Annotated in this window: 67 protein-coding genes (2 of these 67 only partly in view); 24 read left to right on the forward strand and 43 right to left on the reverse strand. The window is 44.2% G+C overall.

Features of this window, described 5'->3' with window-relative positions; all coding sequences use genetic code 11:
- The 8 genes from KIH87_RS10115 to ttcA all read left to right on the forward strand — a co-directional run.
- A protein-coding gene (locus tag KIH87_RS10115; RefSeq protein WP_232357773.1) for a heavy metal translocating P-type ATPase crosses the window boundary here: on the forward strand, nucleotides 1-1,775 show its 3' portion. The gene continues 697 nt to the left of window position 1, outside the view; 1,775 of the gene's 2,472 nt are visible here — the last part of the coding sequence; its start codon lies off the left edge, out of view; its stop codon occupies nucleotides 1,773-1,775.
- Nucleotides 1,772-2,059, forward strand: coding sequence for a cbb3-type cytochrome oxidase assembly protein CcoS (gene ccoS, locus KIH87_RS10120; protein WP_232357774.1), 288 nt, complete (start codon nucleotides 1,772-1,774; stop codon nucleotides 2,057-2,059). The genes KIH87_RS10115 and ccoS overlap by 4 nt, the downstream gene beginning before the upstream one ends.
- Nucleotides 2,049-2,714, forward strand: coding sequence for a sulfite exporter TauE/SafE family protein (locus KIH87_RS10125; protein ID WP_332460714.1), 666 nt, complete (start codon nucleotides 2,049-2,051; stop codon nucleotides 2,712-2,714). Before ccoS ends, KIH87_RS10125 begins: the two co-directional genes overlap by 11 nt.
- A gap of 29 nt (nucleotides 2,715-2,743) precedes the next feature.
- Nucleotides 2,744-3,484, forward strand: coding sequence for a fumarate/nitrate reduction transcriptional regulator Fnr (gene fnr, locus KIH87_RS10130; protein ID WP_232357775.1), 741 nt, complete (start codon nucleotides 2,744-2,746; stop codon nucleotides 3,482-3,484).
- A gap of 256 nt (nucleotides 3,485-3,740) precedes the next feature.
- Nucleotides 3,741-4,676, forward strand: a complete 936-nt coding sequence (gene uspE / locus KIH87_RS10135) for a universal stress protein UspE (protein WP_232357776.1) — start codon at nucleotides 3,741-3,743, stop codon at nucleotides 4,674-4,676.
- A gap of 214 nt (nucleotides 4,677-4,890) precedes the next feature.
- The gene (locus tag KIH87_RS10140) at nucleotides 4,891-7,356 is read left to right on the forward strand and encodes a TonB-dependent receptor (protein ID WP_232357777.1); all 2,466 of its coding nucleotides are present in this window, start codon (nucleotides 4,891-4,893) and stop codon (nucleotides 7,354-7,356) included.
- A gap of 262 nt (nucleotides 7,357-7,618) precedes the next feature.
- Nucleotides 7,619-7,819, forward strand: coding sequence for a hypothetical protein (locus tag KIH87_RS10145; RefSeq protein ID WP_232357778.1), 201 nt, complete (start codon nucleotides 7,619-7,621; stop codon nucleotides 7,817-7,819).
- 152 nt (nucleotides 7,820-7,971) lie between these two features.
- The gene (gene ttcA, locus KIH87_RS10150; RefSeq protein WP_232357779.1) at nucleotides 7,972-8,877 is read left to right on the forward strand and encodes a tRNA 2-thiocytidine(32) synthetase TtcA; all 906 of its coding nucleotides are present in this window, start codon (nucleotides 7,972-7,974) and stop codon (nucleotides 8,875-8,877) included.
- 22 nt (nucleotides 8,878-8,899) lie between these two features.
- On the opposite strand, the gene KIH87_RS10155 is transcribed toward ttcA, so the two are convergent.
- From KIH87_RS10155 to KIH87_RS10165, 3 genes are read right to left on the reverse strand one after another with little or no spacing between them, the layout of a single operon-like run.
- Nucleotides 8,900-9,565: a DUF2987 domain-containing protein gene (locus tag KIH87_RS10155; protein ID WP_232357780.1), complete on the reverse strand. Its 666-nt coding sequence runs from the start codon at nucleotides 9,563-9,565 to the stop codon at nucleotides 8,900-8,902.
- The gene (locus tag KIH87_RS10160) at nucleotides 9,562-10,347 is read right to left on the reverse strand and encodes a glucosaminidase domain-containing protein (RefSeq protein ID WP_232357781.1); all 786 of its coding nucleotides are present in this window, start codon (nucleotides 10,345-10,347) and stop codon (nucleotides 9,562-9,564) included. Before KIH87_RS10160 ends, KIH87_RS10155 begins: the two co-directional genes overlap by 4 nt.
- Nucleotides 10,340-11,080 (reverse strand): DUF975 family protein, encoded by a 741-nt coding sequence (locus tag KIH87_RS10165; RefSeq protein WP_232357782.1) that lies wholly within the window; start codon nucleotides 11,078-11,080, stop codon nucleotides 10,340-10,342. The genes KIH87_RS10160 and KIH87_RS10165 overlap by 8 nt, the downstream gene beginning before the upstream one ends.
- 275 nt (nucleotides 11,081-11,355) lie before the next feature.
- On the opposite strand from KIH87_RS10165, the gene KIH87_RS10170 reads away from it, so the two are divergent.
- Nucleotides 11,356-11,970, forward strand: coding sequence for a hypothetical protein (locus KIH87_RS10170; RefSeq protein ID WP_232357783.1), 615 nt, complete (start codon nucleotides 11,356-11,358; stop codon nucleotides 11,968-11,970).
- Nucleotides 11,971-12,120: 150 nt separating this feature from the next.
- Nucleotides 12,121-12,597, forward strand: a complete 477-nt coding sequence (locus KIH87_RS10175) for a c-type cytochrome (protein WP_232357784.1) — start codon at nucleotides 12,121-12,123, stop codon at nucleotides 12,595-12,597.
- Nucleotides 12,598-12,644: 47 nt separating this feature from the next.
- Here KIH87_RS10175 and KIH87_RS10180 read toward each other — a convergent pair whose 3' ends face one another.
- The 5 genes from KIH87_RS10180 to KIH87_RS10200 form a co-directional block, all read right to left on the reverse strand.
- Complete coding sequence (locus KIH87_RS10180) at nucleotides 12,645-13,289, reverse strand: LysE family translocator (RefSeq protein ID WP_232361461.1); 645 nt, start codon at nucleotides 13,287-13,289, stop codon at nucleotides 12,645-12,647.
- An 11-nt stretch (nucleotides 13,290-13,300) separates the two neighbouring features.
- Entirely contained in the window at nucleotides 13,301-14,005 is a 705-nt protein-coding gene (gene cobB, locus KIH87_RS10185) for a Sir2 family NAD+-dependent deacetylase (RefSeq protein ID WP_232357785.1), read from the reverse strand.
- Between the two features lie 94 nt (nucleotides 14,006-14,099).
- On the reverse strand, nucleotides 14,100-15,698 hold the full coding sequence (locus tag KIH87_RS10190; RefSeq protein WP_232357786.1) for a sensor histidine kinase: 1,599 nt from the start codon (nucleotides 15,696-15,698) through the stop codon (nucleotides 14,100-14,102).
- Nucleotides 15,699-15,706: 8 nt separating this feature from the next.
- Nucleotides 15,707-16,621, reverse strand: a complete 915-nt coding sequence (phnD, locus tag KIH87_RS10195) for a phosphate/phosphite/phosphonate ABC transporter substrate-binding protein (RefSeq protein ID WP_232357787.1) — start codon at nucleotides 16,619-16,621, stop codon at nucleotides 15,707-15,709.
- A complete protein-coding gene (locus tag KIH87_RS10200; protein WP_232357788.1) occupies nucleotides 16,621-18,951 on the reverse strand; it encodes an EAL domain-containing protein in 2,331 nt (776 codons plus the stop codon). Before KIH87_RS10200 ends, phnD begins: the two co-directional genes overlap by 1 nt.
- Nucleotides 18,952-19,190: 239 nt before the next feature.
- On the opposite strand from KIH87_RS10200, the gene KIH87_RS10205 reads away from it, so the two are divergent.
- Together KIH87_RS10205 and KIH87_RS10210 are read left to right on the forward strand one after the other, a co-directional pair.
- Nucleotides 19,191-20,006: a sulfite exporter TauE/SafE family protein gene (locus KIH87_RS10205; RefSeq protein ID WP_232357789.1), complete on the forward strand. Its 816-nt coding sequence runs from the start codon at nucleotides 19,191-19,193 to the stop codon at nucleotides 20,004-20,006.
- A 116-nt stretch (nucleotides 20,007-20,122) separates the two neighbouring features.
- Nucleotides 20,123-21,379 carry an allantoate amidohydrolase gene (locus tag KIH87_RS10210; RefSeq protein WP_232357790.1) on the forward strand — a complete coding sequence of 419 codons (1,257 nt, stop codon included), beginning with the start codon at nucleotides 20,123-20,125 and terminating at the stop codon, nucleotides 21,377-21,379.
- Between the two features lie 10 nt (nucleotides 21,380-21,389).
- Here KIH87_RS10210 and puuE read toward each other — a convergent pair whose 3' ends face one another.
- Nucleotides 21,390-22,295 carry an allantoinase PuuE gene (gene puuE, locus KIH87_RS10215; protein WP_232357791.1) on the reverse strand — a complete coding sequence of 302 codons (906 nt, stop codon included), beginning with the start codon at nucleotides 22,293-22,295 and terminating at the stop codon, nucleotides 21,390-21,392.
- 71 nt (nucleotides 22,296-22,366) lie between these two features.
- Entirely contained in the window at nucleotides 22,367-22,987 is a 621-nt protein-coding gene (locus tag KIH87_RS10220) for a TetR/AcrR family transcriptional regulator (protein ID WP_232361462.1), read from the reverse strand.
- A gap of 218 nt (nucleotides 22,988-23,205) precedes the next feature.
- On the opposite strand from KIH87_RS10220, the gene xdhA reads away from it, so the two are divergent.
- The 8 genes from xdhA (at nucleotide 23,206) to KIH87_RS10260 (ending at nucleotide 33,307) form a co-directional block, all read left to right on the forward strand.
- Nucleotides 23,206-24,651 carry a xanthine dehydrogenase small subunit gene (gene xdhA / locus KIH87_RS10225; RefSeq protein ID WP_232357792.1) on the forward strand — a complete coding sequence of 482 codons (1,446 nt, stop codon included), beginning with the start codon at nucleotides 23,206-23,208 and terminating at the stop codon, nucleotides 24,649-24,651.
- Nucleotides 24,644-26,965 carry a xanthine dehydrogenase molybdopterin binding subunit gene (gene xdhB / locus KIH87_RS10230; protein WP_232357793.1) on the forward strand — a complete coding sequence of 774 codons (2,322 nt, stop codon included), beginning with the start codon at nucleotides 24,644-24,646 and terminating at the stop codon, nucleotides 26,963-26,965. The genes xdhA and xdhB overlap by 8 nt, the downstream gene beginning before the upstream one ends.
- A 3-nt stretch (nucleotides 26,966-26,968) precedes the next feature.
- A complete protein-coding gene (gene xdhC, locus KIH87_RS10235; protein WP_232357794.1) occupies nucleotides 26,969-27,862 on the forward strand; it encodes a xanthine dehydrogenase accessory protein XdhC in 894 nt (297 codons plus the stop codon).
- A 6-nt stretch (nucleotides 27,863-27,868) separates the two neighbouring features.
- Nucleotides 27,869-28,369: a 2-oxo-4-hydroxy-4-carboxy-5-ureidoimidazoline decarboxylase gene (uraD, locus tag KIH87_RS10240; RefSeq protein WP_232357795.1), complete on the forward strand. Its 501-nt coding sequence runs from the start codon at nucleotides 27,869-27,871 to the stop codon at nucleotides 28,367-28,369.
- A complete protein-coding gene (gene uraH, locus KIH87_RS10245) occupies nucleotides 28,366-28,689 on the forward strand; it encodes a hydroxyisourate hydrolase (protein WP_232357796.1) in 324 nt (107 codons plus the stop codon). The genes uraD and uraH overlap by 4 nt, the downstream gene beginning before the upstream one ends.
- Nucleotides 28,690-28,695: 6 nt before the next feature.
- Nucleotides 28,696-29,991, forward strand: coding sequence for a guanine deaminase (gene guaD / locus KIH87_RS10250; protein ID WP_232357797.1), 1,296 nt, complete (start codon nucleotides 28,696-28,698; stop codon nucleotides 29,989-29,991).
- Between the two features lie 53 nt (nucleotides 29,992-30,044).
- A complete protein-coding gene (locus tag KIH87_RS10255; RefSeq protein WP_232357798.1) occupies nucleotides 30,045-31,235 on the forward strand; it encodes a urate hydroxylase PuuD in 1,191 nt (396 codons plus the stop codon).
- A 383-nt stretch (nucleotides 31,236-31,618) separates the two neighbouring features.
- On the forward strand, nucleotides 31,619-33,307 hold the full coding sequence (locus KIH87_RS10260; protein WP_232357799.1) for a WD40 repeat domain-containing protein: 1,689 nt from the start codon (nucleotides 31,619-31,621) through the stop codon (nucleotides 33,305-33,307).
- A gap of 81 nt (nucleotides 33,308-33,388) precedes the next feature.
- Here KIH87_RS10260 and KIH87_RS10265 read toward each other — a convergent pair whose 3' ends face one another.
- From KIH87_RS10265 to KIH87_RS10280, 4 genes are all read right to left on the reverse strand, one after another.
- Nucleotides 33,389-34,546, reverse strand: coding sequence for a GGDEF domain-containing protein (locus KIH87_RS10265; protein WP_232357800.1), 1,158 nt, complete (start codon nucleotides 34,544-34,546; stop codon nucleotides 33,389-33,391).
- 311 nt (nucleotides 34,547-34,857) lie between these two features.
- Nucleotides 34,858-36,480, reverse strand: a complete 1,623-nt coding sequence (locus KIH87_RS10270; protein ID WP_232357801.1) for a S8 family serine peptidase — start codon at nucleotides 36,478-36,480, stop codon at nucleotides 34,858-34,860.
- A gap of 352 nt (nucleotides 36,481-36,832) precedes the next feature.
- The gene (locus KIH87_RS10275) at nucleotides 36,833-37,801 is read right to left on the reverse strand and encodes an aldo/keto reductase (protein ID WP_232357802.1); all 969 of its coding nucleotides are present in this window, start codon (nucleotides 37,799-37,801) and stop codon (nucleotides 36,833-36,835) included.
- 26 nt (nucleotides 37,802-37,827) lie between these two features.
- Entirely contained in the window at nucleotides 37,828-38,082 is a 255-nt protein-coding gene (locus KIH87_RS10280) for a hypothetical protein (RefSeq protein WP_232357803.1), read from the reverse strand.
- 232 nt (nucleotides 38,083-38,314) lie between these two features.
- Here KIH87_RS10280 and fabA point away from each other — a divergent pair, with 232 nt between their 5' ends.
- Nucleotides 38,315-38,833, forward strand: a complete 519-nt coding sequence (gene fabA / locus KIH87_RS10285; protein ID WP_232357804.1) for a 3-hydroxyacyl-[acyl-carrier-protein] dehydratase FabA — start codon at nucleotides 38,315-38,317, stop codon at nucleotides 38,831-38,833.
- 438 nt (nucleotides 38,834-39,271) lie between these two features.
- On the forward strand, nucleotides 39,272-39,442 hold the full coding sequence (rmf, locus tag KIH87_RS10290; RefSeq protein WP_232357805.1) for a ribosome modulation factor: 171 nt from the start codon (nucleotides 39,272-39,274) through the stop codon (nucleotides 39,440-39,442).
- Nucleotides 39,443-39,847: 405 nt separating this feature from the next.
- Here rmf and KIH87_RS10295 read toward each other — a convergent pair whose 3' ends face one another.
- From KIH87_RS10295 to KIH87_RS10410, 24 genes are all read right to left on the reverse strand, one after another.
- Complete coding sequence (locus KIH87_RS10295; protein ID WP_232357806.1) at nucleotides 39,848-41,503, reverse strand: DUF3466 family protein; 1,656 nt, start codon at nucleotides 41,501-41,503, stop codon at nucleotides 39,848-39,850.
- An 8-nt stretch (nucleotides 41,504-41,511) separates the two neighbouring features.
- Complete coding sequence (gene uup, locus KIH87_RS10300; protein ID WP_232357807.1) at nucleotides 41,512-43,413, reverse strand: ATP-binding cassette ATPase Uup; 1,902 nt, start codon at nucleotides 43,411-43,413, stop codon at nucleotides 41,512-41,514.
- Complete coding sequence (locus KIH87_RS10305) at nucleotides 43,410-43,649, reverse strand: glutaredoxin family protein (RefSeq protein ID WP_232357808.1); 240 nt, start codon at nucleotides 43,647-43,649, stop codon at nucleotides 43,410-43,412. Before KIH87_RS10305 ends, uup begins: the two co-directional genes overlap by 4 nt.
- The gene (gene rlmKL / locus KIH87_RS10310; RefSeq protein WP_232357809.1) at nucleotides 43,639-45,756 is read right to left on the reverse strand and encodes a bifunctional 23S rRNA (guanine(2069)-N(7))-methyltransferase RlmK/23S rRNA (guanine(2445)-N(2))-methyltransferase RlmL; all 2,118 of its coding nucleotides are present in this window, start codon (nucleotides 45,754-45,756) and stop codon (nucleotides 43,639-43,641) included. Before rlmKL ends, KIH87_RS10305 begins: the two co-directional genes overlap by 11 nt.
- A gap of 178 nt (nucleotides 45,757-45,934) precedes the next feature.
- Entirely contained in the window at nucleotides 45,935-46,465 is a 531-nt protein-coding gene (locus tag KIH87_RS10315) for a cell division protein ZapC domain-containing protein (protein ID WP_232357810.1), read from the reverse strand.
- Nucleotides 46,465-47,475 (reverse strand): quinone-dependent dihydroorotate dehydrogenase, encoded by a 1,011-nt coding sequence (gene pyrD, locus KIH87_RS10320; RefSeq protein ID WP_232357811.1) that lies wholly within the window; start codon nucleotides 47,473-47,475, stop codon nucleotides 46,465-46,467. Before pyrD ends, KIH87_RS10315 begins: the two co-directional genes overlap by 1 nt.
- A 105-nt stretch (nucleotides 47,476-47,580) precedes the next feature.
- Entirely contained in the window at nucleotides 47,581-52,416 is a 4,836-nt protein-coding gene (locus KIH87_RS10325; RefSeq protein ID WP_232357812.1) for an NAD-glutamate dehydrogenase, read from the reverse strand.
- Nucleotides 52,417-52,845: 429 nt separating this feature from the next.
- Nucleotides 52,846-55,164, reverse strand: a complete 2,319-nt coding sequence (locus KIH87_RS10330) for an efflux RND transporter permease subunit (RefSeq protein ID WP_232357813.1) — start codon at nucleotides 55,162-55,164, stop codon at nucleotides 52,846-52,848.
- Between the two features lie 8 nt (nucleotides 55,165-55,172).
- Nucleotides 55,173-56,180, reverse strand: a complete 1,008-nt coding sequence (locus KIH87_RS10335; RefSeq protein ID WP_232357814.1) for a WD40/YVTN/BNR-like repeat-containing protein — start codon at nucleotides 56,178-56,180, stop codon at nucleotides 55,173-55,175.
- Between the two features lie 310 nt (nucleotides 56,181-56,490).
- Nucleotides 56,491-57,855: a DUF1329 domain-containing protein gene (locus KIH87_RS10340; protein ID WP_232357815.1), complete on the reverse strand. Its 1,365-nt coding sequence runs from the start codon at nucleotides 57,853-57,855 to the stop codon at nucleotides 56,491-56,493.
- Nucleotides 57,856-57,875: 20 nt separating this feature from the next.
- On the reverse strand, nucleotides 57,876-59,978 hold the full coding sequence (locus KIH87_RS10345) for a DUF1302 domain-containing protein (RefSeq protein ID WP_232357816.1): 2,103 nt from the start codon (nucleotides 59,976-59,978) through the stop codon (nucleotides 57,876-57,878).
- 291 nt (nucleotides 59,979-60,269) lie between these two features.
- Complete coding sequence (locus tag KIH87_RS10350) at nucleotides 60,270-60,491, reverse strand: DUF2835 family protein (RefSeq protein ID WP_232357817.1); 222 nt, start codon at nucleotides 60,489-60,491, stop codon at nucleotides 60,270-60,272.
- Between the two features lie 17 nt (nucleotides 60,492-60,508).
- Nucleotides 60,509-63,133, reverse strand: coding sequence for an aminopeptidase N (pepN, locus tag KIH87_RS10355; protein ID WP_232357818.1), 2,625 nt, complete (start codon nucleotides 63,131-63,133; stop codon nucleotides 60,509-60,511).
- A 21-nt stretch (nucleotides 63,134-63,154) separates the two neighbouring features.
- The gene (gene nhaC / locus KIH87_RS10360; RefSeq protein ID WP_232357819.1) at nucleotides 63,155-64,657 is read right to left on the reverse strand and encodes a Na+/H+ antiporter NhaC; all 1,503 of its coding nucleotides are present in this window, start codon (nucleotides 64,655-64,657) and stop codon (nucleotides 63,155-63,157) included.
- Nucleotides 64,658-64,750: 93 nt separating this feature from the next.
- Entirely contained in the window at nucleotides 64,751-66,082 is a 1,332-nt protein-coding gene (locus KIH87_RS10365) for a sodium-dependent transporter (RefSeq protein WP_232357820.1), read from the reverse strand.
- 386 nt (nucleotides 66,083-66,468) lie between these two features.
- Nucleotides 66,469-68,508, reverse strand: coding sequence for a carboxy terminal-processing peptidase (gene prc, locus KIH87_RS10370; RefSeq protein WP_232357821.1), 2,040 nt, complete (start codon nucleotides 68,506-68,508; stop codon nucleotides 66,469-66,471).
- Between the two features lies 1 nt (nucleotide 68,509).
- A complete protein-coding gene (proQ, locus tag KIH87_RS10375; RefSeq protein ID WP_232357822.1) occupies nucleotides 68,510-69,157 on the reverse strand; it encodes an RNA chaperone ProQ in 648 nt (215 codons plus the stop codon).
- Nucleotides 69,158-69,174: 17 nt separating this feature from the next.
- Complete coding sequence (locus tag KIH87_RS10380) at nucleotides 69,175-69,465, reverse strand: hypothetical protein (protein WP_232357823.1); 291 nt, start codon at nucleotides 69,463-69,465, stop codon at nucleotides 69,175-69,177.
- Nucleotides 69,462-69,926, reverse strand: coding sequence for a GAF domain-containing protein (locus KIH87_RS10385; protein ID WP_232357824.1), 465 nt, complete (start codon nucleotides 69,924-69,926; stop codon nucleotides 69,462-69,464). The genes KIH87_RS10380 and KIH87_RS10385 overlap by 4 nt, the downstream gene beginning before the upstream one ends.
- A 130-nt stretch (nucleotides 69,927-70,056) precedes the next feature.
- Nucleotides 70,057-70,779, reverse strand: a complete 723-nt coding sequence (locus tag KIH87_RS10390) for an SIMPL domain-containing protein (protein WP_232357825.1) — start codon at nucleotides 70,777-70,779, stop codon at nucleotides 70,057-70,059.
- Nucleotides 70,780-70,897: 118 nt separating this feature from the next.
- The gene (gene prpC / locus KIH87_RS10395) at nucleotides 70,898-72,025 is read right to left on the reverse strand and encodes a bifunctional 2-methylcitrate synthase/citrate synthase (RefSeq protein WP_232357826.1); all 1,128 of its coding nucleotides are present in this window, start codon (nucleotides 72,023-72,025) and stop codon (nucleotides 70,898-70,900) included.
- 26 nt (nucleotides 72,026-72,051) lie between these two features.
- The gene (gene prpB, locus KIH87_RS10400; protein ID WP_232357827.1) at nucleotides 72,052-72,936 is read right to left on the reverse strand and encodes a methylisocitrate lyase; all 885 of its coding nucleotides are present in this window, start codon (nucleotides 72,934-72,936) and stop codon (nucleotides 72,052-72,054) included.
- Nucleotides 72,933-73,592 carry a GntR family transcriptional regulator gene (locus KIH87_RS10405; RefSeq protein ID WP_232357828.1) on the reverse strand — a complete coding sequence of 220 codons (660 nt, stop codon included), beginning with the start codon at nucleotides 73,590-73,592 and terminating at the stop codon, nucleotides 72,933-72,935. The genes prpB and KIH87_RS10405 overlap by 4 nt, the downstream gene beginning before the upstream one ends.
- Before the next feature lie 215 nt (nucleotides 73,593-73,807).
- Entirely contained in the window at nucleotides 73,808-74,533 is a 726-nt protein-coding gene (locus KIH87_RS10410; protein WP_232357829.1) for a Type 1 glutamine amidotransferase-like domain-containing protein, read from the reverse strand.
- Nucleotides 74,534-74,563: 30 nt separating this feature from the next.
- On the opposite strand from KIH87_RS10410, the gene KIH87_RS10415 reads away from it, so the two are divergent.
- Nucleotides 74,564-74,716, forward strand: a complete 153-nt coding sequence (locus tag KIH87_RS10415) for a hypothetical protein (protein ID WP_232357830.1) — start codon at nucleotides 74,564-74,566, stop codon at nucleotides 74,714-74,716.
- Between the two features lie 64 nt (nucleotides 74,717-74,780).
- Complete coding sequence (locus KIH87_RS10420) at nucleotides 74,781-75,140, forward strand: VOC family protein (RefSeq protein WP_232357831.1); 360 nt, start codon at nucleotides 74,781-74,783, stop codon at nucleotides 75,138-75,140.
- A gap of 206 nt (nucleotides 75,141-75,346) precedes the next feature.
- On the opposite strand, the gene KIH87_RS10425 is transcribed toward KIH87_RS10420, so the two are convergent.
- From KIH87_RS10425 to KIH87_RS10445, 5 genes are all read right to left on the reverse strand, one after another.
- Nucleotides 75,347-76,783 (reverse strand): DUF1302 family protein, encoded by a 1,437-nt coding sequence (locus KIH87_RS10425; RefSeq protein WP_232357832.1) that lies wholly within the window; start codon nucleotides 76,781-76,783, stop codon nucleotides 75,347-75,349.
- Nucleotides 76,784-76,787: 4 nt separating this feature from the next.
- On the reverse strand, nucleotides 76,788-77,618 hold the full coding sequence (locus tag KIH87_RS10430; RefSeq protein ID WP_232357833.1) for an outer membrane lipoprotein-sorting protein: 831 nt from the start codon (nucleotides 77,616-77,618) through the stop codon (nucleotides 76,788-76,790).
- Nucleotides 77,619-77,680: 62 nt separating this feature from the next.
- The gene (locus tag KIH87_RS10435) at nucleotides 77,681-80,263 is read right to left on the reverse strand and encodes an efflux RND transporter permease subunit (protein WP_232357834.1); all 2,583 of its coding nucleotides are present in this window, start codon (nucleotides 80,261-80,263) and stop codon (nucleotides 77,681-77,683) included.
- Nucleotides 80,264-80,747: 484 nt separating this feature from the next.
- Entirely contained in the window at nucleotides 80,748-99,056 is an 18,309-nt protein-coding gene (locus KIH87_RS10440) for an amino acid adenylation domain-containing protein (protein WP_232357835.1), read from the reverse strand.
- On the reverse strand, nucleotides 99,049-115,343 hold the 3' portion of the coding sequence (locus KIH87_RS10445) for an SDR family NAD(P)-dependent oxidoreductase (RefSeq protein WP_232357836.1). The gene runs 10,084 nt beyond the window's last position; only the last 16,295 of its 26,379 coding nucleotides appear in the window; its start codon lies off the right edge, out of view; the stop codon is at nucleotides 99,049-99,051. Before KIH87_RS10445 ends, KIH87_RS10440 begins: the two co-directional genes overlap by 8 nt.

Below are 115,343 nucleotides of genomic sequence, written 5' to 3' on the forward strand. Positions count from 1 at the left end.
TTTTTGTCAGTGCCCTCAATGCGCTTTCAGCACGCCAAGTGAATATGGATGTGCCCATTAGCCTGGCTATCCTGATCATTTTCTCCTCAAGTGCGTATGCCACTGTTCAAGATCATGGCGCAGTCTATTTTGAATCCGTCTGTATGTTTATTTTCTTGCTGCTCATAAGCCGCTTTTTAGAACATTTAAGCCGACGTAAAGCCGCAATGATGGCAGCTAACAGCAATAAACACATGCCTGTTACCGCCCGGCTTCTTATTGACGGTATTGAACAGCAATGTTTAGCTAAAACGTTAAAACCGGGACAGATCGTTAGAACCAAACCGGGAGAAATGCTGCCAGTCGATGGCAAAGTGGTTCAAGGGCAAAGCCATGTCGATGAATCCATGCTCACCGGTGAGTTCCAACCGGAACTAAAAAACGTTGGTGATACGGTTTATGGCGGAACAGTCAATCAAGGTAGTGTGTTAGAAGTCGAAGTCACACATAGCTTACAAAACTCCGCAGTGAGGCATATTAGTCGCCTTCAAGAGCTGGCTTTGGGAGAAAAACCCAGAATTGCCATTTTCGCCGATAAGCTCGCTAAGTTCTTTGTTTACGCGGTTTTATTGTTTGCAACAGGCACATTCCTGTATTGGTCAACCCTGCAAGACGAACATGCCTTAATGTATGCCGTTGCCGTGCTGGTTGCCACCTGCCCTTGTGCCTTGGGGCTCGCAACGCCCAGTGCATTGACCGCCGCAATGGCCAAGCTCAAGCAGTTTAATTTGATCCTGAAATCTGCCGATTTTCTGGAAAACCTTAATCAAATCGACACGGTTGTTTTTGATAAAACCGGCACATTAACCGAAGGCAAATTCAGCCTGTTCCATTGGAAAAATTACAGCGATTTAAATGACGATCTGGTGTTAAGTATTGCGACCAGTTTGGAAGCCTGCTCCGAACACCCTATCGCCAAAGCCTTTACGGCACAGAACATAGAAAAAGTCGAACAGAGTAAAAACCACGTAGGTAAAGGTGTTGAAGGGGTTATTGCAGGTAAACACTATAAGATTGGCTCTGCAAACTATATTTTTAACTCCTCTACCCTGGAACAGCCTCATACACACAAAGAAGCCAACGTCTTTCTTGAATGCGAAGGTAAACTGATTGCCAGCTTTGAACTGCGAGATAAATTAAGCGAAGGAGTCCTCGCCTTTATTGATACCATTCGTCATTTACAACCAGTGATATTAAGTGGTGACAACAGAGCAAACGTAGCCAACATTGCCGAAGAATTGAATATCGCAGAATGGAAAGCAGAATGTCGCCCTGAAGACAAGCTGGATTATATCAAGTCATTACAAGCTCAAGGCAAACGCGTGTTAATGGTAGGCGACGGCATTAATGATGGCCCTGTTTTAGCACAGGCAGATATTTCCGTAGCCGCATCAGGCGCTTCGGATCTCGCCAAAAATGCAGCGGATGTCATTATGCTGGGCGGCAACATTAGCAAATTAATCGCGTTATTTCGTATCGCTCAAAAAACGCGCAATACTATCCGCACCAATATTCTCTGGGCATTGGGTTACAACACATCGGTATTACCCCTCGCCATGATCGGTTTTTTAACGCCCTGGATGGCCGTCATCGGCATGTCACTGAGTTCTATCATTGTTGTCTATAACTCTACCCGACTTCTTTCTGTTAATATTCCCGACATTGCTAATGTACAGAGTTCTGACAACAATCCACTCATGTCAGAAACAAAAGAAACGCCCAGAGAAACAGTATGAGTATTATTTACGTATTAATTCCATTAGCGATTCTCATTGTAGCCATCGCCATTGTGGTTTTCTTTTGGGCAGTAAAGAGCGATCAGTTTAATGATCTTGATAGGCAGGGATACAACATATTATTTGATGAGGACATTAAGCAGGATCATGCATCAAAAGAAGCTCCTACCTCAGTAAATAATCATCATAGCCAAGCAGAGAAAGAGGAACCGTCTGTACATGAGGGCTCTGTCAGCGAAGAAAACTCTCAGCAACCTTCCTCTTCTTCCAATCATGCACGTTGATCTGATAGCCGCTTTTTTAATTGGCCTCGCTGGCAGTGTTCATTGTGTGTCGATGTGCGGCGGTGTCGTCGCAGGTCTGAGCTTTGCGATCCCAAAAGAGAAAAACAAGCTGCCTTTTATCGCCACCTATAATATCGGCAGGATCAGCAGCTACACACTCGCTGGCGCAATTACTGGAACCTTTGGCAGTATATTCTCGCATCAAATACAAAATGGCATTGTCTGGTTAAACCTTCTTAGTGGCGTATTTCTGATCCTTGTCGCGGCTTACATTGGCGGCTGGTGGCGCATTCTCAGTTATCTGGAAAAGGCGGGCGGAAAACTTTGGAAACATATCAGCCCCATAGGGAAACGTTTCGTTCCTTTTAAATCTCCTATCTATGCCTTACCTTACGGCATTGTTTGGGGCTGGCTCCCCTGTGGATTGGTTTATTCAGCGTTAACCTGGAGTTTAGCGAGTGAAGCATGGCTTGATGGGGCATTAACCATGATGTTCTTTGGTATAGGAACTTTACCCTCAGTAATCCTGTTAGCATTATCGGGAAAAAGCCTGGCAAAAATGATGGAACGCCCTCAAACCAAACAAATAATGGCAGTTTTAATTTGCTTATTCGGAATTTATAGTATTTCCAAATCCTTGCCAGATATTCTATAGTACCCCTTGAACTAACACAGGAACAAAGCATGGCCGGTCACCCGAGTTCTTCTATTCATTGTCAAAATTGTAGTTTCAGTCAGCTATGCTTGCCTTTCAATCTCAATTCGAAAGAGTTAAGCAAGCTAGACGATATTATCCAGCGTAAACGTCCTATTCAGAAAAATGAGCGTCTATTCACCGCTGGTGATGGGCTAAAAGCATTGTATGCCGTTCGTTCAGGGTCATTTAAAACATTTACCGTGTCTCAAGATGGTGAAGAGCAAATCACCGCTTTTCATCTACCGGGTGAGATTATTGGGTTTGATGGCTTGCTGGAGTTAAAACACCAAAGCTTTGCTCAAGCGCTGGAAACGTCGATGGTATGTGAAATCCCCTACCAGACACTGGACGATCTTTCCGGTGAATTTCCTAAATTAAGACAGCAAATCATGCGCTTGATGAGTAATGAAATTCATCATGATCAGGAAATGTTTATGCTGTTGAACAAACGTACTGCTGAAGAGCGTTTAGCTTACTTTATTAAGAGTTTGTCGAATCGTTTCCATGATCGTGGCTTCTCCGCTAACGAATTCCGGCTCACCATGACTCGTGGCGAAATCGGAAACTATTTAGGATTAACGGTTGAAACGATCAGTCGTTTGCTAACGCGATTCCAAAAAGAAAATTTGATCGAAGTAAATGGCAAATTAATCAGCATTGTTAATCATCCCAAACTGGAAGAAAGAATGGGTTCACAGCGCAATACCTGCTCGGTGACTCTGCAATAATTCGTTGATTTTAAGTTTTATAATCAAGCCACATTTAAAGGCTGCTATTTTTAGCAGCTTTTTTGTATCCCGCTTTTTACTCCCTGCTATTTTCCTCTAATAAAACGAGTGTGAGATTAGAAAATCAGCAATAAAATGTATTGAAAAGAGTTAGTTTGATCTCAAACAAGTCAAAAACTTGCCTATATGGTCAAGCTAAACCATTATGTTAATGTAACTTTTAGTTGTAACTCTCTTATTACCAAGGTGGATAGAAATGGGTAACTTCCAAAAAATTCTGGCCGTTATAGATCCTACAATTCAAAAACAAAAATCGCTGGATAGAGCGATTGAGCTGGCAGAAAAAACAGGTGGAAGCATTACCGCCTTCCTTACCATTTATGACTTTTCCTATGAAATGACGACCATGCTTTCCGTTGACGAAAGAGAAGTCATGCGACAAGCCATGATCGACGACAAAGTGGATTGGCTTACCAGTATTGTTGATGCCCATCAGAAGCAAACCGATGTGCCCATCAATGTAAAAGTTGCGTGGCATAACCGCCCTTACGAAGGCATTATTATTGAGTGTATGGAGCAAGGCCACGATCTCATAGTAAAAGGCACTCAAAAGCACGATACACTTAAATCAGTTATTTTTACTCCAACAGATTGGCACCTGTTAAGAAAAGCGCCGGCTTCTGTTTTGTTAGTTAAAGAACACGATTGGCCAGCAAACGGTCAGATCCTTGCTGCGGTGAATGTGGGTACAGAAGACGAAGCACATCAGTCTTTGAACAAACGAGTTACCAAAACAGCCCACGATATGGCATCGATACTGAAAGCAAACGTTCATTTGGTGAATTCTTACCCTGGAACTCCGGTAAACATTGCCATTGAGATCCCGGAATTCGACCCTCAAGGCTATAACGAATCGGTAAAAGCCTATCACGATAAATGCATGACTTCCCACGCGCAAACTCATCAAGTTGCTTTGGAAAACTGCCACGTTAAGGAAGGCTTGCCTGAAGATGTTATTCCAGCAGTCGCTAAAGAAATCGACGCAGAATTAGTGATCATCGGTACTATCGGACGTGTCGGTATTTCTGCGGCGTTAATTGGTAATACCGCAGAGCACGTTATTGATATGCTGGACTGTGATGTTTTGGCGTTAAAGCCAGAAGGCTTTGAATCTCCTGTGCAGTTGAACTAGTTCTCGTCACACTTCATTTAATTCTACATATTCATTTTATAAGCCCTGTTTTTACATCAGGGCTTATTTTATTCTCCATACATACCATAATCTTGTCTCTTTTCGGCTCAAACCGGTATTTTAGGTTGATTATTTCCACTGGTCGGTGTACTTATCTAGCTGCTTCGATAACAACTTATTTTCATTACATTCACACACAAAAACTGGAAGCATCATGACAAATCACGGGAACATCACACACACATTAAAGCCAAGTAAGCTGTCGCTGGCGATATTGTTTGGATTAAGCTCTCTGGCCGGAGGTCTGTCAGCACAGGAGCAAGCTCCTGCCCAAGACTCTGCAAAACAAGAATATAGCGGTATCGAAATTATTAACGTTACTGCACAAAAACGTACCGAAAACCTTCAAGAAGTGCCTATCGCTATCAGCGCTTTCTCGGAAGATGCCATTCGTAAAATCGGTGCATCAGATTTAAATGATTTAGGCTTATACACTTCAGGTTTCGAATCAAATAACGCGACCGCAACGCAAACCACCTGGACAGTACGTGGCATCACCACCAATGACTTCGGTATCGGCCTTGACCCTGCGGTAGCCGTTTATATCGACGGTGTATACATCGGTCGTCGCGGTACGTCAAACCTGAACTTCAACGATGTGGAGCGCGTGGAAATCCTGAAAGGCCCTCAAGGTACGCTATTTGGTCGTAACTCTGCTGCTGGTGCAGTTAACATTATCACCAAATCACCCGTTATTGATTACGAAGGTAACGTTCGAGTGACTTTAGGTAACTACTACAAACGTAAATTTGAAGGCTTGGTTAACATCCCTATTAACGACAACTGGTCGTTCCGAGGTTCATATACTTCCAATAATCGCGATGGTTATTTAGACGCCATCGGTAGAGAAGACCTGGGTAATGAACACGATTGGGGTATTCGAGCCAGTTTATTTGCTGAATATGTGGATTTTGAAGCCGTGATTCGTGCTGACATTTCCAAGCTAAATCAAGATTCTCGTCCGGCAGTCACAATGAATACAGGCTACGGCCTTGGCGATCCTTTCGGCCCGGTTGAAACCGACGGCGGTGATGACGTATACGAAGCGCGTGACGTTAAGGGTATTTCTGCCGAGTTGAACTGGCATTTTGGCGACGTGACTTTCACGTCGATTACAGCCTATCGTGAATTCACACGTTACAACGGTATGGAAGATGACGGAAGCGCCTTTGACAGAGCCTATTTCGTGAGTGTTCTGGATGAAGACCAGGATCAGTTCAGTCAGGAATTCCGCTTAACGGGTGCATCAGACACTCTCAAATGGACTTTGGGCGCGACTTACTTTAAGGAAGACATCGCGCAAGATACTCACGCCAGATTTAAATTCCAAACCTTCGATGGTTTTGCGTTAACCAATGCAGGTCTTGATCCATCGTTGATTCCATCAATTCAGCCTGGTTTAGGTATGGCGGGTCTTTTCCTGACACGCATTCCAGCACAAACCTTAGGCGCTATTGCGGCTTCGACTATATTCACTCCTGAGCAGGTATTAGGTTTGATTGTTGCAGCAAACTATGGACGCCCATACGCAGAATCAACCTACAATAATAATGAGGTTGAAAGCTGGGCGGCTTATGCAGACGCCACCTACTCTATTACCGATAAGCTGGATTTAACCGTAGGTTTGCGTTACACGCGCGATGAGAAAACCTTTGATATCTTCACGCAATACCAGAACGAAATCATTATTCCATTTGAAGGCTATGACAACATTCCTATCGGTATCGCCTTTGCAGTGCCAACCGATGTGACCCAGAATGCAACCTGGAGCAAGTTAACACCGCGCGTCGTCCTTGATTATCAATGGACTAAAGACCTGATGACTTACGCAAGTTACTCAGAAGGTTTCAAAGCAGGCGGATTTAACACTTTGGGTGAAGCCCCTCCAGTTGATGAAGAAACGGTAGAAAACATCGAAATCGGATTAAAATCCTCCTGGATGGACAACCAGATCCGCTTGAACCTTGCCTTGTTCAGCTACGACTATACCGACTTGCAAAACCACGAGTTAGACGGGCCAGCAGGAACGGTTCCAACCTACAATTTGCGTAACGTTGATGCAGAAGGTCAAGGTGCTGAGGTTGAATTCAAATGGCAAGCCACAGATGACTTCCTGATTTCGGCTAACTATGGCTATCTCGACACTGAGTACACTAAATGGGGTTACTTCCCTTGGGAATTGGAAGAAATCGCACAAGGCGGCACAGTTGCCGATTTAACTGGCGAACCTATTTCTGGCATGCCTAAAACGCGCTACAGCATTGCATTCGATTACATGATGGAATTGGATATTGGCGAGTTTGCATGGCACTTCGACTATGCTCATAGCGGCGAACGCCAACAGGATTTGGATGGGCCACAATTAGCTGTATTGCCTTATGACCCCAGCCAGGTAGAAGGCTTAACGCCTGATAATAAGATCGATTCTTATAATCTGGCTAATTTCCGTTTAACTTACTTCCCGGCAGAAGGTGATTACAACATTTCACTTTATGCGCGTAACCTGTTTGACGAGAAATACCTGCTAGGCACAGGCGGTCAGGCCATGGCTGTAGGTTCTCCTATTGCTAACCCAGGTTTGCCTCGTATGTACGGTATCGAGTTTAGCTATAATTTCTAAACTGCTTTTTAGAATTGTATTGAGGGGACACTTGCTGTCCCCTTTTCTTTTAACGTAAGCCAACCAGGAGTAAGCATGTTTAAAGGCTCATGTCTTTGTGGAAAAGTTCGTTTTGAAATTATCGCTCTTGAATGATTTGCCATTGATCTAAATCAGAGTAACGAATTAACCAAACGATAGTATTTTACTCGTACCTGATGGAATAAACTTCATTCAGGTCTATGGTTAATATTTATACGTTATCTTATCCGGAGAATTTCCCATGGCAGATCCCAAACACACCCAGGAACAAATCGATAAATATAAAGGACATACTCGCTCTCCCAAAGATCCTTATGAACGTGGTAAAAATGATCGTGCCGGAGACAAGGACATCTCAGAAAAAGATGCCCAAGAAATGTCCCAGGAAGACTGGCAAGATTATGTTGATGGCAAAATGGGACGAGAGAAGCGGGATCGCTAAACGTCAGACCAACGATCAAATAATTCTTTGTAAGCCCTGCAACATGGGGCTTACCCACACAAATTATATCCGCTAACCATCCGGCTATTCATCCTCCCCCTATTCTCACGTATAATGCGCGCCAATTTTATGTGGTATCGGATTTTTGTCAGGTGACTCAAAAGCAACAGTACAGTTTCAACAAGCTGCAAAAGCGCTTACGACGCTTTGCAGGCAAAGCCATTGCTGATTTCAATATGATTGAAGATGGCGACAAAGTCATGGTGTGTTTATCGGGTGGTAAGGATAGCTACACCATGTTAGATATTCTATTGTTCTTGCGCAGCCATGCACCTATTCACTTTGATATCGTTGCTGTGAACCTGGATCAAAAACAACCGGGTTTCCCGGAAGATGTCCTGCCCACTTACTTACAAAGTATTGGTGTAGAGTACAAGATAGTTGAAGAAAACACCTACGCTATCGTAAAAGACAAGATCCCTGAAGGAAAAACCACCTGCTCACTTTGTTCTCGTTTACGTCGTGGTATTTTGTACCGTACAGCAACAGAAATTGGTGCTACAAAAATCGCTTTAGGCCATCACCGTGACGATATTTTAGAAACCCTGTTTTTGAATATGTTTCATGGCGGAAAGCTTAAAGCCATGCCGCCGAAACTGGTCAGCGATGACGGCAAACATGTTGTCATTCGCCCTCTTGCTTATTGTACGGAAAAAGACATCACCAAATACGCAAAGGCACAACAGTTCCCTATCATTCCATGTAACTTATGCGGCTCTCAGGAAAATCTGCAACGCAAAGCTATTAAGATGATGCTACAAGAGTGGGCGCGTAAATACCCGGGACGCATTGAAAACATGTTCAGAGCGGTACAGAACGTCGCGCCTTCACACTTGGCAGATGTTAACCTGTATAACTTTGTTGATATCAAAGCGACGGGCGCTCCGGTGGAAGATGGCGATACTGCATTTGATGCGCCAGACTTCCCTGCATCATCACAGCTCTATTCACAAGAAGCCGAGCTTGATGATGACGTGCAAATTATCTCGTTAAATTAGGAGATAGCGGCGATAATCAAACCTAATCAACCCAGGCGCTGATATATTCAAAGCCTGGGGTTAGTTCCACAGCCTCGGTATTCGCACCAAGCCAATCTTTGGAAAGCAACAAACGCTTATCTTGTTTTGTTGCATTGTTCAGGTTGGGCACACTGGAAGCCATGTCGTAATGCAACTGAATGCCCTTGGTTTCTGGCATTAAAAACGACAGAAAACTTCCCACTTCTTTAAAAAAAGTTCGGAATTGACCGTCGATTTTATTCAGCTGTTCAGAAGAAATTTGCGTTTCCCAGTTTGGCTTAGCCAGAATCAACACCGACATATCACAATCGCCCTGATTAGGAGAAAACTGAACATTCACGGTGGCATTTGCCAGTTTTAAAGCCTTCTCTTTGGGTAGTGTAAAGCGTTGCAAAGTATCGACTGTTACCGGAATATCCTGCTTTTGAGTGTGTATAAAGACATTCTTAATAGCACAAGGCTTTTTACTTTGATGCTGGGCAAACCCAAAAGCGAATTGCAGCGCATCCAGCTCTTCGGTATCCAATTTGCGTAGGTGGCTATAAAAATCAGAATAACTGAAAATAAGTTGGTCTGGGTTTTCACTGCTTTTTTCGGGTACGGCTAAAATGGGGAAACTAAAAACAAGGGTAATCAATACCAATAAAGACCACTTAAACTTTGTCACATGTACTTCCTATTGACTCTGATCATTGATTGTAATTCTTCAACATAAGCCTGTCCCCGCTCAGAATAACTAAGCAACCCTTCGATTAAGGCTTCTGCTGTAATAGGTTGCTGAGTATCGCGCAATGCCGCACGAATATTACGCATCTCACGGTAAGCATAATGGCGATTTAAGTTATTCAGATAACGAGATACCCCGTGTTCCAGGCTGGAAAATTTTGCCACTTCATGATTGGAATCATCGTCTCTCTGGCGGGGAACAAAGCCACAGCCTTTACGAAAGCACCACAAGCCAAAAAAGTTATATCCCTGACGAGCAAATCGAGAAGTTCCCCAAGCCGATTCATTGGCGGCCTGAACCAAGACCAATTCATAGGGTATGATGTCGACTTTAAGTAGCAGCTTATTCAGTGCCTTGACGTTTACCTTCTCGCATTCTACGTCATATTCTTCGCAAATCTCTAACACATCATCAATATCAGCGGAGCTAACAGTAGCGCCTCGACGCATTTGCTCGCGAATGCTCAGTAGTTCACTACGTTTTAGTAAAATGGCCTGATTTTGCTTTTCAACTTCAGGTTTTAAATATCCGAAGAAGGCCTGTTTCTTCTCACTGATACGATGGAAAGATGAAAAGTCGGGCATGGAGATACGATGTCGCTTTGCTGCAACAGCCATATCTTCTGGTGATTGCGGCGGAACAACAAAAGGATAAAAAAACGCCAGAACAGCTAAAAATACAACTGCCCCAACCCATATTCTTGTGCGTATCGATTTATGCATGGAATATATCGTCAGCTCTCAATTCTTGATCGTCGGATGTTTGAATATGAACATCAACACCAAAGACATTTCTATACAGTATACCTTTCACATTATAGTAGTAAGGCGCAACCCACACTAATGCGATCCCGAACGTTACAATACTTAATAGGCCCAACACCAAAAAAAACAAGTAAATTTTAACAAAGGCAAACCACTGATAATTGACCACTCGAATGGATGTGATTACCGATTCCGAAGGTCTTAGCTGTTTATCCAACAGCAAGGGTATAGCAAAGCCGGTAGCTACAAATAAATATACACCCGGCAAAATCAGTAACACAAAGCCTATATGCACTACCGCAGTCGTGATCAGCGTTGTCATAATAATTGGCAAACTCTTAGCCACAAAATGAAAGATGTAGGCCGGCCTGGTTATCGCCCCAACACTATGACTAATCCCCATCATGGAAAGAGAAGCAATAATGGGAGCCACTAACACAGTAATGATAATATCCAGTAAAAATCGATCACCCTCAGACATTTCCTGAAAGTTTTCCTGACCAGACAACTCTAATACTAAACCGGAAACCAATAAGGATGTCATGATAATGACAGCCAATCCTTTCAGGATATTAGACTTACTCTTCTTGGTGATCTCCCATCCCTCTTGCAGTATCTGGTTTACATCAACCTGATACTCTCCTCTTAATGCGGTATTTAGGTCTCCACCGACGCGTACTCGTGTTTTCAAAACAGTTATTTAAACCTTTTTGTTATCCCCGGCGACTATTATCCAGAATTACTTAAGTGATGGCTACAGTCAGCAGGCATGTCATTTGCAAACAGCCGTTGTAAGCAATAATCCTAAAATTTAGTCAAATTGGCAGATTTAAAGTAAATGGCAAAACAAAGCGAAAAGTAATTTCTTTATTAATCAAAAGGTTAATAGATGGCATTTAATTTGCCATTCAAACCAACAATGAAAAGCATGTATGACGTACTCACCGTACACAAGGAGAAAATCTAATGCGTAAGCCATTACTTGTTATTGCTCTTGCCGGATTATTTGCGACTCAAGCCATCGCGGGTAACAACAAAATCCGAATTAAAGAAGAAATAAATATCAACCCCAACAGTACCATCCATATCAATATTCCGGTTGGCGAATTCGTTCTTGATACCCATTCATCCAATACCATCGAGCTGAATGTCGAAGTTTCCGGCAAGGATAATGGTTGGTTTAGCAGTACCGATGTCAGTGATGCCCAGCTTTCCAAACGCATTGAAGATAAGCATGTCTATTTGCAAATTGATCAGGATGATTCAACACAGGAGTGGATTATCAGTATTCCTGTTAATGCTAACCTGGATTTGGATATGGGCGTTGGCGAAGCTCGAATTGAGAATGTGCAAACCAGTCTAAACATTGACGTGGGTGTGGGTGAAGTAGAGTTGAAACTGAGTGACGACAACTATGCGCTCATTGATCTGGATGCAGGGGTCGGTGAAGTGAACCTTAAGGGGTTTGACTCAGTTAATCATAAAAAACACATGGTTAGCGAATCTCTAAAATGGCATGGTAACGGGGAACATGAAATTGAAGTTGATGTCGGCGTCGGTGAGGTAGACATTCGACGTTAGTTTCACTCAAGTTTTTGTTCAAATTGTCGTGAAGTTTGTTCCCATTGCCCCCGTTTCGGGGGCTTTTTTATACGATATTGATCAATATCAAGCAACATACTGACTTATATTTCATACTGTAGCTATCGGGTATTTACGGATGCATAAATAATGAATACGTCAGTTAAAGCAATACTTATTGCAGCTATCACCTGTTTTTTACTTTCTGGTTGTTATAAAGGTGCTGAAGCGCCGTGGGGGTTTAGCCTCCCGCCCGGAGACATTGCAGCAGGTGAACAGGTTTTCATTAAATATAACTGTATGTCTTGCCATGTATTGGAAAACTACAATAGCAACATTGAAGAGCATGAGCTGTCTACACCAGTAATATTGGGTGGTGAAGTTACTAAAGTGAAAACCTACGCGGATCTATTAACCTCGGTTATTAACCCAAGTCATAAAATATCCAACCGCTATACCCAGCGGCCAGATGAAATGCCATACACAAAAATGCCTAATTTCAATGAAGTCATGCGCGTTCAGGAATTAGTCGATTTAGTCACCTTCCTGCAATCGAAATACACCTTGGAAGAAAACAAGCATCCTCCTTACCCCAGATTTAACTATCCAACTCAGGTAAAAGAGTAAGCTCAGCACACAAAAAAGCCCGAATTAATCTCGGGCTTCTGGGAAACCTATATCCCACTAATAACCAGTTTTAATGCTAACCCTATGAGCACTAGCCCCATAATGCGATCAAACCAGAATCCTTGCTCACGAATAAAGCCTCGCACTTTTTGAGAGCTTAAAAAATAAGACAAGGCACAAAACCATAAGCCCGTAGCAAACGCCAAGTACAAGCCATAAATGACTTTTACACTGTTGGGTGTTTGAGCTGAAATGACCACAGCAAACAGTGTTAAGAAGAACAGTGTCGCTTTTGGATTCAGCCCGTTCGTTAATAACCCAATCCAAAATGCTCTGCGATCTGAAATAGCATCATTTATCACGACCTCTGACTCAACTCCACCAGTACCACCAGCATGTTGAGGGCGGCTGCGCAAAGCGCCTAACCCCAAATACACAAGATAACCCGCCGCCAAATAGCTAAATAATTGAAACAACCAGGGAGTCGTTTTAATCAACAATCCAATCCCCAGTAATGAATAGGTAACATGAACCAGAATGCCCAAACCAATACCAATACTGGTAATCATGGCAGCTCGGCGTCCAAAACTGACGCTATGCTTTAATACAACGGCAAAATCGGGCCCGGGGCTGGCAACGGCAAATAAATGAACCGTAGCAATAGTGACAAACTCGACCCAATAATTTTGCATCAACGCCATGTTTACTGATTCTCCAGAATAAATTGCTTAACAAATTGAGGAACGATTTCCCCTGCTCGCCCATAACGTGATTCATGAAACAGCGTGTCGTTCAAACTCGGTTCCAGATTCAATTCAATACTATGAGCACCATAATGATTTGCTTCACGAACAAACCCGGCAGCAGGATATACATTGCCGGATGTGCCTATCGAAATAAAAATATCAGCTTCCTGTAACGCCTCTCCAATTTCCTGCATGTGATAGGGCATTTCGCCAAACCAGACAATGTCGGGGCGAACCGCTTGTGGTGGTTCACAACAAGTACAACGACTGTCTGAATTAATATCATCATGTAAGCGGAATCGCTTCCGGGAATGGCAACAAAACGCGCTTAACAACTCACCATGCATATGCAGGATACGCTTGCTTCCAGCTCTTTCGTGCAAATCGTCAACATTTTGTGTAACTAATAAGAAATGATCACCCAGAAAATTTTCCAATTCTGTCAGTGCTTTATGAGCCGCATTAGGCTCTACACCTGACTGCAACTGGCGTCGTCTTTCATTGTAAAAACGATAAACAAGCTCAGGATTGGCTTCAAAAGCTTCTGGTGTTGCCACTTCTTCAACACGATGATTTTCCCAAAGCCCATCGTTGTCTCGAAAGGTTTTCAATCCAGAGTCTGCGGATATACCCGCCCCCGTTAACACCACCACATTTTTCATAGGCTATATGAGCTCTTTCAATCAGTATGAAGAAACTATATTAATGGATCGAAAATGCTTTCCCAATCAGGAAAAAGAAAAATAAACGTTAAGACTAAGATCTTTTTTTGATCGTTTGTGGAGCGTTACCCGGTAACACGATAATAAAACGCGTTCCCTGAGTTACACCATCTCTGCTTAGGTTAATTGTTCCGCCCAGCGACTGAGTGACCAGGTTATAGACGATATGCATACCCAGCCCTGTGCCTCCCGAATCTCGTTTGGTGGTAAAAAAGGGCTCAAAGATTTTATCACCAATACTGTTGGGAATACCGACGCCATTATCCTGATAATGAATTTCAATCTTGTCATTAACCTTCAACACATCGATATTAATCACACCTTTTTTTATACCAACAAATCCATGCATGATAGAGTTAATCACCAGGTTACTGATAATCTGTGAAAAATCGCCGGGATTAATGCAAAGTTCAATATCGTCAGGACATTCAATAACCAAACGATGCGACGATGTTTTAAATTGAGGTGCCAGACTAAGCGCAATTTCATCCAGATATTGTTTCACATTAATTTTGCGCACTTGCGCATGAGATTGATCCACACTGACCTGTTTAAAACTTTGGATCAATTGTGATGCTCTTTCCAGATTGGCTTGCACCATTTCCGTAGATTCTCGAATAATCGTTAAAAAATTATCGAAATCTTCCTTGGTGAGCTGCCCATTTTTATAACGCGTGGAATACTCCTTTTCTTTAATCGACAAATACGAAATAGCGGATACCCCAACCCCAATAGGCGTATTGATTTCATGAGCAACACCAGCAACCAGACCACCAAGAGCGGCCATTTTTTCAGATTCAATCAGTTGTTTTTGAGCTAACTTGAGCTGGTCAAGAGACGCTTGAAGTTGCTCGTTGGTTCCTTTTAGATCCTGAGTTCTCTCATTAATGCGCAATTCCAGCTCACTGTTTATTTTATCAACCTCATTCAATGCCATTTGTTGCTTGTATAGCGATTTACGAATTTGGTCATATGTCACCTTCATCACCAACAAGCCAGTGATAATTGCTCCAATAATGAGCAAATACATAACGAACTCTTGCGTCTTCTGTGTTGCAGTAGTCTCGTGTACCAGGTCTGCGTAGGCGTTCTCATGCAAGCTCTGTAATTGGCGGGCAATAATGACGAACTCATTTAACTTCTGATTGAATAAAGCCAGATGATAAAGTTGACGGGTATTCACCTGTGAAGGGCTAATGCTCACCGACATTAACTGCTCTGCACTGGATTTTAATCGTTGGACGATATCGTCAAAGCGTTTTTCTTTAAATTGTTCCTGGCTTTTAAAGATGAATTTGGTTCGACTGGATACGGTATATTTAATATTTTCAACCAGTTCCCAATTTAACTGCTGTAGATCAACACCCGCATCCCCTGACTGAGCCCTCTTCACTGCGGCTTCATGATTTTCCTGAATTTTACCCAAATCCTTTAACAGCTTAACAATGTTGTTATCCGTCGTAAGATAATATTCACGACCAAGCCGTTCCAGACGATCTTCTTTTTGGTTAAAAACATATTGAGCAATCAATATGCCAAAGTTCATAATCAGGATGGTCATTACCAGCAAAGTCACATTTCTTAAAACGTTACTGGTAAAAACTCCCCGAAATGACTTTAGATCGGTAACCACGGAAGCTCTCACATATCTAATTCATCAATAATCTGACTCAACACGCTAAAGTCAGCATTTCCTACAGGCACATAATGATGCGCCGACATATCGTTAAGCAGTTGTTTATCCTTTTCATTACTGTATGACAGCTTTAAAAATGCATCACGGATCTTGTTTATCAAATCCTCACCCATGGTGGGTTGTACAGCCCACACATAATCCTGATAGCTTGGAGAGCGCCAAATAACCCGAATTTTCGTCGGATCAATTCGTCCATCAAGATGCATGCTTTGTAAAACTAGAGGATTAAGAACTCCGGCATCTATTTTTCCATTGTTTACCCACTCCACAGTTTTATCGTGCGCTCCAGAATACTCAACCTGAGAGAAAAACGACTCAGGTTCTATTTGCACGCGTTTAAAAAACGCACGAGGCATTAAATGCGCAGATGTTGATAAGCGAGAACCAAAACTAAAGCGCTTATCCTTCAAATCAAACAATGTGGTGTATGGTGAATCAGAACGAACAATAACAACGCTTTTAAACTCGGCATCGGCAGCACGGGAAATCAAAGGAACCGCATTTCCCATTTGACTCGCCTTAACAAAGGTGTAACCGCCAAACCAGGCCATATCGACATTTTTCTGCAAAAACATCACTAATGTTTGCTGGTATTCCGTAGGTACGATAACTTCAAATTTATAGCCGGTTTCCTTTTCCAGATAAGCCATAAAATTCTTAACTCGCTCGCGAATAATATCCGGCTCCTGATCAGGCACTATTGATACACGTATTGTACCTTTAGACTGATTTGTCGGTTCCGGCATGCAAGAAGTCAAACTGGCAGATAACCCAACGCACAGTATTACCCAGCCAATTTTCCCTAATCGAGTAAACACTAAAGTTTTTAAAGCTCTAACATAAGGAATTAACATCTTCATTATTGACCAAGCTTTCTCCATTTATCACCAGACAGCGTAATCGCTTCCCCTAGCTCATTTTCACCGACAGGTTGACTGAATAAAAAGCCTTGCACAAAACCCAACTCTTCTCCCATTAGCATAGAATGAAATAGCTGATACTGCTCTTTCGTCTCAATTCCCTCGGCAATGACATCCATCTTAAGGCGATTAGCAAAATGCACTATCGCCTTTAACATGGCTTCATCGGGTAGCTGAGTCAGCGCATCTTTAATTAATTTCCTATCCAGTTTTAAAGAATTAACGGGTAATTCACGAAGCAGATTTAATGATGAATAACCGATACCAAAGTTATTGATGGCGATGCGTACCCCCAAAGCAGAAACTCTTTCCAGCACATCCTTAATAATTTCACCATCTTGAATGAGTGTTTGTTCCGTCAACTCCAGTTCTAACCACTCTGGCTGACACCCCGAAGACTCTATGATGCGGCATAGTTTTGTGATGAAGCCATCCTGATAAACCTGTGTTGGTGATAAGTTAACACCAACCACCATAGGGTTCCCTTCTTTTGCCTTTCGAACCGCAAAGTCGCAGGCTTCTTGCAAAACCCATTGTCCAACCTCAACCATTAATCCGATCTCATCCAGCATAGGCACAAAATCATAAGGCTTAACCACGCCTTTTGAAGGATGGTTCCAGCGTAACAATGCTTCAACACTTCGGATATCACCAGTAGATACATTTAATTTTGGCTGATATACCAACTGTAATCGGGAGATATGATTGTTTAGCGTGTCTCTCATTTCCATCTCAAGCGTGATCCGCTTACGAACCTGAACATCGTCTTCTTCTATGTAAAAGTGATATCCATTACGTCCTTGCTTTTTGGCTCTATACATGGCGATATCGGATTTTTTCAAAAGCACCTGTACATCTTTTCCATCTCTTGGGCAGCAACTAATCCCGATACTGGGTGTCACATGCATAACAATGCCATCAAACTCATAAGGTGCCGAAAGTGATTCGTGAATCTTCATGGTGACTTTTAGTGCATCGTATTCTTGAGCCAAATCAACCAATAAAACCGCAAATTCATCACCTCCCAGACGGCAAACGGAATCTTCAGCTCTCAATAGCCCTCTGAGACGATGAGCGACTTCAATTAATACTTTATCGCCGTATTGGTGTCCCAATGTGTCGTTTATATTCTTGAATTTATCCAAATCAATAAACAACACAGCAAAGTGGCGTTCATTACGTTCGACACGTTCAACCGCTTGTTTCATCCGGTCAATAAACAATGAGCGATTGGGTAAATCAGTAAGAGCATCATGTTGAGCCAAGCGTAAAATTTCATTATGAGCATCAAGACGCTCTGCAATATCAGTACAAATTGTGCAGATACTCAGTAAGTTGCCTTTAGCATCTAACAATGGAAATTTAATGCATAGAAAGAAATGCTCACCCGATGTTGTTGGTAATAGCTCTTCACATTGTATTGGCTGTAATGTTTGCGCAACTTTCTGGTCGTTGTACTGGATCATTGAAGCGATATCGTCTTCGAAAATATCGCTATCTTTCTTACCTATAATGTTTTCGCACTTAAATACAAGTTGCGAACTAAAAGCCTGATTAGCCAACTCATATTCACCGTCGACATTTTTAAGGGAAATCAAGGTGGCAGAATTATTGATGATGGATTCCAACTTGGCATTGCTAAGCGCCAATTTTTTTTGTGCATGGGTACGCTCACGCACTTCGTCACGTAAATTATTGGTAAGTAACAAAAGTTCCTTGTTATGTTCCGATAACTTCTGTTGCAGATCAGTCTTGGTTTGTAGCAACTCATGAATAGTTTTAATGTCACGATAAGAACGCAAGGCGTTAGTAAGGCAAGAGATCAGTTTTTCGACCGTAAGTTCTGACTTTTCCCGATAATCATTAATATCATAATCCAGCACCACTTTAAGTTCTGGAGCCTGACCCGGCTGACCGGTACGGAGGATGATACGAATGAGGTTATTCTTTAATTCATTACGGATATAATTTACCAACTCTAATCCGGAGTCATCTTCCTCCATAACCACATCAAGCAAAAGCACCGCATATTTATTGCTTGCTTCCAAAACAGAGCGAGCTTCGCGAGCAGTATAGGCATGAGTCAGTTCTATAGGGCGCCCGTCATAGCTAAATTCAACAAGTACCAGCTTAGTGACATCATGCATGTAAGGTTCATCATCAACAACCAACACATGCCAAGGCTCTCCCTGTATTAAAGGTTTTTCTCGCTCAGAATGAATTCGGTCATCCTTACGCTGCTCTGCAAACTCAAAAAGCGACCCCGCCATTTAGTACCTCAAATTGTCGAACTTAAAAAATTAACGACAGCTACATAAAAGACTGTTCCAGACCCATGTGTCATTTTGACCAAACGCATCGGTTCCAAAAACGGTAAAGATACGAGTTTCCTCTTATAAAAAACGCTATCAAAAATCGTATTTGAAACATTGATTTAGATAATGCTTTTGGCTTAATGCTTTATGATGTGAAATAATCCTGAGCCTCCTAACATCAATAAGTATAGTCAATGATTGAACAATACCTACCAATTGTCCTTTCACTCGCTGCAGCAGGCGTATTTGCCGGGCTACTTGCTGGTCTATTTGGCGTTGGTGGAGGCATTGTGATTGTGCCTGTTTTGTTTTTTCTGTTTCAGTCCATGGGCGTTTCACCAGAAAGTGCAATGGGCATCGCAACAGCTACTTCTCTGGCTTGCATTGTGCCTACTTCAATTAGTTCGATTCGTTCACACCATAAAAAAGGCAACGTAGACTTTCAGCTATTTAAACAATGGCTTCCTGCAATTTTTGTCGGTGTGTTTATTGGGAGTTGGTTAGTCACCAGAGTGCCTGGCACCTGGTTTACTATTCTATTTGGTGTTATCGCCACACTATCAGCACTGAATATGCTATTTAGAACAGCGAAATCGGCCATTGCCAGTTCGCTTCCGGGTAAATTCGGGCAAGCTATCATTGCCTCTTGCATCGGTGCATTTAGCTCCATGATTGGAATCGGTGGAGGTACGCTATCGGTTCCCATACTCACGGCTTGCAGCTATCCGGCTCATAAGGCAGTGGGAACCGCTGCTGCTATCGGCTTAGCGATTTCTCTCCCTGGGGCAATCACTATGCTCATATTGGGTACAGCTCCCGAAGATGCCCCTTTCGGTACTTTGGGTTTGGTTAACTTTCCCGGTTTGGCTTGTATTATTCCATTAAGCGTTTTGTGCGCGCCGTTAGGTGCAAACCTGGCTTCTAAACTCGATAGTAATGTTTTGAAGAAGCTTTTTGCTGTGTTATTGTTGCTCACTGGGTTAAGAATGCTCGCCCAGCTATTACTATAAATAGATTATTTTTTAATATTATTTATAACGCCGTATCTTTGTTTCGAAGCGCCTCGCTTCATATAGTTTCCAACACCTCCGATAGTGACTCGGTTTTTTAAAAGAGATGTCCATTAATGTCTGACGTTCAAGCTTTTGCCCAAGAGGTATACGATCGTTGTCAACAACTGGCTCAGTTTAGTCAGTCAAAACGCCACATGGATCGCCGATACCTGACCACCGAACATTTTGAAACCAATCTACAGGTTTCCAGATGGATGGAACAGGCGGGTATGTTCAGTTGGCAGGATGAAGCAGGAAATATCTGGGGACGTTATCAAAGTGATATCACAGAAGCCCCCACACTCATTATTGGCAGCCACCTGGATACCGTCCCTAATGGTGGCATCTATGATGGTATCTTTGGCGTTGTTGCGCCGATTTCCGTTATTCAGTATTGCAATGAAAATCAGATCCGTTTTCCGTTCCATATTGATATTGTTGGGTTTGGTGACGAAGAAGGTACACGTTTCGGTACAACTTTACTGGGAAGCCGCGCAGTAACCGGACGTTGGCAAGATCACTGGCAAAACCTCACCGATGAAGCCGGCATTTCCCTGGCAGAAGCGATGGAACAGTTCAAGCTCAATATTGATATGGTGGCCAATGCATCCAGAGCCGAACATGACCTGCTTGGATTCTTTGAAATCCATATTGAACAAGGCCCGGTATTAGAAGCAGAATCCTTGCCGGTAGGTATTGTAAGCTCTATCGCTGGCGCCAAGCGCTTTAATATTAAAGTCACAGGAAAAGCAGGCCATTCCGGCACGGTGCCAATGGCAATGCGTCAGGATGCCATGGTCGCCTGTGCCAAAATGGTCGTCGCCATTGAGCAACTGGCAAAAGAACATGATGTTGTTGCCACGGTAGGACGCTTAACCGTTCAGCCTAATGCCGTGAACGTCATACCCGGTGATGTCGATTTTTCACTGGATATTCGTAGCGAAAGTGATGAAAAACGCGATTTCGCACTAGCACAGATTCAACATTCGTTATTTGAAATATCCCAAAGCAGTGGCGTTTCTATTGAATGGCATCAAACTCACGCAGCGCAAGCCACCGCTTGTGCGCCAAAGTTTCAGTCACTATTACAAGAATCCATCATGAAGGAAGACATAGAGCCCCTGACGCTGTTTTCAGGAGCGGGTCATGATGCCATGGAAGTAGCGAACATCTGTCCTATAGGCATGTTATTCATGCGCTGCTCTGGCGGCATTAGCCATCATCCGGATGAATCAATTAGCGTTGAGGATACTGCGGTTACGCTAAAGGTTTTATACAACCTGCTGACACTATTGGCGTTGTCACCCACCATGTCGGCGGATGACACATGAGAATAAGAGATTATTTATAAGGATGCTCCTGCAACCAATGACGCGCGATCTGTTCGCGCGTACATAACCACACCTTGTCATGGCCTAACACATACTCAATAAAGCGCTTTAGTCCCGCAATACGTCCCGGGCGTCCAACCAAGCGACAATGCAACCCAATAGACAACATTTTGGGGGCTTCCGCACCTTCCTCATACAACACATCAAACGCATCTTTTAAATACTGGAAGAAGTGTTCGCCAGTATTAAAGCCTTGAGGTGTGGCGAAACGCATATCGTTGGTTTCCAAGGTATAAGGCACGATCAATAACGGCTTGCCGTAATGGCAATCATAGTAAGGCAAATCATCAGCGTAAGAATCAGCGCAATAGAGAATGTCATCCCGTTCAGCTACTAGTTTCAATGTATTGGGCGATGTTCTACCTGTGTACCAACCCGCGGGCTTACTTCCGGTTAAGGACTGATGCAATTCTATCGCCTGTTGCATCATGTCGCGCTCTTGCTGCTCAGGCATATCCTGAAAGTGGATCCAGCGCATAGCATGACTGGCAATTTCCCAATTCGCCTCTAACATAGCTTGAACCGCGTCAGGATGACGCTGCATTGCCATCGTTACACCAAATACAGTAACAGGAACCTGATATTGGGTAAGTAACCGATGTAAACGCCAAAAACCCGCTCTGGAACCGTATTCGTAAATAGATTCCATGCTTAAATGACGATCGGGATATGCCTGCGCACCAACGATCTCTGACAAGAACATTTCCGACTGAGCATCGCCGTGCAAGGTACAATTCTCGCCGCCTTCTTCATAATTCAAGACAAATTGTACGGCTATTTTTGCTTTATCAGGCCAGTTAGCATGAGGCGGATTAGCACCATACCCTATCAAATCGCGAGGATATTGATTTGTCATACTTATATTGTCTCCAGAATGCGTGTTACGAGTAGCAGGTTAAGTGGCAGTTAATAACAATCAAATAGCAATCAAACCAGGCCACAACCACCTAAAATGCTATTAATCAGATAATCGGTGGCTTCCTGAAATGACTTATCGTCAAGAGGCTCTCCTCTTAATCCTGCAATTTGCACAGAGAAATCGGCATAGTGCTGGGTGGAAGCCCATATTTGAAACAAAAGATATTCCGGATTGACCTTTGCCATCTTGCCCTGCTCTATCCAGGATTCGATGAGTGCAATTCGGGCTTTAAACCAGTCAGATAAATCCTGCTGTAAAAAAGGCATTAATACAGGTGCGCCATTAATGACTTCCAAAGCAAAGACTTTTGAAGCTTCCGGCTTGTCTCGGGAAATGCGCATTTTTTCACGAATATAGGCGGACAGAACTTCTTTTGGATCATCATCGGCGGTTGCTTTATCAAATCCTGAATTCCATAGCTCAATGATACGACGCAACACTTGCTGATAAAGCTTCATTTTGGAACCGAAATAATAAAGCACATTGGCTTTTGGTAAGCCACAGTCGTCCGCAATTTTCTGTACAGTGGTTCCCCCGAACCCCTCTCGTGCAAAAATTTGCGTCGCAGAACTTAATATCTTTTCACAATTTGCTGTTCTTATGTCAGAACCACTCATTCGTTCACCCATCTGTTCCACACCGCACTTCCTTCTAGATATAAGAGCTTAGATAGTTTTCTTTACCAGGCTGAATCACCATCAATGCAAGCAAAATAGCCGCGAAAAGGCCTAATTAACCACGAAATTCCCACGCCACTCAAGCAGAATCATCTTGCTATACACTGCAAATATAAATATATTGACCAAATGGTCAACTTTTAAATGATAAAACGGCAGCTCAACTTCCCATGATCAGTTTCTTGCTTAACGACAAGCCAGTACACCTCAACGAAGCTCCTCCCAATCAGACTGTTCTGGAGTTCTTACGCGAAAACCGAAGTATGACTGGCACTAAAGAAGGTTGTGCATCCGGAGATTGCGGTGCATGTACGACAGTGCTGGCGGAATACAACACGGTCAATGACTCTCTGGAATATAAAACCATCAATAGCTGCATTACCTTTCTGCCCGCATTACATGGAAAACAACTGATAACCGTTGAATATCTCAGCAACAATAAAGAGCTACATCCTGTACAGGAAGCCATGGTAAAGCATCATGGTTCACAATGCGGCTTTTGTACTCCAGGCTTCGTTATGTCAATTTTCGCTCAATACCAGCAGCAACAGCCGGTTGATCGTACTGATATAGAACACGCGCTTTCCGGTAATTTATGTCGTTGTACCGGATATCGTCCCATTATTGATGCTGCACTTGACGCCTGTAATCATTATCAGGAAGACAAGTTTGCAAAACTGGCACAAGGCACCATAGCCAAATTAAAAGCCTTGCAAAATCAAGACTCTCGCCCGGGCACTGACCGCCTGTTTTTACCCGCCAACAGAGAAGAGTTAGCCGCAACCATTAAACAGCATCCAACCGCTAAGTTAGTGGCAGGTGCTACCGATTTGGCATTGGAAAGCACTCAGCTTTACAAAGACTTTTCAGGGCTGATTTACCTTGGCAATGTAACCGAGCTCAATGTTATTGAACAAAACAACGATGCATTAACCATCGGTGCAGCGGTTAATTACCAGAAATTCTTGCCGGTACTTTTGCAACATTACCCTGAACTTGAGGAACTGTTTGTGCGACTAGGCTCTTTGCCGATTCGTAATCAAGGTACTATGGGGGGCAATGTCGCCAATGCATCCCCTATTGGTGATACCCCTCCCGTCTTACTGGCACTCAATGCCAGCATAAACCTTGATGACGGCACACAAAGACGTTCCGTACCGGCTCGCAACTTCTTCCATGGCTATCGCCAGACTGATTTAAAAGCGACCGAATGGATTGAATCCATTTCCATTCCCAAACGCCATCCTGACGATGTAATACGTGCCTATAAAGTATCGAAACGCTACGAAGACGATATTTCAACCGTATGCGCGGTATTCAAAATTCGCACGCAACACGGCTACATTCATTCTATTTCCAGCGGGTTCGGTGGTGTTGCCGCCGTGCCTTCAGAGGCGAAAAAACTGAGCTTTGCCCTTGTTGGTCTTGACTGGAAAGAAGCCAGCACCCACGACAAAGGTCGTAATTGTCTTGCAACTTCCTTCTCGCCTATAACAGACGTAAGAGCCAGCAACGATTACCGCCAAAAGCTGATTGTGAATCTTTGGAAACGTTTTTGGCTGGAAACCAGTCAGGCTGACAACAAGATAGCCACAAGGGTGATTACACATGCGTAGACTAACCCGCACCACTCAACTATCGGCGTCACAAGATAAACGTTCACTGGAACACGAAAGCGCGGCAATGCAGGTATCAGGCAGCGCTTTGTATATTGATGACTTGCCAGAACCGGCCAATATTAAATATGCCGCTCTGGGCATTAGCCAGCACACTGCCGGAAAGCTTGAACAGGTTGATCTTGAGGACGTTAGAAACAGCCCGGGCGTTGTCGACGTTGTGACTGTGGCGGATGTTCCCGGTCATATTGATATTGCTCCGGTCTTTGATGGCGATCCGATTCTGGCACATGAACATATTCTATTTCACGGGCAGCCTGTGTTTGCCGTATTGGCGAACAGTACCCGTGAAGCTAGACAAGCAGCCCTAAAAGGCAAGATTCAAGTTACAGAACAAGCACCTTGCCTAACCATTGCCCAAGCTCATGAAGCCAATAGCTTTGTTCGCCCCATGCATACCATGCAACAAGGCGATGCGAATGCGACCATAAAAAACTGCGAGCACCGCATTCAGGGCTCATTGGATATTGGTGGTCAAGAACACCTTTATCTTGAAGGGCAAATCGCTATGGCGATCCCCGGTGAAGATGACAACATCACGGTTTACAGTTCCACTCAACATCCAACCGAATTACAAAAACTCATCGCCGAAGTGCTGGATATCAAATTTCATAAGGTCGTGGTTGAAATGCGTAGAGCTGGCGGTGCTTTTGGCGGTAAAGAAACCCAATCCGCTCAATGGGCATGTATCGCAGCATTGTTAGCCGCCAAAAACAAATGCGCGGTTAAATTACGCCTACCCCGCTCTCAAGATATGATCGTGACCGGAAAGCGCCATCCGTTTTCCAATCAATATGAAGTGGGCGTAGACAGCAACGGGCAAATTCAAGCGGCTAACGTAAAGATAAGCGGAAACTGCGGTCATTCTCCCGATTTGTCGGACGCTATTGTTGACCGCGCCATGTTCCATACCGACAACGGTTATTACCTTGGCGATTGCAAAATAGAAGGTCATCGTTGCCGTACTAATCAGGTATCACACACTGCATTTCGTGGATTTGGTGGGCCTCAAGGCATGATGATTGGCGAAGCCATGATGGACAAGATCGCCAGAACCTTGGGCAAAGACCCGTTATTAGTGCGCAAACAAAACCTGTATAGCGAAGAAAATGGTCGCAATACCACACAATATGGTATGCAGGTTGAGAATTTTCTGCTGCCAGAGATTATTGAACAGTTGGAAAACAAGGCTGAATACTGGCGTCGTCGCGAAGAGATTACCGCCTTTAATGCCAAAAATCGTTTTATCAAAAAAGGCTTATCCCTAACGCCCGTCAAATTTGGTATTTCCTTTACAGTGAAGCACCTCAATCAGGCCGGTGCTCTGGTTCATATCTATACCGATGGCAGTATGCAAGTGAATCATGGCGGTACAGAAATGGGACAAGGTCTGCACACCAAGATCCAGCAAATTGCAGCACAGGAAATGAGTATTCCCGCGGCAATGATTGAAGTGACCGCAACACGTACCGACAAAGTACCGAACACCTCGCCAACTGCGGCATCCAGCGGCACAGATTTGAACGGTAAAGCGGTACAGAATGCCTGCATTACTATCAAACAACGTTTAGCCGAATATTTTGCGCAGCGCTTTGAAGTCTCAGCCGATTCTGTAGAGTTTAAAGACGGCACTATTCGCTCTGGCGAGCATCAGGTTGATTTTGCTGAATTTATCCAGCAAGCCTATATGGATCGTGTGCATTTATCCGCAGCAGGACATTACAAAACGCCGAAGATCTTCTACGACAGAAATACCGGTAACGGTCGTCCCTTTTTCTATTTTGCCTATGGCGCAGCCCTTTCAGAAGTCACGGTAGACACCCTGACCGGGGAATACAAAGTCAATCGCGTTGATATTCTGCACGATACCGGCAAGAGCATTAACCCGGCTTTGGATATTGGCCAAATTGAAGGTGCGTTTATTCAGGGAATGGGTTGGCTAACATCTGAAGAATTGGTGTGGGATGAAACCGGTAAACTTGCCAGTAACAATCCTGCCACTTACAAAATCCCTGCCATTGGTGATACACCGGAAATATTTAATGTTGAGCTTTTAGACAGAGATAACAGCGAAGATACCATCTTCCGGTCTAAAGCGGTTGGTGAACCTCCCTTTATGTTGGCCATAAGCGTTTGGTGTGCAATTAAAGATGCCATTTCCAGTTTGACCCAGTACAAAGTGGATCCGCCATTACATGCGCCAGCAACCCCTGAATCGGTTTTAGCCGCTATTGACGCAGTGCAGGAAAATTAGTCTATGAATCGCCCTCAAAACTGGTTCGACGCAGTACAACATTGCCATCAAACAGGCAAAAGTTACGTGCTTATTACCTTATTAGCGACGGCGGGTTCAACGCCTCGTAATACAGGCACTAAAATGGTCGTCACCAGCGATGAAGCCTTTGATACTATTGGCGGAGGGCATCTTGAACACCTTGTTACGCGTAACGCTAGAGAGCTACTTTTAGATACGCATTACAGCCAAAATAACGGTCAAAAGATCGAAGCAATGCCACTAGACAGCAAACTGGGGCAATGTTGTGGTGGAGCGGTTCATGTGTTGTATGAAGTTCAAGGACAACATCAACAAACCCTGGCTTTATTTGGAGCAGGTCATGTAGCAAAAGCCCTCATTCCCATCATTGCGCAACTGCCTCTGCAAATTAAATGGATTGATAATCGCGAGAATATGTTTCCTGAGCATCCAGAACAGATCCCCTCGAATGTCAGCACCATACTCACAGACGAGCCCGTCTATGAGCTTAAAGATTTATCCGACAACGCCTGGATTGTGGTGATGACCCATAATCACCAATTGGATTTTGATATTGTCCATAAAGCACTGACTCTGCCGAATATTGATTTTGTCGGCATGATTGGTTCAGAAACCAAAGCCCGGCGTTTTAAGACACGATTAGCACACAGAGACTTAAGCGAAGCTCAAGTCCAGAAGCTGGTAAGCCCTGTCGGGGAACTCTCCATTCCCGGGAAGCGCCCTATAGAAGTCGCCATATCCATCGCGGCACAGCTGGTGCAAATGCTGAATACCAAAACAGATACCTCTGAAGTTCCTGAAAAAGACTCGGCGCAAAAAGCGCAACAGAACTTATGGCTTCAGGTGAAACAACTCGAAAAACAACACAGTTCATAATTATCTATGACTTTATCCGAATTAAATCAACTTGATACCCAAGCCGCTTATGAGTGGTTTGAGCAAACCTGTGCCGCACAAAACTGGTGTAACGCTATGGTGGCGCAACGACCTTATGAGTCATTACAGGCTCTAAAAGAAACTGCACAGAATGTTTGGCAAACCATGCAAGAGACGGATTTTCTGCAAGCTTTCGATGCACATCCCATGATTGGTGATGTCAATTCCCTGAAAAAGAAGTTCGCCAATACTCAAGGCATGGCAAGCAAAGAACAGGAACAAACCGCGCAAGCCAGTGAAGAAACCTTACAAGCCTTACATGATTTGAATCATGAATATGCAAATAAAAATGGGTTTATATTTATCATCTGTGCCACAGGACTTAGTGCCGACACTATGTTATCAGCACTAAAACAACGCATTCACAACACACGAGAACAAGAAATACACAACGCAGCCAGCGAGCAAATCAAGATTACCTTGCTGCGTTTGGAGAAAAACCTATGATTACCCTGTCCAGCCATGTATTAGATACCACTAAAGGCACTCCGGCAGCCAATATGGCATTATGTTTAACAACGCCTGATGGCAAGCAAATAACGGCTTCTACCGATAACGACGGGCGCTGCAAGAACTGGGGTGATATTGAGTTTACGCCCGGCATTTACTGCATTCGCTTTGAAGCAGGTGAATATCTTAAGGCGGAACATGGCAAGTCCTTTTATCCCTTCGTTGATATTCATTTTGAAATGCAGGAAGACGGCGGTCATTACCATGTACCCTTGCTAGTTTCGCCTTTTGGTTACAGTAGTTATCGCGGGAGCTAATCATTAATGGCAGAACTTAAAGCGATACGCGCCAGTATCCTGCATTTTCCCAATAGCACAACTTCACCAGAGCAAGACTTTGAGTATTTTGCTGATGGTATTCTGGTGATTGAGGGTGAGCGCATTAAAGCCATTGGCAGTACCGCAGACATACAATCTGAATTTCCTACGCTTACGGTACAAGATCATAGTGGCAAATTACTCATTCCAGGCTTGATTGACACTCACCTGCACTTCCCTCAAACCGAGATGATTGCCAGCTATGGTGAACAACTTCTGGAATGGCTGCAAAACTATACGTTCCCGACTGAACGCAAATTTGCCAACCCACAATACGCCCAATTCATCGCTGACAAATTCCTCAATCAGCTTTGGAGCAACGGCACAACCACAGCTCTTGCCTACGCCACCGTGCATCAATGCTCGGCAGAATCACTGTTTAGCGCTGCTTATGAAAAGAACATGCAGTTGATCACAGGCAAGGTCTGCATGGACAGAAACAGTCCGGAGTGGTTGTCCGACACCGCAGAGTCAGCACAAAAAGAATCCGCTCAATTAATTGAGAAGTGGCACAACAAAGGCCGTCTTAAGTACGCAATTACGCCACGTTTTGCGCCAACCAGCACGCCTGAACAGCTGACAGCCCTTGGGGAATTGGTTAAGTCTTATGATGATGTCTATGTACAAACGCATTTAAGTGAGAACAAGGACGAAATCGAATGGGTAAAAGCCCTCTACCCCGATTCCAGAGACTATTTGCATGTCTATGAGCAGTACGGTCTGGTTAACGAACGCACGGTATTTGGTCATTGTATTCATTTGGAAGAGCACACTTGGGAGCAACTAGGCGCGCATCAATCCATCATTGCTTTCTGCCCTCGTTCCAACCTGTTTTTAGGCAGTGGGTTATTTGATATTGAACAGGCGCAACGTTACAAAGTCCCGGTAACTCTGGCATCCGATGTGGGTGCTGGTGACAGCTTTAATATGCTACGTACTCAAGGTGAAGCCTACAAGGTATGCCAGCTACAAAGCATTACGCTGCATCCCTATAAAGGCTTGTACATGATGACTCAAGGCTCGGCATCAGCTTTGGGCTTGCCCGACATTGGTAATTTAAACCCGGGAACCATGGCAGACTTTGTGCTACTTAACCCAAGCTTTAATGAATTAAGTGAACTGCGCATGCAATCACGCGAGAATACACCCGAAGACACTTTATTTGCTTTAAGCATGCTTGGCGATGAACGTTCAATCCAAAGTACCTGGATTGCCGGGCAGCCCGTGTATCAACAGAACTAACATGATTTCGATTATGCTTTACTCAATTAAGAATAAGAACAAGGAGACACACCATGCCATTGCTTGACTGGCTCGAGCTTGCTGTTAGATGGTTCCACGTTGTTGCAGGCGTCGCCTGGATCGGCGCTTCTTTCTATTTCATCTGGCTGGATAACAACCTGCAGCCACCGCCTCAATGGAAGGCGGACAAAGGCATTAAAGGCGATTTATGGGCAGTACATGGTGGTGGCTTTTATGAAGTTGCCAAGTATCGCTATGGCCCCGAGAAAATGCCGGAAACACTACATTGGTTTAAATGGGAAGCTTACTCAACCTGGTTAAGCGGTATATTGCAGTTATCACTTATCTATTATCTGAGTGCGTCAGCTTACCTGATTGACCCCAACGTCATGGAAATGAACGCATCACAAGCAATCATGTACAGTATTGGCTTTATTGTTGGTGGATGGTTGTTATACGAAGGAGCATGTAGAAGCCCGCTTAACAAAAACGCTCTATTGTTCGCAGTGTATTTGGTGTTGATGCTGTCGTTTGCTTCCTGGCTAGCCACAAATTTATTTAGTGCTCGCGCGGCTTACATACACATTGGTGTGCTAATCGGCACGATAATGGCCGCCAACGTGTTCACCAATATTATTCCTGGTCAGCGCAAAATGGTGGCAGCCGTCGCAGCCAAACAAGAGATCAACCCCGCGTGGGGAGACGGTGCGAAGCTCAGATCAGTTCATAACAACTACCTGACCCTGCCCTTGTTGTTCACCATGATCAGCAACCATTATCCCATGACTTATCAAAACGAAAATAACTGGCTGATTTTAATTATGATCAGCATTGTTCTTGCCTGGATACGCCATTACTTTAACTTGAAGCATCAAGGCATTAAAAAGCCGTCGATCTTGGTTACTGGTGCTATTGGATTTTTCGCCATTGCCGGTTGGGTTTCCTGGCCAGCCAGCGCACCAGAAAGCAACGAAACCAGACAGATTCAAACGGTCTCACAAGAACAGGTGGTTGCGGTTATTAACGCTCATTGTGTCAGTTGCCATTCATCCACTCCAACCGACGATGTATTTAAAACCGCGCCGTTGGGTTTAAAACTGGATAACTGGCAATTGGTTCAACAATGGAAAGATAAGATTTATCAGCGTACATCTGTCAGCAAAGATATGCCTTTTCTTAACAAGAGCAATATGACAGAAGAAGAGCGACAACTTATCGCTGATTGGCATCATCAAAGCAAGTAGCGATTTCATTATTGATTGAGAGAAAAACAGCGGCCATACGACAGCCGCTGTTTTTGTTTTCTCCTCTCTATTTTCATTTTACCCGTTAGAGCGGCACTTCCTAACCCTGAGTCTTTCACAAACAACACTGTCTGGGTAAATTTTTTCATTGCCTGCTTCGGTAAATTTTCTTACTATTTGTCTCTTAAGTGCAGATTCGTGTCGAGAGAACATCTTCAGCAAACGCATGTTGCGATGAAGTAACAAGAATCGTTTCCAAGGGACATCAAAGATATTTCATCACCTCTCGATGATATTGGTTCAATGGAGAATAGAAAATTGCTACGTCAATTTTCTTATAAAAGCTCTGATACAACCTTCATACAATTCGTGGGTGCAACATTATGATGAAACATAACTCCCCTATCAGCGGGATAGCTTCACTAGGTGATCAGTATGTCGCAACAGCAGGTTACGATAACAAAGTCATTCTGTGGGATGCGAAAACTAAACACGCATTAGCACAGGGTGTACACGACCACCTGGCCAACCAATGTGTATTTCGTCCCGATGGCAAATACCTTGCCTCGACCAGTAGCGATTACTCGGTGCGTATATGGCAACTTCCATCCATGCGTTTAACTCACTTATTGAATGAACATACTGATGATGTTGAATTTGTCTGTTTTAATCCGGTCAATGATTCCATTGCCACCTGTTCAAGAGACAAGTCAATTCGCATCTATGACGGTTCAGGTAAGCAACAACGAGTGCTGCTTGGACACGAAGCCGATGTGCTTACGGTTCAGTGGATGGCTGACGGCGAACAGCTGGTCAGTACCAGTGACGACGGTACTATTCGTACCTGGAACGCCAATACTGGTGAAATGCTGGCAATGTATGACTTCGAGGGTGTTGAAACCGACACTATCGTAGTGAGCAGCGACGGGGCGATATTCGCGGGTAACGACGAAGGCGAAATCAGTCTGCTACAAGGCGGTGAATTACAGCAAACATTTCAGGCTCATGACGCCGGGATCAAGCGTTTGGTTTACAGCGAAACCAGTAAACGTCTTGTCAGCCTAAGCTATGATCGAACCGTTAAGATCTGGCAGTTAGACGACAAGCAACAGCTCAACCTTAAGTTGGATAGCAAACTGCCTCCGGTTATCTGGCCTCGTTCATGTGCTTTTGTTGGTGAAGAACAATTAGCATTCGCTACTTTCGGTTCTTGCTATGCGTTGCTTAACTTGAACAACAGCGAATGGGATTTGTCCGGTATCGACCCCACTGGCGGTAAAAATGCCGTATACAAGCTTGGGGATGACATCTATTCCATCGGTGATGCGGGTATTTTCTGGAAGAACGATGAGCCTGTTACTACATTACCCAGCCTATGCAACTTCATTACCTCCGTAAATGGGGTATTTGTGACTGGTGGACAAACAGGCGAAGTCTTTAATGCCTTGACTGGCGACGTGATTTATCAGCATCGCTCTCCGCTTAACTGTGGTGCAACTCACAAAACAGATGCAGGCGCTTTCGTCTATGTAGGCACTTATACTGGTGAAGTATTGGTCTTTGATGTGAGCAACGATGGCAAAATTCAATTCAGTAAAGAAATTCAGGTTCACGATAACGCCATTAAAGATGTGGCAACATCGGCAACCGAGTTATTCTCGGTTTCTGCCTCAGCCGGTGCGGCTTATAACCAGTTAAGCGACTTGCAACGTAGCCACTTGATTGAAGAAGGCCACAGCAAAATTGCCAATGGCTGTAGCTTTGTTGGTAATGATCAATTTGCCAGTATCAGCCGAGATTTAAAACTGCGAGTCTGGCGCAATCATGAAGCCATTGTATTTGATACACCACATCAAAATTCGATTAAATGTATCGCCTACAACCCTTCAAGCAACATGGTAGCCACCTGTGACTACACGGGTCATGCAGGTTTGTTCGACATGAATACCGAGCAATATGTTGCCTTCACGCGCTTAACAAACTGTGGTTTGTCTTGCGTGACAGCCGATGATCAGGGAACTGGATTTAAGTGCAGTTCTTACGATGGTCACATTTACGATTTGAATGTGTAAAGCAAAGACAGCGATGTAAAGATTAAAAAGCTCCTTTGAGTCACCTCTCAGGAGCTTTTTCTTTATCTCTTTTATTTTTTACTAAACTGGCGCATAGGCAGCGACACGATTCCTGCCACTTTCTTTAGCTAAATACAAAGCACCATCAGCATTCGCCAACATTTCTTTAATTGACTCTGCATTAATTCCCAATCGAGCAATACCAAAACTTGCCGTCATGGCGATTTGATCAGACAAACATTGCACTGGCGTACTGGCAACATTCTCTCTAACCCGTTCGACCAATTGCATAGCGCTTTCCAATTCGGTATTGGGTAGCAATATGACAAACTCTTCGCCCCCCACACGCCCCAAAATATCGGTTTCACGAATACCTTGCTTTAGTCTTTGAGCAAATAACTTTATCGCTTCATCCCCAACACTGTGACCATAAGTGTCATTAATGGATTTAAAGTGATCAATATCGGCAACCACAATGCTCACCGGGGTATTTCGCTGTTTGGCAATGGCAAAGGTATTTTGAGATTTTTCTTCAAATCCTCGACGATTAAACACCCCGGTTAGCTGATCCGTCACCGCCAACTGACGCATTCTGTCAGCCAGATCATCAGCCACTATCAGCACCGTAAATAAACCTAACCCAGAAAAGGCTCCGGGATGAAAAATAAAATTCACCTGAGCATATAAATTTAGATAATAGTCATCACGGAATTCTCCCTGCATTAATGCATAAGTGCCAGCCAGAATTTGTGATAACGCGAATATGACATACACAGCAACCGCTCCCCATTCAGCGGCGCGAACAGGCCGAGACGGCGTTGCAATAATCCATGCGGCAAACAGCATCATAATGCCACCGGAGTACGGAATGAAAACCATGCGTAAGCCCATGTGAGGCTGCACTACGGTAAACCAGACAACGGCTAATTCAACTAAAACAAAACACATTAAAATCCATTTCGGAAAAGGCTCCATGTTTCGCCGTATGCGGTGTCCGACCAAACCAAGCGCCTGGATCACCAATGACATAGCATTAACAAAAATCCAGTAAAAAGTTTGAGAATAAAAGATTTCAGGGAATATATTAAGAATGGCTTTTACAGCAGCAACAACAAAGAGCAATCCCCAACATAAAGTGTGAAGTTTTGGCTCAATTGTACGCCAGGTCACAAAGAAGATGATGGCGAGCATCAAACAGACAAAAATATGCGTGACCAAAACAGAAGCAATACTATCCATAAATCACATCACTCCCTACCGCTACTACTTGAAAACTACTTGCAGCCTGTTTAAGACTTTTTATAACCACTATCGGTACATACTTCAGGCCGTGCAATCAATATGCACGTATTGGCTAGATTATGCTTTTCCTAAATTAATTAAAAGCATCTTATTTAAATCTTTACACTTGGGTGCATTTTATTCACCACTTTTACCCGCCAATATAGATAACTCAAAGATGAGCTTGAAACACTTTTGAATTCTTCAAATACAAAGAAGCCCGATTAAATCGGGCTTCTTTATTAAAGATGAAACATCAATCTAAACACTTATTGATAGTTATAGTTCATTGTTACACCACTGTACGTGCTGTAAGCATAGATACCTACATGCCATGTACCAGTTGATGGGTTATTGAAAGTACAGGTTTCATTATTGCCTGACTTATAAGGACGGCAATCATAAGTGCTGGTAGTAGGATCTGCACCGAATCTCAAGTACAAGTCGGCATCACCAGAACCACCAGAAATAGCAACACTCATGGTAGATACGCCAGCAGGAATATCCCAAGTGTAACGATCCCACGCACCTTTAGTACCAGACAAGTTAGGCAAAGAACCTGATACTGGAGTCACACCAGAACCACCACCTGAACCGCCACCAGTGCTGCCAGAACAGCCGTACTGGTTCAAGTAATCGTAAGCAGCTTTAGCTTGAACGATACCGTAACCATATTTGGTATCACGACCAGCAGAACCTTTGTCTTTAGCAGTATCAACCAATGCTTTACGTACTTGCTCGTTGGTACATTGAGGGAAGAAACTCCATACCAAAGCAGCAGTACCTACAACGTGAGGAGTCGCCATTGACGTACCGCTCTTGGTGCCGTAAGTGCTGGAAGGTACTGTTGAGTAAACAGATGAACCTGGGCCTGCCAATTCAACCTGACTGTTGTATTGAGAGTAAGACGCCCAGTTTTCACTGGAATCAACTGCAGCAACAGAGATAACCGCATCGTAAGACGCAGGGTAAGACATGGTAGTGTTACCATCGTTACCTGCTGCAGCGATTAACATTACACCTTGATTCACAAAGCTCTGCATTGAGTTTGCTTCAGCAGTTGAAGAACTACCACCACCCAAACTCATGTTAACAACGTTTGCGCCCGCGTCTTTACACTGTTGAATTGCAGTGATCAAATCAGAAGCTGTTGTCCATGAACCTGCATCATTGAAGATTTTAACGATGTGCAGATCAACACCAGGATAAACACCAACAACACCAGAGTTGTTATCTAACGCAGCAATAGTTCCAGCAACGTGAGTTCCGTGACCATTTCCGTCATTGCTCCACTGCCCAACTTGAGAGTTGTTAGCCTGGCCAGAAACGCCATCGTTTACGGTAGGAAGGTCTGGATGGCCCAGGTTGTAACCGGTATCAATGATACAGACTTTACGTGCATTCAAATCAGTTTGAACCAACTGAGTTGCTTGCACCATTGGGATACCATAAGGAGTTGTTTGCGCCATAACATAACGACGAGGGTCGTTTGATACATAAGCAACACCACGGCTCTCAGATACCTTGTTGAAGACTTCCTTATTCATAGTAACAACCATCATGCGTTGTTTTTCAATCGCACGAACTGGTTTAGCACCCATTTGACGAAGCATGGACTCTGCAGCCTGGACATTCAATACACCGTCCTTAACCAATGCAACGCCTGTATCTGTGCGGCTTTGATCATCAGCCATAGCTTGAGCATCATCATTGAACACAACGATATATTGTTGTGCTTGAGCTTCTACCAAGCTTTGATTTGGATTTACAAGTCTTAACTCATTAGCTTGTAAACCTGATTCGATTTTTTGAGGTACTGCCGCCATAACGCTTGATGCGACCAAGGACAACGCTGCCATCCCCAATCCCACTAACTGTTTGTTTTGTTTCATTATTTATTCTCTTTTTATATTAAAAATGTCATATGCAGGGTATTTTTATTTACCAGGCGAGAGGATTAACTAATAAAACAGGTGCAACATCAAGAGGAAGTGAATTGTTATTTATGTCAAAATGTTTCAAAGTGGTAATCTTTTGAATAAATTGATACCACATTAATGAAAATGAAAAAATGAGAAAAGTTTCCTTTTAATTTCAACAAGTTTAAAAATTTATGACATTTTTCAATTTGCTAGAAAATGCAATTACAATCCTTTGTAATTTGAACAAATCATGAAAAACAAATTACATTAAGTTACATTTGAACGGTAATTTTTAATACCATAAAAAATATTAATATTTACTTTAAGGAAGCTTATATCCGCGCGCAGAAACGAATAATTCATACCAATGATTACGGCTCAACAAAAGGCTTTTCGCCTTACCGCACTCCTTGATTCGTTCAGGATTGGTGGTACCGATAATAGGCTGAATTCCCGCAGGGTGACGCATCAACCAACCCAATACGATAGCCTCCCGACTGGTTTGATATTCTGCGGCTAATCGAGAAACCAATTCTGCGGTTTGGACATAATTCTCTGGCTGACCTGAGAGGTCTCCACCAGAAAACAAACCATTAGCCAAGCAACCCCAGGCCTGAAGCTGTATTTGATGAAGCTGACAGTAAGACACCGTTCCTGGAGAGAAATGGGTATCAGAACCAGAGGCCATGCCGGCGGTCATTCCTTCATCCAGCCACTGATGATTGAGCAAACTCATTTGCAATTGATTGGCAACCAGAGGCATTGGCAAGTAACTACGCAAATAATCCATCTGATAATGATGCATATTGGAAACACCAAACTGTTTAACTTTTCCAGCTTCCAATAATTCTTCAAACACCTTGGCAACTTCTTCAGGTTGCATCAAGGGATCTGGGCGATGTAGTAACAATATGTCCAATTGTTCAATGTTCAAACGCTTTAATATGTTTTCTACCGAAGTACGGATCCAATCAGCGGAGAAATCATAACGACCAGGCCCATTCTCATCAGCAAACCGGATCCCGCATTTACTTTGTAATATAATTTTCTGCCGCAGTTCAGGACGTTGCTTAAGCACTTCAGCAAACACTTGTTCCGCTTTTCCCATTCGATAAATGTCAGCATGATCGAACATATTGATTCCGGCATCCAATGCCGCATCTAATGCATTATGCATTTGAGTAACATGTTCAGAACCGTAATGACTGGAATCCCAATCGCCGCCAAACCCCATGCAACCGAGAGTAATACGACTAACAGATTCAAAATGAGATTGAATAGGAGTTTTCATTAATGGAGCCTTTGGGTTTGTCGAAGCTATTCTTCTTTCATGTTCTTGGTCAGCCAGGCATTTAACAATTTAATCTGGCCACACTTATATGCTGCGTAAGTAATTTTCAGGGAATTACTCAAGATATCGCTATCTGTCCAACCGGTTATTTGACTAATTTCGTTGTAGCACGACTGAGCTTCAGGGCTGATATATCCCCTGACCTGCTTGTTACCTAGTGCTTTTTGTCGTTCTCGAAAGCGTTTCTGCTTTTCTGCATTGGCGCTACTTTTATCAGACATAATATTTGGAGGTAATCATTATTGTTATTGGAATGAGGCATTATTGAACTTGCGCTCTGGCTTGGCAACCGCAAATCATATTTAAGTAATTAATTTCACTCTTGAGCAGAGATTCATCCAGTTTACTCATTTGATTGTTAAAATTTTAAGAAAAAATACTGTTCAGAGTTGTTTAGCGTACAAGTGTTCGCTAAATTACGCCTTCCTTTGGAAAATCGAATAAAGAAGACCTATGTTTGAACAAAAAAGCAGCTACAGCAAAGAAGATTTATTAGCTTGTAGTCGTGGAGAGCTGTTTGGCCCAGGCAATAGCCAACTTCCTGCCCCCAATATGCTCATGATGGATCGCATCAGTAAAATTAGCGAAGATGGCGGCGACAATGACAAGGGCTATATTGAGGCTGAACTTGATATTACACCAGATCTTTGGTTCTTTGATTGCCACTTTCCCGGTGATCCGGTTATGCCTGGTTGCTTAGGTCTTGACGCTATGTGGCAACTTGTAGGTTTCTTTTTGGGGTGGAGTCACGGCCCTGGCAAAGGAAGAGCGCTTGGTGTAGGTGAAGTAAAATTTACTGGCCAAATTTTACCAACGGCTAAAAAAGTCACTTATCGTATTCATATGAAGCGTGTAATCAAGCGTAAGCTGTTTATGGGCATTGGTGACGGTATCGTGGAAGTAGATGGTCGAGTCATTTACCAGGCTAAAGACCTCAAAGTAGGACTATTTCAGGACACCAGTTCTTTCTAATCCTGAATTTCTATCCAGTTTCTTACTGGTATTCACCATACTATTAGGCGGTCTTCTTTTGGTCGCCTTTTCTCAGTTCTGACCAATCCAGTCTATCCTTATTCACATACCAGGTACTTTTCTCATCGCTTATCTTTAACCATTACTGAGAAATATTACTTTTCGGATACTTTTTTGATCTAATCACTTGTATTTATGCAAGTAACTGAGCTTATTAAAAGTATTCCTGAAAGATAGTTGCCATATACCCTAAATGAATAAAAACCGTAATAAATATGAAAAATTAATGTAACATTAAAAAAAGCAACAATTCATTCAGTTATCAAATGTCAACAAAAATTTCTTACCAAAGCCATTGAACCTTTAACTTATATTCACTATCTATTAATTGTGGTCGGATACACTGACTACTCTTTCTTTAGCAAAGTAGAGGTGAAAATGAAAAGACAGAAAAGAGACAAACTTTCCCGCGCTCACGCTAAAGGGTACCAAGCTGGTATCTCTGGACGTTCTAAAGAAAACTGCCCATTTCAGGCTCTGGAAGCTCGCTCACATTGGTTAGGAGGATGGCGAGCAGCAATGGAAGATCGAACTCTCATTAAAAGCTAACGATTCGAGGTAAATCTCAGCTCAGAAGCATGTGTTTTGAGTCGTGTATGCAATTTTTGGTGTGACCTTCTGTACATTGCACATAATGTGCATTAATGCAGAAAGAACAACCGTAAAAAGTTGCTAGCTTAAAACATAACTGGTGTTTCTGAGCTGTGAATATTCAAACAGTCAATAAGCAATTAACCGTTAAAACCATCTGTACTTAACCCACAGCAAGCAACTTAGTATTCCTGCTGCTCAAGCTATCTATCTATGAGCGTCTTATCTCTGAGCTCATTTATCTCGCATTCCCCTTGTAGCCATCGTTCATTTCAGCACATCAAAATAAAAAAACGCGCAATAACCGAAGCTATTACGCGCTTTTAAGCTCTAAGAGCTGAATCAACGCTACGACTTACATAGTTACAGTCTTCTGCGGAACAGACCTAGTAACATCAATGGAAGCAACCAAAACATGCTACCGCCACTGCGTTCCTGAACGTCTTGTTCATCAGGTGCGCAATCTTCAATATTTCCATTGGAAACAGGATTAAGAATGACGCTCACCGCAACATCTTCTGTCACAGGATCACCATTTTCATCCAGAACAGCTTCCCCTTTAATATCATATGAGGCACGGTTAACAATAGCAGTGGCAGCAATCTGGTTACTATTGTTAATGCTATTAGCCTGGACAATGGTATAAGGTGAATCACAGGCTAACAAATCGTTTAAATCCTGAAATGTTTGCTCTGCGACGTCATAAATAAAACCATGCTTACGACGAGAAACACTTAAACCAGCATCAACCTCACCTTCGCCCACCACCAAATTATTGTCATTGATTGAATGAGCAACACTGGCAGAGCCCGGGAAGAAGTCCACAGGATATGTCACCACTTCATTATCGATATCGTAAATAAAGAATTTGGTACGGTTGTAACCACTGATGGTTTTACTTGCCTGCCCTACCACTAAATTGTTGTTATTGATATCAACGGCAACACTACCGTTATATTCTGAGTCATCCGTAAAACCAATAACTTCATCATCCTTAAACACCGCGGCAAACATACCAATAATGCTGTCATTACTTCCAAAGTATTTAGACGCATCGCCAACAGCAATACCGTTATCATTAACTGCCAGCGCACGGCTTATATAAGTATTATTGTCATCCTCTTCCGGCGTAAAATGTATGCCCAAAGACTTTTTGCTCAGAATATCGCCAGCTTCATTCAACTGCCATAGCGCACCGCGACGCTGGAAAGCACCACTAACACCGGAGCGAATTAAACGGTGAAAACACAAATCAACCGGAATATCGCCTCGAATTTCATCGTCTTCACAGTTATCAATAGAGTTCTGACGCGCTTCCGTTACTTGTGTTGCTTCATAACCCGATACCAGCAGGTTGTTATTAACGTCAGTAGCTTCAGAAATACTGCCCGGTAAATCTGATTCAGGCACCAGTTCCACTACTGCACCATTCAATTGCACAAAGCCTCTGCTGTTAAAGTCCTGTACAACGTAGGTAATTTCCTCTTCAGATTCGTTGGTGTACACGACTTTACGTGTCGGGCCATCACCCAAACCAACGATGACACCAGCATCATTAATTTCACGCACATAAGTATTGGTGTCTCTGGCGTAAGTGCCTAATTCCGGGTCAATCGTGTCGAAGCCGGTTATGAAGGAAGCTTCATTATTGCCGGAAACCAAAAAGCTTTGATAACGCGTTAATTTCTGAAATGTTTCCAAGCTCTGCGCCTGAATGAAATCAGCCAAAAACTGCAAATCTTCAGTATTGAAATTACCATTTTGAGCCGCATCAATATCAGTCAGGTTGTCAACCAGCGTCGTACTCTCAAAATTCAATAAACTGACATCAATGGGAGGATTAAACACTCCATCGGTCAGTAAAACCACATCACCTGAATTATTAATTGATGCCGAAAAACTGTGCTGGGCAATGTCTTGCGTCGGCATTTCAACGACTTCATAAACGGCTGCATTCGCGCTTTGTTGAAGAACTCCTGACAGACACGCTGCCACCATCGCTAACCTGAGTTGTCTCATGAATCTTCTTATTCCTGTGTCATACTTTCCAGCTCATCCCAGCGGGCATAAGCCTGTTCTAACTGTGCTTGTAGTTCAGATAACTTCTGCAACATATCATTGGATGTAGTGGGATCCTGCTTGAAGAAATCCGGCGCGTTGACCGTATTTTGGAATTCCTCGACTTGTTCTTCCAATCGTTCAATGGTTGCGGGTAACTGCTCAAGTTCCAATTGAAGCTTATATGATAGCTTTTTCCTTGGCTTAGCAGAAGCGTCGGGTTTAGGACTATCATTTTTAACTTTAGTTTCCTGCTTATCCTGTTTTTTCTGCTTCTCTTCATACCATTTGAAGATTTCCTGATAACCGCCAATAAAATCGCGAACAACGCCATTACCTTCAAAGTACAAACTGCTGGTAACAACATTATCGACAAATTCTCTATCGTGGCTTACGAGCAACAAGGTTCCCGAATATTGCATCAAGGTATCTTCCAACATTTCCAGCGTTTCCACATCCAGATCGTTGGTAGGTTCGTCCATAATCAATAAATTACTGGGCTTGGACAACAGTTTCGCCAGCAATAAACGGTTCTTTTCACCGCCAGATAAAGCTTTTACCGGGGAATTGGCTCTGTCGGGTGTAAACAGGAAATCCTGCAAATAGCTGATCACATGACGACTGCGGCCATTGATATCAATTTCCCGCTTGCCATCAGCGACAACGTCAATCACCGTTTTTTCAGGATCAAGCTGTTCTCTGTGCTGATCAAAATAAGCGATTTCCAGATTAGTGCCGCGCTTGATTTCGCCCTTATCCGGCGTTAACTCACCTAACAGCAAACGAATAAGCGTGGTTTTGCCACTACCGTTAGCGCCAACGAGAGCAATACGATCACCACGCAAAATAGCGGTGGTTAAATCCTTAACAATCGGCTGCCCATCATAAGCATAGCTTAGATCTTTAACATCAAAGACAAGCTTGCCAGACTGATTGGTATCGCTCAGCGTGACCTTGGAAGTGCCCATCTTTTCGCGGCGTTGTGCATGTTCTTTGCGCAAGGCAATTAAGGCTCGTACTCGGCCTTCATTACGAGTACGGCGGGCTTTAATCCCCTGACGGATCCAGGTTTCTTCCTGGCTCAACTTTTTGTCGAAAAGCTTGTTTTGCTGCTCTTCAACTTCTAAATCCTTCGCTTTCTTATCCAGATATTCTTGATAGTTGCCCGGATAACTGACCAACTGACCACGATCCAGATCGACAATTCGAGTGGCAACTCGGCGAATAAACGCCCTGTCGTGGCTAACGAACATCATGGCACCTTTAAAGTCCATGAGCTGTCTTTCCAGCCATTCGATCATGCTGACATCCAGATGGTTGGTCGGTTCATCTAACAGCAAAATATCAGGCTCAACCACCAAGGCTCTCGCCAACGCAGCCTTACGTCGCCACCCACCGGATAATTCAGACAAACTCTGCTCACCCGGCAACTGTAATTGCGTTAACACCTGTTCAATACGGGTTTCCAGTTGCCAGCCTTGTAAATGATCCAGCTCTTTTTGTACCACTTCCATACGAGCGAAGATTTTATCGTCCTGACGCTGCGCCATTTCGTGGGTCAGGTGATGATATTCTTTCAGCAACTCACCGACTTGTGCCAAGCCTTGGGCAACATAATCAAATACACTGATGTCACTGGTCACGGGAGGATCTTGAGGTAATACGGAAATGCGCACGTTGTTATCAACAATGCGTAAACCATCATCCAGATGAACTTCGCCGGAAACCACCTTCAACAAGGTAGATTTCCCGGTTCCATTACGCCCAACCAGACACAGGCGCTCTCCCTTATTAACTAATAGCTCAGCCTTGTCCAATAGCTGTACGCCATAAGACAAGGAAGCATCTTTTAATTGCAGTAATCGACTCATTTTAAAAATTCAAGCAATTGTGCTTTATCAAAAGGCCAACCCAATTCACTTTGGGTATCCTCACGGAAAACAACGGGAATACGTGCTCCGTACTGATGGTAATACTGACGCTCAGCTTTAACATCGATAGTCGTCAGACTATAAGGACACTGTTCAGCCACCTGCTCCAACAAATCTTTGGCTAAATCACATAAGCTGCATTCAGAGCCAGAAAAAAGAATTAAATCAATCGCCATCGGTCATTATCCAGCAGTGATGAATTTTCTTATTACGCTGAAAATCCTGAGGTAAGGTTTCAGCACTGATTTCCTGGATTTTTAACCCGGTTTCTTCAGCCAGTTCAGGCGCCAAGGCAAAATTACGCAAGTTATTGGAAAAGATGATAGTACCGCCCGGAGCTAAACGCTTGCGCACCATTTTCAGAAAGCCTAAATGGTCACGCTGCACATCCCATGAACCGGTCATGTTTTTCGAGTTAGAAAACGACGGCGGATCAACAAAGATCAAATCAAATTGCTGCTCACAGTTACGTATCCAGGACAAGCAATCTTCTCGAATAAACTGGTGATAACCACGAATGTCGTTTAGCTCAAAGTTACGCTTCGCCCACTTAATATAAGTGTTCGACATGTCAACCGTTGTCACCAGTTTTGCGCCACCTAAAGCGGCAAACACAGAAACCGAGCCCGTGTAAGAAAACAGGTTCAGCACTCGCTTGTCTTTACTTAATTCTTTCACTTTCTGGCGTGTAATACGGTGATCCAGAAACAGGCCAGTATCCAGATAATCATGTAAATTCACCCAGAAACGCGCACCATTCTCGTACACCTGGATCTCGTTGGATTGTTTATCCAACTTCTCGTATTGAGCTTTGCCTTTCTGTACCTTACGCGTTTTCAACACCAGCTGTTCCGGCGGAATTCCCATAATTTCAGGAGTTGCGATAAGCACTTCCTGCAAACGAGCAATGGATTTATGCTGAGGAATTTGTTTCGGTGGCGCGTATTCCTGTACCACCACCCACTCACCATAACGGTCAATGGCAACATTGTAGTCAGGCAAATCAGCATCGTAGACGCGATAACAGTTGGTATCCTGAGAGTTAATCCATTTTTTCATTTTGCTCAGATTCTTGCGCAAGCGATTGCCAAAATCTGAACTTTGTTGCCTGTCGTTCTCGGAGATATGACAGTTTTTCTCGTCCAGTTCAAAGTTCACCAACTGACATTCAATATTGCCGTTGATGAAGTTATATTCTTTGGTCGCTACCAGTCTAAGTTGCCTTAGCATGTCTCTATTACTGGTTAACAACGACAGTTTCCAATTGGGATAAGATTCCTTCAGGTGGAATCCCCAATCTTTAAACAAAGGTAATAATTGAGTGAGTTCGCCCAAACGTTCGCCATAAGGAATATTACTGACAATATAGCCAGGCTTGTTCATATCCCGATTATATTTGGTGGCATCTGCACACTCGAAACGAATAAACTGCCCGACACCGGCCAAATTGGCATTTTTAACCGCAATATGAACTACGCGGGCGTCAATATCAGTGCCAACCAGCGCAACACCGGGAACCGCTTGTTTAATTTCAGCGGCATCCAGCATGGATTGCCAAAGCTCAGGCTGATGACCTTTCCAGTTCTCAAATCCCCAACGTTCGCGATATAACCCAGGAGCAATATTGCTGGCGTACTGTGCAGCTTCAATCAAAATCGTGCCCGAACCACACATGGGATCATAAAGCGGCTTAATGTGCCCCTGATTAAATTCATCAACCCAGCCACTACGCATCAACATGGCAAAAGCCAGGTTTTCCTTAATAGGAGCCTGCCCCGCTCTTTCACGATACATACGTTGATGTAAACTGCCGCCCGCCAAATCCAGATAGACCGACATACCGTTACGGTTTAAACGACCTTGAAAACGAATATCAGGCTGATGTTTATCAACATTAGGACGTTGATCATAGAGGTCTTTAAAGTGATCAACGATGGCGTCTTTGACCTTTAACGCGCCAAACTGAGTATTATTGATGTCTCTATTGGCACCAATAAAATCAACACTAAAGGTTTGATCAGGAGAAAAATGGCTCGACCAATTTACCTTGTTCGCCAAATCATACAAATCATCGCCGCTACTACCTTTACTACTGGCTAATTTGAGTAATACCCGGTTAGCCAAACGCGACCACAAACAAATGTGATAGGCGTCTTTAAGCTCACCTTGGAACATCACCTGTCCGGGGCGATTATTGGTCTCTAATTCAGGCAATAAATGCTGAATTTCTTGCTGTAGGAGCTGCTCCAAACCTTTGGATGTTGTGACTAGGAAATCGTACATAATTCTCTGATTCTCAAGCGGAGCGGCATTATACGCATTCCGCAAGGACAGTGTCGATTGTTTTTACGCTTTTGACGGTATACAAAGCGGGCATTTTTATCGTGACATTTATCGCAAGTTTTGACTTAAAAAACGCAAGATAAGCACGAAGTTATGGTGATAAAAAACAGCAACTGGACTAAAGCAGTTGCATCGCTTCATCACCCATCACAGGCAACAGTAGATTACGGTTACACTTGAGCAGGTTATAACGCTTGTATGGCTTATTCTCTGGTACTTGTAATTGTTCTGACAGAAGCATAATAGTAGCGAAGCCTTGAGCTGATTCCAGTATCAACGCTAAAGCCTTGTCTATACTGGTTTCAATCAAAACTAGCGGGGTTAAAGGTAAGGAATCCATCGGAGCCTTAAACAACCAGCTCTTGTTTCCTATACTTTTGTGGTAATGACTACCGGCAACAGCATGAACCGTAATATGAAACAACACGGCTTCCGGCAAGCTCGGCATCATAGATGAAATCTGCTCTGCAAATTGATAGTAGGATTCGGTCTGCTCCACACTAAAGGCTTCGCAAATTCCGTGTTTGTCTGCTAATTGTCGAGATTGAAAGGCTGTAACGAAGGTCTCATCCGGCGTTAGCTGCAACGCCAGATGGTCTGTTTCAGGAATGTATTTCCATTGCCAGGTTGGCAGTGGAGAGCGGATCACTAACGGATCCCCTGCACAATGTTACGGATCAGTTCCGGCCCTTGATAAATAAACGCCGAATAGCATTGCACCAGGCTGGCTCCAGCGTCGAACCGGGCTTGTGCTGATTCAGCCGAGTCAATGCCGCCAACAGATACGATAGGCAATTCGCCTTGTAAGGCTTGAGCCAACTCTTTAGTGACTTGCAAGCTTCTCTCCTGCAATGGCAATCCAGATAAACCGCCCGCTTCTTTGGCGTAGCGTAAACCTTCAATATTATCGCGAGATATAGTCGTATTGGTCGCGATCACACCTTCAACCTCAGCCTTACGCAGTGAATCCGCAATAGATTGAATTTCTTCTGATGTTAGATCTGGTGCAATCTTCACCAACATTGGCACTTTCTTACCATGTTGTTCTGACAGCTTTTCTTGCCCCGCTTTTAATCCTGCTAGTAAGCTGTCGAGCGCTTCTCCGTATTGCAGATTACGCAACCCGGGAGTGTTCGGTGAGGAAATATTCACGGTAACATAGCTGGCATAAGGATAGACTTTCTCCAGGCAAATCAGGTAATCGTCCAGTGCATTTTCCTCCGGTGTGGCTTTATTCTTGCCAATATTGATCCCTAATACACCGTTGAATTGACTTTGCTTTACCTGTTCAACCAAATAATCAACGCCTTTATTATTAAAGCCCATTCGGTTGATAATGCCTTTGGCATCTTTAATGCGGAACAATCGCGGCTTATCGTTTCCAACCTGAGGCTTGGGCGTTACCGTCCCAATTTCAATAAAACCAAATCCCATCGCAGCAAAGGCATCAATGCATTCGCCATTTTTATCTAACCCTGCTGCCAACCCAACAGGATTGGGAAATTCAATTCCGAAACATTCAACAGGCTTGTTTGGCACATTTTGCGCGTAAGTACTCTTTAACACATTATGCTGGCTATGTTTTAAGAACCACATAGTCAGTTCGTGGCTTAACTCAGCATCCAAATTAAACAAAGCGGCTCGTGCCAATCCGTACATGAAATTATTCCCGTTAATTATTTCTGCTATAAAAAAGCCCGGCTAATTCCGGGCTTTTTTCATTTAATAGTGACTATTTTAATAACGGTCACTGCAATAATCAATTTATCCGCAATTCAAGCTTAACAACATGAGTTCTCTCAGTGCAACAGAGAATTTAGCGAACTCGTGAGTTTTACTTGTCTTGAACTCAGCCATCATGTGATACCAACGTTCCAGCAAGTGTGCCTGCTCGTTAATCCAGCGTTCCAGGATTTCGTCAGCATTCTTGCCTTCTTTATCCCAATGCAAAATAACATTGGTCAAAGAACGTTGTTGCCAATCCAACTCTTCCCTGTAAGCGGCTCTAGCCATGGCTTGCCAATGGTTCGCCACTGATTGATGATTGATTTGCTCAAGGAACCAGTGCAGTTCCAACTTGGAGCCCAACAGGTAATAAAGGCGAGCAATCAGAGCAATATCTCTTTGCTCATCTGCTGCCACCTGAGCCAAATCAAGACATGGGAATAGATTACTGAGGCTGGAAACCTGATACGCGATATCCTGAGGCACACTTTTCTCTGCCAACTCAAGAATATATCGCTCCATCTGGTTGTATTCTTCCGCCACCAGATACTTCTGCAAGTTCTTGTTCAAGTCATCTAGCGCTGGGCTATAGAATTCAATATAACTTTGAATATCATCGCCCTTCTTACCATGGCGCAAATACCAACGAGAAGCACGTCTCAGTGTACGACGCAGTGCTGTCAGCATATCTAACTGAACTGTGGCAGGTACTTTGTTATCCAGCTTTTCAATCGCTTCCCACAAACCGTTCTTATTAAACACGCCTTTAACAACCGCGTAGGCATTGGCAATCTCTGTGACAGATGCGCCAGTTTCCTCGTTCATACGGAACAAGAAGTTAAGCCCCATGTCGTTGATCATGTTGTTCGCTAATTTAGTCGCGATGATTTCTGCACGCAACGGGTGCTCTTCCATGCGATCAGCAAACTTGTCTTGCAACATCTGTGGGAATGCTGTGATCAATAACTTGTGATGGTAAGGGTTATCGGTAATCTCTGGAATATTGAGCCTTTCTTTCAATACCATTTTGCTGTAGGCAATCAATACTGAAAGTTCGGGACGTGTTAAACCTTGTCCCATAGCTAAACGATCAGATATTTCATCGTCTGATGGGATAAATTCCAGCTCACGATTCAAATAATCATCTCTTTCCAAACCATGAATGAATCGGGTCTGTTCTTTAAGTGATGCTGCGCCACTTTGATGCGTGATCGAAATAGATTGCGTTTGACGGTAGCAATCACGAATTACCAACTCAGCAACATCATCGGTCATGTCATACAGCAACTTGTTACGTTGCTTCATGGTTAAATCGCCAGAGTTCACCAAAGCATTCAACAAGATCTTGATGTTAACTTCGTTGTCTGAACAATCTACACCGCCAACGTTATCAATGAAGTCTGTGTTAATACGCCCGCCATTGCTGGCATATTCGACACGGCCTAACTGAGTCACACCCAGGTTTCCGCCTTCACCAAGAATTCTGGCTTTAACGTCTCGACCATTGACGCGCAAATCGTCATTGGCACGATCTCCACAATCGGCATGCGTTTCCTTGCTGCTTTTAATGTAAGTTCCGATACCACCGTTCCACATCAGGTCGACTGGCATTTTCAATATATTGTGGATTAATTCGTTAGGCGTCATCTTGGCTTGGCGAGTGCCTAACCATTTCTTCATTTCTGCGCTTAGTTCAATCGACTTGGAAGAACGAGAGAAAACGCCACCACCTTTGGAAATCAGCTCTTTGTTGTAGTCATCCCATGTTAAAGATGGGTTTTCAAACAAACGCTTACGTTCCTGATACGATGTTTTCGCATCCGGGTTAGGATCAAAGAAGATATGTAAGTGGTTAAAGGCTGAAATTAAGCGAGTATGCTCCGACAGAAGCATGCCGTTACCAAAAACGTCACCTGACATATCACCGATACCAATACAGGTGAAGTCGGTTGTCTGGCAATCAATATCCATTTCACGGAAATGGCGCTTAACGCCTTCCCATGCGCCACGAGCAGTAATCCCCATGCCTTTATGGTCATAACCTACGCTACCACCAGAAGCAAAGGCATCACCCAACCAGAATTGGTACTCTTCAGAAATCGAGTTGGCGATGTCAGAGAAGGTAGCCGTGCCCTTGTCGGCAGCAACAACCAAATAGGGGTCGTCCTCGTCGTGACGAACAACATCATCAGGATGAATGATTTCGCCATCCTTAATGTTGTCGGTAATATCAAGCAAGCTGCGAATAAAGATTCTATAGCACTCTTTACCTTCCGCCAAAATAGCATCGCGCCCGACTTTTTCATGCATCTGCTTACAGACGAAGCCACCTTTCGCACCTACTGGCACAATAACGGTATTCTTAACCTGCTGAGCTTTAACCAGCCCCAGAACCTCTGTACGGAAATCTTCCAGACGGTCAGACCAACGCAAACCACCACGCGCAACTTTACCACCACGCAAATGGACGCCTTCAACACGAGGCGAGTACACGAAAATCTCAAATTTCGGCAACGGCAGCGGCATTTCCGGTATAAGTTCTGGCTGGAACTTAAAGGAAACGTAAGGCTTGGATAATCCTTGTTCGTCTTTCTGATAAAAGTTGGTACGGATGGTAGCCAAAATCATATCCAGATAACGACGAATAATACGGTCATCATCCAGGTTAGCAACCTGATCCAAATGCTGTTTAATATCACTTACCAAATCGTCTTGTTTCTTCTCATTTTGTTTTACAGCCGGATTAAAACGAGTTGTAAACAAGTCAACAATCAAGGTAGCAATATGAGGATAACGATCCAGCGTATTGGCAATATAAGTGTTACTGAAAGAACTGCCGGTTTGACGCATATACTTGGCATAGGCACGCAAAATCGTGACCTGACGTCCGGTTAACCCTGCGCCCAATACCAGACGGTTAAAGGAATCGTCTTCCAGTTTGCCATACCAAACCTGTGAAAATGCATCCTGGAACAACTCACGAGCGGTTGCCATATGCATTGTGCCGCCAGTGCTGTGCAACATGGAGAAATCCATGATCCAGTTAACGCCACCATCATCGGTTTTTACTTCGTAAGGACTTTCATCAATCACTCGCAAACCAAAGTGTTCCAACATAGGCAACACAGCAGACAAGTGAATCGGAACATTTTTATGGAACAGTTTTAAGCGCACCGAATTGCTGTTGGCTGGCTCTTCCTGTGGACGATAAAACAACATGTCCAAAGTATGATCTTCATCCAACAGTTCCAGCTTTTCGATATCGACAACAGCCACACTGGGCAAGTTACGTTCTGTATAGGCAGGACTAAAGGCATTGGCATATTTGTGCTCAAGACGCTTGCCTTTGGCTTCGCCATAATTCGCTCGGATGGTATTGGACAGTTTATCCGACCAGCTTTTGGTGAGTTCCACGATATTGTTCTCAATTTCCTTCACGTTAATTTCCGCGTTGTTATTATCAACACGCACCATATATTGAGTTCTGGCGTAGACCGACTCAGAGAAGTAAGTCGTAAACTCTACTTCTTTATCGCTATTCATTGATTTTTGTAATAGCGCTTGAGTCTCTTTCCGCAGCTTGGTGTTATACAACTCTCTTGGTACGTACACCATGCACGAATAGAAGCGTCCAAAAATATCTTTACGAACAAATAAACGTGAAATACCACGTTCCTGCATTTGGAAAATACCTAACACAATACCGAGCAATTCAGGATCAGTGGCTTGCAATAATTCATCACGAGGATAGGTTTCCAGAATATTCACTACCGCTTTGTAGGCATGGGAACCTTTCTCAAACCCACTTTGAACACAGATGCGATCTATCTTTTCCTGCAAAATCGGCAACTGGGTCACACTGCTATTGTAGAAAGAAGCAGAGTACAAGCCGATAAAGCGATGCTCGCCAATCACTACTCCATTCTCGTCATAGGTTTTAATACCAATGTAGTCCATATAAGCTGGACGATGTACGCGAGAACGTGAGTTGGTTTTAGTCAAAATCAGAGGATTGGAGCTTAAGGCTGCTTCACGGGCAGAAACAGGTAAATGAGACAGCAATCTAACATGATCACTGACAGAATTTTTCATCAAGCCCAAGCTACTGTCATTATCTGCTGTCCACTGATAATCACCTTCAATGGCTTTGATCGTGTAATGACGATATCCCATCAAGGTGAAGTTGTGGTTTTTAATCCAGGTCAGATATTTCTGTGCTTGCTTTCGATTCTCTTCATCAATAGACGACGTATAAATATCAAAATTATCAATGACCTGGCTCAATGCATCACGCATTAGTTTCCAATCACTTACCGCCAGAGAAACTTCTCTAACCACAGAGTGAAGCTCTTCAACCAAAGCTTCAAGCGCCTTCTTGTTGGTTTGGCGATCAATTTCTATCAGGAATATTGTGTTCTTGGTAATGCCCTTCGCTTTGCTGTCTGGCGCTTCGAAGCTTTGCAGTTCATTGTCCTTGTTACGCACAACCGTAATGGGACTATGTAATAGCAAGTGCGCAGTGATACCCAAGCGATTCAATGCCATACGCACTGAATCCACCAGGAAGGACATATCCTGTACAATAATTTCCACTATGGTGTGGGTAGATTGCCAACCATGACGAGCCAGATCAGGGTTAAACACCTGAATGGTCGGTTTACTGCTATCGAATACATAGAACTCGTTCCACAAGCTCAATGCCGCACCGTATAGATCGCTGTCACTACGATGTTCTAAATCTTCCTTGGGGATGTTCTTATATAAGTTACGTGCAAACTGCTCAACCAGCTTAGCTTGTGATTGATCAACTTTTTTTCGAATAAACTGGTACACATTCTCTAAGAGAACCGAATGCTGATTCGATTTAACCGTCATTGTTATTGCCTTTTAAGGATCGGTTTGCTGTTGGTACAGGGAAATCCGTCGTCTAATTTTTGTTGTCGTAGGTATTGTCTGACAAATAATCTCAACTCGGGATGAATAGCGCCTTGCTCACGATTGAAAAACGCCTTGCGATACATTTTTGTTTATTATCGTTCAGGGATATAAAAACGGTTACAACCAGATTCATTGCCTTAATGAGTCCAGAGCATTTCATCCCGAGTTAAGATCAGATGCCAGCACAGCGCTAATTCTAGAGCATTTTTAATTATAAACAATTGCTTATATTGCAAATAATTAACAAGAATTTTACTTGGCGGATAATTATGCAGAGAGGGTAAATAAAAAAGCGTCAAGGAGTTTTATTTTGACCTGAACGTGCAAAATCAAGGGGTAAATATTTTAATTTACCCCTTATGAAATTTAGCAGTTTTCCTTGCTTCGCCAAAAAAATGCGGCAAGGGCTGGTAAGACCAGAATAGCACCCAACATGTTAACCACGAACATGAAGGTTAGTAATATACCCATGTCCATCTGGAACTTCAAAGAAGAGAACACCCAGGTACTGACACCAACGGCCAAAGTGATACCAGTGAAGAGTACCGCACTTCCCCGCTCTTTTAGTGCTTCGATATATGCCTGACGACATGGCATACCATCACGCAGCTTCTGATTCATGGTAGACAGGATATAAATACCATAGTCAACACCGATACCTACCCCTAAGGCAATAACAGGTAAGGTAGAAACCGTTAAACCAATTTCCAGATAAGTCATTAACGCCTGAGCCAAAATAGACACAACATAAAGCGGGATGATAACTGCCAAAGTAGCCTTCACCGACTTAAAGCTCATTAGGCAGAGCAGAACAACCGCACCAAACACATAAACCATCATAGGCGCTTGAGCCGCTTCTACTGCTTCATTCTTCGCTGCCATAACGCCAACAGGGCCAGATGCCAGTTTGAATTGCAGCTCAGGGGTTTCAAATTCCTTACGGAATTCTTTAACAGCATTAACAACACGGTTAATGGTCTCAGCCTTATGATCTTCCATAAACAGAATCACAGGCATAACCGAACAGTTGCTGTTTAACAATCCCGAGGTAGTTGGAACACGACCAATTGCCTGAACCAATGTTTGCTGGTTACGAGGTAATACCTGCCATTTGGGGTTCCCCTCGTTGTATCCGGCATTCACCAATTTGGAAACCGATGGCAAACTAATCGTAGATTGCACACCTTCGACATTCTTCATTTTCCATTGGAATGTATCAATCGCATTCATGGTGTCGTAATCGGTACATGCTTCAGGTTGAGCTTCAATTAACACCGAGATGTAATCGACTGTTATCTCAAATTTGTCAGTGATCAGGAATGTATCCTGATTATAGCGAGAGCTTTCGTGTAAAGCTGGCGCACCTGCATGCAAGTCACCTATTTTCATTTGACCTGATTGATACCAGCCAAACGCGAACAATACCGCCGTCACAGCAAGAATATATTTCGCAACATTCAAATTGGCACAATTACCAATCTTTTCCCAAACCATATCCACTGAGGATTTCTGCAACATCTTATTCTTATATTTCTCACCAAGCTTGAGGTAAGACATGAGCAATGGTAATAACAACAGGTTGGTCAGAATAATAACGGCAACGCCCATACTGGCCGTGATAGCAAGCTCTCGAATAATACCGATATCAATAACCAACAATGTCATGAAACCGACGGTATCGGAAATCAGGGCGACACCACCGGGGATCAACAAGCGACGAAATGCCTGACGAGAAGCTTCTTTACAGTCTTTTCCTGCAACCACTTCCTTGCTTACCGCGTTAATCATTTGCACGCCATGACTTACGCCAATAGCAAAGACAAGGAAAGGAACCAGGATGGACATGGGATCAAGTCCAAATCCAATGATGGTCAACAATCCCATTTGCCATACAACTGCAATCACAGAGCACAACAAGGGCAGCAGGGTTAACATGATTGAATGAGAGAAGAAATAAACCATTACGGCGGTAATTGCGATGGCAATAGCGAAGAACAGCACAACGTCTTTGGCACCATTCGCTACATCACCGATCATTTTGGCAAATCCGATGATATGAACACTGGTGTTCTCGTCTTCATACTTGCCGCGCAATTGCTTTTCCAACTGTTCGGCAAGAGCAAGAGTATCAAGCTTCTCACCCGTCGTTGGATCCAGTTCCATTAACTGTGCGCTAACCATGGCACACTTAAAGTCATCAGACACCTGTCGCCCAACAATACCCGCCTTGGTAATGTTCTCGGACACAAGCTGTAATGCGTCTGGATTTGATGGGTTGAAGTCAGCTGGGATAACCGGCCCACCAGAGAATCCGCCTTCAACAATTTCCGTAAAACGGGTAGATGATGAATATAGGGATTTAACCTGTGAGCGGTCTACACCAGGTATAAAAAACAATTGATCATGAAGATTCTTCAAAGTAACAAAGAATGATTCATTAAAAATGTTGTCATTCTTGTCACACACAGCAACTAACACACTATTTGCCCCACCAAAATCTTTTCGGTGTTTCATATAGTTCTGCATATATTCATGATTCAGAGGAATATTCTTGGTAAAGCCAGCATCCAGTTTTAGATGCGTAGCCTGAAACATCAGGTAACCTGTGGCTACCATGAAGAGCAAAATCACCATCAGGCGATTGCGGAAAATAAATGATTCAAATAATTCGGCGAACTTGTTCATTCGTAACCTTAATTTTTCAGGGATAGCCCCTTCACCCCAATTTCAGATACAGCCAAAACCTGTTGGTTATAATATGTTGCGGAAACCAGCGCTTTACCATCTTCGGTATGCGTTATTTGAGGTTTATCCCCTTGAAGCAACAATTTAGTGCCATTATTACCAACTAACAATGTGGTTTGATCATCAATGTTCACAATGGAATTGAATGTCGAAGTTGTGCCAGTTTCGATTCGACGCCAGCTGGAAAGGGTTTGATCCGAGCGATAAACCGAACCACGCAATCCCGCAGCAATCACAGTTCCATCCTGCATAGGCTTCACATCGAAAAATGAGCCGTAGTAGCCCGTTTCCAAACGTTTCCAGGTTTTCCCCATGTCATCACTGACCGCAACCAAGCCAATTTCACCGGTTACAAATACTTGACCATTGTGAAATGAAAGGCGATTAAGGTGAGGCAAAATAGACGCCATTTCCTGTTTAAAGAACTCAGGATCTTCGCCTTGCAAAGATTCAATATATTCCCGGTCATCAGGATGTAAAAACGCAGTATGGTATTCACGCTCCCAGTGCTTACCGCCATCTTCAGTGCGGAAGAAAACACCATAAGCGCCAACAGCAATACCTTGCATTTCGTTGAAAAACAGGACATCAAAAAGAGGTCGTTCCAACTCGGGAATAAACTGTTGCAATTCCCAGCTATGACCAGCATCAGAAGAAGCGAGTATCACCGCGTCATGCCCCACCACCCAAAGGTGATCACCAGATGCATAAACGCCGTTTAATGTCGATTGGGTTGGTACGTTTTGCTGCTGCCAACTTTTACCATCATCCGATAGCAAGATATGCCCACGCTCCCCAACTGCTACCAATTGTTTGCCATTTTTTTCAATGTCCAACAATAACGATTTGGAGGCAAGCGGTGCAATATATGCCGATTCACTTGCAGCAAGTGCTGAAGTGGAAGATGACAACAATGAGAAGCAACAAGCGACCGCTACAAAATTAGTTAATTTCATATCTCAAATAACAACAACATGGATACCGATAAATGATTCTACCGGCTCTATTAGTTAAGTAGTTAAGCCAGTATTGGCTCTAAAAATGACTCAAAAAACCAAGAATCTAAACGTTCCAGAACAAAGCGTAATCGTTTCATCAGCATGCTTAACATGTCAGTTAAATTTAAATTGGAATAGCCTGCATCCCAAAATAAAAAATTACTCGATATCTGGAATCTTTAAATGCAACAGCGACAAACAATCTCTCAATCATTCGTCGCTGTCCTTATGACAAGACTGTCAATTCATATCCTAGATGTGTAATGAATTAACGAATCCCTTCTCTTCTTAACGCTTGAGGCGTGAATTCACCATCGTCCATTTCGATATCGAATTCATACATTTTCTCTTCATTATCCAGGCCAACAGCCAGATAACGACGAGCGTCCAGGTCATGGTTAACATCTAATGTAGACCAATGAGTAGGAATCTCATAGTAGTTAACGCCATAAGCGATATTGACTCGGTATAACTCACCACGGTTATCGTACATATCCGCGACTTGAATTTGCCAGCTATCCTCATCAATGTAGAACACACGTTTAGAATATACGTGACGCAAACCTTCTTTCAGATTAGCTTCAACCACCCAAACACGGTGTTTTTCAAAACGAGTCAAATCAGGATTGATATGACCAGGTTTCAGAATGTCTGAATATTTCACTGAATCGCTGTGCAACTTGTAGTTGTTATAGGCAACATACATTTCTTTTTTGCCTTTCAACTCCCAGTTATAACGGTCTGGAGCACCGTTAAACATATCCAGATCATCACTGGTACGCAAACCGTCAGAAGCGGTTCCCGGTGCATCATAAGCTACGTTAGGAGCACGACGTACACGACGTTGTCCAGTGTTATATGTCCAGGCTTGGCGTGGTTGCTTAACCTGATCCATTGTTTCATATACCAGCAGTGCCGTACCCGCTAAACGCGCAGGAACAGTGACTTTCTGCTTGAACTTGAACAACATGTTCTCTTCAAACAATGTCTCTGGTGTTGCGTCTTTTTGTGAATACTTAACCATCAACACGTCATCAAAACCGATTACAGTGTAATCACCTGATGGCGTTGGTGCAGCCTGACCGCCAAAGCGTTTTACACTTTGACCACGGTAGCGCAACAAGTGGTTCCAAATCGCTTCCAAACCATTTTGAGGAATTGGGAATGGAATGGCTTTAGAAGCATTCTTCACACCGTTTCCACCTTCAACCAATTCAGCATTCACTGCGTTCACTTTCGCTGAATCATAAATCCACTGAGGATTTGATGCAGAACGACGTGTTGGAAATACAGGCATGCGGTAAGTATCTGGGTAGGTTTCAAATAATTTGATCTGACCATCAGACAAAAACTTCGCATATTCCTTGTAATTTTTCGCTGTAATTTCAAAAAGCTGTTTATCACCAGGGAACGGATCCGGGTGGAAATCACCGACTTTATATCCTGCTGGCGGGGTTGTAATACCACCATTCCAAGCCGGGATACTGCCATCAGCATTACCTGCTTTTTCACCACCCAGAGGTGTCAATTCTGTGCCAAGTTTTGCGGCTTCTTCCTTTGACACTTTTGCATGAGCGATAGATACGCTCAAAGCCAAGGTGATAGCGCTGGTAACAAGGGCTATTTTTCTCATTCTAATATTCTCCCCCAGAACTATATAGAGTACTTGATGTTAAATGAAATAAAGTCACGATCTGATAGACCATTTGCTGTACCACCGCCCCAGAAAGAGTTGTATGAAGCTGTAGCCGACAATTTGCTCAAGTAATCAAACGTGAATGAAATGCTGGAAGACTTTCTGCCTTCAAAGAACAAGAACATTGGGTTAGGTGTATAACCATCAACGTCATGGGCAAACGTGCCGCGAACTTGAAGGTTAATACCAGAGAATACGTTGTTGAAATCAGCAACACCCAACAAACGGTAACCCCATGCTGAATCAGTAGCAAAATGACCATCAGTATCAGGGCCATTTGACAAACCTTGATGCAAGCCTTCACGAGTGCTAATGATATTACCATCGGCATCAGTCAAAGGCTGGATTGGACCCGAACGATAGGTTCCTGGCACCTCAAGGCGTAAAACATCAGGATCTGGCATATCACTAATCTCTACATAACCGACTTCCGCCAGGAAGATCAGGTTGTCTGTACCCATGGTCGGGCCAAACAAGTGAGTAATAGTTGCCTGTGCCTGAACAGTATCAGAAGTAATGTAACCTTGAATGAACTCGCCAGGTTCAGGAGCATGGCCAACCCAATTGTCATATTGGGAAATCCCCGCCAAATCAGGACGCAAACCGGCAGCAGCTAGCTGCTCAGGGAAAGCCGCATATAAGGTTTCTACGTCATCAATCTGCAACGGCTCATCTTGACGAAAAGCGATCTCACCCGCTAAAGAGGTTTCACCAACGTTAGTGTTAAAGCTCAAACCATAAAGCTTAATATCTTCTGGGAAATAAGCCTGTGCTTGAGGGAACGCTGCAATATCAGTGATGTTCTGTTCAGTAATGGTGTTATTCGCAAGGTAACTCACACCTTGAGCCAAACCACTCGCCGTATAATTAGCGGCTATACCAGAAAATACCGGACGCTTGGCATGATAATTCATGTAATAGAAGCCAAACTCGGTATCATTCAAATCTTCAGAAATGTAGCTTAATTTAACACCGTATTGACCTTGGTCATCAGCATCATTATAGAAAGCATCGCCATAAGGTCTTAGACCGACTTTGGTTGCGTGAGCCAGTAAAGCAGCCCCCGCTGAAACCGGATCCAAACCTGCACGAATGTTATCGCCTAAAGCATTCAAAGATGCAGTAAGGAATGCAGAATCGATATCTGGGTTACGGGTAAATGCTAATTGGATATTATTTAAATAACCGCCATCACCTGCCCAGTCGTTAGTAGAAAGGTAACTACCTGAAACGGGTAAAACACTTCTGTCCCACTCGTACTGATAGTACATTTCCAAACCAATAGTATCAGTCACGCCGATAGACGCGAAAATAGTACCTACTGGAATGAACACTTCTTTCAACTCAGCACCAGGAGCAGTAGCACGAGCAACGTCTACCGGGTTGATATTGTTAATACCGTGCTGGATAAAGGTACTTTCACCCCAGCTAATTACCTGATCGCCTACACGTACAGTAACCGGCATTTCTCCGATATCGAAATCCGCATAGACAAAGGCGTCAAGGAAACGAATGTCTTTACATAAATTGTCGTCAGCATCTGGATCTGAACAAGGGTCATTAGGTGTATCACCACCTGGCAACTGACCACTTAAATAGTTAGTCCATGCGCGATCACTGTCAGCCATTTCGAAATCGTAGAAGTACATACCACGTACGAAAGCACCAACATTTTTATAGGAAAGGTTTAACTCGTGAACGCCCTTAAACTGCAATGAGAATAAGTCGCCCTTATCATAGTTCAGGTTACCGTTATCGGCATTGGAGGAATAAGCCCCCGTATCACTGTTGATGGCCCAGATGTCTTCACCTGAGTAGATGATGTTGCTCGCCATGTTGTAACCTGTCCAATCAAGATTGGCCAGATTACTCTTACCTATTTTATCGTAATCCCTTTCTTCAGCACGAATACCGATACCGAGTGAAAACGTGGAATCAAATGAAACCTTTAAGTCACCAGAACTCCACTCAACGGCGTGAGCTGGAGCAGTAGCTGATAAAGCGGCAGCCATACTCAATGCCAGTGGTGACATTTTAATGATACGAGACCCTATTTTCATATTATTAATTCTCCCCTGTCTGTGCAGGATGGGTTGGTGTGCTCTTCTTATAAACATTTTTAACGTTAACCCGGAATTTGGCGAATTGTTAATCATTTGATCAGACACTCAAACGTTCACATTAGCCAAAACCAGATTTCGCGTGCGAAATTTAGTCAAATACCACACTGAAAATGGTTAACAAAATAATTACATCATTTTAATGCTTTCGCAAGAACAAATCCTACCAGTTGCAGATACTTCCCCTATCTTAGGGTAAGTGGCTGTAAAATAAAAACTAAAGGATTCGACTCACGCTATTTTTTCGAAGGACTCTACTTTATTTTGCGCATTTATCACAAGTCGAAAACGCCCTTTGATCCCGATTCGGCTAACAAATGGACGTAAATTAGAGGTAGGGAGCTGAACACGCTCCCCTGATTCAGAACGAATAAGAACTGAGTTAATACCGGGCTGGTATAAATTCTCACATTCAGGATAGCTTAAACTGATATTGAAAAAGTATGTCGCCATGGCATCAATCAGTTTTGTTAAAAATGTAATGCCTTGCTGACTTTTTCATATAAGTCGGGACTTAAATGAGGCTGATCAGCTATACGTAATAACTCCCCTTTCATCAAATCTTGTCTATCTTCGCCATAACGCTGCCATTCACTTAACGGTGTAATAAGACGAGAGGCAACTTGAGGATTAATACGATTAAGCTGAATAATTGCATCAGCAACGTAACGATATCCACTACCATTCATGTTGTGGAATCCCGAAGTATTAAAGAAGGCAAATGTTCCAACTACAGCCCGGATCCGGTTTGGATTACTGTTACTGTAATGCGCATGAGCCGTCAACAAATCGAGCTTGGCCAAAATATCATCAGTTTCAGCTCCTGCGTGAAGGCTAAACCACTTATCCAGCACCAACACATCATCATGCCACTTGCTTTCAAACTGAGACATCAGCTTTTCAAAAACAGGGACATTATATCGGCGAGCGGCTTTAAGTACGCCCAAGGTATCGGTCATGTTGTCGGAGCGTTCAAACTGTTGCAGTAGCAATGACTCTCCTTGTTGGCCTTTCGCCAAATAAGTCAAACACACATTACTTAGACGTCGATTAGCAATTTGCTCCTGTTGATAGGCATATCCGTCATTTCTGCATAAGCTATAAGCCGCATGGAGTTCATCAACTAATGCATCAGCAATGCTATCCTGCATTAGCTGACGGGAAGCAAGGATCCCCTCAACATCAACAACAGCCATCTTCTGCGCCAAACTATCGTAACTGGGCACAGATAACATTTCACCCAATAACGCAAAATCATCAGGTTTGTTTTGAAGCAATTGTTGAAGGCAATCCAGAATGAAGGCAATTTTGTTATCAGCAATGACTCCCTGATGTTTAACTCCATCCAGAATCGCATTGGTGAACAGGCTTTGACTGGCTTCCCAGCGAGAAAAATCATCACGGGCATGCAACATTATCGCTGCCATATCCTGCGTTGATTGCTCAAAGTGAACTTTTACAGGCGCACTAAAGCTTCTGAAAATATCCAGTACAGGCTTTTCTTTTATGCCATGGAACTCAAAAGACTGCTTTGATTCACATAAATCCAGCACGGTTGATGTGTTGCCATCCTGATCCAGAGCCTCTGCTTCACCCCGAGCATTCAACAGCATCATATCCACCGGAATATGCAATACCTGTTTATGCGCCTGATCCGCTGTTTTTGGCGTATGCTGGCTTAACTCAATACGATAAATCTGTTGTTCAGCGTCATAAATCTCTTTCACAGACACCTCGGGCGTACCCGACTGCCCATACCAACGACGGAACAAGCTCATATCCACATTGTTGGCATCTTGCATAGCATTAACGAAATCATCACAGGTAACAGCCTGCCCATCATGACGCTCGAAATACAAATCCATGCCTCGACGGAATCCGTCTTTACCTAACATGGTATGCATCATACGAATAACTTCCGCGCCTTTGTCGTAAACCGTCACCGTATAAAAGTTATTCATTTCAATGACTTCGTCAGGGCGAATAGGATGAGACATTGGGCCGGAATCTTCTGCAAACTGACGTTCTTTGATCAACTTAACCTGACTAATACGCGTCGTTACCGGTGAAGACATATCAGAACTGAACTGTTGATCCCGAAATACCGTTAGCCCTTCTTTTAAACTCAGCTGAAACCAATCGCGACAGGTCACTCTGTTACCTGTCCAATTGTGAAAGTATTCATGTCCAATAATGGATTCAATATTGAAATAATCTTCATCGGTCGCGGATTCAGGATCAGCCAGAACACACTTACTGTTAAAGATGTTCAATCCCTTGTTTTCCATCGCGCCCATGTTGAAGAAATCCACGGCGACAACCATGTAGATATCCAGATCATATTCCAGACCAAAGGTCTCTTCATCCCAACGCATGGCTTTTTTCAAAGACTCAACGGCATGCCCAGCTCGGCTTGCATTGCCCTTATCTACGAAAAACTGTAAATCAATAGTACGACCAGACTGAGTGACAAACTTATCTTCAACCAAGTCGAAATCACCCGCGACCAGCGCAAACAGATAACATGGCTTTTTAAAAGGATCTTGCCAGGTTACCCAATGAGTTCCGTTGTCGCCCTCACCTTTTGCTATGCAATTACCGTTGGATAACAGATAAGGATACTTTTGCTTATCTGCGTGAACAGTTACCTGATAGGTTGCCAATACGTCTGGCCTGTCGAGGAAATAGGTAATTTTGCGAAAGCCTTCCGCTTCACATTGAGTGCTGAAGGTATTGTTAGATAAATACAAACCTTCCAGGCTGGTATTACTGGCTGGGTTTATCTGAGTTTCAATTTCCAACTCAAATTCATTGGCATCGTAAGCAATGCTCAACTGTTTCTCTGAACATTGATAAGTATTGATACCAATGCCATTGATAGAAACCTTCAACAATTCAAGATCATCACCATCAAGCACTAAAGGTCGTTGGTGATCACCATTGCGGCGCACTTTACTTTTGGTAAGTACCCGAGTTTCGCTCGGTTCTAACCAAAATGTCATATCCACCTGTTCGATAAAGAAATCGGGGACTTGATAATCGCTACGCTTTTTTGCTATCGGGGCGTTAGAGGTAACAGAACGCTCATCACTCATCAATAAACTCCTGATATCAGCCTAATTCGTTTTGCTTTCTATAGTTTGGTTCAGCTTGTCCGGCATTTCCTGTGAAAATGCCTCGGGTGGATCCAAGCGTAGGATTTTTATTCCAACAAAAGCATAAATGATGGCTAAAACAGGATTTATCAAGTTAAAGAAGGTGTAGAAAATATACTCAAAAGGATGAACCGCCAATACGCTGTGCATATAAGCGCCACAGGTATTCCAGGGAATTAACGGAGACGTCAGCGTTCCCCCATCTTCCAGACTACGAGACAAATTCAACTGGTGTAGGCCACGCTTTTTAAATTCATCTTTATACATACGACCCGGCATGATGATAGACATGTACTGATCAGCTGTAATCAGGTTCGTACCAAAACAGGTTAGAATGGTGCGCGTTACCATGTCTCCTGCCGAAGTTGCACCTTTTAGGAAAGCGCTCACAGCGCGCTTCAACAACCCCACTTTTTCCAGTACCGAACCAAAGGTTAATGCACACATAATCAGCCAAATAGTATTCAACATATTGGCCATACCGCCACCGCTCAGAAGGTCGTTCAAATCAGCATTAGACGTATTGAACTCAACCCCGGCATACAGGGTTTTCCACACCACAGTAATACCACCATAACTTTCCATGCCGCTACGGCTGGCAACATCATTAATCACATCTGGCTGGAAGATAATCGCCCAAATACCACCAAGTAGAGCGCCGATAGAAACCGCAGGAAATGCAGGCATTTTGCGTATAGCTAAAGTCAGCAAAACAAATAATGGGATCAACATTGGCCAGCCAATATTAAATTCCTGCTCTAACAACGCCTGCATTTCTTCAATACGCTCAGAAGACGCATTAGAAGCGCCATTTATACCGACAATAACAAACAAGCCCCACGCAATTAAAATACTGGGAATGGTCGTCCAAAGCATGTAACGAATATGTTCAAACAAATCTGTCCCGGCTACCGCAGGTGCCAGATTAGTTGTTTCAGATAAGGGAGAGATTTTATCGCCAAAATAGGCGCCCGATACGATTGCGCCAGCGGTAATGGCTTCGTCCATTCCCATACCATTGGCAACGCCCATTAAAGCAACACCTACAGTTGCAGCCGTTGTCCAGCTGCTGCCAATACTCATAGCCACAATTGCACATATAATGCTTGATGCGGCGTAGAACAATGAAGGCTCAAGCAACTGTAAACCAAAGTAAATCAGTGTCGGTACAGTTCCCGACAATAACCATGTCCCAATTAACGAACCAACGGCCAGCAGGATCAGAATCGCACCAAGAGAAACCGTGATCCCTCTCACAATTCCGTCTTCAATTTCATGCCATTTAAAGCCATTCTTTAATCCGATTATTGCGCTGATACCCATCGCCAAAAGCAAGGCAATCTGATTAGGGCCATAAGAGGAATCGCTACCGAATAAAATCACGGAAAACGATAGCATGATAACCAGAATAACGATGGGAATAAGGGAGTCGAGTAGCGATGGTTCTTTATGTGTTTTAGTCATTAGCTGAACTCTTTTTATACTTCTTGAGGAAAACGCTGACAGCGGTGAACTGCAAATGTATATCAGTTCACCACCAGATTGAAATGAACTTGTCTACAATGAGTGGATAAACATCATCAAAATAATAACCGGGCAGACAAATTTCACATACCAAGGCCAAATTTTCCAAAACAGGCTTTGTTCTATATTGTCATAGCCTTTTTTCAATTCTTCCAACTTACTATTTCGATTCCACAACCAACCGACAAACACACATAGCGTTAAGCCAAGCAGAGGCTGGCTGTATTCAGTGGTCATCGACACCACCAACTCAAACAAGGTCTCAAAGTTGATGGCAATAATACAGCTGACAATCGCGATTACCGCAGCAATAACCCAAACCGCTTTATGACGGTTGATATCCATGTCTTCCACAACGTAAGACACTGGGACTTCAAGCATGGAAATAGAAGACGTTAACGAGGCAATAATCATTAAGGCGAAGAAAGCAAAAGCAATAATATTGCCAATAGACCCCATCGTTTCAAAGGTGGCAGGAAGTACAGTAAGAATAAGCTGCCCACCTTCGATCAACTCTCCGGAATCATTAAAGATTTGAACACCGTTGTGCAGTGCCACGTACATAGCAGGAATAATTAACAAACCAGCCAGAATCGCCACACCAATATCAACCAATGCAACTGAAGCACCTAACATTGGCAGGTTTTCCTTATCACTCACGTAAGAGGCGTAGACCAACATAGTCCCAACACCCAACGACATAGAGAAAAACGCTTGCCCCATGGCGCTAATAAGCAAATCGGCATTAAAAACAGCAGAGAAATCAGGTTGCAAATAGGCTTTTAACCCTTCACCTGCACCATCCAGAGTCGCAACATAGACGATAAGTACGCCAATGATTAAAAAGAGGGTCGGCATTAAACGTACAGACCATTTTTCAATTCCATCACTCACGCCGCCATTGACAATCCCGGCAGTCATAATGATAAACAAAGTGCTAAATAAGCAATTACGTAATGAAGAGAATTCAGTCAACCAGGTCGAAATTTCAACCATGCCTAGAATATCGGTCAGCGCCTTAATACAGTAGGCAATCATCCAACCTGCTACAATGGCATAAAAGGAAAGAATCAATGAAACTGTGATAAAGCCCCAAAAACCAACACCTCTAGCCCATTTTGAGCCCGATATTTTTTCCAGAGCGTCAACCGTATTTGAACGCGTTGCTCGACCAATCACCAATTCAGCCATCAGTACCGGATAAGCCAGCAAGAAAGCTAAAACCAGGTACACCAAAACAAAAGCGGCACCACCATTACTGGCCACCTGAGTGGGGAATCCCCATATATTTCCTAATCCAACAGCCGACCCAGCCGCAGCCAGAATAAATCCCAACCTGGAGGAAAACTCACCCCTATTATTCATTAATCTCTACCCATTTATTGCAATCAGGCTCATAACTCTATTCATTGATATTTCAATAGCGACACACTGAACCCATTTCCAAATATCAATGATGCCATGCAGAGTTCCTGGTGCTGATTGTTGTAATTATCAGGACGTGCTTACAAAGAGCGGTGATGCTACCCAATTTAACTAATATTTAACAGATTTATACTGAAATTATTTGTATACAAATATGCAAACTTTTCGGTTCATGGATATCAATATGTGAGAAGTTGAGCTCATATCAGGATATTTATTACCAAACGACGATTAATCACTCTCCCCGGCTCTCATTCCTAATTTTCACCAGACACAAAAAAGCGAGCCACTTGAGCTCGCTTTTGGAATCAATATGATCTTCTGAATCAGGAATTGGTGTTCACGGCATACTTACCCGTCTGAATAACATCCAAAGTAATTTGTGCTGTTTCATCAAGATACGCGTCCAGACTTTCAAAATCTTCAGGCAAGTCATCCAACGAAGCAACGGGTTCTTTACCCATACGCTTCAAACGTTCGTTTGCACGTTGTAAATCTTTCTTCTCACGCTCATCTTTTTGCGCTAAGCGCTCAGACTCAACCAAAGAAAAGTAATTCTTGTCCTTTAATTCCTTGTATTCCTGAATATCAGCATAAATGTAAGCAAACTCAGGATCAGCAGACACTCTCTTCTCATGTAGCTTTTCAACCTGATTCAAAGCCGTTTCAGGATCGCCAAATGTAGCGTAATTGGCTCGCTCAATAGTGTCCCACGGCAAGGCATTTTCTTCCTGACTCTCACCCCATTCAGCCGCATCTATAGGGCTAGGTAAAAGGATGTCAGGAATTACACCTTTATGTTGAGTGCTATCACCATTAATTCGATAAAATTTGGCGATAGTGTACTGCACATGACCTAGAGGATTACTATACAAATCATAAATACGTCCCAAACCTCTATGCTGTTGTACAGTCCCCTTACCAAAGGTTTGCTCACCAACAATCAAGGCTCTACCGTAATCCTGCATTGCCGCTGCGAAAATCTCTGAAGCTGATGCACTATAACGATCAACCAACACTGTTAAAGGGCCGGAATAATAAATTTCACCATCAGTATCATTATGCACATTAATACGGTCTGCAGCGTTGCGCACCTGAACAACCGGGCCACTATCAATAAACAGGCCAGACACCAAAATGGCTTCCGTTAAAGAACCGCCGCCATTGCCACGCAAATCGACAATAATGCCTTCAACATCTTGAGTTTTAAGTGCATCAATCTCTCTTTTAACGTCAACACTGAGGTTGTTATAGAAAGAAGGAATGCTTATCACCCCCACTTTTCTACCCTGATGTGAGCCAGATTCAGGAATAACAACTTTGGATTTGGCTTCCCTGTCTTCCAGTTTTATTTTGTCGCGAGTCAAGTTCAGTACCATTGGCTCGCCTTCCTGAGAAGGTTTCAGTACCTGCAAACGAATATCTGTGCCTTTAGGACCTTTAATCAAGTCAACAACTTCATCAAGACGCCAACCAATAACATCAACGAAATCTTCGCCATCCTGGGCAACACCAATAATTTTATCTTTCGGTTTTAATTTATTGGATAGATCTGCAGGGCCACCAGGAATAATGCTACGGATCACCGTAAAGTCATCTTCCACCTGTAATACCGCACCAATCCCTTCAAAAGATAAGTTCATCTCCATGTTAAAGCGATCAGCACTTTGGGGAGATAAATAACTGGTATGCGCTTCAATGCTACGAGCAAACGCATTCATGACAGTTTGAAAAACGTCTTCACTTTTGGTTTGAGACAAGCGTTTTAACGCTCGTTGATAACGTTTTTCAAGTAAGTCTTTAATTTCGTCCTTGTTTTTTCCTGCCAGTTTAAGGTTCAACGCATCATATTTAACACGCTGACGCCAAAGCTCATCTAATTCAGCTTTATCTTTCGCCCAATCAGCGTCTTCCCTGTCGTAGTAATACTTGTCATCCGCTTTATTGAAATCAAAGCCTTTTTCCAGCAAGGACAAAGCAAACTGATATCGCTCCACCCGCTTTTCCAAATTGCTCTGATACATTTTGTAAGCATTGGTTAAATTGCCTTTAAGCAACGCTTCATCAAAACTGTCTCGATACTTCTGCAATTCAAGAACATCGGATTTTAGATAAATGCTCTTGCTTGAATCGAGGGACTTTAAGTAACGATCATAAATCACACCTGAAAAGGCATCATCGAGTTCTATCTTTTTAAAGTGGGTACGCAAAAACTGAGCTGATGTACGCTTAGCTGCCACAGCATGCTGTGTCTCTTGCTGCAATACAGGGATCTCAAAATTTGAGGGAGCCGGATTAACGGCACCAGCACCAGAACTTAACGCTAAAAAAGCAGAAGCTACCGAGATGCGATACAGGTTTTTCATATTATGACCTTTTAGCACGAGCCAAACGCAACGTATCCTCTTGAACCTTAATTTGCATTCCAGATTGTAGTTGCACTTGAATACCATCCTTACCAACTTTAGTTATCACTGCAGGCATTGGAACCTTACCCACTTTTACTGTGACTTCTGTTCCAGCAACCAATTGCTCGGGTAATAACTTCTGAGGCACTTCTTTATTGGGTCTGGATTTTTGCGCAGAAGTTCCATTCAGTTTAGTGGGATTGTCACCTTTTTGCTTAAAATTGTCCTTTTTCTTAACATTTTTAGCTTTAGGTGCCTCTTGTTTACGGCGTTCAGCAACCTTTTGTTTACTCTCTTTAAGTTGTAACAAGGCATGATCAGCATGTTCTTTTTCAACCACTTCCGCCACATCGCCTTTCAAATCAACACGATTAGAACCTTCTTTAACGGAATGCAGGTAACGCCAGCTACTGGTGTAGTGGCGCAAAGAACTACGCAACAAGGTCTTGCTTAAACGCTTTTCATCTTTGAGCGCTTCAGCCAATTCCTGGAAAATACCTATTTTTAAGGGTTTTGCTTCTCCCTCAAGAGAGAAACACATTGGGAAAGATTCAACAAGAAATGCAATCACTTCTTTGCTATTGGAAAACTTCTCAGGACTATCCATCAGATACAGTATCAAGTTTATTCAGGTTCATAGGAATCTGCATCATCCCAAGTTGCCAGCAAATGGTCAACCCAATCACTTAAATCTTGCATATCAATATCCAATAAATGTTCATCTTCAAGCCAGATTTCCCATACTTTTTGGATTTGCTTCTCTAATTGCTCGACTGATGAGTCATCATCAGCGCGATCGTAGAGCATAAATAGCAAGTCATTTAAACGATCCGAGGCTTCCTCTGCACGGTCATCCCAAACGTCCATATCGTCTGGGGTTGAGAGAGCAACGTGAATGTCGATCAATGATTTCAAGATAAGCTATCCTGAACAATATTAACGACTTGTTGAAGACCACTCAGGTCTTCCTTGTCAAAACGGGCAAAATCCGGACTATCAAGATCAAGTACACCTTTCAACTCACCCTTTACGATAACCGGTATCACAAGTTCTGAGTTAGAAGCCTGGTCACAGGCGATATGTCCTTCAAACTGATGCACGTCAGCAATAAGTTGCGGCTTAAGGGTTTTAGCAGCAGTTCCACACACCCCTCTGCCAATGGGAATTCTTACGCAAGCAGGTTTGCCCTGAAATGGTCCCAAGACCAATTCATCGCCTTTTAAAAGATAAAAACCAGCCCAATTTACTTGTGGCAACTTATTCCAAATCAAAGCGCTCACATTAGCCAGGTTGGCTATCATGTCCGTTTCACCTTCTAGCAAGCCCGATGTTTCCAGGACTAATTCTTCATATAGTTGCGCTTTACTTTTAGCCATAACAAAACTCTGATTAATAAATATTCAAGTCAATGCTCGATTTCAGCGAGCCGTTATTAGACTCAAATCCCGGACAAATGCAACTGATTTTCTCTATATATCCAGGATTACCCCTATATGGCGTTCAGTGTCATTTTTTCAACTCAAAAATCACTTCTACTTCAGCCGTTATATCCACCTGTCCTGGCACATAACCACCGCTGCTATCAGCAAGCTCCATGCGCTGTGCTTTAAGTGGTACAACACTGGAAACGCCTCTTTCAGTAACGCTAATAACATCTCCAACTTTAGCTTTTATACCATTGGCAATACGCTCAGCTCTTAAGCGTGCATCAACAATGGCTAAATCCAGCGCATCCAGATAATTCATTTGCGGTTGAGAAACTGAATAATGAAAGTCCTCTATACCCGTAGCCCCAGCCTTGATTATTCGATCAATTAACTGATCAAACTTACTTATTTCCTTAACTCTGACCTTAATCACCCGAGTCAGAGAAAAACCAAGCTGTTCTCTTCGATTGTTGGTGTATTCGTACCAAGGTTGCAATTGAACATGCATGGACTGTATATCCTGAATGTTCACTCCACCTTTAACCAATTCGTTAACAATGTTCTCACTTTTACTGGACAACACCTGATTAAGTTTAGTGACCAATGTACCTTTCTCTTCCAATAGCACATTAAAATGAAACAAATCAGGCTCCACACTAATGCGCCCATGCCCCAACACCCCGATTTGGTTAGGAATTGAATGTGAGCTTTGATTTGAAGTGTTTGCCAATGCAGTAAATGGAAAAGAAGCGGTGAATAAGAGAATTAACGCAAAACGTGAAAATAAATTGGATGTAAACATACCTGTTTGCCCTTTAGGTGGAATAAAACAACAGACAAACAATATGGCTTATGTTGGCGTCCCTGCCAACATTTGCTGTATTTCCTTTTGTTACCAACAAGAAAAAACTTGGTAACAATTAGGCTCTTGAGTCCATAGATTCAACAGAACGCAAGTCAACACCCGTATATTCCGCTGAAGGACGAATAATACGGTTGTCGGCACGCTGTTCAAATACGTGACCCGCCCAGCCCGTTAAACGTGACATAACGAAAATTGGTGTGAACAATTCAGTGGGAATCCCCATGAAGTGATAAGCACTGGCATGGAAAAAGTCAGCGTTACAGAATAGTTTCTTCTCGCGCCACATCACTTCTTCACAACGAACAGAAACAGGATAAAGTACATCATCACCCACTTCTTGCGCTAATTTCTCAGACCAGCCTTTGATAATCTCATTACGCGGGTCTGATTCACGGTAGATAGCATGACCAAAGCCCATGATTTTATCTTTATTAGCCAACATCTGCATAATGCCCGCTTCAGCTTCATCAGCAGAATTCCACTGTGAAATCATTGCCATAGCAGCTTCGTTTGCGCCACCGTGAAGAGGACCACGCAATGAACCAATCGCGCCAGTAACACAAGAATGCAAATCAGATAATGTAGAAGCACACACGCGCGCAGTGAAAGTAGACGCATTGAACTCGTGCTCTGCATACAGAATCAATGACACATGCATTACCTGAACATGCAAATCAGAAGCTGGCTTGCCGTGTAACATGTGCAAGAAGTGTCCACCGATAGAGTCATCATCCGTCTCGGTTTCAATTCTTACGCCGTCATGAGCAAAACGATACCAATAGCAAATAATGCTAGGGAACAATGCCAACAAGCGGTCTGCTTTGTCTTGCTGCTCAGAAAAATCCATTTCTGTTTCCAGATTTCCTAACATAGAGCAACCGGTTCTCATTACATCCATTGGGTGAGAATCTTTTGGAATATTTTCTAAAACCAGTTTTAACTCATCAGGAAGGCCACGCATGCCTTTCAACTTGGCTTTGTAATCAGCTAGTTCAGTTGCATTAGGTAACTTGCCTTTCAAAATAAGATAGGCAACTTCTTCGAACTGACATTTTTCAGCTAATTCTTTTACGTCATAGCCACGATATGTAAGACCTGAGCCAGACACGCCAACCGTTGATAACGCCGTTTTTCCTGCTACCTGACCACGCAATCCAGCGCCAGATAAAGTTTTTTCAGCCATAATTGCTCCAAAGATGAATAATAGGGTTACGAGTTTTTATTTTGAGCAAACAACGCATCCAGCTTTTGCTCATAAGTGTGATAATTAAGGTAATCGTACAATTCCATACGCGTTTGCATGGTATCCAATACATCGCGTTGATCACCTTTTTCAAGGATATTCTGATACACAGCTTCAGCCGCTTTGTTCATGGCTCTAAAGGCACTCAATGGATACAGAACCATGTCAACGCCCCACTCGCCCAACTGTTCTCTATTCCACAGTTCGGTTTGACCAAATTCGGTAATATTGGCCAAAATCGGCACGTTCAATTCAGAGGAGAAACGACGATAGTGTTCTTCCGTTTTCACCGCTTCTGCGAAAATACCGTCAGCACCAGCTTCCACATAAGCCGCAGCACGCTCAATCGCTTTATCCAAGCCTTCTTGCGCAAACGCATCGGTACGCGCCATGATGAAGAAGTTTTCATCAGTACGAGCATCAACCGCCGCTTTAATACGGTCAACCATTTCATCCTGACTCACGATTTCTTTATTAGGACGATGCCCGCAACGCTTTTGGGCGACCTGGTCTTCAATATGAACCGCTGCAACACCTGCGCGGATCATATCTTTCACTGTTTTGGCAATATTAAATGCACCGCCCCAGCCTGTGTCGATATCAACCAACAAAGGTAAATCGGTAACAGAAGTAATACGGCTTGCATCGGCTAGAACGTCATTCAAAGAGGTCATACCCAAATCAGGTAAACCATAAGACGCATTTGCGACACCACCGCCAGACAAATAAATCGCTTTGTGACCAATTCTTTCAGCCATGATGGCGCAATAGGCATTGATCGTTCCAACGATTTGCAACGGAGAATTTGCCTCTAACGCTTCTCTGAAGCGCAATCCAGCAGAATTGCTCATGATATGACTCCTTTATTAACTAACAGGTTACGTTCAACATTGTCTCGAGAAGCCGAGATGTGTCTTCTCATAAGAAACTCAGCAAGCTCCCCATCTCCAACAGACAATGCATGTACAATATGTTGATGTTCAAAAAATGCACGCTTGGCTCGGTCACTTACCATGCCAAACTGATAACGATACATACGAACTAAAAAGTAGAGCTTCTCGCACAAAAGATCGATTAGCATCGGGTTGTGACTTGCCTGAACAATCACAAAATGGAAATCCAGATCGCGCTCTTCCTGAATATAGGCCACGCCACTTTTTAACTGCACACTACTTTCATGGGATTCCAGCAGGTCTCGCAAATTCTGTAATTGTTCCTGAGTGATATTGCTTGCAGCCAAACGGCACGCCATACCTTCCAACGCTTCCCTGACATAGAAAATTTCCATCAGATGTTCTGTGGAAAGAGAAATAACGCTGTAGCCAACGTTGGGCTGACTGACTAACAATCCAATACTCTTGAGGCGAGCTAAAGCGTCACGCAATGTACTGCGGCTTACCTGAAATTGATTGGCAAGCTCAGGCTCACTGATTTTGTGACCATGAGGGATCTTGCCTTCAACAATTTGTTGCCTTAAAGCGAGAAACAGTTCTTCTGTTCTTGTCATACTGCAGTTCTTCTCATCGTATAAGTTTCGTATGAGCTCCAGGCTCAAACCAAGATTGTCAGACAATTAAGTTTAATGGGAGCGGATTGTACCACTTTAATTAAGAAGATCGAGAGATATTGTAGACAATAACAAAGAGGGGAGTATCAATTTCTTGACATGTAAGGAAAAACTGCGGCCTACAATAACCAGTTCTCAACGAGAAAACAATTACTCTAATGCATCTGAAAGGTTAACTGCTCATTTAAAGGCTGTACCTGTTCGTATTCCAATTCACCATCAACAACACTTAGCCGTACCAAATCATGACGAATAGCTTGAACCGTACCATCAGGAAAATAGAACAAACCTCCGCCACTGGGAATACCATATCCTTGAAACTCTGGCACATTACCCTTGCCATTCAAACTCACGGTATCCTTTAAATTGCGCCAACGTTGCTTTTCATCGTGAACATCAATAGTAAAAGGCAGCAACTTCAACATGGGAAGCAAAGCAACCGCACCCGACATATGCGTCACTCGCCAATGCATTCCCAATTGGATCGCACCCGCCGATACACCGATTAACAAAGCACCCGCTTCTTGCCGCTCCAGAATAACCTGTTTCATTCCGGTTTCTTCAAACACTTGCCACCCGGCCAGCACATCGCCGCCAGCCAACAACACAATGTCAGCCTGACTTAAATAGTGCTCATCCTCTTCATCAAATGACGACTTGATCATGCGACAATCGGTAATGCCAATACCTTCCATAGCAGCAACAAACAATTCAAAGAACTCTTCTATATCACCATTAGAAGCACCGATATAAGCCGCTTTAGGTTGTGGTGAATGGACATAGCGCAATAACTGTTTAAGGAACAGCTCACCATCACGTTTCCAGAATAGAAGCTGGCTGTCAGAAAGACAAAGAATTGGAGGCTGGGGACGGATATTCACAACATTGAAACGTTTATAAAGGTGTCGTTATTGTACGACAAACAAGAATTGAAAATGAATGCCAAAAATGAATTAACGGTAAATTTAAAACAGGAAAATTTTCGCTACACAACCTCAAAATCAACGGCTGATGCAATTTTGCATATATTTTACGCCTTACCAGCAAAGCAACTTGACAAATAAACTCTCCTTAAACTAGGCTGCCGCCCCTCCGAAATATTCCCCTAAAAACCAAGAGACGAACGATATGAAAATGAACTATTTTGTTGTTGGAACAAACGACATGGACGCTGCAACTCAATTCTACGATTCCCTTTTTGCCAACATTGGTATTAATCAGGTTTTAGCAACAGACAGAATGGTATATTGGCAAAATGAGCATTTTACATTCGCAATCGCTATACCCTTTGATAAGCAGCCAGCAACCAATGGAAACGGGACAATGGTTGGCTTTGATGTTGGGTCTGCCGAAAACGTAAAAAAACTTTATAACGCCGTTATTGAATTAGGTGGAACATGTGAGGGAGAGCCTAAAGAACGCGGCCCGGTTTTTTCTGCATACACCCGCGATTTAGATAAGAATAAAATTAGCTTTTATACGCGGTAATCCGCTCATATAAAAATATCCATTTATATTTGGCTACGACTATGGTGAATAAGATTCAACCTCATCACCATGAATGCTTGCCTGAATAACCGACTCAAAACGCTTTCTTATGCGCTGCTGAGATTACTTCAGTTAGACATTACACAAGAGACAACATGGAATTGTCTCTTGTGATAGCGCCTTGCACAGCCGATTGCGGCATGAGATCAAAAGTTAAAATCGATTTGAGCAGATATCCGGTGCTTATCCCCTAATTGCCCGAATAACGAATCAGGAAGGTGAGTATTAAAATAATCAACCTGTATTTCGGTAGAAACGTTATCGCTAATATCGTATTGCACTTCAACCCGATGGAAAGACTCTTTATTTTGCAAATGCGCACTACTGGTGTAGACAGTTGTTAGAGTCTCGTTTAACCAGGGCTTGGTCAACACGAGATACGCGACCGTTTCATCCCGTTGAAAATTTAACAAACGACTATCCCAGCTATAAATATGCTGGTTGCTGAGCTCTAAACTCAGTGTGTATGCACCATTACTATTAAAGTCGAACCCCAGTGCAAAATCTAACACCTCATAAGGTTCAGTATCGGACTGAATGGTTGAATTGAAGTGTCGGTTCTTTTTAAAGGCCAGTTCGCCTTTCCACACAAAACCGCCATAACCCAAATTAAATCCAACCCCCAACATTTGATAACGCGGATATGTGAGGGCAAGCACATCCCGAGAATGTTCCTGTATCATTGTAAATACCGGATTATTCTCATGAACATCAGCAAGCATCACCGACCAATCCAGATTTCCCGAAGTCACAGCCCAACGTAAGCCTATTTCGGGCTGACTCCAAGAAGTTCCCGGACGTTCATCAATAATGTTTGCCAACGGCTGATTAATAATGCCATATGGATGCCCAGCTAAAGGAAGATCGTTAACCTTGATTTCCGGGATCACTATTAACGCCCAATGATGCTGCGATGCGATACTATGATGATACGCATCAACAACCAGCATGTTTTGTCCAATACGGGCATCCTCAATTGAGGTGAACACCGACTCAGTCAAGTCTCTGGGACTTATTACATCAGTAACAATTCCCCCATCGGCTTTGCCCCATATCACCAGTTGCCGCCCCATCTTGGCACTAAATGCCCCTTTACTCGCCTGCACATAAAACTCTCTTATTTCACTCTGATGACGATATTTGTCTTTCACCTCATCGCTGAAATCAGCATTGTTATAAACAAAATCTTGAGAAGCTTTACCATCAAATCGTAAGAAGTAGTCCCCTTGCCCCTTTTCCCATTGCAGCCGTAAAGACGAACGATTAATGACGAGGCTTTTGGGATCCTTAATGCCATAAGCTATTTCGTGACGAAAGGTAAAATGTGCCGGAGCCAATAACGCGCTTTGCTTCCATGAATCATAGAAGCTTAACTCATCACTATATTCTTGCTCTCCAACAACTTCCTCAGAGAAGAAAGGATCTTCAACCACTTTATCAGAGGCAAATTCCCCATCATCCATGTCGAAAGGTTGTTCTACATACTCGTCACTCTCAGTGAATATGTTGTCGGGAGGATTGGCAACAACCCCCACCGAAACACTGAGTAAAGCGAATACCAGAAACCGTAGCGCTGTACTCATACCCTTACTCTATAAATTGACGATAAGAGTTCAGGTGTCTTTCTCGAAATGCGCTGTCGGTAAGGGCGCGAAGGCTCAAAAAGTCGTCTTGAATCTCATCAATATTCAATGCGGTTTTTTGAATTTTCAATGTTGTCATGCGCTTTGTCTGCACGTTGTCAACATTGACAATCATTGGCATCCACACACCGTCAATATTTTTAATATCGTAAGAAACGATTTTCTTAACAATATTTCCCTGACGGTCATACAAAATGGTCTTTAAACCTATATTTCGTTCTTTATCAATCCAGTTGATGCTTTTTTGGTAATTACTTTTAGGTGCATATTCTGGCGTAGGTGTAATTTCCAGTACCCAACAATCTCTTTCCCTATAGTCCACGGTTTTAAGAAGCTTGTAGGTATAGTTTTCCAAATAAGGTTTTTCCATATCTTCGTAGCTAAATTCCGAGCCGAAAAAACTCCCTGATTTGGGTTCATTATCATTGCCAGAGACAATACGCTTAACCTTGCCTAGTGCCGACAAATACATCCACTGATCGGCATCTTTACTCGGTTCTTCGTAATCGTATTGCAAGAAACCAATACCGCGCTCAGCGGCTGGGCTTTTTACAATGGAAACAGAACGAACATCTTTTAAGTTCTCGCCAAAATCTTTCCTTACAGACTCAATTACTTTGCGTCTTGGCTTTTCTGCACAACCTGGCCTTTGATCTTTTATTACATAACGACAACTACTGAGTTCTTGCAGTGTTATTTGGTTAACACCATCTTCACGGTTATAGAGCTTGTAGGCAATGTCTCTAGGGCTGAGCTCCTGACTAAAGCCATACATAGAAGTGCAACACCCCAAAAAGAATAAAATTAGAATTCGAAGGTACATAGATAACGCTCCAATTACAGTGAACTGATAGCTTGATTGCTATTATTAAAAGGGTCTGACGTTTCTGGGCTGCCTTTAAATTTTGCTTTAAACAACACACACAGCGCAGGTAATAGAAGTAAGTCCGTGACCAGAGCCATCATGATGGCCAGTGAACTTAAAATGCCAAAGTTTCTTAAGGATATTTGTGATGAAAAAACAAAAATTAAGAATCCAAGGGCTAATACTATGGAAGTAAAGGTAATAGCCTGCCCCGCTTCTCTCACCGCTTGATGTATAGCGACACGGATGTTTCCTGTCTGCATGATCCCGGCACGATAGTGGGTGAGATAATGAATAGTGTCGTCCACTGCAATACCGATGATAATTGGTGCAATCAATAAGGTGTCGGTATCCAATGGAATGTTGAGATAGCCCATCATGCCGAAAGCAACCAAAATCGGCATTAAATTGGGTATCACAGCGATTAAACCAACGCGTTTAGACCCAAACACAACAAGCAGCAATAAAGAAATCACCACCAACGCCAAAGCAAAACTTTGAATTTGAGACCAGGCAATGTAATCAACAATTCGGGTCATCAAAGACATGCCGCCAGTGACCTGTATTTGCAAATCAGGATAATCTTGACGCACATCGGCAAACAACGTGTTGATATGCTGGTTAATGTCTTCAATCATAGGTACGTAAACATATGAACCAGCGGTCTTTAATGTAATTGTCATTCTTGCAGTGCTGTAATCGTCAGTTACCAACTGCCTTCTGTCCGCAGCATTGGCGTTGTTGAACATAAACAGGGTTTGAGCCAACACGCCTTGTTCTTGTGGAATGAGGTAATAATTATCATCATTATCGTGAAGTGATTTGAAAGCATCTTTACTCACATTCACTAGCGACGTTGTCTTACCGACCATGTCACCGTGGGTAGCTTTAATGTATTGTTGAAGTTCATCCATGCGATTAAGCAAACGCGGATCTTTAAACGCATCAGAAACCCCGGTTTCAAACAAGATATCCATCACATTACTGCCAGCCATATTGTTATCCACAATGGCGACGTTTTTACGAACAGAGCTATCATGAGGCAATATTTCAACGACGTTTGAATCCACTTTGATTTTGGGAATCCCCATAACCAGCACTACCGTAATCACACCAAAAATAGCGACGATTTGTTTCGGATAGGAATAACCCAAATGCTCAATGTCCTGTAACAAGCGTTGTAGCCTGTGAGGTCGTTGAAATTCTTGAATTTGCTTTTTCTTACTCACAGGAGCCCAAATATCCAACATCAAAGGCAACATAAAAACAGTCATCAAGAAGGTAAGGAACACGCCGACAGCAGCAAAGATACCAAAGTTTTGAATTGGAACGATGGGGGTAAAAGTCAGAGATAACAAGCCAATCGCCGTTGTTAAACTGGTCAAAAAGCAAGCCAGGCCAGACTTTTTAAGTACCAGACGCAACGCTTGTTGATGATCTTCACCTTTCTCTCTAAAAAATAAGTAACCTGAAAGAATGTGAATCGCGTTAGCGATCCCTACTGTCATGATTAAAAACACAATGATGTTGATCATGATGGTCATGACTGCACCAGACCAGCCAACCAATCCCAAAGTCAACATAAACGACATTACAACAATAAGCATTGACCAGATAACGGCACTGGATGAATGAAATAACACCCACAGCACCACCAGAATTAGCAACAACGAGCCAAATAACACCAACCCCATCTGCTTTAAAATCACATCATTTAAATAGGCCATTGTGGCGGAAAGACCTGTAGGGTGGAACTCCAGATAATCAGTGTACTCAGGGTTGTTTATCACCTCTTCGATTGCACTCATGAATAACGAGTATTCAACAATTTCTGCTTGGCGATATTTGGGTAAAGCTCCGGCCTCTACAACGTCACCTTCACTCCAGGTCGCATCCATGTCCACGAGCAAATCCTTATCGTCAGCCATTTCCAAATCTAACTGATTTGAAGCCAAGTCTGTCTCGGTTTGTTCAATCTGGGCAGATAGATCCGTTTTGATAACAATGGCGCCAATTCGAGAGTCTTTTGAAAAATAAACGCCTGTGTAATCAGGATGATTTAACGCTCGTTGCCTGAGTTGCTCTCGCATTTCATCATTTTCAGGGAATTCATCACCAATGAACGGGCGAGAAAGTAAAACACCTCCCTGTGATTCCATATAAGACACATTGATCAGGCTGGTTACATCGGTCATATGATGAAGCCCTTCCGGCGTATCAGCCTGACCCAAACTATAGTTGTTTAATCTTGTTTGTAATGCATGCAGTGCTTTGAGTGATTGATCGGAGAAAACATCTCCATCACGAGCTTTGTATGTCAGGAATAAGACTTCATCACTGCCAAAGTCGTTCCTGAATTTATCAAAGGCTAATTTTGCAGGATCATCTTTTTTAAAATATGCCTCCATGGTCATATCAACTTTCACATTGGGCATGCCATAAAACACAATCGCACTAATGGCAAAAAATCCAAGCCAAACAAGCCATTTAAAACGGCGCACGGTGTCAGGTACTTGCTCGAAAAAAAGGCTGGTACTTGCTAAAAACTGTTGCACGATTCTTCCTCTAACTATCTTGGTCAATTCACATAGCCTTAAATCACGATTTCAGGACAGCCGTCGAATCACGTTAATGACGCTATACTGAAAATTAGGACTATGTTTGAGTAAAACTTCTTGCTCCACCGACTCACACATCAAGTAGGCGGCAAATTATTGAACGAGTAGCAAAATTTCACTCAACGCGAATGAAATCACTGAACTCAATTTTGTTGCTGACGGTAGAAAAGCAATGACCATTAAAATCAAACGTAAAATTAAGCGATAAGAATTTACGGTTTCATTTTGGTCAACGTCCTCCAACCGAATGCAAGGTGAATTTATTGGTCGATCTTAGTCATATTTATTCGCCGGTCAACTCCTTTTACACAGTATCTTCTGCATGAAGAAATCAAGAACGATAAGCTATTCGCTTGTGCGTGTTTTAGGATATTGGCCGTTCACATATTCATAAATTTAAAACGTGAACGGCCAATAAATGTTAAGAAACCGCCTCGGACTCCTTAAGCCAATAACCCAGCTTGCGTGTTGCCTCTTCAACGCTATTTACATGAACAACCAAACGCTCTTCTCTATCTACCTGATTGGTTTGCAATGTATAAGCAAGTGAAACCAAATCCGTTTTGGGGTGAGTCTGCAAATAGGTCAAAACCTGCTTTACTTCATCTTGCAAACCGTCCAAATCACTAGCGGAGAAAGGTAGCAATACACCGCTGCTTGCATTGCTCTTGGCTGCTTTTGCAACAGCAGCGTTGTTAACCGTCTTTACACCATTATTAGATACATGGCTTGCTTGTTCTTTCGCCGTTTCTTGCTTAATCGAAGCGGTAACTTTCTGGCTGCTGCTTCGAATTGGCTGTCGACGAGAAGCGCCTCCCTTAGCTGTGGTTGCTCGTTCAATCTTCTGAGCAGGATCTTGAATCACCGACTGAACAGTCTGTTCAAACGTTCCGCCTTGCTTGATGATTTCGCCTTGCAAATAGTCCGTTAAGGCCGAAATGGTGACGTGGGTGTAAATCTCGGTAACAGGAATATCAATCTTATATTCCTCATTGATTTTCCGTACCCAGGTTACGCCCGTGATCGAGTCTAAACCTAACTCCAGGAATGGCGTGTCATCACCAATGGTGTCCTCTTCCAGATACAGTTCATCGGCGAGCAGCTTTTTCAAGGTTGCTTTGACAGAAGCGAAGCTTTCGCTGCTTTCACTGCTTGTCTCTGCCGAGGCTTTCTCAACTGCCACTTCGGCTGCCGAAGTAGGTCTCTGCGATGACGTTTTTTGTTGCGCAGGCTTTTTAGCTGGGGCAACAGAAGGCTCAGATGACACAGCAACCGTTTCTGGAATTGCGATTCCTACTTCTCCAATTTCGCCTTGCAAATAGTCCGTTAAGGCTGAAATAGTGACGTGGGTGTAAATCTCGGTAACAGGAATATCAATCTTATATTCCTCATTGATTTTCCGTACCCAGGTTACGCCTGTGATCGAGTCTAAACCTAACTCCAGGAATGGCGTGTCATCACCAATGGTGTCCTCTTCCAGATACAGTTCATCGGCGAGCAGCTTTTTCAAGGTTGCTTTGACAGAAGCGAAGCTTTCGCTGCTTTCACTGCTTGTCTCTGCCGAGGCTTTCTCAACTGCCACTTCGGCTGCCGAAGTAGGTCTCTGCGATGACGCTTTTTGTTGCGCAGGCTTTTTAGCTGGGGCAACAGAAGGCTCAGATGACACAGCAACCGTTTCTGGAATTGCGATCTCTCCTATCTCTCCTACTTCTCCAATTTCGCCTTGCAAATAGTCCGTTAAGGCTGAAATAGTGACGTGGGTGTAAATCTCGGTAACAGGAATATCAATCTTATATTCCTCATTGATTTTCCGTACCCAGGTTACGCCCGTGATCGAGTCTAAACCCAACTCCAGGAATGGCGTGTCATCACCAATGGTGTCCTCTTCCAGATATAGTTCATCGGCGAGCAGCTTTTTCAGGGTTGCTTTAATAGAAGCAAATTTGATAGAAGCAATGCTTTCACTGCTTGTCTCTACCGAGGCTTTCTCCTCTGCCACTTCGACTTCCGGAGCTGGTTTCTGCGATGACGCTTTTTGTTGCGCAGGCTTTTTAGCTGGGGCAACAGAAGGCTCAGATGACACAGCAACCGTTTCTGGAATTGCGATCTCTCCTACCTCTCCAATTTCGCCTTGCAAATAGTCCGTTAAGGCTGAAATAGTGACGTGGGTGTAAATCTCAGTAACAGGAATATCAATCTTATATTCCTCATTGATTTTCCGTACCCAGGTTACTCCCGTGATCGAGTCTAAACCTAACTCCAGGAATGGCGTGTCATCACCAATGGTGTCCTCTTCCAGATACAGTTCATCGGCGAGCAGCTTTTTCAATGTTGATTTCAGAGCAGCAAATGCCTCATCATTTTTGTTAACAACCGATTCAATTACCACTTTTTCCTGTTGTACTGGCTGCACAGATGACTTTTCTTGAATCACTTCTGCAACAGATGTTTGCTCTGGTACTTCAACCATTTCGATATCAGCACCACCCAGCTTCGTGATTTCCTCTTCAAGATAACCTGTGAGTGCCGAAATGGTCGCATAGGTGTAAATCTCGGTCACAGGAATATCAATGCCATACTCCTGATTGATCTTTTTCACAAAGGTCACGCCTGTGATGGAATCAAGCCCAAGCTCCAGGAACGGCGTGTCATCACCAATAGAATCTTCATCCAGGTACAACTCATCCGCTAACAGCTTTTTCAGGCCAGGCTTGATCGAATGCGACATCTCCGATGCTGCTTGAACTTCTTCTGGCTTAACAATAGAAGAAGGTAAATCCACCTCTTGATTAAACTTGCCTTTTATTTGAGTCAACGCCTCGGAATTATTCACAAAGGTTTTGTCGTGCATAGCCAGTTCAATCTTATAGATCTCATCTAATTGGCTTCTCAGTGCTTTTGTGAATTGCAGTTTCAGCGCCACAATTGACGAGCGAGGTAATTGCGCAATTTGTTGCGCCAGTTCCATCGCCGACTCATACACTTCTTTCCTTGGAAGTACAGGCATCAAAGAGCTTCGTGCATCAATATCGTGGCCTTTGTATTCACTGGCAGTCATCAGGTATTCTCTTGCTAATTCCATACCGAACTGATGCGGAAATAACAAGGTAGAACCCGCGCCCGGCGTAAATCCGTAGCTCATAAAACGCGTGGAATAGATGCTTTCTCGACTGAAGTAAACAAAGTCAGAGAACATCCCGAATGTCCAACCAGCGCCAATTCCATGCCCCTGCATAGCAGCGATCACAGGGATTTTGCAGTGAATTGGGAACTCATAAATAGGCGCATCGGAGTATTTAAACAGCCCTTCCTGAATGGCAATAAGTCCTTCTTTTGTGCCACCCGTCGAAAAGTAGGTGTCGTACCCAGTCAGTACCACCACCTTATACGCCGATGTTTGTTGAATATGCAGGAAGATTTCTGTCAATCCTTCGGCAATGGCCTCCGAGAACAGGTTTCGCGCTTCACGGTCAACCATTTTCACCACCAGTACGCCCGTTGGGTATATAGTGGCTTCAATCACCTCGGATTTCAGCGGAATGCGAGTAGGGACATCGGAAAGGTAAGATATGCCCTCACTTTCTTCCATAGCATTTTCTGGCAAGCTGGCTACCAGTTCAAGGTTAGCCTGCAAGCGGTGTTTGCTATTCACAAATGCACAAGAGTTTGAATCAGACCAAGACTTCGCTAACGCCAACGCACTTGTAAGCACCTGCCCTGTTGATACAACGGTTAATATTGGTTGTCGCTGTTTTAGATCAATACCGGTAAACGCCGCACCAGTAAACAATATTTGCTTAGCCAAATGATGGCCAAAACGGGACGACAACAAGGTTGCGACATCGCCATTGACAAGATTGTGGCTTGAGAAGCCATTATCAAAATGGTAAACGCCACTTTCACTGTAAACGCAGGCATCGCAACACAAACTCAAAAACCAGGCAGCATTGCCAGCATTAAATTCAAGCGCCGCGATTACAGGTACTTGCATCTGTAAAAACAGTGTCTGGAGTCGAGGCACAACCGTTGCATAGGCATCACTATTCATCGGCAGAAAATCACGACTTGAACTACTCAACACTATCGCTCTGTAACCCGCAGTTTCTTGCAGTTGGGCAAACAAGGTTTCCAACGCTGACACTAATGATTCGATATCCTGTTTTGATTCATAAGGCAGTATTTTTACTAACAATACGCCAGAAGCATCGGTTTCTACCGCAAGTAAGTTAGACGGGCTACTAACTCGCTGAGACAACACATCCTGTGACAATGCCAGGCTTTGTCCAACTGCAGGACTAACGACCACACTTAGCTGTTTAACTATGCCCCGTGTTTTTCTGGACAAATGCAGTTTCAGCTCTCGTAGTGATATTTGTGGCATATCCGCAAATATTGAGGCTAACTCATGAGCAGCATCAATCACTTGATCATGTGCGACAAACTGACAACCCCACCCTTTCATTTCCAACTCTGAACCTTTTGGAGTCTCGTTGGAGTACAACAGATCGGTAGCAAGTGTTTCGCCAAATCGTTCACTAAAGAAAGCATCTTCCTGCTCGCTTGGGAACAACCCGAATTGTGCTTGGGTATAGAAATACTGACTGTCTTTGTTGCAAATCAGGAAGTCACACAAACTGGCAATAAAGAAGCCAGCGCCTGTGGCACTCCCCTGCATCGCAGCAATCACGGGATAGGGGAACAGTGTGATTTTTTTGTGCAGCTCAGCGACCAAAGCCTGGTTGAGCTCGGCTCTGCCACCGCTTAAGAACGCCTGCTCCATGCCGGTGACAATCAGCACTTTCACCTCAGTATTCTGAGCCAATTCATCCATTGCGTTACCAAGCTTCTGAATCATCTCTCCCGACAATAGATTCTCGTTATCATCGGTATTGATCTGTAGCGAAAACACTCCTTTCTCATGGCTGTACAGATTAACGCTGGATGGAGTCGGAACAACCGAAAGAGAAACCGGCTGCTTATCTGCAATAAACACCTCGTCTGTCAACGTTGACAGACTGATCGTCGCGTTTTTGCGTAGTGTTGTAGAAGGCTGGTCGTCTATAGCAGCAACATGACTTGCTTGTGTTAAACGAATTACCTTCGAGCTTTTCACTTCACCTTGAGCCACAACTGAACTGTTTGCTTTTGCAACAGGTGTTGCGTGCGCTTTTATTGGTTTATGCATATCAAATTGATATTCAACACCACGCATTTTGACACACACATTGCCTTGCTGATCACACAGTTCAATATCCAGTTTTGCAGACGTTGCCTGACCTTGCGACAAACCATCAGAGTATCGTAACCACGCATACATGGTCGGTGCGCAAGGAGCCACAGATTCTAAAGACTCGATGGAACACAGCAAATCCGGCTGAGGAACACTGCCTCTTGGAGCAATATCCATTAGCCCCACAACAGCCTGAAGCGCCGAATCGATAATGCTCGGGGGCAGAACGCAGCCTTTTTGCATATCATCAGTAGGCACAGAAAGTGTTACCAATAACTGGTTTTCCCCCTGATGAACTGCCTGTATTCCCTGATAAGTGGCGCCACGTTCAATACCCGCCGCTTGCAAGGCTTGATAGCATTCCTTGCCCGTCAACGAAGCTTGGGCCATTTCTGTCTGTAGCTTTTTAATATCTATCACAGCAGCAGTTTTAGCGTGAAATTCGGCTTCTCCCTGGCAATGCAAAAGCGCTTCTTGTCCGTCAGCACCAGCGCTATAAATTTCATAAAGCGCTTTATCACTCCCTTCATCAAACAAAGCAATATGCACTTCTTTAGGTGTAGCGTTTACTAAAACAAGATGCTCCCAACGCATATTTTTCAGTGTAATGCTTGTGCTTCCTTGAGCTTTGCCAGAGGCTTTTTCAAGGGCTGCCCGTGCCATCTCAAAATACGCCACATTAGGCAGACGCTTTTCACCCTTCACTTGATAGTCGGCGATAAAAGCCTCAGTGTCAGTAAATCGAGACGTAAAGCGTTGTTCCATGAAATTGGAGGTGTTTTCATGCACCAAAGGATGCAACACAGCAATAGGCGCTGAATCAACCGCCGGGGTTAATTTAGACCCCAGATTAATAGCTCGAATATCTGAGTACCAGGAGCGTTGCTTGGCAAATGGGTAAGTAGGCAAGCTGATACGCTTGGGTTTCGATACCTGATAGAGTTTATTCCAATCAATCGGGGATCCCTTAACCCAAAACTCCAGTAGTTTCGATACATTTTTGTTTGCAACGGCTTCCTGTAATTGTGCATCAGCCGACAATGCAGACTGCGCCTCTTTATTACCCGTCACCTGGCCTGCGTAACATTCTGCAATGTCTTCCTGACCCGACACAAAAGCGTTGAGCTTTTCGCTCAACTCATTCAAAGAAGACACAATGAAACCAACACGTTGTTCCATAGCTTCACGGCCAATTTGCAGAGTGTAAGCAAGGTTAAGTAGATCAAGCGACGCTATCTTTTCAGGCGTAGCTTGGTTTTCAGCAGAAATATGACGCAGAACAAACGCCATCAGGTTACTCGCCGCTTCTTTTAACTGCGCAGGGGTTTTCGCCGACAAAGGCACAACCACAGGGCTTTCCGATACGATGACAGGCACTTGTTCTTCCTGTCGATATTCGGAAATGACCATGTGGGCATTACTGCCACCAGCACCAAACGATGAGATCCCCGCAATTAAGGGTTGTTCACGCCCGTCTAATACCGGGCGTTGCCACTCTTTCAATTCCTGATTCACCACAAACGGTGAGCGCTCAAAGTCGATATTCGGATTTAAGCTTGAAGAATGCAGTGAAGGCACAATTTTCTTATGCTTCATTTGCAACAACACTTTAGTTAATCCAGCTATACCCGCTGCGCCTTCACAATGACCAATATTGGACTTGATCGAGCCTATCTGGCAAAAGCCGATTTCCTGGGTAAACTTGCCAAACACCTGGCTCAGTCCATTAATTTCGATGGGATCGCCCAACTTGGTGCCTGTGCCATGAGCTTCAACATAACTGATGCTGCTCGGGTTAATTTGCGATTCGGCCAACGCCATTTCAACAGCACTACGCTGTGCTTTCGGATTAGGCACGGTGTAACCGTTGGTTTTACCACCATGGTTGATGGCGCTGCCAAGAATAACACCATAAATGTGATCGCCATCGTCAATGGCGTCGTCCAGGCGTTTAAGCAATACAGCCCCCACACCTTCACCGGGAATATAACCATCTCCACCAGCGCCAAAACTGGCACAATGACCCTTCACTGAAATAAATTGCGCTTCGCTCAAGCCCAGGTATTTATTGGGGTGAATGGTAAGGTTAGTACCACCTGCAATGGCTAAATCAGTTTTGTGGTGTTTTAGATCCTGACACGCTAAATGAATCGAGGTTAAGGACGATGAACACATGGTATCCACTGTCATGCTTGGTCCATGCAAGTTAAGCACGTATGACACTCGGTTAGCGATGCTGGCATAAGTACCACCGATCGCCATGCGGTTGCCTTTCAAGCTCTCCTCGGCACCATAGAGTTGATAGTCTCCCGACATCACCCCGACATACACGCCCACCAATCCGTCTAATTGCCCTTGGCCAGGTTTATGTAGCGATTCTCGTGTATAGCCGGCGTCTTCGATGGCCATCCACGCATGTTGCAAGAATAATCGCTCTTGCGGATCGATAACCATGGCTTCCAACGGAGAAATATTAAAGAACAACGAGTCAAATTCATCGACGCCTTCAATGAACCCTCCCCATTTACTTGAATGGAATCCCCGCTTGCTTGGATCTTCATGATAAAACTCTTCCCAATCCCAACGAGAAGCAGGAATTTCCGTGATGCAATTTTTACCTGCTTGTAAATTGTTCCAGAACGCTTCGATATCTCGAGATTCCGGATAACGACCACTTAAACCAATAATCGCAACGTTCAATGCTGAGGTTTCAGGTTGAGATTTTTGATTTAACACAGGAGTAAAGCGCTTTCTCTTACGCATACCAAGTGTGGCTTTACTGGTCGAGTTACTCGTCGTTACAGGGCTTGCCTGTGTCGCCACCGCAACGGTATTTGCCCCTGACTCAGCGACATCAAACAAAGACTCCAACTGCGAATGATGCGACGCAACGAAATACGCAGCCAGTTCAGCAATCGTTTGATACTCAAAGAACAGGGTTTTGGATAACGAACCAAAGGTTTTTTCCAGTTTTCCAGTGAGGCTCACCGCCAAAATGGAATCCATGCCGTATTGCTCTAGCGGCGCTTGCGCGTCAATTTTGCTCGCAGGCAGTTTTAATATCGCTGAAAATTGCTGCTTCAAATACTGCAAGGTTTTACTTGATATATCACCTGTCAGCTTCTCTTTTACATTGCCCGAAACGACTGCATTATCATGAGGAATGGTTTTAGCCAGCCTTTCAGATTCTGAAACCGCAAGGGCAACTGTTGGCTCCTTTTTGCCAGCCGTCGAAGGAGCCAATAAACCTGCTCGCATCTGCCCTAACTCGCCTTCCATGACCAGCACTTGCCCATACCCGAAGTGTAAACACTGATGCAAAGCTTTAACGCCTGTTTCAGTGCTCATGGCAATCATGCCTGTAGCCTGTTTCATTATAGCTTCAATGGTGTCATCCACATGCATACCGCCTTCTTTCCAAAGCGGCCAGTTAACCGATAAGGTGTGACCACTGCGTTGCTCTTGAGCAACCAGGGTGTTGCGATAATGTGCAAACTGATCCATGAAGGCATTGGCGCTGGCATAATCTGCCTGCCCAGGATTACCGGTTACACCTGTGCCTGACGAGAACAACACAAAGAAGTCGAGCTGCATACCTTGGCTAGCTTCATCAAGGTTGACAGCACCGGCCACTTTTGGCGCAAGCACCTGCTTAAACTCCTCGACAGATTTTTTAAGCATGAAATTATCAGCCATAACGCCAGCGCTATGAATAATACCGTCCAATTCACCGTAGACCTGCTTAACGTAGGCAATCAAGTCGCGAACCTGTTCTTTCTCAGTCACGTCCACGATACGATAATCAACATTGCTGCCCTTAGTTTTCAAACCATCGAGCACTTTTTGTTTTTCAGCCGATAATGCTGAGCGGCCTGTTAGAATAACGTTTGCATTTTGAGTATTGCGGAGAATATCGTTGGCGAATATCAATCCCAAGCCACCCAAACCACCAGTGATCAGGTAAACACCGCCTTCTTTAAAGACACAGTCTGGTTGCGTTTGTGCCACCAATATCTCTTCCCAACCTTGCACCCAGCGCGCATTGTCTTGATATTTCACCAGAGTATCGCTGGGCTGCTGCGCACTTTGCTGCAATTGTTTCGCCACAACCTCGGCACTCATTGAGGCGTCAATAGCAATCAACTGTGCAACAATTTTAGGATTTTCCAGAACTGCGGTTTTCAGCAATCCTGACAATCCTACAAACACTGAGCCCGAAGCAATAAGCGGTACAATAACTTGTACAAGCACTTTATCTTGCGATTTAGACTGCATCAGGGCATTAAGCTGCTCAAAAAGCGCTGCTGCATATTCGCTAAATTCGGTATCAAGCGTTGGAGCTTCATCTTGCGTTTGCAAAACAGTGCATTGACTGGTTGGTATCAGATTGGTCAATTCCTCTGGCTGAATACCATTTAATCCGCACAAGACTATGTGATGCTCAGCATACTGTTGCGTGTCTTGATGATCAGAAACCGGGGCTTGCTGCCACACGGGCTTGGCAAACAAAGTTCCTGTTTTTTCAAGTTCTTGCTGTTGAGATACCTCCTGCATTACGGTTGCAGTGCTTGGCTCAGAAGCACTTTCCAATACCCGGAAAGAGAATCCTTTCATCTGCACACATATCTGGCCTTGTTCATCACACAAATCGATATCCAGTTTTTGTACACGCTTAGAGGTGGCACTGTCTGCCACCGAACTACGCGCCCAGGCGTACATGGTCTCGGTACAAGCACGAACAATCTGTAATGACTCCAGGGCAAAAGGCAAATTCACTTTCGCGCTATCACCATCTTGCTTCTGACTGTTTAAAATCAGGCCAAGGGTCGATTGCAATGCTGCATCCATCAAACTGGGATGCAATACATAGTCTTGCTGTGTGTTTAACACCGCTTGAGGAAGTGCCAATTTCGCCAGTATTTCACCATTCCCCTGATACACTTCCACAACACCCTGATGCCCCGCACCATAGTTCAACCCCATGGCATCAAATGTCTGGTAACAGGTTTTGGCATCCAACACCCCTTGAGTCATACGCGCTTTAATGTCTTCCACAACGAACGACTCAGGCGCTCCCTCTACAACAAATGCTACTTCCCCCTGGGAGTGTGTGACTTCCTCGCCCTGCTCTGATTCACTGTAAATCTCAAAGTGAATCTGCTGATTATCGCTTTCACCTAAAGCAATATGGACTTCTTTGGCTGCACCGCTAACTGTAATCGGTTGCGTCCAGACAACATGATTCAAGGTGATTATTGCTTCCTGTTCAAATTCTTCGACAAGCATTCTGCCTGCGGATTTTTCCACTGCTGCACGCGCCATCTCCAGATAAGCCACGCCAGGAAGGACTTTCTCACCTTTTACCTGATGATCTCGCAAAAAGAACTCATCGCCAGTGAAGGTTGACGTAAAGCGCTGCTCGAATAAATCCGAGGTATTTTCATGAAGTAACGGATGAATAGTCGATACAGTAAGCTTTTTGCTTGCCTGTACTGTTTCTCCGCCAACCCAATAACGCTCTTTGGCAAAGGGATATTTAGGTGCGCTGATACGAGCAGGATGATGTTCGGTGTATAGACGGTTCCAATCAAAATCAAAGCCGTTAACCCAAAGATCCAGAAGTTTATGGTATTTGCCTTTATTGACCCAGGTTAAGGCTATAGACGCCATGTCGTCATCAGCATCAAACACCGACAACACGCGTGTATCTTTACCTTGACCTATATATACCCCTTCTATGAATTGCTCTTCATTGAGCACAGCTTGTAGTTTTTCTTCTAATTCCTGCACGGAAGATACGACAAAGCCAAGGCGCTCTTCCATAGCTTCACGTCCAACCTGCATGGTATAGGCAAGGTTAACAAGAGAGATAGACATCCCCTGCTTTTGGGCATTGCGAATATAATCGACGCACTGCTTTACATATTCCTGCAACCGCTGTGGATCCTTAGCCGACAAAGGGATCATCACTGTTGTCGCTTCTGAACAATCGTTTTTCACGGTGTCTTCAGGCACATATTCCTGAATAATGGCATGAGCGTTTGAACCGCCCGCACCCAGTGAGGAAATGCACGCAATTCTTGGTACTTCAGTGATAACACCATTGTTTTCGATTTGAGGACGTTTCCACTCGGTCAGCTCTTGTTGAACATAAAAAGGCGATTGTTCAAAGTTGATATTGGGGTTGAGTGTCGAAGAATGCAGTGAAGGCACTAGCATTTGATGCTTCATTTGCAACAGTATTTTAGTGATACCTGCAATACCTGCTACCGCTTCGGTATGACCAATATTCGACTTTGCAGAGCCAATGGCACAGAACTGTTTTTTATCGGTAAATTGCCTAAAAGCTTTGCTCAATCCGGTAATCTCAACGGGATCGCCCAAAGATGTGCCTGTACCATGAGCCTCAATGTAGCTAATCCATTCAGGATTAATGCCCGAAGTTTGCAAGGCATCCATTATCATACTGGCATGAGCATTAGGATTTGGCACGGTATAACCATGCGTTTTACCGTCGTTATTGATTGCTGTGCCTTTGATAACGCCGTAAATGTTATCTCTGTCTTGCTTGGCCTTATTAAGAGGCTTAATGAACAACGCGCCTACGCCTTCTGCGGCAACAAAGCCATCACCACCTTCACCAAAGCTGCGGCAACGCCCATCAGAGGCAGACATATTGGTTTGCGCCTGCATCACATATTTGTTGGGATGCATAGACAAGTTAATCCCCCCCACAATGGCAGCTTCTGACTCGCCTCCCTTAATACTTTTTACAGCCAAGTGAAGCGCCGTTAACGACGAAGAGCAAAGCGTGTCGATAGCCATGCTCGGGCCTGTTAAATTGAAGGTATATGAAATTCGGTTGGCAATGGAACCATAGGATGCTCCAACCGCCATGCCTTCTTTTCTGACATTGTCCGACGTGCTGAATAACTGATACTCACCATACATCACGCCCACAAACACCCCAACTTTATGCTGAGAAATGTTCTGGCTGCTCGGGCTATAGCCCGCATCTTCAAAAGTATGCCATACGGTTTGCAGGAAAAGGCGCTCTTGCGGATCCATAAACTCCGCTTCAATAGGTGAAATCTTGAAGAACAGCGGATCGAACTCATCAATCCCTTCAATAAACCCACCCCACTTGGAACGAATAGTACCCTGTGATGTTTTGTCTTTATCGTAGTAGGCGTGATAATCCCACCGTGAAGCTGGAATTTCAGAAATACAATCGGTGCCACTTTGCAGATTATCCCAATAAGCTTCGACCGTAGCAGATTGCGGATAACGTCCGCTAACCCCTACTATCGCGATATCGGGTTCAGGTTTGGCATTAGGCATGGTGGCCTGCAACGCGAAATACTCATTCTCGCTAGCTGTGTTGGACTTAGAAGGCATTTTCGCTACAGCTACCTCCGGCACACCCATCAAGGTATTAAGCTGAGCTAAATGATGGCTGATGAAGTAGTTCGACAAGGCTCGAATGGTCTGATACTCAAAGAATAAGGTTTTAGACAATTCGCCAAAGTCTTGCTCCAATGCTGCATTCAGTTGCGTGATCATCAACGAATTCATACCGTACTCATCGAATGTAGCCTCTGAGTGAATACGAGAAACCGGGATTTCCGACACTTTTGAAAACAAAGCTTTAAGATAATCTTCAACGTGGATCAGCAATGACTCTTGCGCATTATCCGGGTTGGCTTCTGAATGAGCCTGCTGTGAATAAACTTCACCTGATACTGACAACCCCCCTTCGGAACGAACCCAATGTCGGTCTTTTGCAAATGGGTAACTTGGCAAAGGCACACGTTGTTCATTCCCCTTGTCAAAACCCTCCCAAGAGAACACTGCGCCACTTACCCACTTCTCAGCAATGGTGAACAAGCTCGACACCTGTACAGCGGTTTCTGTTGTCTGCACAGAAGCGCGTCCAGTGAAACAACCTAACACATCGCCACCTTGAATAAAGTCGCTTAACTTTTGCTGTAATTCATGGCGCGAGCTCACTACCAATGCCAGCCTTTGTGCCATATATACGCGACCAACACGCAAGGTATAGGCAATGTCAATTAAACTAACGGCTGACGAGGCAGGATCTGCCAGATAATCGACCAAGCGTTGCGCTAACTGGATTAACTGCTGCTCTGTCGCCGCAGACAACAAGATAACGCTTTCGCTGTCTTCTTTAACTGGTTGATGATGAATATATTCCTCTATCACGGCATGACCGCCTGAGCCTGTCGCGCCAAACGCATTAATCAGCGCTCTGCGCGGCAAATATTCACCTTGGGAAGCAGCGCTTTCATCCGTACTTAAAGGCTCCCAGCGTGTTACGCCTTCAACAATGGCTAAGCCACTGTCTTTTAAATTGATCAATGGACTCACATCACCAACATTAATGGTGGGGCATAGTGTTTTATGCTTCATTTGCAGCAATACTTTCATAAGCTGCGACATGGCAGAAGCCGACTCCAAATGCCCGATATTGGATTTAACGCTGCCCACGTAAACAGTAGATGCATTTTGAGCAAGGGGTTTGAACACATCTTTCAGCGCAGACATTTCCGATGCATCAGCAATGCTAGCCCCCGGTGCCGCAGCTTCGATATAGGAAATAGAGCCAATGCTCACACCTGCGTTATCAATAGCACTTAACATCGACGCTTTTTGCTGCTCAGATTTAGATAACCCGTTACCCACGCTCTTACCACTGTAACCCACGGCTGTGCCTTTAATAATGCCGTGGATATAGTCCCCATCACGCAGTGCATCTTGCCTGGATTTCACCAATATTGCCCCAACGCCTTCACCCGGCACAAAACCACTGCCTAATTTACCAAATGGGTGGGATTGACCATCTTTAGAAAGCAAATCCAAGCCTTGTAACATTTGGTGGTGATACGGATGGCTCATAATATTCACACCACCGACAATCGCCGCACGACATTCGCCATTGGCGAGGCTGTTACAGGCATAATGAATCGCAGTCATGGCCGACGAACACGATGTATTCAGCGCAATACTTGGCCCACTAAAGGCAAAGAAGTGAGAAACACTATTAGGAATCGACGAATGCAGAGAAATAACCGGCACATGGCGACCATCTTGCACATTAAGCCCGGCATAGTGCTGATAATCATCCCACATAGCTCCCACAAACACGCCCACTTTGCCAGCAACCCGATTCAATTCATTGCTGGTGTAACCGCCATTTTCAAGACACTCCCACACCACTTCCATCATAAGGCGTTCTTGCGGGTCGATACTTCTGGCCTCTAAAGGCGACATTTTAAACAGCAGCGAATCGAAACAATCGACGTCTTTTAAGAAAGCTCCCCGGTGATGCATTTGGGCAAAACCATTTCGATGCTCTTTGCTACTTCGATATTGCTCTACCTGCTCAAGAGGCAAATTAGTGAAGCTGTCCTGGCTGGCTTGCAGATTTTTCCAGAATTGCTCCAGATTTTCTGCGCCCGGATATCTGCCACTCATACCCACAATCGCCATTTCGTTTGCAGTATGAGCCGCCGGTAAGGTTTCAGCATGGCGTCTGTGAGCTTCTAAGTAGCGCCAATCCGCCGGCAACGGCGTGGCGTGGCTGCCGCACACAAAACTGTGCAGTAATAAATCTTCTGGGTCTAATTTGAAGTCAGCGCGAATTTTGTCGAATAACAAACCACCAATTGGACACACGCCCATATCAAACTCGGCTTGTCGGTCTACCAGTAGCTGCCCCATATAACCTGCATCTAACAATGCGAGATAAGCGCTGTCTTTAGCAAAGGTCTGCGACATTTCAGCAATAGATGACACCAAAAACACACAAAATTTGGATTGCTGGGCATGTTTTCTATTAAATGGGGTGTAACAGGATTTTAATTCTACAGATAAATCCGATGAAACCAGCGTCAACTCATGCTCAATGGGATTGTAGTAATACACCCCTTTATCAACACCATGCACGCCATTTTCTTTAACGTACAGGTAAGTTTTCACCGACTGGCTTTGAGTAACCGAACCATATAGCTCGCTACGACCAGTTTGTCTTTGTTGTAGCAATGATAAGAATTTGCTGAATTGCTCAAATGGAACCGGGGCTTCGCTGTAATCGCGCTTTGTGGCGCGAGCATTGTAATAAGCTTCTCGTAAAGGCTGCTCAGCCAGGCGAATTCGAGCGCTGTCGGCAGGAAACTGGCGAACATTGACTACACCTTTAAGTTTGTCTTTTTCTTCTTGTGTTGGGAACGCAGCACTTTCGTTTTTAACACTGAACGGCACATCAGAATGAATAGGATCAACATGATTAGCGCAATGCCCATGCAACGCACTACGATGTGTTTGCAAGTAGTTAAATAAGGTATTTGCTTGTTGCGCTTGCTCGCCCTGAACTGACGCACTGCCCAAGATGGCGTGCATAAAGGTATGACCGTCATCAAGCTTGAAATCTTGGCTAATGGCATCGAAGTCAACACCGCTTACGGGCGACAGTTGTACATTAAAGTCAGCTTGTCTGCTGCGTAACAACTGCCCCATATAACCCGCTTCTAACACGGATAACAGAGCACTGGATTCTCGATACACGGGCACAATGGCTTTCATTTGTGCAATGAAAAACACCACAAATCCAGCGTTATCAAATTCACTACGATTGTATTCAAAAAAGACCGAGCGATTGATATTTACACCTGTAGTAACCGGGTATAAAACGTGTTCTATTGGATGATAGTAATACACCCCCTCTGCCAAACCTTGTACGCCCTTTTCTTTAACGTACAAATACGACTGAATAGGGTTAAGACCACCGGCAGAGGCGTACAAATATTTTGCTTCACCAGCCACTTGATGTTGCTGTAACAACGAAAGAAAACGTCCTAACACCTCAAGGGAAACCGATCGCGCAGCATTACTGCTGGTAGAAATAAACGAGGTGACATAGGCATCTTCACTAAATTCCACACGTTGCAGCTTGATTGATGATGCCACACTCGACGGTGGACTCACTTGCGACGTGGACTGCTGAACCTCAACATGAACCCTTGTGTTATTTTCTATAGCAGATGACCCCGAGGGTAATAATTTGGTGAGGTATTGAGTAATAGCTTCAATTGTAGGGTCGTCCAGGAACACTTCTACAGGCATGGTGACTGCGTAGTCGTTTTGAATTTTCTCGACGACTTGAACCATAGTAAACGAAGTCGCCCCCAGCTCGAATAAATCATCATGAGCCGTGATACCATCGACACCCAGCAAGTCTGCAAAGTAGCCAATCAACTCTGCCTGTAACCTTGCTGTCGTCTCTGTTTGTGAACAGTGCGCTGGCTGTGCTTGAGTCTCGACTGCAACGTTAGCACCAAGCAAGGCTGCCAAATGTTGCGCAATAGCTCGCACGCTGGGATCATTCAAAAACACTTCAACAGGAATGGTCACTTGATAGGTATTTTGAATTTTTTCCACCGCCTGAACCATCGTAAATGAGGTTGCTCCCAGCTCGAACAAATCGTCTGACGCATCGACGCTTTCACCGCCAAGCAACTCTGAAAAATACCCAAGTAAATCCGCTTCTAATTGCGCTTGCCCTACTGATTTTTGGTTATTGCGTTCAACCAACTCCTCCCTGTGATTGGACTGGCTAGACAGCATATTGCCCAAATACTGCGCAATGGCTTGAACCGTGGGGTTATCCAAAAACACTTCCACAGGCATGTTGATACCATGGCGTTCTTGGATTTTTTCTACTGTCTGGACCATGGTGAACGAGGTTGCACCCAGCTCAAATAAGTCATCATCGGGGTTAACGATGTCGGTATTAAGAAGCGATGAAAAATCTGATTGCAATTCTTTGATCAGGTTATTCATGTCGGTATTTATTCCTGTCTCTGCTGATTGGTGTTCTTGGGTATTTAACGGTGTTTTTGAGGTAATTGTTGGCACCACATTGAGCACTTCAGACTTGCTCTGTGGTAGTGCAAGCAGTGCCTTGCGATCGGCTTTCCCGTGAGTAGTTACAGGAACATCGTTGATGCAAATAACCGCATTGGGCAGCATATAATCTGGCAAGCTGCTCTTTAAAAATTCCCGTACCTCTTTTAATTTAATCGGCGTTTCAGTCACAACATAAGCCACTAATTGCGGGTTAACCGAATCTGCGTCTTTGACCAATACCACAGAGTGGTCGATACGCGGATGGTTATTCAAAGTGTTTTCAATTTCACCCAATTCAATACGAAAACCGCGCAACTTCACTTGCGAATCCAAACGGCCTAAATAGTCAATATTGCCGTCGGGCAAAAGGCAGGCTTCATCGCCCGTGCGATAGAGTTTTTTGCTAACCTGAGCATCACCTTTGAGTGGGTTGTCGATGAATCGGTCTTGAGTCAAATCAGGACGGTTTAAATATCCCTTGGCCAAGCCAATACCGCCAATATACAGTTCACCGCTTTGGCCTGGTTCTACAGGTTCAAATTGTTCATTAAGAATGTGAAGCTGAATATTACTAATAGCTTTACCGATGGGGATCTTTTTATCAGGGCGCAATTCACACTGCCAATAGCTCACATCTACCGCGGCTTCCGTAGGGCCGTATAAGTTATGCAATTTAGCCGGAATAGTATTGAGAAACTTCTCAACCGATTCATAGGGCAAAGCTTCCCCACTGGCAAATACGTGCTTAAGTGAACGGCATTGTGCCGCATCGCTTTGATTTAAAAAGAAGCGCAGCATAGAAGGCACAAAGTGGCAAATAGTGATGGCTTCTTGTTGTATCAAGCTGATTAAATACGGATTGTCTTTGTGCCCTTTGGGTTTGGCAAATACCAGGCAAGCGCCAGATAACAACGGAAGAAATAGCTCCCACACCGACACATCAAAGGTATAAGGCGTTTTTTGTAAAATACGATCTCCACTGCCTACCTGATACTCATCTCGCATCCAAATTAAGCGATTACAAATCGCCTCATGGGGCAACATGCACCCTTTGGGCTTACCCGTAGAACCCGAGGTGTAAATGATATAGGCCAGCTCATCAGGCTGATTAACATGAACCAGATTATGAATTTCATGCTCTGCAAGGCTATCTCGATCTAATGCCAATACGTGGCCTTGATAACCAGCCAATAAGGTAGTAAATCGGTTCTGGGTTAACACCACAGACACCTTGGCGTCTTGCAAAATAAAGTCGAGTCTTTCTTTTGGCGTTTCAGGATCTAACGGTAAATACGCTCCACCCGCTTTTAATATGCCTAGCAGAGCAATCATCATTTCGATGGATCTGTCCATCACCACAGCCACAATGTCATTGGGAGAAATACCCAGACTTCTAAGGTGATGACCACACTGGTTAGCACGGCAATTTAATTCGTGAAATGAAAGACTATTGCCTTCAAACCTCACGGCTTGCGCGTCAGGAGTTTGAGTGATCTGTTGTTCAATAAATGCATGTAACAGAGAAGGCTGACCTACACCGATTGACTGTTGAGATGTGATATTTTCACTATACATTTTCTATCTCCTGCCCCATTGCATTTTTGTTGGCATTTCTTCCAGATTGAGTATTGTTCGCGGCAATAAGCTCGCGATATTTTTGCGGCTGCGCATTAATAAGATGACTGAAGTTCACTTTTTCCCAACTTTGTGGATTGTTGACCAGGCTTTCCAAAAGGCTCACATAACCGTTAAACATTGCCCGCATCATGCCGTCCGGGAAGTTGCCTTTTGCCACATCCCAAAATAGATTGAGTCGCCCATCAACTTCTGAGCTCATATTGTCCAGATGAACTTGAGAGGTTTGACTCAGTGAATCGCCCAAGGTGAAACCCTCAGGTAGCTGAAAGCCCGATGAGCTATTCAAATCGGTGAACACCACAGGGAAGCTAAGCATCTTTTTCTGGCTTCTCTTGGTCACAACCGTTCGTAGCGCACTCAAGCCGCTCACCGCCCTGTGAGAAAGATCCTCACTGACTTTTTCATGATAGGAGCGAACTTTCTCAGCAAATGTTTGTTGCTGTTTTTCCACCACCAACCAGCTCATGGAGGTAAAGTCACCAACAATATTGTTAATATCGGCATGTATGGGCAGCCTTTCCCAGCCGGGGATAACAATAGAGAAGGCATCCGACTGCGACCACTCGCCCAACACTTCGGCATAGGCAGCCAATAGAATCATTCCCGGAGTAATGGCAAGCTCCCGAGCTTTTTTCTTCAACACAGTCCAATTCTCCAATACGCTTTCCAAACGCTCTGTGTCGTGGGTAGTTACTCCACCAAAAGATGGCAATTCGGGGCCTGAAGGAATATCAATAAACTTATTTTTCCAGTATTGCAGGCTGGCTTTGTAACCTTCGGTTTTCTTGTAGTCTCGCAAGGAGTAGATGTAATCCGAATAGGTCACCTGATTTTTTCTGGGTAACTGATCCGGGTTTTGGTAGATGGCGAACAGCGTATTGAGCGATAACTCAATGCTGGGGCCATCAGCAATAATCAAATCAACACTGAAATGTAGTCTGGATTTCACGTCATCTATGCGTGAAATTTGAACGTCAAAGTAAGGCCATTCTCCCACCGGACAAAGTCTCGTCACCATTTCAGAAGCGGTTTTCTTTAATGCTTCCTGAATAAAACTGGGCGCTTGCCCGCGCAAGTCGTTTACTCGGATTGAGTAAGTGGGCATGTCTTTTAATACTTGTTGTGTACCGTCTGGGCGGATCACAGTGCGCAGCATTTCATGTGCTTGCACAACTTTATTCCACGCCATTTCCACACGGCCAATATCCAAGTGTTGAACATCGAAGTAGGTGTAAAACTGCGAGCTAATGTTGGCTCCGTATTTACTTCTGCCAAAGGCATACGCTTGCTGCTGATCCGTTAACGGAAAAGGGTTTGTTCTTTTTTCCGGCAAGGCTCGCACTGTGGGATTTTCCGCTTTCACTTTGCTCAGCGCAGGATCTACAGCTACGTCATTGGTATCAGTGAGAAAAGCGTGTTCTGATAGCGAGTCACGTTTCAGCGCAACTTTCCAGCTATCCAGTTCCCATATGTCGAAGTTGCATGCCAGCAATTCTAAAGTACGGCAATAGTCAGAGAAAATTTGCTCAATAACCCCGGAAGCATAATGATCTTTTGCCACATCCCAACGGAATTTAAGGGCGCCATTGTGCTCGTGAATTTGATGGTCAAAATACACTTGTGGGGTTTGGGTGATGGAATAAGTAATCTTCTCCATAAAGCCGTCCGCACCTTCATACAGGTCGTAACCCAATAACGAGGTGAAAACAACGGGAATGGAAACTGCATTGGCAATCTTGCGTTTTCGCTTCAGCTCTCGTAATGCTTTGATACCGCTAACATTGTTGTGCCCCAAGTCTTCAAACAGCGCTTTTTGGGTATTTTGAATAAACTGTTTAAAAGTGCCCTGCTTTTGCTCTCGCGCAATAAAAATATTGGTCGAAATAAACGGCGCAACCACTTCTTCTAATTGCGGATCTAATAAACGGTTAAAGAAGGTCAATACGATAGAGAACGCTTCATCGTCACACCACATTCGAAGAGTTTCGCTAAACAAACTCAATAAGAACACAGTTGGTGAAACATTGAGTTCTTGAAGCCTGGCTTTTAATGATCGCCATTGTTCAGCTTCCAAGCCACCTTCTAAACTGCTACGAACGTATTGAGACATGCCACCCGAGGTTTTCACTGGAAGTGATGGCCCTTGCGGCATGTTTTCCAGCTTGTTCACCCAGTATGACAAGTCGCGCTTGTATTGCTCAGAACGCTCAAATTGCTTGATTGCCAAAATGTAATCACGGAATGACATGTCCAGTGGCGGTAACGACCAATTGGGATCGTCATAGAGTTTTTGCCACTGGTGAACAAGCAATTGAATACCATAGGCATCCGTGATCAATTCGTCGATGCTAAAATGAATAATCTGCTTATTCGCACAATCGCTAATACAAATCTCATACAATGGCCATTGGGTTGGCTCATGTACCTGATGAGACATCTTTTCTCTGAGCTTATACAAGCTGTCCAAGCGATCGGCTTCGTTTGTATACTTCAAGTCAAAAACACGGAATTGATATGAAGGCGTTCGCTCCAATATTTGTTGTTGACCACTAGGCAACATCACTGCACGAAGCATTTCATGGTGGGTGTTCAAACGGTTCCAGGCACTGTTTAAACGCGGAATATCCAGATTGCTCACTTCTATCTCAAAATACACATGGCAACCCACTTTATCTGCGCCCAATTTACGCCCAATAAGAAATGACTCTTGAATGTCGTTAACGGGAAACGGTTGGTAGCGTTCTGCACGGTTATTCACTATCACTGGCGCGCTGTCCAGGTTTGGCGTATTGACCTGCTCCAAAACCGGCTGACTTGCAGGCGTGGCAGACACCTCTAACTGCGCTAACTGTGCTGAATAGTGCTCTACCAGGTAAGCCACAAGATCGAGCAATGTTGGACATTCATACAAGCATGTAGGCGAAAAGCTCTGTGCAATTTGCGTTTTAATGGAATGAGTCACTTTAAGTAAGTGATGAGACGTTAGCCCCATCTCGTAGTAACTCATTTCCGGGTCGATCTGCGCGGCGGTAGTACCTAATTGCTCAGCTATAAGTTGCTGCAAAAAAAGCTCTGTTTTACCTTCAATGCCAAGTGACACGTTTGCCGTTTGTATTGCAGGCATCGCAATCTCAAGCTGGTTTTGGCTTTGAGCCAGATTTGCTTTACCTTGAACTGTCTGGGCAGAGCCAGAATGCCCAACACGCCGAGTATTTTGTTCAGGGAACCAGTGTCGCGTTCTGGCGAAGGGGTACACTGGTAACCCCGATAAACGCTGTACGCTATTCAGTGCATACAATGCTTGCCAGTTAACATCGTTACCCAACACCCAAAGCTCGGCTAATGCTTTATGTTTGCGGTTTTGAATCAGGCTTGCAATGTAGGCTTTGCCTTCTTGTGTCGTTGAAATCAACTCAGCACGGCGCTTTTTCGTACCCGATACAATGTCTGAGTGCGTACCATTTTGAACATAGCTTTGCAGAGCAAGGTTCAGCGCATCGTAGCCATCTACAATTACCGCCATACGCTGGTTCATCGCAGTGCGGCCCATTTGAAGGGTATAGGCTAAATCGCTCAGTGAATAATCAGGGTTGTTCTGAATGGCGTGTAACAAGCTACTGGCGTAAGCCACCAATTGCGCTTCAGTATTTGCCGAAAGCGTAATAACCACAGGTTCGTTCAAAGCGCGGTTAAACCCTGAAGATACTGTTTCTTTCGGCGATTCGGATATCACCAAATGAGCATTCGTACCATTTAAACCAAAGGAACTAATCGCCGATTGACGCAGACCTTGAGCGGGTTTTGGCCACGGCTTACACTCAGTATTGATGTAAAACGGGCTGTCTTTGATATCAATGTGTTCGTTTTGAGTGTCAAAATTAATGGTTGGCGGCATGGTTTTATGCTTCAACGCCAACAGTAATTTAATAACACCCAACACACCAGAAGCATGCAACGAGTGACCAATATTGCTTTTCACTGAACTGAGCGCGCAATACTGAGTTTGTTGCGTGTATTGCTTGAAACTATCTTTTAGACCTTCAACTTCAATCGCGTCGCCGATTTGTGTGCCTGTACCATGAGTTTCAATAAATTGAATCTGTTCAGGGTTGATACCAAACCTATCGTAAATACCCGTCTGTAAGCGCGTTTGTGCTTTCGGGTTAGGTGCGGTAATCCCGTTTGTTTTGCCATCCTGATTAACCCCCCAACCTCGCACAACCCCATAAATGGCGTCACCGTCTTGTTGCGCATCGTCAAGGCGTTTTAGGAACACGACCCCAACACCTTCACCGGGTACAAACCCGTCAGCGCGTTGGTCAAAGGTAAAACACCGCCCAGTCTTGGACAACATGCCTGAACTGGAAGTCATGATATGTAATGCCGGCCCCGACATGACGCACACACCGCCAGCCAAAGCTAAATCACTGCCACCTGAAATCAGGCTGTCACAGGCATTAGCGATGGCGACCAGTGACGAGGAACAGGCCGTATCCATAGATAAACATGGGCCTTGCAAGTTTAGGAAGTAGGATATTCTCGCTGCGAGTACCGATGTAGAACCGCCCATTAATCCGTGTTCAGTTAAGCCTGAATCACTCATTAAATGGCTGTAATCACCGGGCGCACAGCCTGCAAATACGCCAGTTCGGCTACCCGACAACGACATTGGGTTGTAACCCGAATCTTCAATGCTATGCCAACAAGCTTCCAGGAATAAACGCTGTTGTGGATCCATTGACTCAGCTTCCTGGTCGGAAATGTTGAAGAATGACGCATCAAACAAGTCATATTCTTCAATTGCCCCTATCCACTTGCAGTTTATTGATCCGGCTTGTTTTAATTCAGGATCGTAATATTCGTCGGCATCCCAACGGTGTTTAGGGATCTCTGAAATACAGTTTTTACCTGATTGAATATTGTGCCAATACTCATCCACATTCTTGGCCTGAGGAAACTTACCCGCCATACCAATAATGGCAACCGCCTGAGTTTTCTGAGCTTGCGCTGGTTCAACCTGTTTCTGTGCTGGCTGTTTCAACTGCGGCTGAACCGGTTCAAGTGTCGCTAAGGATACAAGGGAGACATTGTCTTTTACGGATGTTTTCTCTGGCACACTTTTTACGGCGCTTTCTACTACCTGTTCCACCACTTCAACAGATGGCGTAGAAGATGTCAGAGCGGCTGCTTTTGGCTGAGTTTGCTCTGTGACCGGACAATCAGTGCTGATAACACAGATTGCTCCGCTCTTTTCCGCCAAGGAACATACGTAAGGCGACAATTCAGACAGCGTAGGAAGGCTATACATTTGGGTGACAGGCATATCAATGTGATAAGTCTGATTAATCTTCTTCACCCAGGTTACACCGGTGATCGAATCAAGCCCCAAATCCAGAAACGATGCGTCAGACTCAATATCATCTTCATCCATGAACAACTCTTCAGCCAGCAAGGTTCTTAATTGGGCAATAACAGAACTCAACAGCTGTTCATCAGCGACTGCGCTATGTTCCTCTGCATTTGGCTTAGATACTGGCGCAGCCTGAACAGTGTTTTGAGCCTTGGTAGAAACGCTGGTTTCAACCACTTGCGTACCATTTTGCTTCACAGCTTCAAATACTTGAGGCACGAGTTCTGCAAGAGTGGGATGACTGTAAATTTTAGTGGCTGAAATATCTATCTGATACAGCTTATTGATGCCTTTAACCCAGGTTACGCCAGTGATGGAGTCCAATCCCAAATCCAGGAATTGCGCGTCTTCATCAATATCGCTTTCATCCATAAACAACTCTTCTGCCAAGAGTTTTCTGAGATTTGCCATGATGTCTGAAGAATCGACTAGCGCTGCAGAAGAAACGCCGCCTGATACAGGCGCCTGCTGTGCATTGCTGACAACAGCGATGTTTGTTACCTCGGCTTTAGTGAAGGGTTCGATAACCACGGGCTCAACAATGCTTGTTGCTGGTTCAAGCGCGCTCAGGGTAATACTTATGTTACGTTTACCACCCTGGCTATGCTGTGCTGTTTGCTGCGGAGCAGGCTGAGCAGCTAACGTCGAAGACAATGAAGGCGTAGGCGCCGGTGTTACCGTCGGCGACGAGGGTGGTGTCGGTGACGAAGGCGGTGTCGGCGGCGTATCAAGAGTTTTCTCCACCTCTTCCCTAACATACGGCACAAGCTCGGCAAGTGTCGGATGACTGTAAATTTTCGTCGCAGGAATATCTATGCCGTATTCCTTATTGATCTTTTTAACAAAGGTAACACCAGTAATGGAATCTAAACCGAGGTCGAGAAATTGCGATTCCTCTTCAATCATTTCCTCGTCTAAAAACAACTCTTCTGCTAAGAGTTTTTTGAGAGTGGGCATTATCGAGTTCAAAATATTTTCGCCTAAAGAGTGATTTAATGTGTCATGGTCGCTTTTAGCAGCAGAGCCAAATTCTGCGTCTTCATGAAAACTTTCCTGGATCTGAGACAGAGCTTGAGAATTGTTAACAAAGGTTTTGCCGTGCATGGCCAGCTCTAGTTCGTAGATGTGCTCCAGCTCGTTTCTCAGTGTTCGGGTGAATTGTTGTTTCAGCGCTACCAACGTGCTGCGCGGCAGTTGTGCAATTCGCTGCGCCAGAACCATCGCAGCCTCATACACTTGCTTCCTTGGTAGCACAGGCATAACAATGCCTCGGTGATCAATATCGTTGCCTTTGTATTCGCTCGCGGTCATGAGGAATTCTCTGGCGAGTTCCATGCCGAATTGATGAGGGAATAACAAGGTAGAACCTGCTCCCGGCGTGAAACCGTAGCTCATAAAACGTGTGCTGTAGATGCTCTCTCGACTAAAGTAAACAAAGTCAGAGAACATTCCCAAAGTCCAGCCTGCACCAATACCATGCCCTTGCATGGCGGCAATTACCGGTATTTTGCAGTGAATGGGAAACTCATAAATGGGCGCATCGGAGTATTTAAACAATCCTTCCTGAATGGCAATAAGCCCTTCTTTTGTGCCTCCCGATGCGAAATACGAGTCATAACCTGTCAGCACCACCACTTTATAAGCAGGTGTTTGTTCAATGTGCTGGAACACCTCGGTGATACCCGCCACGAAATCGGCGGTGAACAGGTTTTTGGAATCCCGGTCGAGCAGTTTAACCAGCAACACACCGTCTGGGTACACAGTGGCTTCCATCACCTTTGATGCCAACGCAACTCTTGTGGGTTCAGTGACAACAAGTGAAGTGTTGCCATGTTCCTGAATGATTTCATCCGGTGGCAAGCTGGCCAACTGCTCAAGCGTGGCAACTATGCGCAGCTTGCTATTCACAAATATTGAAGAATTCGAATCAGACCAGGTTTTAGCCAGCTTAATGGCTCTCACCAATACCTGTTCTGCAGGCACTGCGGTTAAGGCAGGTTGCCTTTGTTTTAATTCACTGCCCGTGAACATGGATGTCGCAAAGAGTACCTGCTTGGCCAGGTGATGACCCAAACGAAACGACAGCAATGCGACATCGTTGTAAATGCCGTTTTTGCTTGTGTAGTGATAACTGCCGCTTTCATTGTAAATACAAGCGTCACAACACAGGCTCAAGAACCAGGCGGCATTACTGGCGTTATATTCAAGCGCCGCAATAACCGGAATACGAGATTGTAAAAACAGTGCTTGCAAGCGAGGAACATATTTATCATACGTCGCCGTATCCATGGGCAGAAAATCAGGGCTTGAGCTACTTAGCACGATGGCTCTGTAACCCGGATCGCTGTGCAATTGTGCAAACAAGGTTTCTAACGCAGTAACCAACGCATCAATGTCATTTTTCGGCTCGTAAGGCAGCACCTTAACTAACACAACGCCTGACTCATCAGCTTCTACTGCAAGCAGTTTAGAGGGGCTATTAATCATCCTCTGCGACGACACTTGAGCAACCGCCTGGTTGGCAATCGTGTCAACGACAGAGAATTGATTCACAAGGCTGCGGCTTTTTCTGCTTAAGTGCTGTTTTAGTTCTCGTAGCGATATCTGCGGCATACCCGCAAACACCTTGGCTAACTCAAGTGCAGACGCCAACACCTGTTCGCTTGCCACAAACTTGCTGCCCCAGCCTTTGATTGCCAAATCAGAACCTTTTGGCATCTCAATGGAATACAACAAATCGTTGGACAATACCTGACCAAATCGCTCAGCGAAAAACGCATCTTCTTGCTCGCTGGGGAACAAGCCTTGTTGGCTTTGGCTACCTACTTGAGTATCCGATTGGCGATAAGAATGGCTTACTGGCTGAGTATAGAAGTATAGGTTGTCTTGACTGCAAATCATGAAGTCACACAAGCTACCAATAAAGAACCCCGCTCCGATGGCATTGCCTTGCATCGCCGCAATGACGGGATACGGGAAACTCGCAAGTTTTTTGTGCAATTCTTGAGTGATAGCATGGTTCATTTCTGCCCTGCCGCCACTCATAAAGCTTTGCTCTGTGCCGCTAAGAATGAGCACTTTAATGTCGCTTTTCTCAGCAACGGCTTCAAGTGATTGAAGCAACTGCTGCACCATCGCCTCTGTTAGTACATTAGTATTGCCCTCGGCTGCAATATGCAGTGAATACACGCCTTGCTCGTGATCCTGTAAATGAATCATAGGTATTTGTTTCGTTTCTCTTTCTTCTCTTTCACTTTCGATTTGCCTGGTCGCCATTGGCAGCGCTTCTACAAGCACGGTTTCAGATAACCGGGAAAGACTAACTATTGAAGCTTTGCGAGGCGTTGCCAACGAGCGTTGATATGCTCTTGCCGCTTCGTTAGGCTGCGATAAGCTGATAACTTTCGAAGAGCGGCTCTCTTTTTGGGTATCCCGTTTTATGTCCACTCTGGCAACAACGGCTGTATCTATTTTTTCTGCCGGAACTGCCGCTTTCTCAAATTGAACAGGTGCAGCTGTCGAAGTTGCTTGCAGTTCTTTCTTCATGTCGGGGGATTTTATGGCTTCAACAATCCAGTATTTCTTCTTGTCGAACGGGTACACAGGCAGGCTAACGCGCTTAGGTTTAGCCGTCATAGTGCCGTATAACTTATCCCAGGCAATGGTTAAACCTTTCGCCCAGATTGATAGCAATTCAGGCAAGTTATGTGTGGCTAGCCATTCGTTTACCTCTTCTTGCCAATCGTCATTGGCTTTAAATTCCAATAACGCGTCTTTATTGGCTTTAATTTTGCCAATGTAGAACGGATTCTCTTGTAAATTGCCTTGTAGATGGCCTTGCAAATAGTCCCGCAGCTTGCTTTCCAGCTCTTGCATACTGCTAACCACAAAGCCAAGGCGTTCTTCCATGGCTTCTCGACCTACCTGTAAGGTATATGCCACCGATTCCAACGACAACGTGCGTACCTGAATACACTGCAATAAATCTTTTGCGCGTTGTTGTAACTGAGGTCTGGTGCGTGCCGACAAGACAATAGCAACCGGTTCGCCTGGCTCTGCACTGCGGTTTGGAGCAACAAGAGTCTGCCCATAGCTTTGATCATAACTTTGCAAAATCACATGAGCATTGGCTCCACCTGCGCCAAAAGATGAAATACCCGCGAATAACGGCTTGGCGTTATTACCTTCATTTGACTCTTCATCTCTTTTACCTTTATCCCCAGTCCAGGCACTCAGGCTTTGATTCACCACAAACGGCGTTTTTTCAAAGTTGATATTAGGGTTCAGGGTGGCAGAGTGCAGGCTCGGTACAATTTGCTTGTGTTGCATTTGCAGGATGATTTTTGTCACCCCGGCAATGCCTGCGGCAGCCTCTAAATGACCAATATTGGATTTCACCGAACCTATTTTGCAAAAGCCCGATTCCTGAGTGTCTTTTGCGAAGGCTTGAGACAAACCGGTAATTTCAATGGGGTCGCCCAGTTCAGTTCCGGTTCCGTGCGCTTCGATATAACTAATATCGCGCGCACTAATGCCAGCTTTGTCTAACGTAGAACGGATCAACTCCGCCTGTGCTCCAGGGTGAGGTATGGTGTAACCATTGGTTTTGCCACCATGATTAATGCCTGTGGCACGCACCACGGCATGAATGACATCGCCACTTTCAATGGCTAGGCTGAGCGGTTTTAACAACACCGCCCCAGCGCCCTCACCGGGCACAAAACCATTGCCACCTATGCCAAAGCTTTTGCATTGACCGTCTTGAGATAACATCTGTTGCGAGCACAAACCTACATAATTCGACGGGTGAAGGTACAGGTTCACCCCGCCCGCCAAGGCCAATTCGCAGTCACCACGGCGAATATGCTCACAGGCTTCGTGGATCGCCGTTAACGACGAGGAACACATGGTATCCACCGGCATACTTGGGCCACGGGCATTGAGGAAATACGACAAACGATTCGCTACCGAGCTAAAGGAAGTGTGCGGAAATAGTCTGGCATCTTGCTTCCACAACTCAGGCCCATACAGGTTAAACCCCGCTTTGGTAATACCCACAAACACACCCAGGCGTTGTTGATATTGCTGTTTTAAAACCGTTCGCGTGTAACCGGCATCTTCAAGGGTATTCCATGCCACCTGCAAAAACAGTCGCTCCTGCGGATCAGTATTCATCGCTTCTCTGGGCGAGATGTTAAAGAACAGCGGGTCGAACTCAGCAAACTGCTCAACAAATCCGCCCCATTTGCTGTAGCTCTTACCTTGTTTTACCGCTTCTTCTTTGTCTGGATGGAAAAATCCGTCTAGAGACCAGCGATCTCCAGGCACTTCCGTGATGCAATCTTTACCTGTTTTGAGGTTTTCCCAATATTGCTCCAGATTATCCGCCTGCGGGTAAATACCGCTGAGGCCAATAATGGCAATAGGTGCCTCAACAGAGGTTGCACCAGAGGCGCTCACACGTGAGACATTCGCAGGATTATTTTGTGATTTGAACGACAGCAACGCCGGAAAATTGCCAGATGTTTGTCGCGGTGTAGTCTCTTGCGCAGATTGAGCGCCAAGCGTTTTATCTAAACCAGTCCAACGTAAACATGTCTGAGTGTGGGCGCTGACGAAATATTTCGTCAACAACTCCAATGTTTCGTATTCGAAGAATAAGGTTTTTGAAATGTCGCCAAATACGCTCTCCAGTTTTTGGTTTAAGCGTGCAATCAGCACAGAATCAATACCGTAAGACTCCAGCACTTCATTTTCATCTATTTTGGCAACCGGTACTTTAGTGGCTTCTTCAAACAACGCTTTGACCTTCTGCAACGACAGTTTGTGCAGCTGCTTATAGTCAATGTCGGTTATATCACTGGCACTAATTGCTAATGGCTCGTTTGGCTGCGATTGTTTTGGTTCTCTGACCTGATCGTTTAAAACGCGGCCTTGCAGGCTTGCAAGGTTGTTTTTCAATGTATGGAGTACACCTTCCACCACCAAAATCTGGGAAGGTTTCTCATGCAGCGCTTGATAGAAAGCATGAATGCCCGACTCAGTGCGCATAGCAACCATCCCCGTGGTTTGCTTCATCAACGCTTCGGTGCTGTCGTCAACATGCATACCGCCTTCTTTCCACAAAGGCCAGTTGATAGACACGGTTCGACCATAACGCTTCTGAGAGCCAACCAGATGGTTGCGGTACTGAGCGAACTGATCCATAAAAGCATTCGCCGCCGCATAATCTGCCTGCCCCGCATTACCCATTGCCCCAGAGCCAGAAGAAAACAAGGCAAAGAAATCCAAATTCAGACTTTGGCTTGCCTGGTCAAGGTTCACTACTCCGGTCACTTTTGGCGCTAAGACTTTCTCGAACTCTTGCTTTGATTTTTTGAGAATGAAATTATCAGCAATAACCCCCGCACTATGAATGATGCCGTCTAAGCCACCATAGCGGTGTTGAATATGTTCGAACAGCGCTTTTACAGAATCTTGTTCTGTTACGTCCACAGCACGGTATTCCACACAAGGTCTGTCGACATTTAACCCATCCAGCAACGCCTGCTTTTCAGCAGACAGCACTGAGCGACCAGTGAGTATTAACCGGGCATGACGGGTGTTGTTAATGATGTCTTGAGCAAAAACCAGCCCTAAACCACCCAATCCCCCAGTGATCAGGTAAACACCGCGTTCTTTGTAGACAGAATCCAATGAGTGCGTTGCCTGGCGTTCGATTACTTGAAGTTCTTGCCAATGTTGAACATATCGCGTGTTGTTCTCATATTTAATCACGGAGTCAACGAACTGTTGAGCATTCTGTTGAAGCTGTTTAGCCACTTCCGCGGTAGTAGATAACGTGTCTATTTGAACAACTTGCCCCACTATGTTGGGGTTTTCCAGAGTTGCGGTTTTCAACAAGCCCGAAAGCCCCGTAAACAAGGAACCGGTTTGAGTATTCGGTATGACGATCTGAACAAGCACTTTTTGCGTTGGCTTAGCCAATATCAATCCTTTAAGCTGTTCAAAACATGCCAGTGCATATTCTCTGTATTTCTTGCTAAATTGTACGCCGAGATCTTCACCGCCCGCCTCTATCAGAGCCGGTAAACTCACACATTGACTTGATGGCACCTGAGCAGCCAGTTCGTTCAACTGAATACCGCTTACACCGCACAACACAATGTGATGCTCAGCATAGGCTTGAGTGCTATTCGTTTGAGTAGTTGGCACAGGCTGCCACACGGGTTTAGTCATTAATGTAGCGATAACTTCCCTGGTATGAATATCCTCCTGGACTTGAGTTTGGGTCTGTGATGGGTCAGCAACCTGCTCTTCAAACTCGCGAGTAGATAACCCGGTCATTCTCACACAAACACGTCCCTGTGCATCACACAAGTCTATGTCCAAAGCTTGGCTTGTTTGCTTATCTGACACTCTCACCCAGGCAAACAGAGTATTGGCACAAGGCGCTATCACATCAAGGGATGCCATAGAGAATGGCACAAACTGTTTGATGGCTGCTCGCATTGGCTGCAAATCGTCGCTGTTAAGAATCAAACTGATCGCAGCCTGGAACGCCGCATCCATTAGGCTTGGATGAAGTACGTAATCGCTTTGTGTTGCTGTTGTAGTTACAGACATCGGTAAACGTAATGTCGCCAAGGCTTGAGCTTTGGTTTGCCCATCACTTAATTGAATACTGTCTAGCCCTTGAAGCCCTGCACCATACTCCAGCCCCATAGGTTTAAGTGCTTGATAGCAGGTGTGGCTGTCTAAGATTGTATGCGTAAGCTGCGAGCGAATATGAGCAAGATCCAGTTCACGTTCAAAGCCAGGTTCAGCCGCTTCCAAATCAATAAACTGCGCCGCTCCCTGGAAATGGATAACACGCTCGTTCTGTTCCATGCTGCTGTACATTTCATATTGGATTTTGCCATCAGCATTACCAAACAAGCTGGTGTGCAACTCTGTTACGGGCTGATTCTCTCCATTTATTTTCTCCCCATCCACCTTCTCTCCGGCATTCATTGGCAATGCTGCTCCCCAAACGAGGTCGCGCAAGCTCAACGCGGTAAAGCGAGATTTTCCTGTGGCTTTTTCCACCGCAACACGAGCCATTTCCAAATAGCTCGCACTTGGCAAGAGTTTCACGCCATTAACGCGATGATCGCTTAAGAAGAATTCCGTACCTGTAAAGCGGGAAGTAAAACGCTGTTCCGACAACTCGGAAGTGTTCTCATGAATCAATGGGTGAATAACGCTACGAGTGATTGCATTGAGCTGCCCCCCAATAGCGTCTCGACTTTCGCCGCCAGCACTATTTAGCAGATCGCTAATCCAGTATTTCTCTTGAGCAAAAGGGTATGTCGGCAGGCTAATACGCTGAGGCTTTGCATCACCATAAAGGGTATTCCAATCAAACTGGAAGCCTTTTACCCACAGTTCCAGCAACTTAAAAATCTTTTCCGGGCTGATCCATTGTTCGATGGCATATTGCAGATCTTTGTCACCGGTTAATACCGACAAGGCCTCTTTGTTATCTTTAACGCGACCATAGTACAGGTCTTCAACCTCTTGTTGTTCATCAAGGTAAGCCTGGAGTTTTTCTGCCAACTGCGACACAGAATGAACGATAACCCCTAAACGCTCTTCCATAGCTTCACGACCAACTTGTAAGGTGTAAGCAAGGTTGAGTAAATCTACAGGCTCATCATCTCTTTGAATAAACGCCAACAGGTTACTGACCATTTCCTGTAACTGCACAGAGGTTCTGGCTGACAATGGCACAACAACGGGAGTGTCCGATACGGTAACAGGCTCTCGTTTTTCCCGTCGATATTCGGAAATAATCATATGGGCATTACTGCCCCCAGCACCAAAAGATGAAATACCCGCAATTAAAGGCTGTTCACGACCTTCAATAACCGGACGCTGCCAGTCTTTTAGCGTTTGGTTAACCACAAACGGCGTGCGTTCAAAATCAATATTCGGATTGAGCGTTGAGGAATGCAGCGAAGGCACAATTTTCTCGTGTTTCATTTGCAGAAGCACTTTAGTCACGCCAGCAATACCCGCAGCGCCTTCACAATGACCAATATTGGATTTTGCTGAGCCTATTTTGCAGAACCCGGTATTCTGGGCTGCTTTGCCAAAAGCCTGCGTGAGTCCAGCAATTTCTATAGGGTCGCCCAACTTGGTACCCGTACCGTGAGCTTCAATATAACTGATGCAACCGGGATCGACCTGAGATTCTGCCAAAGCAACTTCAATAGCGTTGCGCTGTGCTTTCGGATTGGGAACCGTGTAACCATTGGTTTTGCCACCGTGATTGATCGCGCTGCCAAGGATAACACCATGAATATTGTCAGCATCGTCGATGGCATCTTGCAGGCGTTTAAGTAACACCACACCAACACCCTCACCCGGGATATAACCGTCACCGCCTTCACCAAAGCTTTCACAATGCCCTTTGGTTGAAATAAACTGCCCAGCACTCAACATCAAGTATTTGTTCGGGTGAATGGTCACATTCGTACCACCCGCAATGGCCAGATCGGTTTTATGATGTTTGAGATCCTGACAAGCCAGGTGAATGGCGGTGAGAGACGATGAACACATAGAGTCCACAGCCATACTTGGGCCATGCAAATTCAGTATGTAAGAAACACGGTTAGCAATGCTGGCGTAACTGCCCGACAGCGCCATACGATTGCCCTTTAAGCTTTCTTCAGCACCAAAAAGCGGGTATTCGCCGTACATCACCCCGGCATACACCCCAACTTGTCCAGCCAATCTTATTTCTGGATAGGATGTATCACGCTTGACTGTATGCAACGTTTCGCGCGTATAGCCCGCATCTTCAATAGCCATCCACACATGTTGCAAAAACAAACGTTCTTGCGGATCCATTACCATTGCTTCGAGCGGTGATATATTAAAGAACAAGGGATCGAACTCATCGACACCGTCAATAAATCCCCCCCATTTGCTGTAATGTGCGCCGTTTTGGTTGCGATCTTCGGTGAAATACGACTGCCAGTTCCAACGTGAAGCCGGTACTTCTGTGATGCAATCATTACCCGCTTGCAAATTGTGCCAATAATCTTGCAGATTACGCGATTGCGGGTAACGACCACTTAAACCAACAATAGCAATGTTTAAAGCTGACGTTTCCGACTGGCGAGTTTGGCTCAAAACTGGCGTAAAGCGTTTTCTCTTACGCACGCTGGAGATATGTTTCTGTTCTGCTGTTGCCTCAGCTTGCAGCAGTGAAGCTACTGCACGTGTATCTGGCGCTTTTTCCTTCACTCCTGAATCAAACAGCGAAACCAGTGTGGCATGGTGAGATTCAACCAAATACTCGGTTAGCTCTGCGATGGTTTGATATTCAAAGAACAAGGTTTTAGACAAAGAACCAAAGGTTTTCTCCAACTGATTGGTTAGGCTGACGGCAAGAATAGAATCCATGCCGTATTGCTCCAGTGGTGCTTGCACGTCTATTTGAGCTGACGGCAACTTCAATACAGTTGAAAAATGTCTCTTCAAATATTGCAGTGTTTTTTCGGTCAGGTTGCTAGCCGCTGGCTCATGACTCAATAAAACCGGGCGCTCTTGAGTTGGTGTCTGTTCAACAAGCACCTCGGACACAGGAGAAGCTAAAACAGCGGCGCGCATTTGCGCCAGTTCACCTTCCATGACCAACACCTGCCCTTGCTCTAGCTGTAAGCATTGGTGGAAAGCACTAATACCTGTTGTGGTGCTCATAGGAACCATGCCCGTGGCCTGCTTCATCATGGCTTCGGTAGTTTGATCAACACGCATACCGCCGT

The sequence above is a fragment of the Paraneptunicella aestuarii genome (genome assembly GCF_019900845.1).
GTDB lineage: Bacteria > Pseudomonadota > Gammaproteobacteria > Enterobacterales > Alteromonadaceae > Paraneptunicella > Paraneptunicella aestuarii.

Coding starts and splice junctions, on each gene's coding strand:
- ccoS (WP_232357774.1), top strand. CDS start 1,772: ATGAGTATTATTTACGTATTAATTCCATTAGCGATTCTCATTGTAGCC.
- KIH87_RS10125 (WP_332460714.1), top strand. CDS start 2,049: ATGCACGTTGATCTGATAGCCGCTTTTTTAATTGGCCTCGCTGGCAGT.
- fnr (WP_232357775.1), top strand. CDS start 2,744: ATGGCCGGTCACCCGAGTTCTTCTATTCATTGTCAAAATTGTAGTTTC.
- uspE (WP_232357776.1), top strand. CDS start 3,741: ATGGGTAACTTCCAAAAAATTCTGGCCGTTATAGATCCTACAATTCAA.
- KIH87_RS10140 (WP_232357777.1), top strand. CDS start 4,891: ATGACAAATCACGGGAACATCACACACACATTAAAGCCAAGTAAGCTG.
- KIH87_RS10145 (WP_232357778.1), top strand. CDS start 7,619: ATGGCAGATCCCAAACACACCCAGGAACAAATCGATAAATATAAAGGA.
- KIH87_RS10160 (WP_232357781.1), bottom strand. CDS start 10,347: ATGCATAAATCGATACGCACAAGAATATGGGTTGGGGCAGTTGTATTT.
- KIH87_RS10170 (WP_232357783.1), top strand. CDS start 11,356: ATGCGTAAGCCATTACTTGTTATTGCTCTTGCCGGATTATTTGCGACT.
- KIH87_RS10175 (WP_232357784.1), top strand. CDS start 12,121: ATGAATACGTCAGTTAAAGCAATACTTATTGCAGCTATCACCTGTTTT.
- KIH87_RS10180 (WP_232361461.1), bottom strand. CDS start 13,289: ATGCAAAATTATTGGGTCGAGTTTGTCACTATTGCTACGGTTCATTTA.
- cobB (WP_232357785.1), bottom strand. CDS start 14,005: ATGAAAAATGTGGTGGTGTTAACGGGGGCGGGTATATCCGCAGACTCT.
- phnD (WP_232357787.1), bottom strand. CDS start 16,621: ATGAAGATGTTAATTCCTTATGTTAGAGCTTTAAAAACTTTAGTGTTT.
- KIH87_RS10200 (WP_232357788.1), bottom strand. CDS start 18,951: ATGGCGGGGTCGCTTTTTGAGTTTGCAGAGCAGCGTAAGGATGACCGA.
- KIH87_RS10205 (WP_232357789.1), top strand. CDS start 19,191: ATGATTGAACAATACCTACCAATTGTCCTTTCACTCGCTGCAGCAGGC.
- KIH87_RS10210 (WP_232357790.1), top strand. CDS start 20,123: ATGTCTGACGTTCAAGCTTTTGCCCAAGAGGTATACGATCGTTGTCAA.
- puuE (WP_232357791.1), bottom strand. CDS start 22,295: ATGACAAATCAATATCCTCGCGATTTGATAGGGTATGGTGCTAATCCG.
- KIH87_RS10220 (WP_232361462.1), bottom strand. CDS start 22,987: ATGGGTGAACGAATGAGTGGTTCTGACATAAGAACAGCAAATTGTGAA.
- xdhA (WP_232357792.1), top strand. CDS start 23,206: ATGATCAGTTTCTTGCTTAACGACAAGCCAGTACACCTCAACGAAGCT.
- xdhB (WP_232357793.1), top strand. CDS start 24,644: ATGCGTAGACTAACCCGCACCACTCAACTATCGGCGTCACAAGATAAA.
- xdhC (WP_232357794.1), top strand. CDS start 26,969: ATGAATCGCCCTCAAAACTGGTTCGACGCAGTACAACATTGCCATCAA.
- uraD (WP_232357795.1), top strand. CDS start 27,869: ATGACTTTATCCGAATTAAATCAACTTGATACCCAAGCCGCTTATGAG.
- uraH (WP_232357796.1), top strand. CDS start 28,366: ATGATTACCCTGTCCAGCCATGTATTAGATACCACTAAAGGCACTCCG.
- guaD (WP_232357797.1), top strand. CDS start 28,696: ATGGCAGAACTTAAAGCGATACGCGCCAGTATCCTGCATTTTCCCAAT.
- KIH87_RS10255 (WP_232357798.1), top strand. CDS start 30,045: ATGCCATTGCTTGACTGGCTCGAGCTTGCTGTTAGATGGTTCCACGTT.
- KIH87_RS10260 (WP_232357799.1), top strand. CDS start 31,619: ATGATGAAACATAACTCCCCTATCAGCGGGATAGCTTCACTAGGTGAT.
- KIH87_RS10265 (WP_232357800.1), bottom strand. CDS start 34,546: ATGGATAGTATTGCTTCTGTTTTGGTCACGCATATTTTTGTCTGTTTG.
- KIH87_RS10270 (WP_232357801.1), bottom strand. CDS start 36,480: ATGAAACAAAACAAACAGTTAGTGGGATTGGGGATGGCAGCGTTGTCC.
- KIH87_RS10275 (WP_232357802.1), bottom strand. CDS start 37,801: ATGAAAACTCCTATTCAATCTCATTTTGAATCTGTTAGTCGTATTACT.
- KIH87_RS10280 (WP_232357803.1), bottom strand. CDS start 38,082: ATGTCTGATAAAAGTAGCGCCAATGCAGAAAAGCAGAAACGCTTTCGA.
- fabA (WP_232357804.1), top strand. CDS start 38,315: ATGTTTGAACAAAAAAGCAGCTACAGCAAAGAAGATTTATTAGCTTGT.
- rmf (WP_232357805.1), top strand. CDS start 39,272: ATGAAAAGACAGAAAAGAGACAAACTTTCCCGCGCTCACGCTAAAGGG.
- KIH87_RS10295 (WP_232357806.1), bottom strand. CDS start 41,503: ATGAGACAACTCAGGTTAGCGATGGTGGCAGCGTGTCTGTCAGGAGTT.
- uup (WP_232357807.1), bottom strand. CDS start 43,413: ATGAGTCGATTACTGCAATTAAAAGATGCTTCCTTGTCTTATGGCGTA.
- KIH87_RS10305 (WP_232357808.1), bottom strand. CDS start 43,649: ATGGCGATTGATTTAATTCTTTTTTCTGGCTCTGAATGCAGCTTATGT.
- rlmKL (WP_232357809.1), bottom strand. CDS start 45,756: ATGTACGATTTCCTAGTCACAACATCCAAAGGTTTGGAGCAGCTCCTA.
- pyrD (WP_232357811.1), bottom strand. CDS start 47,475: ATGTACGGATTGGCACGAGCCGCTTTGTTTAATTTGGATGCTGAGTTA.
- KIH87_RS10325 (WP_232357812.1), bottom strand. CDS start 52,416: ATGACGGTTAAATCGAATCAGCATTCGGTTCTCTTAGAGAATGTGTAC.
- KIH87_RS10330 (WP_232357813.1), bottom strand. CDS start 55,164: ATGAACAAGTTCGCCGAATTATTTGAATCATTTATTTTCCGCAATCGC.
- KIH87_RS10335 (WP_232357814.1), bottom strand. CDS start 56,180: ATGAAATTAACTAATTTTGTAGCGGTCGCTTGTTGCTTCTCATTGTTG.
- KIH87_RS10340 (WP_232357815.1), bottom strand. CDS start 57,855: ATGAGAAAAATAGCCCTTGTTACCAGCGCTATCACCTTGGCTTTGAGC.
- KIH87_RS10345 (WP_232357816.1), bottom strand. CDS start 59,978: ATGAAAATAGGGTCTCGTATCATTAAAATGTCACCACTGGCATTGAGT.
- KIH87_RS10350 (WP_232357817.1), bottom strand. CDS start 60,491: ATGGCGACATACTTTTTCAATATCAGTTTAAGCTATCCTGAATGTGAG.
- pepN (WP_232357818.1), bottom strand. CDS start 63,133: ATGAGTGATGAGCGTTCTGTTACCTCTAACGCCCCGATAGCAAAAAAG.
- nhaC (WP_232357819.1), bottom strand. CDS start 64,657: ATGACTAAAACACATAAAGAACCATCGCTACTCGACTCCCTTATTCCC.
- KIH87_RS10365 (WP_232357820.1), bottom strand. CDS start 66,082: ATGAATAATAGGGGTGAGTTTTCCTCCAGGTTGGGATTTATTCTGGCT.
- prc (WP_232357821.1), bottom strand. CDS start 68,508: ATGAAAAACCTGTATCGCATCTCGGTAGCTTCTGCTTTTTTAGCGTTA.
- proQ (WP_232357822.1), bottom strand. CDS start 69,157: ATGGATAGTCCTGAGAAGTTTTCCAATAGCAAAGAAGTGATTGCATTT.
- KIH87_RS10385 (WP_232357824.1), bottom strand. CDS start 69,926: ATGGCTAAAAGTAAAGCGCAACTATATGAAGAATTAGTCCTGGAAACA.
- KIH87_RS10390 (WP_232357825.1), bottom strand. CDS start 70,779: ATGTTTACATCCAATTTATTTTCACGTTTTGCGTTAATTCTCTTATTC.
- prpC (WP_232357826.1), bottom strand. CDS start 72,025: ATGGCTGAAAAAACTTTATCTGGCGCTGGATTGCGTGGTCAGGTAGCA.
- prpB (WP_232357827.1), bottom strand. CDS start 72,936: ATGAGCAATTCTGCTGGATTGCGCTTCAGAGAAGCGTTAGAGGCAAAT.
- KIH87_RS10405 (WP_232357828.1), bottom strand. CDS start 73,592: ATGACAAGAACAGAAGAACTGTTTCTCGCTTTAAGGCAACAAATTGTT.
- KIH87_RS10420 (WP_232357831.1), top strand. CDS start 74,781: ATGAAAATGAACTATTTTGTTGTTGGAACAAACGACATGGACGCTGCA.
- KIH87_RS10425 (WP_232357832.1), bottom strand. CDS start 76,783: ATGAGTACAGCGCTACGGTTTCTGGTATTCGCTTTACTCAGTGTTTCG.
- KIH87_RS10430 (WP_232357833.1), bottom strand. CDS start 77,618: ATGTATGGCTTTAGTCAGGAGCTCAGCCCTAGAGACATTGCCTACAAG.
- KIH87_RS10440 (WP_232357835.1), bottom strand. CDS start 99,056: ATGTATAGTGAAAATATCACATCTCAACAGTCAATCGGTGTAGGTCAG.